This window comes from Sphingobacteriales bacterium (assembly GCA_016706405.1).
In the GTDB taxonomy this organism is placed as follows: Bacteria; Bacteroidota; Bacteroidia; order Chitinophagales; family UBA2359; genus BJ6.
On the sequence record JADJJT010000001.1, the window covers coordinates 747,501 to 862,843 of the forward strand.

The 115,343-nt window shown below is 41.3% G+C and carries 79 protein-coding genes, 1 tRNA gene, 2 rRNA genes and 1 pseudogene (2 of these 83 cut by a window edge); 45 read left to right on the forward strand and 38 right to left on the reverse strand.

The genetic code is table 11. The features are described 5' to 3' along the window. A 23S ribosomal RNA gene (locus IPI59_02955) occupies positions 1 to 2,043 on the forward strand (it extends 849 nt beyond the left edge of the window). Positions 2,044 to 2,708: 665 nt separating this feature from the next. Continuing rightward, a 5S ribosomal RNA gene (gene rrf, locus IPI59_02960) occupies positions 2,709 to 2,820 on the forward strand. A gap of 452 nt (positions 2,821 to 3,272) precedes the next feature. Here rrf and IPI59_02965 read toward each other — a convergent pair. Then, positions 3,273 to 4,970 (reverse strand): T9SS type A sorting domain-containing protein, encoded by a 1,698-nt coding sequence (locus IPI59_02965; GenBank protein MBK7526519.1) that lies wholly within the window; start codon positions 4,968 to 4,970, stop codon positions 3,273 to 3,275. Positions 4,971 to 5,145: 175 nt separating this feature from the next. Then, entirely contained in the window at positions 5,146 to 5,328 is a 183-nt protein-coding gene (locus tag IPI59_02970; GenBank protein ID MBK7526520.1) for a hypothetical protein, read from the reverse strand. A 586-nt stretch (positions 5,329 to 5,914) separates the two neighbouring features. Between IPI59_02970 and IPI59_02975 the strand changes: the two genes are divergently transcribed. Further along, positions 5,915 to 6,442, forward strand: coding sequence for a hypothetical protein (locus IPI59_02975; GenBank protein ID MBK7526521.1), 528 nt, complete (start codon positions 5,915 to 5,917; stop codon positions 6,440 to 6,442). Between the two features lie 93 nt (positions 6,443 to 6,535). Here the strand turns inward: IPI59_02975 and IPI59_02980 are convergent, their stop codons facing one another. After that, on the reverse strand, positions 6,536 to 7,024 hold the full coding sequence (locus IPI59_02980) for a transcriptional repressor (protein MBK7526522.1): 489 nt from the start codon (positions 7,022 to 7,024) through the stop codon (positions 6,536 to 6,538). A 234-nt stretch (positions 7,025 to 7,258) separates the two neighbouring features. On the opposite strand from IPI59_02980, the gene IPI59_02985 reads away from it, so the two are divergent. Next, entirely contained in the window at positions 7,259 to 8,686 is a 1,428-nt protein-coding gene (locus IPI59_02985) for a peptide MFS transporter (protein MBK7526523.1), read from the forward strand. Positions 8,687 to 9,063: 377 nt separating this feature from the next. On the opposite strand, the gene IPI59_02990 is transcribed toward IPI59_02985, so the two are convergent. From IPI59_02990 to IPI59_03000, 3 genes are all read right to left on the reverse strand, one after another. Further along, the gene (locus IPI59_02990; protein ID MBK7526524.1) at positions 9,064 to 9,462 is read right to left on the reverse strand and encodes an AtpZ/AtpI family protein; all 399 of its coding nucleotides are present in this window, start codon (positions 9,460 to 9,462) and stop codon (positions 9,064 to 9,066) included. A gap of 36 nt (positions 9,463 to 9,498) precedes the next feature. Next, positions 9,499 to 11,055, reverse strand: a complete 1,557-nt coding sequence (locus tag IPI59_02995) for a TlpA family protein disulfide reductase (GenBank protein ID MBK7526525.1) — start codon at positions 11,053 to 11,055, stop codon at positions 9,499 to 9,501. Positions 11,056 to 11,162: 107 nt separating this feature from the next. Beyond that, positions 11,163 to 12,056 carry a C40 family peptidase gene (locus IPI59_03000; GenBank protein ID MBK7526526.1) on the reverse strand — a complete coding sequence of 298 codons (894 nt, stop codon included), beginning with the start codon at positions 12,054 to 12,056 and terminating at the stop codon, positions 11,163 to 11,165. A 162-nt stretch (positions 12,057 to 12,218) separates the two neighbouring features. On the opposite strand from IPI59_03000, the gene IPI59_03005 reads away from it, so the two are divergent. The 3 genes from IPI59_03005 (at position 12,219) to IPI59_03015 (ending at position 14,892) form a co-directional block, all read left to right on the forward strand. Beyond that, on the forward strand, positions 12,219 to 13,049 hold the full coding sequence (locus IPI59_03005) for a hypothetical protein (protein ID MBK7526527.1): 831 nt from the start codon (positions 12,219 to 12,221) through the stop codon (positions 13,047 to 13,049). A gap of 70 nt (positions 13,050 to 13,119) precedes the next feature. Then, on the forward strand, positions 13,120 to 14,235 hold the full coding sequence (locus IPI59_03010; GenBank protein MBK7526528.1) for an undecaprenyl/decaprenyl-phosphate alpha-N-acetylglucosaminyl 1-phosphate transferase: 1,116 nt from the start codon (positions 13,120 to 13,122) through the stop codon (positions 14,233 to 14,235). Between the two features lie 42 nt (positions 14,236 to 14,277). Then, a complete protein-coding gene (locus IPI59_03015) occupies positions 14,278 to 14,892 on the forward strand; it encodes a fumarylacetoacetate hydrolase family protein (protein MBK7526529.1) in 615 nt (204 codons plus the stop codon). Between the two features lie 99 nt (positions 14,893 to 14,991). On the opposite strand, the gene IPI59_03020 is transcribed toward IPI59_03015, so the two are convergent. Further along, positions 14,992 to 17,178: a glutamine synthetase III gene (locus IPI59_03020; protein ID MBK7526530.1), complete on the reverse strand. Its 2,187-nt coding sequence runs from the start codon at positions 17,176 to 17,178 to the stop codon at positions 14,992 to 14,994. Positions 17,179 to 17,480: 302 nt separating this feature from the next. Between IPI59_03020 and IPI59_03025 the strand changes: the two genes are divergently transcribed. Next, a complete protein-coding gene (locus tag IPI59_03025) occupies positions 17,481 to 17,963 on the forward strand; it encodes a hypothetical protein (protein ID MBK7526531.1) in 483 nt (160 codons plus the stop codon). A gap of 29 nt (positions 17,964 to 17,992) precedes the next feature. On the opposite strand, the gene IPI59_03030 is transcribed toward IPI59_03025, so the two are convergent. Further along, the gene (locus IPI59_03030; protein MBK7526532.1) at positions 17,993 to 19,114 is read right to left on the reverse strand and encodes a mechanosensitive ion channel; all 1,122 of its coding nucleotides are present in this window, start codon (positions 19,112 to 19,114) and stop codon (positions 17,993 to 17,995) included. Between the two features lie 293 nt (positions 19,115 to 19,407). On the opposite strand from IPI59_03030, the gene IPI59_03035 reads away from it, so the two are divergent. The 9 genes from IPI59_03035 (at position 19,408) to IPI59_03075 (ending at position 33,318) form a co-directional block, all read left to right on the forward strand. Beyond that, the gene (locus IPI59_03035; protein ID MBK7526533.1) at positions 19,408 to 22,260 is read left to right on the forward strand and encodes a gliding motility-associated C-terminal domain-containing protein; all 2,853 of its coding nucleotides are present in this window, start codon (positions 19,408 to 19,410) and stop codon (positions 22,258 to 22,260) included. Between the two features lie 859 nt (positions 22,261 to 23,119). After that, positions 23,120 to 23,917 (forward strand): thymidylate synthase, encoded by a 798-nt coding sequence (locus tag IPI59_03040; protein MBK7526534.1) that lies wholly within the window; start codon positions 23,120 to 23,122, stop codon positions 23,915 to 23,917. Positions 23,918 to 24,186: 269 nt separating this feature from the next. Further along, positions 24,187 to 24,462, forward strand: a complete 276-nt coding sequence (locus IPI59_03045; protein MBK7526535.1) for a co-chaperone GroES — start codon at positions 24,187 to 24,189, stop codon at positions 24,460 to 24,462. Between the two features lie 178 nt (positions 24,463 to 24,640). After that, positions 24,641 to 26,278 carry a chaperonin GroEL gene (groL, locus tag IPI59_03050; GenBank protein MBK7526536.1) on the forward strand — a complete coding sequence of 546 codons (1,638 nt, stop codon included), beginning with the start codon at positions 24,641 to 24,643 and terminating at the stop codon, positions 26,276 to 26,278. A 209-nt stretch (positions 26,279 to 26,487) separates the two neighbouring features. Beyond that, positions 26,488 to 28,011: a GH3 auxin-responsive promoter family protein gene (locus IPI59_03055; GenBank protein MBK7526537.1), complete on the forward strand. Its 1,524-nt coding sequence runs from the start codon at positions 26,488 to 26,490 to the stop codon at positions 28,009 to 28,011. 447 nt (positions 28,012 to 28,458) lie between these two features. Then, the gene (gene recJ, locus IPI59_03060) at positions 28,459 to 30,294 is read left to right on the forward strand and encodes a single-stranded-DNA-specific exonuclease RecJ (GenBank protein MBK7526538.1); all 1,836 of its coding nucleotides are present in this window, start codon (positions 28,459 to 28,461) and stop codon (positions 30,292 to 30,294) included. A 100-nt stretch (positions 30,295 to 30,394) separates the two neighbouring features. Further along, complete coding sequence (locus tag IPI59_03065; protein MBK7526539.1) at positions 30,395 to 31,045, forward strand: HAD family phosphatase; 651 nt, start codon at positions 30,395 to 30,397, stop codon at positions 31,043 to 31,045. Positions 31,046 to 31,137: 92 nt separating this feature from the next. Next, positions 31,138 to 32,283 carry a DNA recombination protein RmuC gene (locus IPI59_03070; GenBank protein MBK7526540.1) on the forward strand — a complete coding sequence of 382 codons (1,146 nt, stop codon included), beginning with the start codon at positions 31,138 to 31,140 and terminating at the stop codon, positions 32,281 to 32,283. Positions 32,284 to 32,505: 222 nt separating this feature from the next. Then, the gene (locus tag IPI59_03075) at positions 32,506 to 33,318 is read left to right on the forward strand and encodes a GLPGLI family protein (protein MBK7526541.1); all 813 of its coding nucleotides are present in this window, start codon (positions 32,506 to 32,508) and stop codon (positions 33,316 to 33,318) included. 45 nt (positions 33,319 to 33,363) lie between these two features. Here IPI59_03075 and IPI59_03080 read toward each other — a convergent pair whose 3' ends face one another. Next, positions 33,364 to 34,584 carry an IscS subfamily cysteine desulfurase gene (locus IPI59_03080; protein MBK7526542.1) on the reverse strand — a complete coding sequence of 407 codons (1,221 nt, stop codon included), beginning with the start codon at positions 34,582 to 34,584 and terminating at the stop codon, positions 33,364 to 33,366. Between the two features lie 255 nt (positions 34,585 to 34,839). On the opposite strand from IPI59_03080, the gene IPI59_03085 reads away from it, so the two are divergent. After that, entirely contained in the window at positions 34,840 to 41,850 is a 7,011-nt protein-coding gene (locus tag IPI59_03085; protein MBK7526543.1) for a gliding motility-associated C-terminal domain-containing protein, read from the forward strand. A 79-nt stretch (positions 41,851 to 41,929) separates the two neighbouring features. On the opposite strand, the gene IPI59_03090 is transcribed toward IPI59_03085, so the two are convergent. The 4 genes from IPI59_03090 to IPI59_03105 all read right to left on the reverse strand — a co-directional run bounded on the left by IPI59_03090 (position 41,930) and on the right by IPI59_03105 (position 45,172). Then, positions 41,930 to 42,346: a hypothetical protein gene (locus IPI59_03090; protein ID MBK7526544.1), complete on the reverse strand. Its 417-nt coding sequence runs from the start codon at positions 42,344 to 42,346 to the stop codon at positions 41,930 to 41,932. A 207-nt stretch (positions 42,347 to 42,553) separates the two neighbouring features. Then, a complete protein-coding gene (locus IPI59_03095; protein MBK7526545.1) occupies positions 42,554 to 43,075 on the reverse strand; it encodes a DUF4199 domain-containing protein in 522 nt (173 codons plus the stop codon). A 72-nt stretch (positions 43,076 to 43,147) separates the two neighbouring features. Continuing rightward, positions 43,148 to 43,684: a DUF4199 domain-containing protein gene (locus IPI59_03100; GenBank protein MBK7526546.1), complete on the reverse strand. Its 537-nt coding sequence runs from the start codon at positions 43,682 to 43,684 to the stop codon at positions 43,148 to 43,150. Positions 43,685 to 43,765: 81 nt separating this feature from the next. Then, positions 43,766 to 45,172: an efflux RND transporter periplasmic adaptor subunit gene (locus IPI59_03105; protein ID MBK7526547.1), complete on the reverse strand. Its 1,407-nt coding sequence runs from the start codon at positions 45,170 to 45,172 to the stop codon at positions 43,766 to 43,768. A gap of 340 nt (positions 45,173 to 45,512) precedes the next feature. On the opposite strand from IPI59_03105, the gene IPI59_03110 reads away from it, so the two are divergent. The 3 genes from IPI59_03110 to IPI59_03120 all read left to right on the forward strand — a co-directional run bounded on the left by IPI59_03110 (position 45,513) and on the right by IPI59_03120 (position 48,032). Continuing rightward, positions 45,513 to 46,655, forward strand: coding sequence for a hypothetical protein (locus tag IPI59_03110; GenBank protein MBK7526548.1), 1,143 nt, complete (start codon positions 45,513 to 45,515; stop codon positions 46,653 to 46,655). An 84-nt stretch (positions 46,656 to 46,739) separates the two neighbouring features. Next, positions 46,740 to 47,159, forward strand: coding sequence for a hypothetical protein (locus IPI59_03115; GenBank protein MBK7526549.1), 420 nt, complete (start codon positions 46,740 to 46,742; stop codon positions 47,157 to 47,159). Between the two features lie 90 nt (positions 47,160 to 47,249). Beyond that, positions 47,250 to 48,032 carry a succinate dehydrogenase/fumarate reductase iron-sulfur subunit gene (locus IPI59_03120; protein ID MBK7526550.1) on the forward strand — a complete coding sequence of 261 codons (783 nt, stop codon included), beginning with the start codon at positions 47,250 to 47,252 and terminating at the stop codon, positions 48,030 to 48,032. 106 nt (positions 48,033 to 48,138) lie between these two features. Here IPI59_03120 and IPI59_03125 read toward each other — a convergent pair whose 3' ends face one another. From IPI59_03125 to IPI59_03170, 10 genes are all read right to left on the reverse strand, one after another. After that, on the reverse strand, positions 48,139 to 49,131 hold the full coding sequence (locus IPI59_03125) for a pyridoxal-phosphate dependent enzyme (protein ID MBK7526551.1): 993 nt from the start codon (positions 49,129 to 49,131) through the stop codon (positions 48,139 to 48,141). Positions 49,132 to 49,243: 112 nt separating this feature from the next. Beyond that, positions 49,244 to 50,692 carry an O-antigen ligase family protein gene (locus tag IPI59_03130; GenBank protein MBK7526552.1) on the reverse strand — a complete coding sequence of 483 codons (1,449 nt, stop codon included), beginning with the start codon at positions 50,690 to 50,692 and terminating at the stop codon, positions 49,244 to 49,246. Between the two features lie 62 nt (positions 50,693 to 50,754). Continuing rightward, on the reverse strand, positions 50,755 to 51,636 hold the full coding sequence (locus tag IPI59_03135; protein MBK7526553.1) for a hypothetical protein: 882 nt from the start codon (positions 51,634 to 51,636) through the stop codon (positions 50,755 to 50,757). Between the two features lie 407 nt (positions 51,637 to 52,043). After that, entirely contained in the window at positions 52,044 to 53,927 is a 1,884-nt protein-coding gene (locus tag IPI59_03140; protein MBK7526554.1) for a hypothetical protein, read from the reverse strand. A gap of 149 nt (positions 53,928 to 54,076) precedes the next feature. Further along, positions 54,077 to 55,480, reverse strand: coding sequence for a hypothetical protein (locus IPI59_03145; GenBank protein MBK7526555.1), 1,404 nt, complete (start codon positions 55,478 to 55,480; stop codon positions 54,077 to 54,079). A 451-nt stretch (positions 55,481 to 55,931) separates the two neighbouring features. Next, positions 55,932 to 56,150, reverse strand: coding sequence for a twin-arginine translocase TatA/TatE family subunit (locus IPI59_03150; protein MBK7526556.1), 219 nt, complete (start codon positions 56,148 to 56,150; stop codon positions 55,932 to 55,934). Between the two features lie 90 nt (positions 56,151 to 56,240). Next, positions 56,241 to 57,338 (reverse strand): hypothetical protein, encoded by a 1,098-nt coding sequence (locus tag IPI59_03155; protein MBK7526557.1) that lies wholly within the window; start codon positions 57,336 to 57,338, stop codon positions 56,241 to 56,243. A 133-nt stretch (positions 57,339 to 57,471) separates the two neighbouring features. After that, complete coding sequence (locus tag IPI59_03160; protein MBK7526558.1) at positions 57,472 to 58,548, reverse strand: hypothetical protein; 1,077 nt, start codon at positions 58,546 to 58,548, stop codon at positions 57,472 to 57,474. A gap of 119 nt (positions 58,549 to 58,667) precedes the next feature. Continuing rightward, positions 58,668 to 59,189, reverse strand: coding sequence for a CopD family protein (locus tag IPI59_03165; protein ID MBK7526559.1), 522 nt, complete (start codon positions 59,187 to 59,189; stop codon positions 58,668 to 58,670). A 71-nt stretch (positions 59,190 to 59,260) separates the two neighbouring features. Further along, entirely contained in the window at positions 59,261 to 61,735 is a 2,475-nt protein-coding gene (locus tag IPI59_03170; protein MBK7526560.1) for a YfhO family protein, read from the reverse strand. 287 nt (positions 61,736 to 62,022) lie between these two features. On the opposite strand from IPI59_03170, the gene IPI59_03175 reads away from it, so the two are divergent. Both IPI59_03175 and IPI59_03180 read left to right on the forward strand, forming a co-directional pair. Beyond that, positions 62,023 to 62,343 (forward strand): MerR family transcriptional regulator, encoded by a 321-nt coding sequence (locus IPI59_03175; protein ID MBK7526561.1) that lies wholly within the window; start codon positions 62,023 to 62,025, stop codon positions 62,341 to 62,343. Positions 62,344 to 62,538: 195 nt separating this feature from the next. Continuing rightward, entirely contained in the window at positions 62,539 to 67,125 is a 4,587-nt protein-coding gene (locus IPI59_03180; protein ID MBK7526562.1) for a hypothetical protein, read from the forward strand. A gap of 105 nt (positions 67,126 to 67,230) precedes the next feature. Here IPI59_03180 and IPI59_03185 read toward each other — a convergent pair whose 3' ends face one another. Both IPI59_03185 and IPI59_03190 read right to left on the reverse strand, forming a co-directional pair. Beyond that, positions 67,231 to 67,425 carry a hypothetical protein gene (locus IPI59_03185; protein ID MBK7526563.1) on the reverse strand — a complete coding sequence of 65 codons (195 nt, stop codon included), beginning with the start codon at positions 67,423 to 67,425 and terminating at the stop codon, positions 67,231 to 67,233. Positions 67,426 to 67,798: 373 nt separating this feature from the next. Then, positions 67,799 to 69,391 carry a hypothetical protein gene (locus IPI59_03190; protein MBK7526564.1) on the reverse strand — a complete coding sequence of 531 codons (1,593 nt, stop codon included), beginning with the start codon at positions 69,389 to 69,391 and terminating at the stop codon, positions 67,799 to 67,801. 264 nt (positions 69,392 to 69,655) lie between these two features. Between IPI59_03190 and IPI59_03195 the strand changes: the two genes are divergently transcribed. From IPI59_03195 to IPI59_03220, 6 genes are all read left to right on the forward strand, one after another. Continuing rightward, positions 69,656 to 69,726, forward strand: a tRNA-Cys gene (locus IPI59_03195). Positions 69,727 to 70,082: 356 nt separating this feature from the next. After that, positions 70,083 to 70,442 (forward strand): hypothetical protein, encoded by a 360-nt coding sequence (locus IPI59_03200; GenBank protein MBK7526565.1) that lies wholly within the window; start codon positions 70,083 to 70,085, stop codon positions 70,440 to 70,442. After that, entirely contained in the window at positions 70,439 to 71,296 is an 858-nt protein-coding gene (locus IPI59_03205) for a hypothetical protein (GenBank protein ID MBK7526566.1), read from the forward strand. Before IPI59_03200 ends, IPI59_03205 begins: the two co-directional genes overlap by 4 nt. A 139-nt stretch (positions 71,297 to 71,435) precedes the next feature. After that, the gene (locus tag IPI59_03210; protein ID MBK7526567.1) at positions 71,436 to 72,119 is read left to right on the forward strand and encodes a hypothetical protein; all 684 of its coding nucleotides are present in this window, start codon (positions 71,436 to 71,438) and stop codon (positions 72,117 to 72,119) included. A 121-nt stretch (positions 72,120 to 72,240) separates the two neighbouring features. After that, positions 72,241 to 73,140, forward strand: coding sequence for a helix-turn-helix transcriptional regulator (locus IPI59_03215; protein ID MBK7526568.1), 900 nt, complete (start codon positions 72,241 to 72,243; stop codon positions 73,138 to 73,140). A gap of 95 nt (positions 73,141 to 73,235) precedes the next feature. Next, complete coding sequence (locus tag IPI59_03220) at positions 73,236 to 73,889, forward strand: NAD(P)-binding domain-containing protein (protein MBK7526569.1); 654 nt, start codon at positions 73,236 to 73,238, stop codon at positions 73,887 to 73,889. Positions 73,890 to 73,948: 59 nt separating this feature from the next. On the opposite strand, the gene IPI59_03225 is transcribed toward IPI59_03220, so the two are convergent. The 3 genes from IPI59_03225 to IPI59_03235 form a co-directional block, all read right to left on the reverse strand. Next, the gene (locus IPI59_03225; protein MBK7526570.1) at positions 73,949 to 74,836 is read right to left on the reverse strand and encodes an NAD kinase; all 888 of its coding nucleotides are present in this window, start codon (positions 74,834 to 74,836) and stop codon (positions 73,949 to 73,951) included. A 19-nt stretch (positions 74,837 to 74,855) separates the two neighbouring features. Next, the gene (gene pdxA / locus IPI59_03230; protein MBK7526571.1) at positions 74,856 to 76,148 is read right to left on the reverse strand and encodes a 4-hydroxythreonine-4-phosphate dehydrogenase PdxA; all 1,293 of its coding nucleotides are present in this window, start codon (positions 76,146 to 76,148) and stop codon (positions 74,856 to 74,858) included. 219 nt (positions 76,149 to 76,367) lie between these two features. Beyond that, the gene (locus IPI59_03235; GenBank protein ID MBK7526572.1) at positions 76,368 to 77,159 is read right to left on the reverse strand and encodes a DUF2807 domain-containing protein; all 792 of its coding nucleotides are present in this window, start codon (positions 77,157 to 77,159) and stop codon (positions 76,368 to 76,370) included. A 213-nt stretch (positions 77,160 to 77,372) separates the two neighbouring features. On the opposite strand from IPI59_03235, the gene IPI59_03240 reads away from it, so the two are divergent. Beyond that, positions 77,373 to 78,347 (forward strand): hypothetical protein, encoded by a 975-nt coding sequence (locus tag IPI59_03240; protein ID MBK7526573.1) that lies wholly within the window; start codon positions 77,373 to 77,375, stop codon positions 78,345 to 78,347. A gap of 21 nt (positions 78,348 to 78,368) precedes the next feature. On the opposite strand, the gene IPI59_03245 is transcribed toward IPI59_03240, so the two are convergent. Continuing rightward, the gene (locus IPI59_03245) at positions 78,369 to 79,844 is read right to left on the reverse strand and encodes a proline--tRNA ligase (protein MBK7526574.1); all 1,476 of its coding nucleotides are present in this window, start codon (positions 79,842 to 79,844) and stop codon (positions 78,369 to 78,371) included. Between the two features lie 363 nt (positions 79,845 to 80,207). On the opposite strand from IPI59_03245, the gene IPI59_03250 reads away from it, so the two are divergent. The 3 genes from IPI59_03250 (at position 80,208) to IPI59_03260 (ending at position 83,309) form a co-directional block, all read left to right on the forward strand. Further along, positions 80,208 to 81,539, forward strand: coding sequence for a hypothetical protein (locus tag IPI59_03250; GenBank protein ID MBK7526575.1), 1,332 nt, complete (start codon positions 80,208 to 80,210; stop codon positions 81,537 to 81,539). 332 nt (positions 81,540 to 81,871) lie between these two features. Beyond that, positions 81,872 to 82,672 carry a hypothetical protein gene (locus tag IPI59_03255; GenBank protein ID MBK7526576.1) on the forward strand — a complete coding sequence of 267 codons (801 nt, stop codon included), beginning with the start codon at positions 81,872 to 81,874 and terminating at the stop codon, positions 82,670 to 82,672. Further along, positions 82,605 to 83,309, forward strand: a complete 705-nt coding sequence (locus tag IPI59_03260) for a hypothetical protein (GenBank protein ID MBK7526577.1) — start codon at positions 82,605 to 82,607, stop codon at positions 83,307 to 83,309. Before IPI59_03255 ends, IPI59_03260 begins: the two co-directional genes overlap by 68 nt. A 304-nt stretch (positions 83,310 to 83,613) precedes the next feature. Here IPI59_03260 and IPI59_03265 read toward each other — a convergent pair whose 3' ends face one another. Further along, positions 83,614 to 85,353, reverse strand: coding sequence for a T9SS type A sorting domain-containing protein (locus tag IPI59_03265; protein MBK7526578.1), 1,740 nt, complete (start codon positions 85,351 to 85,353; stop codon positions 83,614 to 83,616). Between the two features lie 596 nt (positions 85,354 to 85,949). On the opposite strand from IPI59_03265, the gene IPI59_03270 reads away from it, so the two are divergent. Together IPI59_03270 and ccsA are read left to right on the forward strand one after the other, a co-directional pair. Continuing rightward, the gene (locus IPI59_03270) at positions 85,950 to 86,843 is read left to right on the forward strand and encodes a 3-hydroxybutyryl-CoA dehydrogenase (GenBank protein ID MBK7526579.1); all 894 of its coding nucleotides are present in this window, start codon (positions 85,950 to 85,952) and stop codon (positions 86,841 to 86,843) included. A gap of 62 nt (positions 86,844 to 86,905) precedes the next feature. Beyond that, the gene (gene ccsA, locus IPI59_03275; protein MBK7526580.1) at positions 86,906 to 87,574 is read left to right on the forward strand and encodes a cytochrome c biogenesis protein CcsA; all 669 of its coding nucleotides are present in this window, start codon (positions 86,906 to 86,908) and stop codon (positions 87,572 to 87,574) included. Here ccsA and IPI59_03280 read toward each other — a convergent pair. Further along, positions 87,516 to 88,547 (reverse strand): aldose 1-epimerase, encoded by a 1,032-nt coding sequence (locus tag IPI59_03280; protein ID MBK7526581.1) that lies wholly within the window; start codon positions 88,545 to 88,547, stop codon positions 87,516 to 87,518. The two genes, ccsA and IPI59_03280, sit on opposite strands and share 59 nt — an antisense overlap. A gap of 264 nt (positions 88,548 to 88,811) precedes the next feature. On the opposite strand from IPI59_03280, the gene IPI59_03285 reads away from it, so the two are divergent. After that, positions 88,812 to 90,761 (forward strand): protein BatD, encoded by a 1,950-nt coding sequence (locus tag IPI59_03285; protein MBK7526582.1) that lies wholly within the window; start codon positions 88,812 to 88,814, stop codon positions 90,759 to 90,761. A 112-nt stretch (positions 90,762 to 90,873) separates the two neighbouring features. Here the strand turns inward: IPI59_03285 and IPI59_03290 are convergent, their stop codons facing one another. From IPI59_03290 to IPI59_03305, 4 genes are all read right to left on the reverse strand, one after another. Next, positions 90,874 to 91,881, reverse strand: coding sequence for a VWA domain-containing protein (locus tag IPI59_03290; GenBank protein MBK7526583.1), 1,008 nt, complete (start codon positions 91,879 to 91,881; stop codon positions 90,874 to 90,876). Positions 91,882 to 91,941: 60 nt separating this feature from the next. Then, complete coding sequence (locus tag IPI59_03295; protein ID MBK7526584.1) at positions 91,942 to 92,880, reverse strand: dihydroorotate oxidase; 939 nt, start codon at positions 92,878 to 92,880, stop codon at positions 91,942 to 91,944. A 93-nt stretch (positions 92,881 to 92,973) separates the two neighbouring features. Further along, positions 92,974 to 94,116, reverse strand: a complete 1,143-nt coding sequence (locus tag IPI59_03300) for an acyltransferase (protein MBK7526585.1) — start codon at positions 94,114 to 94,116, stop codon at positions 92,974 to 92,976. Between the two features lie 87 nt (positions 94,117 to 94,203). Beyond that, positions 94,204 to 97,683, reverse strand: coding sequence for a caspase family protein (locus IPI59_03305; GenBank protein ID MBK7526586.1), 3,480 nt, complete (start codon positions 97,681 to 97,683; stop codon positions 94,204 to 94,206). Positions 97,684 to 98,168: 485 nt separating this feature from the next. On the opposite strand from IPI59_03305, the gene IPI59_03310 reads away from it, so the two are divergent. The 3 genes from IPI59_03310 (at position 98,169) to IPI59_03320 (ending at position 104,990) form a co-directional block, all read left to right on the forward strand. Then, positions 98,169 to 100,916, forward strand: a complete 2,748-nt coding sequence (locus IPI59_03310) for a gliding motility-associated C-terminal domain-containing protein (protein ID MBK7526587.1) — start codon at positions 98,169 to 98,171, stop codon at positions 100,914 to 100,916. Positions 100,917 to 100,945: 29 nt separating this feature from the next. Further along, entirely contained in the window at positions 100,946 to 101,539 is a 594-nt protein-coding gene (locus IPI59_03315; protein ID MBK7526588.1) for a hypothetical protein, read from the forward strand. A 238-nt stretch (positions 101,540 to 101,777) separates the two neighbouring features. Beyond that, the gene (locus IPI59_03320) at positions 101,778 to 104,990 is read left to right on the forward strand and encodes a tetratricopeptide repeat protein (GenBank protein ID MBK7526589.1); all 3,213 of its coding nucleotides are present in this window, start codon (positions 101,778 to 101,780) and stop codon (positions 104,988 to 104,990) included. Between the two features lie 436 nt (positions 104,991 to 105,426). Here the strand turns inward: IPI59_03320 and IPI59_03325 are convergent, their stop codons facing one another. From IPI59_03325 to IPI59_03335, 3 genes and pseudogenes are all read right to left on the reverse strand, one after another. Next, on the reverse strand, positions 105,427 to 106,869 hold the full coding sequence (locus IPI59_03325) for a hypothetical protein (GenBank protein ID MBK7526590.1): 1,443 nt from the start codon (positions 106,867 to 106,869) through the stop codon (positions 105,427 to 105,429). A 21-nt stretch (positions 106,870 to 106,890) separates the two neighbouring features. Further along, positions 106,891 to 107,451, reverse strand: a complete 561-nt coding sequence (lptC, locus tag IPI59_03330) for an LPS export ABC transporter periplasmic protein LptC (protein MBK7526591.1) — start codon at positions 107,449 to 107,451, stop codon at positions 106,891 to 106,893. Between the two features lie 127 nt (positions 107,452 to 107,578). Next, positions 107,579 to 108,346 (reverse strand): annotated as a pseudogene (locus IPI59_03335) (IS5 family transposase). Between the two features lie 361 nt (positions 108,347 to 108,707). Between IPI59_03335 and IPI59_03340 the strand changes: the two are divergent. The 6 genes from IPI59_03340 to IPI59_03365 form a co-directional block, all read left to right on the forward strand. Further along, a complete protein-coding gene (locus IPI59_03340) occupies positions 108,708 to 111,371 on the forward strand; it encodes a TonB-dependent receptor (GenBank protein ID MBK7526592.1) in 2,664 nt (887 codons plus the stop codon). Positions 111,372 to 111,858: 487 nt separating this feature from the next. Beyond that, on the forward strand, positions 111,859 to 112,305 hold the full coding sequence (locus IPI59_03345; protein ID MBK7526593.1) for a nucleoside deaminase: 447 nt from the start codon (positions 111,859 to 111,861) through the stop codon (positions 112,303 to 112,305). Positions 112,306 to 112,319: 14 nt separating this feature from the next. Then, complete coding sequence (locus IPI59_03350) at positions 112,320 to 113,720, forward strand: T9SS type A sorting domain-containing protein (protein MBK7526594.1); 1,401 nt, start codon at positions 112,320 to 112,322, stop codon at positions 113,718 to 113,720. 186 nt (positions 113,721 to 113,906) lie between these two features. Next, positions 113,907 to 114,509, forward strand: a complete 603-nt coding sequence (locus IPI59_03355) for a sigma-70 family RNA polymerase sigma factor (protein ID MBK7526595.1) — start codon at positions 113,907 to 113,909, stop codon at positions 114,507 to 114,509. Between the two features lie 190 nt (positions 114,510 to 114,699). After that, on the forward strand, positions 114,700 to 115,158 hold the full coding sequence (locus IPI59_03360; protein MBK7526596.1) for a hypothetical protein: 459 nt from the start codon (positions 114,700 to 114,702) through the stop codon (positions 115,156 to 115,158). Between the two features lie 80 nt (positions 115,159 to 115,238). Further along, positions 115,239 to 115,343, forward strand: partial view of a hypothetical protein gene (locus IPI59_03365; protein ID MBK7526597.1) — the 5' end (the start) only. Its footprint extends 312 nt past the window's final position; 105 of the gene's 417 nt are visible here — the first part of the coding sequence; its start codon is at positions 115,239 to 115,241; its stop codon lies off the right edge, out of view.

Sequence of the window (115,343 nt, forward strand, 5' to 3'; positions counted from 1 at the left end):
GAAATGCCTTTAGGGGGCAGCCTAGGTGCATAGAAGATGACAGAGGTAGAGCTACCGATAGGGTTAGGGGGCTTCACCGCCTACCACCCCCTGACGAACTCCGAATGCTGTCATCGGATAACCTGGAGAGAGGCTGCGGGTGCTAAGGCCCGTAGCCGAGAGGGAAAGAACCCAGACCATCGTCTAAGGTCCCCAAGGGTAAGCTAAGTTGAGGAAACGATGTTCGATTGCAGAGACAGCCAGGATGTTGGCTTGGAAGCAGCCATCATTTAAAGAGTGCGTAACAGCTCACTGGTCGAGTGATTGAGCGCGGAAAATAACCGGGCATCAAGTTTACCACCGAAGACATGGATACTACCGCGAGGTAGTGTGGTAGGGGAGCATTGTAGCGTTGTCGAAGCTTCAGTACGTGAGTCGGAGTGGAGATGCTACAAAAGCAAATGTAGGCATAAGTAACGATAAACAAGGTGAAAAACCTTGTCACCGCAAGACTAAGGGTTCCTGATCAACGCTAATCGGATCAGGGTTAGTCGGGCCCAAGGATAACCCGTGAGGGGATTCCGATGGGAAACGGATGGATAATTCCGTACCATTGTAAACTGCGAAGGAGGGACGAAGGAGCGTAAGGGCTGCGCACGGACGGAAGTGTGCGTTAAAGGTAGTAGGCTGTGAGGTGTTCAGGCAAATCCGGACACTGAGCTGAGAGCTGATAGTACTCTGAACCTTCGGGAGAGGAGATAATGCCCCCAAGCAAGCTTCCAAGAAAATCTTCTAAGCAAAAGGTATACAATGCCCGTACCGCAAACCGACACAGGTAGTCGAGGAGAGTATCCTAAGGTGCTCGAGTGAATCGTGGCTAAGGAATTAGGCAAAATAGTCCCGTAACTTCGGGAGAAGGGACGCCTCCCCATGCGAATGGGAGGCCGCAGTGAAGAGGCCCAGGCGACTGTTTAACAAAAACACAGGACTCTGCCAAGCTGAAAGGCTAAGTATAGGGTCTGACACCTGCCCGGTGCTGGAAGGTTAAGGGAGGGGGTTAGAGGCAACTCGAAGCTCTTGACTGAAGCCCCAGTAAACGGCGGCCGTAACTATAACGGTCCTAAGGTAGCGAAATTCCTTGTCGGGTAAGTTCCGACCTGCACGAATGGTGTAACGATCTGGGCACTGTCTCGGCCACGAGCTCGGTGAAATTGTAGTAACGGTGAAGATGCCGTTTACCCGCAGTGGGACGAAAAGACCCTGTGAACCTTCACTATAGCTTAGCATTGATACTGGGTAAATGATGTGTAGGATAGGTGGGAGGCTGAGAGACGGCTACGCTAGTAGTTGTGGAGCCAACGTTGAAATACCACCCTTTGTTTATTTAGTGTCTAATCCTGCGAGGAGACAGTGCTTGGTGGGTAGTTTGGCTGGGGCGGTCGCCTCCAAAAGAGTAACGGAGGCTTCAAAGGTGCCCTCAGCACGCTTGGTAACCGTGCGTAGAGTGTATTAGCATAAGGGCGCTTGACTGCAAGACCGACAAGTCGAGCAGGTAGGAAACTAGGGTAAAGTGATCCGGTGGTTCCGCATGGAAGGGCCATCGCTCAAAGGATAAAAGGTACTCCGGGGATAACAGGCTGATCTCCCCCAAGAGCTCACATCGACGGGGAGGTTTGGCACCTCGATGTCGGCTCGTCACATCCTGGGGCTGGAGAAGGTCCCAAGGGTTGGGCTGTTCGCCCATTAAAGTGGTACGCGAGCTGGGTTCAGAACGTCGCAAGACAGTTCGGTCTCTATCTACTGTGGGCGTTAGATATTTGCGGAGGGCTGATACTAGTACGAGAGGACCGTATCGGACGAACCTCTAGTGTACCGTTGTGCCAAGGTGCAGTGCCGGGTAGCTATGTTCGGTTGGGATAAGCGCTGAAAGCATCTAAGCGCGAAGCCTGCTTCAAGATGAGATATCTTTTAAGGGCAGTTGAAGATGACGACATTGATAGGTGGCAGGTGTAAAGATGGAGACATCATAGCCGAGCCATACTAATCGCCCGTAAACTTTCACAAGTTCTATACTGCTTAGTTGGTTGTTTGCAAAGATGGATGTTTGATTTGTTGCTGTTGTAGATAATACAGTTGTAAAGGGTCAATCGCCAAAATAAAGACAATCAATAGTTGTACAGCGAGCAGAAGCAATGTTAGCAAAGAACACTACTTATAATCAATTAGTAAATCAATGGGAGTTGGAGCAGTATTTCGATATTGCATTTCTATTCCGTTGTTACTTGCCTACAATATGGCAGATATTTAGTTTGGTTAATTAAACAATTGAACAAGATCTGCCGGTTATTTAGGGCAAGAAAGCATAAACTAAAAGAGGCGAGGTGTTTATTGATTAATTAGCGTGCGTGTATGTGAATGTAAATTTTGAAACGCAAAAGGTATTGATGATACCTACGACAAAAATCTGAAAAGAGCCTGTTTTGACCTTAATACTTATTACAAATGTTTAAATTGTTTGATTTCAATTACTTAAAAGTTCTACCATATAAGAGATAAAAACGATGCGATAAACAAGAAATACAGCGCTGTGTGCGATATGTGTGTTGTTTAAGCCGTTAAAATAATTTCTTTCTTGTCATTAATTTATTGATAACACAATAAATAACAAAACACAAACCAGAAGACAAAATTTGTTGGCTCAGGCCTAACAAAATAGGGCGGCAAAGCAACGAGGTGATTATAGCGGGGAGGCACCACCTCTTCCCATCCCGAACAGAGAAGTTAAGCTCCCCAGCGCCGATGGTACTGCCGTAAAGGTGGGAGAGTAGGACGTTGCCGTTTATTTTACTTTTGTTTGTAGCAATTGTTTAGTGAGTTTAATAGTTAATTGTTTAATTAGTTTTTAACATAACACAGTTGCCGACAACAGTAAACGCTTTATTGCCCTTTTTTGGTTTGTGTTTTTTGTTTTTATAGCCCATCCTATAATAAACCGCAGTATGTAGTTTGCACCATGCGAAAACCGAGGATGGGAAAAACTCCCCCTAAATTCCCTCAAAAAGGGCGAATTAGTAGAGTAGGAGTTTAACGCCTTCTATCTCCGGATGGTTGCGCAAACGGCTGCTAAACCCCGAAGAGGTGAAATGCTTATAAAACACAAAAAAACCAAATAAAAACTACCCCGAAGGTGGTAGCATTATAATCTTTATTACCCGAACCAAGGAGTTTCGGCAAGCTCTATTCATCGTTTACGGAATTTTAGAAGGGGCAAGATGCCCCACCAACTAAAAAAATTACCACACCACCATTTTAACGCCCTCTATCTCCGGATGGTTTTGAAGGCGGCAGTAATATATTCCGGATATTAGGTTGGCGGTGGTAAACGTGGTTGTTTCAAATCCGGATAAAGGAATGGTTTTTACCAACTGCCCTTGGGTGTTAAAAATTTCAAGGGTTTCGCCTTGGTGTATTAAATGGGTGTAGTTGGGGTTTAGGGTTAGAGTAGCGGTTTGGTGGGCGGGGTTGGTGCTTACTGCCCTCGAAGAGGGGGAATTTTCGATGCCAACGGGCCAAACGCCCATTGGCTGTCCATAAACACTAAGGTCGTTGCAAACCCAGCCATAAAGTACAACATTATAAGTGCCGTATTGTGCGTAGGTATGCGTTAAAGTCGGCTCTTTATCAGTGGTGATGGTATCTTTTGAGCCATCGCCCCAATCAACTACATAAAAACCACCGTCTATACTATCGGGGTAAACGTATTGGCTGGTATTTTTGAGCGTTAGGGTTAAGCCCTCGTTTTGGGCAATTTCGTAACTGGCTTGCGGCTCGGTGAGTAAGCCCATGCAGTTGGTACTCACTAACCATAAATTGCTGCCTACTGTGCCGCTCTCCTTGCGACCCGTTATGATAAAACCACCATGGGCAGTGAGTTTGGCATCATAGCCGTAATCGTGTTTGTCGGGTCCACCATAGGTGCGCGCCCATTTAATTTCACCTGCAGTATTGTATTTTCTTATCGTCATATCTAATTTAGTACCAACAATGGTTTGTCCTACTACAACTAATTCGTCATTAGGCATAAGCATGCTAACACTCAAACTCGACCCATTCTTAAAACTATTATCTATCCATACTATATTTCTATTGCTATCTAATTTCATTACAAATCCATTTTTCCAATTAATATGCGTTTTTATGCCTGTTATGTAGTAGTTATTATCATCATCTACTGCAATATGCGCAAATGCGGTATAATCATCCATTTCAAAATATTTATACCAGAGCAAATCGCCTTTTGTATTTATTTTACAAATAAAAGCCATACCTGTATTATTACTTGAAACAATTAAGCATTTTCGACCTACTACAATATAATTGCCATCGGGTGCTAAGGCTATATCGGTAAAATCGGAGTCGTAGCAATCTAATATTGGGTAGGTATATGCCCATTGCTCGTTGCCCGCCGTATCTAATTTTATTAAATAGGGTATGCGCGAAGTGGTAAATTGGGTGCCTGCCAATACAAAACCATCGTTTTTTGCATAAACCATTCCCAATACCGAAGACCCAATGATGGAATCGCCCACCCATTTCATTTTTACTACTTTACCCAAACTATCTATAAAACCAAAACAGGTATTATTGTGTTTTTCTCCAAAGTTTTTTCCAAACCCACAAAAGGCAAATGCGTTTTCAGACACCATAACAATATCATTAAAAATAAGGTCATTGCTATTAGGTTGATAAGTAACATAACTCAAAAGTTTGCCGTTGATATTTGTAACTGCAACATTTGCAGCCGCTGGTGCAGGAAGAGAAGGTGTGTTTTCACCAACTGCTAAATAGTTGCCATTGGGCATTTGTACTACCCCTAAACCGTTCTCAGTCCAAGTAGAGTCGAATTCGACTTCAAAATAAGGCGAATATTGTGCATGGCTATTTATACTAACCATACACAATATTGCCAAAACAGGTATATTTAGTTTCATAAAATGAAATATTTAAATCGTTTTGAACTTTGATTTGGTTGAATTTTTCTTTTTATTCCGGATATTATCTGAACCACTGATTTTTTAGGATTGTTCGGATTTTACGGATTTGTTTTGCCCTATCCGGATATTAGGGCGGGGGGCGGGTGTTGTTTTGGCGTTCGGTTAGGTTGGTCTAAGGCAAAACGCGGTCGTAAAGCACGCCGTAGGGAATACGAGCGGGCACAAGCCCTGTGCTTAGGCTATCGAATATTTGGGTATAGGTTCTGCCATTGGCGGCAATGGTATCGGCAACTTGCGCATAGCCCAAAACAGGGTGTAATAAAATGGCAAGTAAAATGGTTAATAATTTTTTCATGATTAGAATTGGTTTTAAATGGTTATTTATTAGATATGTCAAAGCGTCCTTCAGTAATATATACTAATTCGCGCGGCTGTCCATGGCGGTAAATTCAAAACTTCCGCAAGTATTTTATCGGTAGTGTCTAAAAAAAGTGTGTAAAGTTAAAAATTTTCGATTTTTGTGTTGTACAAAAAGTAACAAAAAAATCAAGCGCTACGCCCCGTTGCTTAACGGTTTACTGCACTTCAAAGCCTAAAAATTAAGGGCAGAAAATATTCTGCCCGCTACCTGCGCTCAAACAGTATTTTATACGCCTATTTTCTTTACGCCTTTTCTGTTTGTAACCCTACAACGTGTCGAAGGCGCGGAGTGGTGCCATTGATAGGTTTGCCTACATGTAAAACTTGTTCCGGAAACTTTTTAGGCTTTATTTTTGGACTATTTTGTAAATCATTTTAGTATAATTTGCCTTTTTTTTGGGTTCCCTCTAATTTTAGAAGAAGAAATATCGATTAAGTAAAATAATTTATACCATTGATTGTCTAATTTTGGCTATCTTAGTGCCAATTTTCAAAAAACATTTTCAAAAAACATTTAAATTATGTTTGTTCGACTACTTTTAACCCTTTTATTTTTAGGTTGTTTTGCTTTTTCATCAACAGGTTGTGGCGACGACGACCCAATTGACCCCAACGATACAACAAAAAACAGCAATTGCAGCAAAAATGCTAAAGTTGGGTTCGATTTTACCATTGCTGGCCCCGGCATTACTACAACTACCTGGGCAGAGCAGTTTAATAATGCACAAATTAACAGCGGAAGCTTTTTGCTTAATTCTACCTCGTCAATCGGCAGCACTTTAACCATCACAGTTAAAGGAGTAGCAGTAGGTACTTACAAAGTAGATAATACTGGCGCTAATCAGGTAAATTTTGTATATGCCGACATTGCCACACCTCAACAACAATACAACAAAATTGAACCAAATGCCGAGAACAGCTTAAAAATTGATGCCTATGATACTGCTAATAAAAAAGTATCCGGATGTTTTACCGTGCATTTACAAACGCCGCTTTCGGGAGTGCAACGCACGTTGAGCGGAACGTTTAAAGATATTAAAATTAATTAATGTTTTTAGTGCTTACTTAGTCCCAAATTTGATTGTAGTTTTCTAAATTTTTAAGATTGCCGCTAATTTGTTTTTTCACAAGTTAGCGGTTTTTTATTTTTCCCCTTTTTTGGGCAATGTTTTTGGAAAATTATCGCAGGCTCCGTTACAGGTGCCATATAAATTAAGCGAATGATATTGGACGGTAAAATGAGTTGCCTCGGCAACGGCATCTTTTATTTGCTGAATCCGGGGGTCGCAAAATTCAATTACGCGGTTACAATTAACACAAATAAGGTGGTCGTGCTGGCGGTACGAAAAAGCTTTTTCGTATTGGGTCAGATTTTTGCCAAACTGATGTTTAGTAACTAAATTACAAGCCACCAAAAGCTCGAGCGTGTTGTAAACGGTAGCCCTGCTAATGGCATAACGATTGTTTTTTAAGTGTAAATACAAGGTTTCGGCGTCAAAATGGTCGTTGCGTTTAAAAACTTCTTCTAAAATCGCATATCTTTCGGCAGTTTTTCGCTGCTGATTTGCTTCTAAATAGTTGGTAAAAGCCTGTTTAACCGCAACAAAATCAATGGGTTTATGTAAGTTCATGGCAAATAAATATAGTGTAAAGGTAATAAAATTTGGGCGACAGTTTTTAAGCTTAGGCTGGTAAAATTAACTCATTTTTTACAAATTTGAGTGCGAAATAAAAGAACAGAATTTTTAAGCATGTTTTTCTAAAGTATCCGGAAACAACCTACTACATTTTTTTTGTACCTTTCGGCTTTATAATACAGTTCTCCTAATTTTAATCTTCAGTTTTAATCAACTTCAAACGCAAATATGAAACACCCGCGCCAGCTTTGGATATTATTTTTTGCCGAAATGTGGGAGCGTTTTAGCTTTTACGGCATGAAAGCTCTGCTTATTTTATATATGACCAAGGTGTTGCTTTACGAAAAAAGCGATGCCAGTCTTATACAAGGTGCCTATATGTCGTTAGTATATGTAATGCCCATGTTTGGCGGCCTGCTTGCCGACCGCATTTTGGGCTACCGCAAAGCAGTTATTTTTGGCGGTATTACTATGGCCGTAGGGCATTTTGTGCTGGCGTTTAGCTCCGAATGGGCTTTTTATTTGGGTATGGCTTTTATTGTTTGTGGCAACGGATTTTTTAAGCCCAATATAAGCACCATGGTAGGAACGCTTTACGAGCAAGGCGACCCACGCCGCGATGCAGGTTTTTCTATCTTTTACATGGGTATAAACTTAGGCGCATTTTTGGGCGGTTTAATATGTGGCTATATTGGCGAAATCTATAGCTGGCATTGGGGCTTTGGCTTGGCAGGCATATTAATGTTAGCTGGGTTAGCGGTATTTACCACTAACCAGCACAGTTTAGGCGAACGCGGGCTTCCTCCCGAAAACTCGACCTTAAATAAACCAATCTATGGCCTTAGCACCGAAAGGGTTATTTATTTGTTGTCGTTTTTATGCGTGCCGTTTTTTGCGCTGCTCATATACAAAAAAGAAATTATGGATTTTGTAATGCCCACCTTAGTAATTGCCGCTATAGGATACGTTGCCTACCACATAAAACAGTTGGGGGGCACGGTAGGGCAAAAATTAATGGCCGCCCTAATTTTAATCGTATCGTCAGCCATGTTTTGGGGTTTTTACGAAATGGGAGGCGGTGTAATTAACCTATTTGCAGACGATTGTGTAAACAGAACCTTTGGTGGGTTTACTTTTCCGGCAGCTTCTTTAAATAATGCTATCAATCCGTTTTTTATCGTATTATTGAGTCCGGTTTTTGCCTGGCTTTGGGTATGGTTAAATAAACACAACGCCGAGCCTACCACCGCCCGTAAATTTGGCTTATCATTTTTGCAGTTGTTTATTGGTTTTGGCTTGTTTTGGTCGGGCATAAGTTTGTTTAGCAACGCGCAAGGGCTTGAGCCGTTTTTATTTTATGCCTTAGCCTATTTGTTTTTATCAACTGCCGAGCTTTGTATATCGCCTATTGGTTTAAGTATGGTAACCAAACTGTCGCCGGCCCACATGACAGGTCGTATGATGGGTATTTGGTTTTTATTTTCGGCAGCGGGGCAATACATAGCCGGTTTTTTAGGCTCGATTATTAAGTTTGAAGAAGGCTGCTCCGGATATACCTACGTCTTTAAAAATGTTGCTTACGTGTGCATAGGCTTTGGCGTGCTGATGCTTTTAATTGCCCCAACTATCCGGAAATGGATGCACGATATTCGTTAAATATAAGCGTCATCATCAACAAATAAATTGATTTACAATAGCTCGCACCGTGGCAATGTATCGTCTTGTGGTTAAAGAGGAAAGTTTCTAGTTGACAACCTCTTATGTTATGGGAGTACTTTTAATTATATAGACAATGTTCCCCGAAAATTTGAAATAATATACGGCCTAAGAATTGCTCCATTCTATAAAAACAGATTTGGATTTTTACGGACATTCAGAATCGAATGGGCAGGTTTTTACAATAAATTTCCGGATATAAAAGCGCAAGCCTATGTCCCAATATTTATTCCATATTTGTATTGGCAATGGACGTTTAAAGGCTTGCCCTTTTATCCGCTATGGTAGTAAATAATTGTCGAAGTTCTGTTATTTGTTTATTTATTTGTTGTTCCTTTAATAACAATATACATACCTGCAAACACACCAAACAAAGTAAAAACCAAGGTGAGCCAAGGCTTGGTGTGTAACCACTGGTCGGCTTTTAAGCCCAACAACATAGGCAAAACAATAGCACCCGCCATTTGAAATGCTAAACCCGAATACCGCGAATACGAATTAACACTTTTCCCAACTTGTTGTGCGTCAAAAACGTCTTCCTCTTTAAACTCGGAACTGTTAATTTCGTTCTCATTTCCTTTTTCAATGGCTTCATTTGCGACTTCACTTGTAGGTTCTTCCTTGGCTTTAGATGTTGTTAGGGCAGCATTAAGCGGCAATTTTTGTTTTTCTTCCGGATATAAGTTTTCATCGGGCAGGTTTGGTTCGTAACTCATGGCAACTGTTATAAATTATGAATTAGTTGTTTGTCTTTAATAACTCGTTTTCTTTGTAAGCTGGTTAAAATAGGCCACTAAAGCCTGTGTTTGCGAAGCCGAAGGCGGACGAGGAGCAAAATTACCCATTTTATTAACTACAAATTGCACAGGCACCCCTGTAATTCGGTAGGCGCGGGCAATTGGGTCTTTAAAACCATCCGGAGGGCGCACATGTATGCCTTGTATCTGATATTTTTCAATGGCATTTTGCCAACTTTGCGCATCGTCATCTAACGATATATATAAAAACACCACCTCGTCGTTTAAATTCGCCAACAGCTCTTGTTTTACCGGTTTTAAGGCTTCTATTTGCGCCAAACAGGGTTTGCACCAACTTGCCCAAAAATCAATATATACTACTTTGCCGCGCAAGTTGGCCAGTTCAACAGGCTTATTTTGATTATTTATAGCCGTAAAATTAGGAGCAGAACTGCCCGGAGCAAATTGCATAACCGTTTCAACAGCTACAATAGTGGCCTTTAAGTAGGGTTCGTGCTGGGCGGTGCGCAGATAGTCGTTAAAAATATCGGGCAGGTCGCCAGCGCCGTGCGAGCGCACAAGGTAGGTAGCCAAAATTATTTGACGCGCCAAATGATACTCCAATAACTCCGGAAAAGTAGCTAATTTTTGTTTCAACAAATCGGTTTTAAATTTTAGCGCCGTTTTTTCGGGCTGCACACCCGGCGGATAAGTTTTAGCGTATTGGTTAAAGGCGTTCAACAACCAAACATCAATAAAAGCAATATAAACATTACTTTTAAGCAGGTTGGGGTTGGCAATATTTACCTCCTTGTCTATAAAATCTAACCAGTTGGCAGGCAAACTACTGCCTTGTTGGGCGGTGGCAATATTGTAGTTATTGCCATAATCTAACAACGACCAAGCGTAATAATAGTTAATTTCGTTTAGTGCAACCGTATTTAGCTCTTCTGATAAAGGTTGTTTTTGAGTAAACTCAGTTAAAAACGTTTTTTTCCGGATTTTCAGGTCATTTTCGGCAGTTAATATTTGGGCAGGTGTTTTTACTACATAGTCCATAATGTCGCGGCAAGTAGCATCAAAATTACAATCAAATTTGGTTTGATAGGCAGCTAAAAAATTGTTGTCATTAGCCAAATCTCCGGCAAATTTAAGGGTCTTATCCGGGTTAAGGGCATCAAATTGTAGTGTTATTCGGCTACCCGGCTTTACATAAATTGGTTGTTGCCATTTATTGTCATTATACAATAAGTTCATTAAGGTAGGCGCGCCCAATTTGAGTGCCAGTTTAAAACTGCCCGTAGTCATGTCTATTGGGGTCGAGCTTAATTCTTTACTGCCATCTAAACTGTTTGTTACTATTAAAACAGCTATTTCGTTGTTGGTTGGGTGGGTAATTTTTCCTTCAATAACCGCATATTCGACGGCTGGTATTTTTTGTGCGTATAAGTTTAATGAAAAGCAAGAGATTGAGAGTAGCACACCAAGCAGTAAAAAAACAAACAGCACAATAATTTTATGGCTCAACCAAATCCAAATCCGGATGAAAAACGAAAACAACATAAATGCCATATCAATATACGTTAAGAAATAAAACAAAACAATAAACCACCATCAACGTTCAGCATTAGTTAAAATTGTGTGATTTGCGATACAGTTTGCTCTTTTTGCAAGCCGTATTATATTTTACAAACAAACGCTAAACTGTGCGAGTAGGTTTGTTTTTCTGAATTAAAAATGCCGCGCTCGTTTAACGCATCAAGGCGCACCTGCCCATGCGCGTGTAGTATTTGCACCTCGTGCTTGGTACTTTTTGGGGTGCTGTCGGCGTTTTTAAGCCCAACTACCATTCCTACATGCACAATACGTCCCTGTGTATTGCTAAAAAATGCCAAATTACCTGTTTGCGCCTCGTTTAGCGGTATTTCTTGGCCTGTTTGAGCTTGCTGCCATGCATCGCGCGGTAAGTTTATATTTGCCAGACGGTACAATACCTGCATTAACCCCGAGCAATCGAAACCCATAGGCGTACGCCCACCCCAAAGATACGGCGCTCCTAACAGCGGCAAAGCATAAGGCAATAACTGGGCTGGTGTTAAAATATCATTATTATCATTATCATTATCGTTGTGATTGCAAGCGGCAATAAATTCGTCTCCTTCAAAAAAACCCATTGCTTTTTGTGCTATGTATATATGTTTGGGGTTTTCTTTAGCCCAATTTAAAACTGAGCCAATGGGCAAATAAATTTTTTGCTGTTGGCGTTTAGTATTTAATCCAGTTTGTAGGATAGAAAAAGGTTTAGAGGAGTAATGTGTAAGATTAAGAACAGATTGAGTCTTAATAAAATCCGGATTCGTATCCGGATCCGGATCCGGAAAAAAAGCGAGCTGTTTAGCATCAATCCAAGCTTCATATTGGTCGTGCAGGCTTTGTATTTGCAGCCAGTCGTTTTTTGGGGCAATGTCTGTAATTTGTACCAGTTCGCCAAACAATAATTGATTGGTCATTTCGGCGCGGTCGCTTGGCGCGGCGCGGCAGGGCACGGCAGGCAGGGGTATTTGGGCAAACATTATTTTTTATCAATATTGGTTTTGAGCGTAAACACAGCAAAGGTACAAAACACACCAAAACCTTTATTAACATTAACTAACAAGGCTAATTTGGGCTGAAGGTGCTTGTGGTTTTGTAATAGCCTACAAAAGTCCTAACTTTGCGCCAAAATTTATACGCCCATGAAAAAGACCAACCTATTTTATATTACCACATTAAACGTACTGCTTCTTACGCTTGTTTTTACAATGGTAATAAGTTGCAACAGCAGTTCAAAGCAACAAACGGCCAACACTACTGCTGCTACTACTGCCGCTAACCCATCGAATACAAATACAGCCAGCGATGCCCCACTTGGTTTTCCGCCGGCAAACGTAGCCCCCGCCGATGGCAATGATGGCAACGAGGCCGGCACAAATGAAACCGCCCCCCAAACGCCTAATCCCGAAACCACCGCCGACCCCGAAAACGAAGCACCATCGGCCGCCAAAACCTCAGACAACCCGCTATATAACGCCTCAGCCGAAGAAATTTTTACCCGCTCCCTAACCTTTATCAACCGGCATTTACAACGCTGGGCACCTGTAAAATACAACGTGCGCGATGCCGGAAACTGCGAGCTACAAATTGACGGCGACTGCAACCTAATTTATCGGGTGGTTTATCCGGGGCGCAATATAGCCATTTTAAAAGCCAATATTAACGACCTCGACCCAAGCAGTATAGCCGTAATCCCAAACCGGTATAATCGTAAAGACGATGGGGCTATGTTGCTAATTAAAACCAAAAACAGCGAGGCAAAAGTACAAGTAGGTTATTTTTTTCATAAAAATCCCGGATTTTCAGATGCCATGCTTAGCTGGCGCACCGTTGATTTAGCTGCCTTCCCGCAAAACCAAGTAACTATGCACACCGGCTACAGGGTAGATTACGACGACCAAAACAGTGCCGAACGCTGCTCAAAAGCATTTTATTATTTGCTGTCAAAGTGTGAGGAGGTAAAACAAAAATAACTGCCCCTGCGCCAAAATTAAACATCATCAACTAATCAGTAGCACAACTTTTATACTTTGTTGTTTTTTTATGAACGAACAATTTTGGTGGACTTTAATATTTTTAGTTTGGCTGCCAATTGCGTTTTTGGTATCGGCAGGGGTTTGCAGGTATGTACTAACAACCACAAAAAAAAAACAACTCCAAAAAACAACTTCTACCGAATTTGACTTACCAATGCAAGTTCGGTGGAGGCAGACCTCAAAACCATTTGCCGGCGGCATTGCTTTTTTTAGCGTCTTTATATTGGCTGCTTTATTCTCCGGATATTTTTTTATATGGCCATTTTTTACAACGCAACTAAAACCATTTTTAGGTCTAACCGTTGCCTGTTTTGTTGGCTTTGCCATTGGTCGGGCAGATGATACAATGCACCTTAGCCCTAAATTCAAACTCTTTGGACAATTTTTGGCCATTTTCGTTTTAGTTATACACGGCGTTGTTATAACTGCGTTTGGCAATTGGTGGTTAAATATAATGCTTACCTTTTTTTGGGGTGTTGGCATTATGAATGCCATTAACCTGTTTGACAACATGGACGGGGTAGCAACTATTGCCAGCATAGGCAGCATTTTGGCCATGCTGGGCGTTTTAACAAACAACCATTTTCCGGATGCTTTTACTTTTTGGATGCTTTCGCTATTAATAGCTTGTTTAGGCAGCCTATTAGGCTATTTGTATTACAATTTTTATCCGGCAAAAGTATATATGGGCGATGCCGGCAGTCAGTTTTTAGGTGTATTTTTAGCCGGATCTGCCATTTTAATCCTATGGCCCCGCTTTGGTGTGCCTAACGAAGCAGGCTTTTTTTGGCCTCAGTTTGTTTTGCCCATTTTGGCATTTTTGCCCCCCTTAATTGATACCACAACCGTAACCTTATGGCGGCTAAAGCAAGGCAAGTCGCCATTACAAGGTGGCCGCGACCATACCACCCACCACCTTTTTTATGCCGGATTTTCCGAAAAAAAAATAGCTATTGGTTTGTTCTTGTTCGGTATAATACAAGCTGTTTTTTGCTACTATTTGGCCAATATTGTTGGTCTTAATAATCCAAGCCACTGGGCATTTGTGGCGGGCGCTTTGTACTGTACCATAGTTATGGCGGGCGTATTATATGTTTACACTAAAACAAAAGCAAAACAATAATTTTTTTGCTCAAATTAAAACTAACCCCACAAAACAAAAGGGATGAAAATTTTTTGTATTGGCCGCAATTATACCGAGCACGTCCACGAGCTAAACAACGAAATGCCCCAAAATCCGGTAGTGTTTTGCAAGCCGCTCACTGCCTTGCTTTTGCGTGGACAGCCGTTTTATTATCCCGATTTTTCGACCGATATTCATTACGAAGGTGAGTTAGTAATACAAATCTGCAAAAACGGCAAAAACGTAGAGCCCCGCTTTGCCCATTTATATTACGACAAAATTACCGTTGGTATTGATTTTACCGCCCGCGACCTGCAAACCGAGCTAAAAAACAAAGGCTTACCCTGGGAAATAGCAAAAGGCTTTAATGGCTCGGCGCCGCTGGGGCAATTCATACCAATAGCCGAGGCACAGCAACCCAACGGCGATATTGCGTTTAGCTTGCATAAAAATGGTCAGGCAGTTCAAAACGGTAACACAAATAATTTGTTGTTTTCGTTTAATGCAATTATTTGCTATTTGTCAAAATACTTTGTATTGCAACAATCAGATATTATTTTTACCGGCACCCCCGCCGGTGTGGGCCCCATTGCCATTGGCGATTTGTACGAGGGCTTTATTGGCAACAAAAAACTTTTAAAATGTGCCATCAAGTAAAAACAAATAACCACACCTAAATTAAAGTGTGGTTATCTTTTATTGATTGTTATTGGTACAAACAATTAGCTAAGCAGGTAAATACACAAGCTATTTTTTTTATTTAATAAAAAACAATTCGCGGTATTTGGGCAAGGGCCAATGCGTGTCGGCTATTAGGGTTTCGAGGGTGTCGGCATGGTGGCGTATTTTGTCGAAGCGCGGTTTTACATGGTCGCAAAAAGCGCGGGCGCAGTCGCGGGCGTGTTCGTGTGCTATAGCATTGGCGTAGGCCGTTTGCAATTTGCCCACCTGTTTTTGTAAGCCGTTTATATGTTTGCTTATATTTTTAAGTAATTGTAGCTGTGCGGCAGTATGTTTGGGTTTTAAGCCAACAGTTTGCAAGCCTTGTACGTTGGCCAATAACTGGTTTTGATAGTTAATGGCTGCCGGCAAAATTTGTGTAGTTGCCATTTCTTCTAACACCTGCGCTTCAATGGCAATTTCTTTTTGGTAAGCTTCTAACAGCACTTCGTAATGTGCCTCTAATTCAGTAGCGGTGTAAATGCCATTGTTAACATATACCGTGTATGACTCGGGCGCAATCATTAAATCTAAAGCGCGGGGCGTATCTTTTACATTCGACAGACCTCGTTTTTCGGCTTTTGTTGCCCACTCCTCGGTATAGTTATCGCCTTCAAACAAAATGCGTTTTGAAGTTTGAAGATAGCGTTGCAATATCCGGATAATAGCTTCGTCTTTGTTTATTTTTTTTGATATTAAGCCATCTACGTCCTTTTTAAAAGTAACTAATTGTTGCGCAACAATAGTGTTAAGGGCAATCATGGGGCGTGCGCAGGTAGCCGACGAGCCTACTGCCCTAAACTCAAATTTATTTCCGGTAAAGGCAAAGGGCGAGGTTCGATTGCGGTCGGTATTATCCATTTTTAAATCCGGAATAGAGGCTACAATATCTAATTTGGCAGCTGCGGTATTTCCATCCGGATTTTGGTTGTTCTCAAAACGCTCTAACACATGGGTTAATCCCGAGCCAATAAAGGCCGAAATAATAGCCGGGGGGGCCTCGTTAGCACCTAAACGATGGTCGTTTCCGGCCGAGGCAATGGCGGCGCGCAACAAATCGGCATTATCGTTTAACGCTTTTATAGTATTTACAAAAAAGGTCAAAAACTGCAAATTGTTGTGCGGGGTTTTGCCCGGCGACAATAAATTAACGCCTGTATTGGTAGCCAACGACCAATTATTGTGTTTGCCCGAGCCATTTACGCCGGCAAAGGGTTTTTCGTGGAAAAGTACGGCCAAACCATGCCTTTGAGCTACCAGCTCCATGATATTCATTAGCAATTGATTTTTATCAACGGCGGTATTTACCTCGCCAAAAACAGGCGCACATTCGTACTGGCCGGGGGCAACCTCGTTGTGTCGGGTAGTAATGGTAATCCCAAGTTTTAGGGCTTCGGTTTCAAAATCGAGCATGTAGGCGTGTACACGTTCGGGAATGGAGGCAAAATAATGGTCGTCTAATTGTTGCCCCTTTGGGGGTTTAGCGCCTACAAGGGTGCGTCCGGCATGTACCAAATCGGGGCGGGCGTGGTAAAGGGCGGCATCTATTAAAAAATACTCTTGTTCCCAGCCTAAGGTCGGAAAAACGCGATTAACTTTTTTATCAAACAGTTGGCAAACAGGCACGGCAGCGCGCTGTAAAAACTGTTGCGAGCGCAAAAGGGGCACTTTATAGTCGAGGGCTTCGCCCGTGTACGAAACAAAAATAGTAGGGATACATAAAGTTTTAGCCGAGCCAACCGTCATAACAAAAGCCGGAGAGGAAGGGTCCCATGCGGTATAGCCTCGCGCTTCGAAGGTGGCGCGCAGCCCTCCGGATGGGAAACTTGAGCCGTCGGGCTCTTGCTGCACCAACGAGTCGCCGGTAAAGTTTTCCATGCCTTTGGTATGGTCAAACGAAGGATGGAAAAAGGTTTCGTGTTTTTCGGCGGTCGAACCAGTTAAGGGTTGAAACCAATGGGTAAAACTGGTTGCGTCAAGGCTCATAGCCCACTCTTTCATGGCAGCGGCTACCTGATTGGCCAACTCGTGGCTAATTTTATTGCCGGTTTCAATAGCTGCCATTACGCTAATAAAGGCATCGTTTGAGAGGTATTTGCGCATGGTTTCGGTGGTAAACACATGGCTGGCAAAAAAGTCGGAAATTTTGGCCGAGGGCATTTGAACGTGTGGAATACTGCGGTGTAACGCGGTTTCAATGGCCTCAAAACGTGTAGAAGACATATATTGTGTTGTGAAATGGGTGGAAAACTAAAATTTACTTGTTTATTTTTTTTAATATTAATTGTTTACGCAAAGATACGTTTTTTAGATAAATTGCAAGAAACAACTTGCCCACCCAAAAATAATTTCTACTGGCAGGGGTGTTTCCGGAATAAACCGGATACACGGGCTTTTATAGCCTCAAACTGCGTAATAACTATAAATTTAGTATTATTTATGGGTAAACACAGCTAATATGGTGGTTTTACAGCTAACTTTAGGGCTTAAATTATTGTTTTAAATTTCATTTGTATTGCCTGCCTATGTTTAAACAAATTTCCTTTTTTATTATTGCTGTTTTAAGTGGGATATTATTGTTGTTATTTGTCCAATGCTCCTCAAACAGACCGCAGCAGGGTTTTAGCGAAATACCTCATGCTATTTGGCAAAAAGGTCAAACTGTTGATTTTGAGTTTGAACTGACAAAACCCCTCGAAAAAGGTCGTATTTTATTAGCCGTACGGCATGCAACGGTAATTCCGTATAGCGATTTGCCCATTTTATATGCCCTAACTAAACCAAATAGCCAACCACAAGCAGCCAAGCTTAACCTAAAAATTAAAGATGCTGCTGGTGAAAATTTAGGAAGTGGTATGGGCGATATGTGGGATTTGGAACAGGAACTTGAAGCGCCGATGCAAATGCCATCCGGAAAATACAGTTTAAAAATTGCCCACGGCTTAGAAACAGACGCTTTGTTAATTTCGGAAGTAGGGTATATTGTTGAAGACCTCACCGAAAAATAAGTCAGGAGTAAACAAAATAGTGTTAAACATTAAATTTGAGTTTGTTTTTCGCTGCTTAGTTCAAATTGGTGCTGCTGTATTATATCGAGTATAGTAAAATTAATATCTTCGCGTTTGCTTACAAAAAGTGGCCATTTCATATCGGCCAAATAACACTCAACAATAATTTTGACGTTGTTATTGACAAATTCAGAAAAAACGGCAACAGGGGGACTTTCTAAAGGGTAGTTTTTTGTTAACTGGGTTTTGATTGCATCAAGCAGTTGCCGTAATTTGGCAGAATCGTTGTTGTGCGATAAAATTAATTGTATTTTTACGCGGCGCGAGTTTCGCAGGCTTTGGTTTTCAACGGCGGCATTAATAATGGTTCGGTTAGGAATGGTTATATAGGTGCGTTCAAGGGTGCGCAGGCGGGTGCTTCTAAACCCAATATATTCAACGCGGCCTTGTATATTGTTGCCTGCGTCAATATAGTCGCCAAGAATAAATGGCTGTTCGGCAATTATAATAATAGTAGCTAACAGGTTTTCGAGGCTTTCTTTGGCGGCAAGGGCAACAGCAATACCAATAATACCGGCGCCGGTAAGCAAGGCCGATACATCGAATTTAAAAACATGACTTAAAATAAAAATAAATCCAATAAAAAATATAATTATTTTTAAAAAGTCGCGGGCAAAACCTAAAACCTGGTCGTCTGCCCGGCTTTCGGTATTACTAACACGTGCCGATAACACTAAGGAGGCAAAATCCAATATCCGGAAGATAATCCAAATCAAACCCAACACAAACACTACTTTATAAAAACCATGCCTAAGCGCTTCAAAGTTGTATCCGGCAATATTTCCTTCAAAAAAATCGGGAAAATGTAATGCTTTTAACACAATTACCATTGTTAATAAAAAAAACAACAGCTGAATGGGCCTGACCAAAAGTTTATTAAATGCTTCGCGGTTTGCGTTTGGCATATATCCCTTAACAAAAAAATTGTATAAAAAATCAACAATTTTATTGACAACAAAGCGCATTAAAACTAACATGGTAATTAGCCAAGCAAGGGCAACCAAATAATCAGAAACAGTATTATTAAGCCACTCTTTCGCAAAAAAAGCAGAATTATTCGCGGCAGATTGCCAAAAAACAAATAAAATCATAGGTTTATTTTAAATAAAAACGACATGAACTGTACCCAATAAATGTTAGGGGTGAGCAGCAATTTAGTAAAACATAACGGGAGTAAAATTTGCGCCTCAAAGTTACGCAGATTAACTATTTTTTAAGCAACTAACTATTCTCGTTTTAAATAATTACTTTTGCGTAAATAACCCGACATTTTTAAGCATTACCCACCCATCCGGACAGCCATAAGCAACGTTTAACTTTGGGCTTTCGTATGTTTAAATTACAGCACATTTATTTTTACTATTCTTTTTTCAAAATCTATAAGATGCAAAAAATATTATACACTATCTTACTAACACTAATATTTACGCTAACACTTTCAGCACAAAATTTTTCGACAAAAGGCACCGATTTTTGGACAACATTTACCCCCAACGAACCCACTAGTAACGGTGCGCTTTCGGTTTATATTAGTAGCGATATTGATACAAAGGGCAATATTTCTATACCTTTTGAAACATTTAACCAAGACTTTATTGTAACTGCCGGAACTACGCTAAAAATTGATCTTCCGGATACAGAGGCAATAACCGATAAGCCCGATGTTGTAATGGGGCGCGGCATACATATTACCGCCGAAGACTCTGTGTCGGTGTATATATTAAATTATTTTCAAGCAACTGCCGATGCCGCCATTGTTTACCCAACCTCAACCTTGGGTAAAGACTATTACGCCATGGGTTTTGAATCGTTAAGCGGCTGGACCGGCTACCCTTCGTATTTAGTTGTAGTTGGCACTCAAAATAATACCGAAGTTGAAATAACACCAAGTTCGGCAACTACTACAGGCCAGCCAGCAAATACGCCATTTAGCATTACCCTTGACCAGGGACAAACCTATCTTTTACAGTCAGATACCGACCTTACCGGCTCGCGGGTGCGCAGTAATTCGCCCGACAACTGCCTTAGTTTTGCCGTTATGGCCGGAGCAAAATGCACTAACGTGGGCGGCTGTCCAGCTTGCGACCACCTGCTTGAACAAATGCCACCTACCACAACCTGGGGCACTCGCTTTGTTACCGTACCCTACAAAACCCGCAAAGACGACCTAATACGCATAATGGCAAGCGAAGACGGTACAACCGTTACTTTTGACGGCGGCAGCCCGCTTAATTTAGACGCTGGCGACTTTTACGAAACCTCTTGGGGCGCTGCCACCTATGTTGAGGCCACCAAACCCATTATGATTGGCCAATACAGCAAAGGGCAAGGTTGCGACAATGTTAGTGCCGACCCATTTTTTATTATCATTAGCCCCATCGAACAAACCCTTGACTACATTAATTTTAACGCCTTTGCCTCAAGCGTTATTACCAACTACTATGTCAATGTAGTTGTGCCAACCGACTTAGTAAACAAGGTTAAATTAGACGATTTCCCGCAAGCTTCAAAATTTAGTACTTTGGCAAGCCAACCCGATTTTTCGTATGCACAAATTGATATTATACAAGGAAACCACATTTTATCCGGAGAAGATATGATAGCCTACGTTTACGGTTATGGCGACTATGAGTCTTATGGCTATGTTGCCGGCGCTAATTTAACAAACTTAAAACTTAAATTCGATATTGTTTTAGGCATTGACACCAGCGATTATACCATTTTTGACAAAAACGTATGCGCCAACGAACAGGTTAATTTTAACGTGCAATATACCGACCCCTCCAGCGTGCTGTTTACCTCGTGGGACTTTGGCGACAACGGCGCAACAGGGGTAGGTCAAGCCATATCTTATGCTTATAAAAAACCCGGCACCTACAACGTTGCCATGATTTACCAGTTTTTAACCGCCTGCGCCCCCGACACCCTTTGGGCAAGTGTAAAAGTAGTAAGTTATAGCAGCGACGAGTTTTTTGACGTCTGCCTGGGCGATAAAATGACCCTAACTGCCCTAAGTGCCGATGCCTACCTATGGTCAACGGGCGAAACTACTCAAAGCATTGAGGTAAGTCCAACAACCGATACCTACTACTCGGTTGAATTAACCGGCGAAGACAACTGCGTAAGCAATATGGGCTTTTTTATAACCGTACTTTTTCCGCCTGAAGTTAAGTTTACACTTAGCGACAATGAAATTTGTTTAGGCGATACGATTACGGCTAATTTTTCCGGAAATGCACCCGCTAATGCCACTTTTAACTGGAATTTTGACGGCGCAACTATTGTATCCGGAAGTGGGCAAGGCCCTTACCAGCTCGCATGGCCAACCGAAGGCAATAAAACCATTAATTTAGAAGTCCTAAATCCCGGAAACACCTGCCCCAGTCCGCCAGTTCAAATGGATATTACCGTAAAAGCTGCACCTACTGCCACGTTTGTCGTTTCGGACGATTTAATTTGCATAAACACCCCAATTACCCTCACCTATACCGGCAACGGCAATAATACTACCCACCAATACAACTGGAGTTTTGACGGCGCAACTGTTATTTCGGGGACTGGGCAAGGCCCTTACACCTTAGAATGGGAAACCGCCGGCACCAAAAACATAAGCTTACAAGCTATTGAACCCGCCGGCTGCCAAACCTCGTTTAGCCTAAGTTTGCAGGTCGAAGACCTTAGCCTAAGCCTAACCCCCGCCGACAGCAGCATACAACTTGGCGGCAGTTTGGCTTTAAATGCTACGGCTACCGGCACCAATGTCAATATTAACGCAATTACCTGGCAGTGGCAACCCGCAACCGATATTAGTTGCGTTGACTGCCCCACCCCTACGGTAAACCCACCTCAAACAACAACTTATACCTTAACGGCCACCACACCCGGCGGCTGTACGGCCACAGCCCAAGCTAAAATAACAGTAGGTTTCCCACCACCCATTCTAATTATGCCTACTGCGTTTAGTCCTAATAACGATGCAGTAAACGATATTTTGCTGCCCCACACCAAAAACCTTTTAGAAACCGGCTACGAAATGGCTGTTTATAACCGTTGGGGGCAACAGGTGTACATTGGCAACAACGCCACGCAAGGCTGGAACGGCAGCATTGCTGCTGACAACGTTAACAGCAACAGCACACAAATTGCCCAAGTTGGCGTTTATGTGTGGTACGTAAAAGCAAAAGCCTTAGATGGCTCGCCGGTTGAATACAAAGGCAATGTTACTTTGGTAAGATAAGGATGGCGTGTAAATAATCAATCCGGAAAAATAGATCCGGAGAGTGAAGGTATTCGCTTAAAACACATGTCCTTTGATGATTTAAGTTCTCAACAAATGTAATATTTTACCCGTTGTCATTTTTTTATAACGGATTATTGTTCTTAGTATCAGGGGTTTAAAACTGCCACACCTTTTGGGGCTTAAACAACCGCTATGTGTCTATGTGGTGGTTATAAAAGGAGTTTTTAGTAATTTTAGATTGAGGTTAGGGTTTTGTATCATTTTTTAAATTTAAATTTTTTTTTTTTTACTTTTCAGTTCAAATTATTTATTTTATGTTGATAAGAAAGGAAAAATTTAGTTGATTTGGAATTTTTTTTATAAAAGTTGAGGATTAATTTAAAATTAGGAGGGAATAGAAACAGGCAATTTTGTATGACTTCAAATTTTGCAGTTTTGGTACTAGCTGTTTTTATTCCTACATACAACTTTTTTAAGCTATACACGTTAATAATAATGGTTTAATTCTTAAGCAGCTACGATAATAAAATCATAGCTCAAGACGGATTGCGTGGGTTGCTCCTAAGCCCTGAAAGGGTACAAATTGGGGCAAAAATAAATCCTAAAAATCCTGATTCAGGCTATATGCTTCGAAAAATTCATCCGGATAAAAGTAACAGAGCGGTAAAAAAATTATCCGCTCCTCAATTCGTTAAAAAAATACTAATTTTGGCAGCTAAATGATTTTACAACCGCAACTCAAAATCAGTTTACACACTTTTTTGAACACTACCTCGTAAAATTTTATTTAGTAGTCTGAACCACTACCCTTCTTATTTTAATTATATGCAATTAACCCGCAATATAAACTAAGCCCATGCAAACTTATTTAAACTTACTAAACCATGTATTGGCTAACGGTGTGCAAAAAAGCGACCGCACGGGCACAGGCACAATTGGCGTTTTTGGGCATCAAATGCGGTTTAATTTGCAAGAAGGATTTCCGTTGCTGACTACAAAAAAACTACATACGAAATCAATAGTTTACGAATTGTTGTGGTTTTTGCGCGGCGACTCGAACATAAAATACCTGACCGACAACGGCGTAACTATTTGGAACGAGTGGGCCGATGCCGAAGGCAACCTTGGACCTGTTTATGGGCATCAATGGCGCTTGTGGCCAAGTCGCCAAGCTGGGCAAACCATTGACCAAATTGCACAGGTTTTACAAAGCCTACAACATAACCCCAATAGCCGCCGGCATATTGTTACCGCCTGGAACCCCGCCGATGTACCCAAAATGGCCTTGCCACCGTGCCATTGTTTGTTTCAGTTTTACGTGCAAAACGGCCAACTTTCGTGCCAATTGTACCAACGCAGCGCCGACATTTTTTTAGGTGTACCATTTAATATAGCCTCGTATGCTTTGCTTACCCACTTGGTAGCCCAGGTATGCAACCTTCAGGTAGGCGAGTTTATACATACGCTTGGCGATGCCCATCTTTACTTAAACCACCTCGAACAGGCCAAACTGCAATTAAGCCGGCAACCACTACCTTTGCCCACCTTAACTTTAAACAAAAGTGTTAACAACCTTTTCGAGTTTACATTTAACGATATAAATTTTGAAAATTACCAAGCGCACCCAAGCATAAAAGCACCTATATCGGTTTAATCTTTTATCCGGATAAAAACAAGCTAAGCGGTTGATTGCCTGAAGCAAAACGCTTTTGTCAAAGCAACCTGCCTTTATGTCAGTTTAATTGCAGTATAAATCTCAATTAATTGGCAATAACTGTAAAATTGTCGGCAAAATCAAAATGGCACAATAAATGCTAAAACAAGACTGTAGTTGATTACCATTATTTTTATTTTGGCTCAATTTCATTTCTTTCAAACCAATATTACATTGTAATTATTTAAAAAACAAATTCTATAATCAGTATGAATCTTACTATTAAACCCCTTGGCGACCGCGTTTTGGTTAAGCCTGCCGATGCCGAAGAAACCACCAAAGGCGGTATCATTATTCCCGACACAGCTAAAGAAAAACCCCAACGTGGCATCGTAAAAGCCGTTGGCGCGGGCAAAAAAGACGAACCCATGACCGTACAAGTTGGCGATACCGTTATGTATGGCAAATATTCGGGTACCGAAATAAGCATTGAAGGCGAAGACTACCTTATTATGCGCGAAAGCGATATTTATGCCGTGCTGTAATATTAGTACCTCTTTATTTCAGTTAAGTTGAGTTGACGGCAAAATAGAATAGCATACTCGGCTCAAACTCCGGATGAAATTGTAGTTAGACAAACTTATATTCCGGATGAAAACAAAAAAAATCTAATTTTTCTAACTGTAAAACTATTTTTTAAACAAAATTATATCAAATACTTATATGGCAAAACTTATTAAATTTGAAGTTGATGCCCGCGAAAAATTAAAGCGCGGCGTTGACATATTGGCCAACTCGGTAAAAGTAACCTTAGGCCCTAAAGGTCGTAACGTTATTATTGAGAAAAAATTTGGCGCGCCTACCGTTACCAAAGATGGCGTAACTGTAGCTAAAGAAATTGAATTAGAAGACCCCACCGAAAACCTTGGCGCACAAATGCTTAAAGAGGTGGCTTCAAAAACCAGCGATTCGGCCGGAGACGGTACTACCACCGCTACCGTACTTTCGCAAGCCATTATTAACGGCGGCTTAAAAAGTTTGGCTGCCGGCGCTAACCCCATGGACCTAAAACGCGGTATTGACAAAGCAGTTAAAACCGTAGTTGCTTCGTTAAAAAATATGTCGGTACACGTTGGCGACGACAATACTAAAATTGAGCAAGTTGCCACCATATCGGCCAATAACGACCACGAAATTGGTAAACTTATTGCCGAAGCTATGCAAAAAGTTAAAATTGAAGGCGTTATTACCGTTGAAGAGGCCAAAGGCACCGACACCTACGTTGACGTAGTAGAAGGTATGCAGTTTGACCGCGGATACATCTCGCCCTATTTTGTTACCAACGCCGATAAAATGGAAGCCGACCTTGAGTCGCCATATTTGTTGATTTACGACAAAAAAATATCGAGCATGAAAGACTTGTTGCCCATTTTAGAAAAAGCTGCTCAAACAGGTCGGCCCTTGTTAATTATTGCCGAAGATATTGACGGCGAAGCACTTGCTACCTTAGTGGTAAACAAATTACGCGGCACCTTGCGCGTGGCTGCTGTTAAAGCACCCGGCTTTGGTGACCGCCGTAAAGCCATGCTCGAAGATATTGCCATTTTAACCGGTGGCCAAGTAATTAGCGAAGAGCGCGGCTATAAACTTGAAAGTGCTACCTTGCAACAATTAGGCCGTTGCGACAAAGTTACTATTGACAAAGACAATACCACTATTGTTGACGGCAAAGGCGAAGGCGAAGAAATTAAAGCCCGCGTAAACCAAATAAAAGCCCAAATTGAAACCACAACCAGCGACTACGACCGCGAAAAACTACAAGAGCGTTTGGCAAAATTGTCGGGTGGTGTTGCCGTTTTATATGTAGGTGCGCCTACCGAAGTAGAAATGAAAGAGAAAAAAGACCGCGTTGATGATGCCCTACATGCTACCCGCGCTGCCGTTCAAGAAGGTATCGTTCCGGGGGGTGGTGTTGCTTATATTCGTGCCGTTGATGCCTTAACCGACCTTAAAGGAGAGAACGAAGATGAACAAACCGGAATTGACATTATTCGCCGCGCTTTAGAAGAGCCGCTTCGCCAAATTGTTGCCAATGCAGGCCTCGAAGGTTCAATAATTGTGCAAGGTGTACGCGCTAATGGCGGTAGCTACGGCTTTAATGCCCGCACCGAAAAATATGGCGACCTTTATGCCGATGGTGTAATTGACCCAACCAAAGTAACCCGCGTTGCACTTGAAAACGCCGCTTCTATTGCTGGCATGTTCCTTACCACCGAATGCTTAATTGTTGACAAGCCCAGCGAAGACAAAGCTGGTGCGGGTGCGCACATGCACGGCGGAATGGGACACGATATGATGTAAAAAAACACAAAATTAACTGTAAAACCAACACAGTAAAAAATTATACTAATTAATTTTATCCGGATGCTTTGCTTAAAAGTATCCGGATTTTTTTTAAAAATACATGATGCTTCTTAGGCTAAATAGCCATCAAATTTGTATTTTTGCCAAAAACTAAATTTAGTTTTAAAACATTCCTTGAAATAAAACTGCTATCTCCTTTTATATTTATGTTTGCCAACCTACGCAATACTGTTGTAACTGCTTATTTGTCGCGGCGTATGCCCCACATAGCTAAGTGGGTTTTATATCCGGTAGCCAGCCAAGAGCAAGTTTTTAATCATTTGATTGCCAGTGCCAAACAAACTGCCTGGGGAAAACAATACCATTATAAAAGCATCGAAAACATAGCCGATTTTCAGCGCCAAGTGCCATTGAGTGATTATGACCGCTTAAAACCGTTTATTAACCAGATGCTAAACGGCGAAGCCAATACGTTATGGCCAGGCGAAATTCGTTGGTTTGCCAAATCATCCGGAACCACCAGCGATAAAAGTAAATTCATTCCAATTAGTTCCGAAAATTTAAAAACTTGCCACTACCAAGCTGCCATCGATATTATGGCCTTATACATAGCTGCTAACCCCAAACATAAAATTTATACCGGAAAAGGCTTGGTTTTGGGCGGCAGCCATAGTATAAACAAACTTAACCCGCGTGTACAGTACGGCGATTTATCGGCAGTATTATTACAAAACATGCCATCGGTGGGGCGCATAAACAACGCTATTGGCACCGATATTGCCCTTATGGACGAGTGGATAGCCAAAATTGAGCGCATGGCCAAAGCTACCATACCGCAAAACATTACCCATTTGGCAGGTGTTCCGACTTGGACAATAGTACTTATAAAACGCATTTTTGAAATGACGGGTAAAGCTAATTTACGCGATGTTTGGCCTAATTTAGAGCTTTATATACATGGCGGGGTTAGCTTTACGCCCTACCGTAATCAATTTTCGCAGCTTGTGCGCGGCGAGGGTATGCACTATTGGCAAACATACAACGCTTCGGAAGGCTTTTTTGGCATACAAGAAGATAATAACCGCGACGACATGCTGTTGCTTACCAACCACGGCGTATTTTATGAGTTTGTACCCTTAAACCAATTAGATGCCGAGCACCCCCAAGCGCTTACCCTTGACCAAGTACAAATAAATACTAATTATGCTATTTGTATTAGCACCAATACCGGCCTTTGGCGATATTTATTGGGCGATACCATACAGTTTACATCCATAAACCCTTTCCGGATAAAAGTTACCGGCCGGACAAAACATTTTATCAATGCCTTTGGCGAAGAAGTAATTGTTGATAATGCCGACCAAGCTATTGCCCGCGCCTGCGCTCAAACAGGCATGCAAGTGCGCGAATATACCGCCGCACCCATTTACTTTAGCAATACCGGCAATGGCGGCCACGAGTGGTTGGTTGAATTTGCCCAACTGCCCGATGATTTGCAATATTTTGCCCAACTTACCGACGAGGCACTACAACAACTTAACTCGGACTACGAAGCCAAACGCTACAAAAATATTGCAATGAAACCCTTAGTGATGCACGCTGTACCACCCGGCACATTTTACAAATGGCTTGAAAGCAAAGGAAAATTAGGTGGCCAACACAAAGTACCACGTTTAGCTAACCACAGACAATATATTGACGAGATTAAAACACTTTGTGGCCTAAATTAAACCGTCAGCTTCATTTTTTTTTGAACCTAAACAGCCTAACTAAGAAGCAAATACTCGCTAATTTTAATGCCATTAATTAACCAGCAAACTGCATTTATAAAAAAATATTTTAGCAAAACTAAAAAAATTGTAACAAAATTAATATTTTTAAACTAATTTTGCCAAAGGTTGGATATTGCCAATAAACTAAATTGTTTTTATTGACAATTATTATAAAAATTTTGTTTAAATAAAGTTAATATTTTATGTGTATAAAATTTTTTATCCGGAGCAAACTTTTACAATAACCAAGTAATCCGGAAACCAAACAAACACCGAGTTATCGTATGTTTTTAGCTGCAGTTTAATTAATCAGCAAATAATAAATTGTAGTATTTTAACAACTGTTTTGGGCTTGCCAGCCATCAGCACCCAAAAAACTCGTTTGTAGCGATAAATATTTACTAAATGTATAATGATAAAAAGTGGGTTATTAAAGAGACGGATGAAAAAGCAATTGAAGAACTGTACAACGAACTTAAAATTAACAGAACCTTATGCCAATTATTAGTTCAGCGCGGGGTCCGGACGTATGATGAGGCGCGGAAGTTTTTCCGCCCTTCGTTAGAAGAACATCTATATGACCCTTTCTTGATGAAAGATATGGATATAGCTGTTGAACGCCTTGACCGCGCTATGCGCAATAAAGAGAAAATTTTAATTTACGGCGACTACGATGTGGATGGCACAACCGCAGTTGCTTTAGTGTACAGTTTTTTAAAAGACTTTCATTACGACCTCGACTATTATATACCCGATCGCTACAAAGAAGGTTATGGTGTTTCAATGACGGGCATTGACTGGGCAAAACAAAACGGGTTTTCGCTCATTGTTTCTTTAGATTGCGGCATTAAATCCCGAAATCAGGTGGCTTATGCCCGCGAACATGGTATTGATTTTATAATTTGCGACCACCACCTGCCCGACAACGACAACCTTCCTCCGGCATTTGCCATTCTTGACCCCAAACGAGAAGACTGTCCATACCCGTACAAAGAACTTAGTGGCTGCGGCATTGGCTTTAAATTTATGCAGGCTTTTGCCCTAAAATACGATATACCGTTTAACCGCGTTGCCAACCTTTTAGATTTAGTAGCCGTAAGCATTGCAGCCGATATTGTACCCATTACCGACGAAAACCGCGTATTGGCCTTTTTTGGCCTTAAAAAAATAAATAGCAGCCCACGCCCTGGGCTACGCTCGCTAATTCAGCAAAGTGTTCGCAACCCTAAAGTGGGTATTACCGATATTGTGTTCATTATTGCACCCCGCATTAATGCTGCAGGCCGTATGGACGACGCCCGCGACGCTGTGCGATTGCTATTGTCGCAAGAAGTGGGAAAAGCAAAAGAAGGTGCCGATGTGCTGCAAGAAAAAAATACCGAACGAAAGCAGGTTGATAGCGATATAACCGAAGAAGCAATGCGAATTTTAGACACCGATGAGCAAACAAAAAACCGCAAAACTACCGTACTGTACCGCCCATATTGGCATAAAGGTGTGATTGGAATAGTTGCCTCGCGGCTGCTCGAAAAATATTATCGCCCTACGGTTATTCTTACCAATTCAAACGAAGATGATATTATAACTGGCTCGGCTCGCTCGGTAGCCCGCTTCGACTTATACCAAGCCCTAAATGCTTGTAGCGACCTGTTAGACCAATTTGGCGGCCATAAATATGCAGCAGGCTTAACCCTCAAACGCGAAAACTTGCCCTTGTTTATTGAAAAATTTGAACAAGTAGTAAACGATACCATTGAAGATGATATGCTAATTCCGGAAATTGAAATAGATGCCGAATTAGACCTTCGGCACATAAGCCCCAAATTTTACAATATATTACGACAGTTTGCACCATTTGGCCCCGAAAACATGAAACCTGTTTTTATTAGTCGCGGACTAATTAATACCGGATGGTCGGCAGTGGTAGGCAATAATCATTTAAAATTAAGTGCCCGCTCCTTCAATTCATCGGTATTAGCCAAAGGAATTGGTTATAATTTAGGACATTATTTAAAGCAAATCAGTAATGGCCAACCCTTCGATGTTTGTTTTACCCTACAAGAAAACATTTATAACGAAAATGTTGCCCTGCAGCTAAACCTGCGCGATATTAAACCCAGCGACCGTATTAATAATCGCAACAGCTACCATACAAGTAGCTATATTTCAAATACTAATACAAATACGAACAACCCACCAAACCCCAACGAAGAATCAGCATTTCTACATAAAAATGTGTAATTAAGTTAATTTAATTTAATTTAATTGGATAGATGGATGGATGTACTAAAATGGATTATTTATTGCCAAAAACTACAAATAACAATTGTTTTGCCGGATAATGCAGTCAATTACCCCGACAGCAGCAATATTGCCGCCCCCAAATCAAATAAACACTATCATTTTTGATTTAGGCAAAGTGGTATTCGACTACGATTTTGAGCGCGTATTTACCCAGTGGCAACAATTAACAGGCATAAAAATTACCTATACCCCCGAGTTTGAAACCATTTTGTTCAAATTCGAAGCCGGGCAATTAACCCCTACCCAATTTAAAAAACAAGTAGCCTTGTTAATGCAGTTAAAACGCCCCATAGATGCAACTCGTTTTTGGCAAGCATGGAACGATATTTATTTAAACATATATCCGGATATTGATAAGCTATTAACCCAATTGTCAAAAAATTTCCGGATGGTTGCCCTAACAAACACTAACGCCGTGCACACGCCTTATTGGCAACAAAAATACACACAAGCACTATCGGTTTTTGAACATATTTTCTGCTCCTTTAAACTAAAGGCAATAAAACCCGAGCCTGTTGTTTTTAATACGGTGCTTAATTATTTGCAACAACCACCCGATAAAGTTTTATTTTTAGACGATAACCCAAAAAATACATCCGGAGCCACAGCTCTTGGCTTGCATACCTACTTGGTAAAAAATGCCAATTTGCTAACACAAGTGTTTACAACCGCAGGCTATATAAAATAACGTATTTTAAAACTAGGAAAGGTCTGATAAAAACAATAATCAACAGTTTTATTTATTGCATTTACATTTAATTAACATTATATTTATTTGTTGTGGCCGATTTAGAACAAATGCTTTTGCTGTTTGGCAGTCTTATTTTAAGTGCGCTGTTAGCGGTTGTTTATTTATTGCTGCAACAGTATAAACGAAACAGCACGAGTGGAAATAATACCGATTCTATAACCTTACAAATGTTGTTGCCTTTACTTACCGATTTGCGCCACCAAATATCGGCCAACGACCAAATGGGGCGAACCGAAATTCAAGGCCGTCTTGACCATATTGCCAACCAAATTGGCCAACACCAACAGCAAAACACTCAAACCCTGCTTCACCAGCAACAAACTCACCAACATTTGCTTAAAGATTTAGGCACACAACTTGGCGAACTGCACCAGGCAAACGAACGTATTGTATTGTTGGCTAATCAAATGCAGTCTTTAGAGCGGATTTTGCAAAACCCCAAGCAGAGGGGTATTTTAGGCGAGCATATATTAAGTCAGGTGCTAACACAAGTATTACCCCCGCAGCAGTTTGTGTTACAATATCGGTTTGGTTCGGGAAAAATTGTAGATGCCGCTTTGTTTATCCGCGGCCAAATTGTGCCTATTGATGCCAAGTTTCCCCTCGAGAAATACACTGCCTTACACCAAACCACCGACTCAAACCAGCGCCTTGCTTTAGACAAAGCTTTTAGGGCCGATGTGCGCCGCCGCATTGACGAAACCGCCGCCTATATTGACCCCGCCGAAAACACCCTGCCTCTTGCGCTAATGTTTGTACCCGCCGAAGGAGTGTATTATTATATATTACAAGCGCATAATAATGCCAGCGATGATTTATTAACCTATGCCTGGCAAAAACGAGTGGTTATGGTGTCGCCGGCTTCGTTTTATGCCTATTTAGAAACCATTCTTCATGGCTTAAATGCTTTGCAAATTGAGCAATCGGCACGTGAAGTACTACAAAAATTAGGCGATTTGCAACGCCGGCTTAAACTATACGAAGAGCACGCCGACAAGGCAGGCAAACAACTGCAAAATGCTTGGCAGGCTTGGCAAAATGCCCAAACCGAATGGCGGCGTATTGATACCCAATTGCTGCGTCTTAACCAACAAACCGAAGCCAAATGGGGAAATAACGGCAACAACAATAATCAAGACGCGCAATCGAAATTATTTAATACTGACCAGGAATAAAAAGCAAGTTTATAGCCTGTTGTAGTGAACAAAACGATGCAAATTCAATTTATAATTATTATTTAATTCCGGAAAAAAGACGCAGTAAATACAGTACCTTCACAAAGAATAAATAGTATTGCCTCGTTCATTTAATCCGGATAATTTAATTTTATTTTTATTTTAAAACATTTTAGTTCTACTCTGTCTAACTAAAAAAACATCTATCACCTAATTTTAGCCATGAAAAAGGCAAGTTTTATCCTTATATTATGCTTACTATTTAGTAGTTTGACGATAGTAGTAGCCCAAACCACACCCGCTACTTCAACTAACAACCATAACCAGCCGGCAAATAACACTGCCTCGCGTTTTGAGGGCTTGGTAACTTACGAACGGACGATGCAATGGAGCAAACTACAACAGCGCGCCACCTACCTAAGCCAAGAACAAAAAGACAGAATGCAGCAAACCGGAAAAAATTGGGGAGGATATAAAATTTTGATGAACTTATATTTTAGTCCTTCGCGCAGTTTATACACCTACACCAACGACCGCGCCGAGTCGGAAGATGGCCGTTATACCTGGCGGCCTGATACCTACCTTGTTGCCCGCGATTTTAAAAATAGCACTGCTACCGAGCAACACGAAATGATAGATAATTTATATTTACTTACTGACAGTTTGCGCCCCCCAAAATGGCGCATAATGAACGAAATAAAAGATATTAACGGTTACGTGTGTATGAAAGCCGTTTTAGATGACAGTATCCGGAACCAAAAAGTTACAGCTTGGTTTACCGATGCAATTCCTGTATCGGCAGGGCCTGAGCGATATTTCGGGCTTCCGGGTTTAATTTTAGAAGTTATGGTAAATGATGGCGATGTGCTAATTACAGCACAAAGTATTAATTTTCAAAATGTAAGCAGCCAACTAAAATTGCCAAAAAAATTAAAAGGCAAAAAAGTTAACGAAGCCCAATTTAATCAACTTATAACCAACTATATAGCCGAAAGCGCAAGTATGCGGCGGTTTCCGTCTGCTATACGATATTAATTGGCTAACAAGTTAGTTTGTTCTTTTGGCTGTTTTTGCTTCTGGTTAATGTCCGGCCCATTGAATAGATTTTATATCAATGCCTTCTTTAAACATTTCCCAAAGTGGACTCATTTCGCGCATCCGGTTCACGGCGTTCTTAACGTGATTAATGGCATAGTCAATTTCCTCATTGGTGGTAAACCGGCTAAGGCTAAACCGTATAGAAGAGTGCGCCAGTTCGTCGTCTAAGCCAAGTGCTTTAAGCACATAACTTGGCTCGAGGGAGGCAGAGGTACACGCCGAGCCAGACGAGACGGCAATATCTTTATTAAAACCCATCATTAACCCCTCGCCTTCAACATATTTAAACGATATATTGGTAATATACGGTGTGCGTTGGGCTTTATGGCCGTTTAAATAGGATTCTTCCATTTCGAGCAGGGCATTTTCGAGTTTATCGCGCAGCAAACCTATCCTTTGGGCATCTGTTTCCATTTCTAAGCGGCACAGTTCGGCAGCTTTGCCAAAACCCACTATGCCCGGCACGTTAAGTGTTCCCGACCGCATACCGCGCTCGTGGCCGCCGCCGTCCATTTGAGCAGTTACTTTTACCCGTGGATTTTGCCGCCTTACGTACAAGGCGCCAATACCCTTGGGGCCATACATTTTATGCGCAGTAAATGCCATTAAGTCAATACCCATTTTGTTTACGTCAATTGGTATTTTTCCGGCGGCTTGTGTCGCATCGGTCATAAACAAAGCGCCGCCAGCGTGGGCAATTTTAGCAATTTCTTCAATATTTTGGCGCACTCCAATTTCATTATTAACCATCATAACGCTAACTAATATGGTTTGGGGGGTCATGGCGTTGCGCAGGGTATTCAAATCGAGCATACCATCGGGGCCAACCTCTAAATAAGTAACCTGAATGCCTTTTTTTTGCAATATTTTGCACGTATCAAGTATAGCTTTGTGCTCGGTAACTGTGGTAATAATATGATTACCTTTGCGTGCATACATTTCGGCAACACCCTTTAGGGCTAAGTTGTCGGCTTCGGTAGCCCCCGATGTAAAAATAATTTCTTTTTCGCTGGTTGCACCAATAAGTTGGGCAATTTGTTCGCGGGCATAATCAACGGCTTCTTCGGCATGCCAGCCAAAGGGGTGGCTACGGCTGGCCGCATTGCCAAACTGGTGAGTAAAGTATGGAATCATAGCCTCTAATACACGTGGGTCAACAGGCGTAGTGGAACTATTATCCAAGTATATTGGAAATTTTAACATGCGATATATAACAAATAGAAGGGAGATGATTAAAATAATATGCAAAGATAACACGCTTTTGTCAGATTTGTTCACTTATATAGACAAATTCTAAATTTCATTAGGCAACTATTCCCTATTTCAATCAGTTTATAAAGTTCCGGATGGCTTTAAACCAACTAAACTAATTCTCCGGATATACCCTTGTAGATAAAACAAAGTAACCACTTTAAAAATGCTAACTTTGCTTTCTGTTTTTTAAACGCCTTGAATTGTATGCCCAAAATTTTACCCAATCAGTATAACTATTGCTGCCGTTTTTTTATTGGCAACAACACAACTTGTTTTAACAACCTAATTGCTGTTTTTTTTGCTTTTGTTGGCTTGCTGCTATTTATCGGAAGCACTTTTAACGCCCGCGCATCGCATGGTTTGGCTATGGATATTGCCTATACCTGCCTTGGCCCCGATACTTACGAAATTGAACTTAATTTTTACCGCGACTGTGGGGGTTCGCCCGCACCATTAAACATACAAATAGATGCCACCCCAATTAGCTGCCCCGGTGCCAACAGTTTTAAAATTCCGCTTAAATTAGCTACAACCACCGAGGTTTCGGCATTATGCCCCGCCTATATAGCCCAAAGCACTTGCAACGGCGGCAGTTACGAGGGTATTGAGCAATACCAATACAAGGGTTTGGTTACTTTTGAGCAAGCTTGTGCGCAATGGCAATTATTTTACAATTTATGCTGCCGAAGTTTTGAAGTAACCAATTTGCAAAACCCCGGCGACCAAGATATTAACGCAACTGCCATTATTAACAATGCAAACGGACTTTGCAACAGTTCGCCCAAGTTTACTTATTTGCCCTTTGCTTATTTGTGTGGCAACCAAGCCTTTACCTATAATAATGGCGCTATTGATGCCGAAGGCGACTCGTTGGTGTTCGAGTTAATAAACCCGCAAAATGTGCAAGGCGTACCTATTGGTTATACTTCCGTTTTAAGTGCCACCTATCCGCTACACACCCTTCCGGCGTATAATTTTGGGTTTTCGGGCAATAATGGGCAGTTTAGTTTTACTCCCGACGGCAATCAAAACGCATCGGCAACGCTGTTGGTAACACAATACAACAAATCGGGCCAAAAAATTGGTGCCATTATGCGGCAACTACAATTTATTATTTTCGACCAAAACGACCCAAACTGTGCCAATGTAGCACCAACCATATCGGGTGGCGTGCAAAATGTAACAGGCGCAACTGAAACCGGCATCAATCAATTAAGTTTATGCCCCAACACGCCCATGTCGTTTACGCTTAGCATTACCGACCCCAATATTTCAAATCAGTTAAGTATTACCCACAATGCCGCGCAGGCAACACCAGGCGCAATATTAACTGTAACCGGCACCAACCCGGCTACTATTAATTTTAGCTATACCCCAACCAAAGCCGATATTGGTACCCATTTGTTAACCATTGAGGCCAACGATGGCAATTGCGCTTTTCCGGCAAAACAAACTTTTTCGGTTTTAATTGAAGTTTTAGATGCTACTTATGCCGGCCCCGATTTAGGCTATTGCCCCGCTGGGGGCCCCTTGACGGTTGAAGTTACAGGCGGCAGTAATTTTACGTGGTCGCCTATGGCGGGCGTTACTTTTTTACAACCCAACGGCAGCGTAGTAAGCCTGGCTCCTAATGCCACCACTACTTATACCATTACCAGCGATTTAACAAACGGATGCAGTAATACCGACCAAATTACAGTATCGGTAGTAGCCGATTTTAACATGCCGTTAAATCCCGAATCACATATTTGTTTGTACGATACCAGCCAAATATTTACTAATTTAGACCCCGCCTTGTATGCTATAATTTGGTATCCGGCCTATAAAATCAGTGATATTTTTGACCCCAACCCCTTTGTTTATCCGGATAAAAGTATGAACTACACCATAACAGCCTCGCATAAAATAACCGGATGCACCATAAGCAAAACTACTGCCGTTATTCTTGACGGAATACTGCAAAATGCCAATTTTTGTCTTGCCGACTCGGTTGTTTGTATCAGCGAAACTACTACTGCCCAAGTAATTATGAAACCCTTTGCTTGTGGGCTTAGTACAACCGGATGCGATGCTACAGCCCCATCGGGAATTTACGAAATAAATAAAGGCTTTGATAAAACCGGTATTACCACCCCATTTAGGGGCATCTATGAAGACGCAAGAACACAATACTTAATTAAGCCCGATAAAAAAACCATGTCTTGCATGGGCAATACGGTAACATCAGTGGGGTTTAATGTTACGGCGGTATTTAGCAAAAACCCCTACGAAAATTTTACCATAAGTATGGGCTGCAGGTCACCAAAATTGGGCAATCCCGTAGATTTTGAAACCGGATTAATAATTGTTTACACGGCTGCCCAGTACACACCAACCGCCGGATGGAACACTTTTACCCTGCCCACCCCCTACGATTGGGATGGTGTTAGCGACTTAGTTTTAGAAGTTTGTTACGATAACCAAACCGGCAATGCACCCGGAGGAGTCGATAACGTATATTTATTGAACCCTACTCCGCTAACGCCTAAAAAGGTGGTGTATGCCAACGGCAACAACAGCTCGGGCTGCTACCTAAACGATGCTACTACCACCAATGCAATGCCATACATACAATTAGGTTTGTGTGGCGCAGCACCACAGCCCGGAACCGTATTTACTTGGTCGCCGGCGGCTTTTGTAGATGCCACAGACCCACTTAACCCCGAATTTTTTCCAACACAAACCACTACCTACACCCTCTCTATTGACCATCAGGGTTGCGTTTACCAAAAAAACCAAACCATTAGCGTAGGCAGTGCACAGAAACCGCAAATACCCTCTTCATTTTTAGGCGATTATTGCGCCGAGCAAGAGCCAAATTTATTAGTTCAGGGTGGATTGCCTGGCGGAGCTAAATTTGTTTGGTTTAACCATCCTTTGGGCGCACCCGACCATATAATAAAAACAGGGCAGGCCTATAACCCAAAGTATTTTGGCGATATAGCCTACTGGATAGGTGTGCAAGATGCCAATGGTTGTATTGGCGAGTTGATTCAGTTGCCGGTAAACCTCCACGATTTTTCTATTATTCCGGGCCCAATGTATTGTTTTAATGGCCAAATCTTTGTAAATATAAGCGTTATGGGCGAGGTGGGCGAATCGTACTATATAACTAATAACGGAGACGGTAAAAGCAGTAAGGCCAAAATTTTTAACGGCGAGTGGTTTATGTTAAGTGGCCTAAAACCGGGTGATACTTATGATATTTCAATCAAAGCAATTAATACCGGATGTATTAAAGATTTTACCGGAGAAGTGGGTAATTGCAGCGAGTATGTTGCCGCCGTTTGCGGGTATCCGGTAATAGTTTCGGAGGGTGGTTTAAGTAACGAACAAAATCCGGATATATGGGGCAATAATATAGTTTGGCAAGCGGGTAATCCGGCACAAATTTACCATTTCAATCTTGCCGACCCTAATCAAACTCAAAACCTAATGAGTGCTGCTGCCGCACAAGGCAACGTAAATCCTATTTTATACGACTCGATTGTGGTTTGGCAAGCCAATTACAGCGCTACAAGTGCCGATATATTTTTTAACAATATAAATACGCCTATTGCAGGTGGGGTAAATATGTCGAACAGCGCCGGCACCATTAATGCTAATCCGGATATTTATCGCAATATTGCAGTATGGGAGGGTCAAGAAAGTGCAGGCAGCACTAATTATGATATTTACTTGTTCGACACCAATAAACCCGGCAACCCCGCCGTAAATATAAGCAACAACGCCAACAAAAACGACCGGCGGCCTTTAATTTGGGGCAATTATATTATATGGGCAGGCGAGGTTTCGTCAAACAATTATGACTTATTTATGTACGACCACACCAATGCCGGCGTAGGCGCACTTAATATTACTTATAATCCCCAAGCCGATGTTTGGCCTTTATCTTTTGAGGAGCATTATTTTGTGTTTCAAACCACAGCAGGGCTTTGGTATTATAACCTGCTCGATGCTAAACCCAGCCCTGTTTTATTTGCCAATTTAACCAATACAAGCCCCCAAGCTTCGGGCTTGGTGCAAAACGACCTTCAAATGGTGTGGGCAGATGATATTGGCAGCGGGCAATATGGCTTGTTTTATTATGATTTTGCCAATCCTATTTTTGGTGGCTCCCTTTTGCTTACAACAGATACCGACCCGCGACCTTTAAGTTTACAGGGCAATTACCTTACCTATACCAATAACAACACCGTACAAGTATATGATTTGGCTGCCACAACCACCACAAATCCTGCCGAAAATGCCCCTTTGGGCAATAACGCACAGCCCGCGCAATACGGCCATTGGGTAGTATGGGCGCAACCTGGCCAAGCCATTTACGCTTACGACCTTACCCTGCCTGTACCGCCGCCACCGCAACCCGATGCCGCCAATACAATAAACTATGTTTGCCCTAATAACACCACCTTTTTAGCCGTTTTGCCCCCGCTACCCGGCTTTACCCTAAACTGGTACAGCGACAGCACTTTAACCAACCTTATTAACAATAGTGGTGTAACCCAGCAAACAATACCAAACTTAACCAACGACACCACTTTGTACGCTGCCATACAAGACACATTAACAGGTTGCTTGTCGGAGGTTTTGCCTTTAACGGCAACAGTTAATACCTTACAAATAGACCTTCAAACGGCTACCGACATTACCAACTGTGGCCTAACCGATGGCAGTATAACTATTACAGCCAGCGGCGGAAACGGTAGCTATCAATTTAGTATTAATGGTGGCGCAACATGGCAAACATCGGGCAATTTTGTTGGCCTTGGCGCAGGCTCGTACCCAATTTTAGTAACAGACGGCATGTGCAGCATTACAGGCCAAACTTTAATAATTACCGCACCCAACGCACCCGGCGCCCCTACCCTAAACGGTGCTAATAACGTTACTTATTGCCAAAACGAAGCTATACAAACTTTAACAGGCAGCGCCAATAGCGGCGGCACGCTTACCTGGTACGCCGATGCTGGATTAACGACAGTAGTTGCATCCGGAAACAGTTTTACGCCACCTTCAATACTTGGTACAACAACGTATTATTTAGTCGAGACGCTTGGCAACTGTATAAGCACGCCCGCATCGGTAAGTGTAACCATTTACGAACTGCCTATGTTTACAGCACAAGCTAACGATTTAGCGAATTGTAATAATACCCCCGATGGCAGCATTATTATTACGCCTAATGGTGGAAACGGCAATTACCAATACAGTATTGATGGCGGAAATACTTGGCAAGCCTTAAATAGCTTTACCAACCTCGCCGCCGGAGATTATGCTGTTTTAGTGAAAGACGATTTTTGCACCGCCGAAACGATACAAAACTTAACCATTAATGCCCCTACAAAACCCAACATGCCTACACCAAGTATTGCAATGGCGGTATATTGCCAGGGCGATGTGATTGCACCAATAACAGTATCGGGCAGTGGTGGTGTTTTTAATTGGTATGCTGATGCCGCTTTAACAAACCTCATAACATCCGGAAACAGTTTTACGCCACCTCCAACGCCTGGAACAACTATCTATTATGTTACCGAAAATGACGGCCTTTGTGCAAGCAACGCCGCAACAGTAAGCGTTACCATAAATGCACTGCCTCCAGCACCCCAACTGCTAATAACTAATGTTGAATATTGTTTGGGCGACCCTATATTGCCACTAACTGCATCCGGAAGTGGTGGTAGCCTTAATTGGTATGCCGATGCTGCTTTATCCAACCTTATTGCATCCGGAAACAGCTATACGCCTGCATCTACCATTGGCACAACAATTTATTATGTAGCCGAAACAGTCAATAATTGTCAAGGTTCCGCAGCACAAGCAACCGTTGTAGTTCACGATTTGCCCCAAATTGCCAATATTGCACCCACCAATGCTACCACCTGTTTAGCTACCGATGGCAGTTTAACTATTACAGGATCGGGCGGTAGCGGCAATTACGAGTATTCAATTGATGGTGGATTGACATGGCAAGCAAGTAATATTTTTACGGACTTAAGTAAAGGCAATTATGCGGTGATGGTTAAGGACGAGTTTTGCCAAACCGGCATAGTGCCCGCAGGCATCAACGCCCCCGATGCGCCACTAATGCCCACAATAAATGGCGATGCTAATTTTACAATTTGTGATGGCGCTGAGCTTCCTACATTTTTTGTGGACCTGCCTTTGGGAGGGTTAGTAAATTGGTACAACGACCCTTTATTGACAACCTCGTTAGGCACCGGATTGAGCTTTAAACCATTAGTTGTACAAACAGGTGATAATTTATATTTTGCCACTAATACGGCTAATGGCTGCGAAAGTTTGCCCGCATTGTTTTTGCTGGTAGTTACACCATTGCCCGACCCGCCACTACTGCCGCCCGATACAACTATTTGCCAAGGCCAACCCATGCCCGCGCTTGTAGCCACACCCAATAAAAACGGCCTGCTGCAATGGTATAGCGATAGTGATTTAAGTAACCCGTTAGCAGCTGGAAACAATTTTACGCCACCCACCATAGCGCCTAATACTACCGCTACCTACTACGTTACCGAAACAGTTGATGGCTGCCAAGGCAATGCAGGCATAGTAAAAATAAGTGTTAGCGCACTGCCGCCCAGCCCGGCACTTGGCCCCGATGCTGTTTATTGTATTACCGATTTATTAGCTCCGCTTACTGCCACGCCCTTGCCTAATGCTATTATTAACTGGTACGGCAATGCAGGCTTGACCAATTTATTGGCCACAAACCAAGAAACATTTTTGCCAACAATAACTAATCCGGAAATTGGGCAAACGTTTAGCTTTTATGCCACTCAAACCATTGATGGCTGCGAAGGCTCGGCATCGGTTGTTAAAATATCTTTTAAAGATTGTAGCTTGCCGCCACCGCCACCACCTTTGGCAGTTACTATTCCAACGGCTTTTTCGCCGAATGACGATGGTATTAACGATGTTTTTAGGCCAAAAGTTAATACGGCTTTGCCTTTACAACAATTTAGATTAGCTGTTTACGACAGGTGGGGCAACCGCGTGTTTGATAGTACCAACCCGAACGATGGCTGGAATGGCTTGTTGGCTGGCAATGGATTTAGACCCGCGCCAGTGGGCGTTTATGTGTTTATGTTTATGTATGAAAATGAGGCAGGCCAGTTAATACAAACCAATGGCAATATTACTTTGTTGCGATAGGTATTTATTGACTGCTTGATAAAAATCCGGAATAATGCCTACAAGAGCGAACGGGTCAAAATATTGCTCTGCTGCATGTCTATTCGCTGGTATTTATCCGGATATATCTAAGCGTATCGGCCTTCGGTGGTAAAATGGTAATTTGTTTGCCCCCGCCAACGGTGTCGCCCCAAATTTTATCGAACCCGTTTGCATATAAATAATAGTTGCCGGCAGGTAGGGGGCCAATTTTTCCATCGCCTATGGGGCTTGCCTGGGTGCTACTGTCGAAGGTTGCCAAGTCAGCGCTTAATAAATAAGGCAGCGACATGGTATCGGTTTGGCCTTTAATATAAACAGCAATATTGCCAACCGTCCACTCATGATGATATACTTCGTAAAACAAGGTGGTTTTAGGTGTGGAAGGTATATCCGGAGGTTGTGGTTTTTTACATCCGTCAATGCCAACAACCGTAATTATTAGTATGCCACAAAGCAAGAAAAATGGGTTTCTCAAAAAAAGCAGAGTTATAAAAATGCCGGTTAATGATAGTAAGGTAATTGTTGCTTATCCTGATGATGAAATGCTTAGGTTTCAGCTACTTGAGTGCGGGTTGGCCATAAACAAATAAAACGCAAACGCACCCTAAGTGGTTGGGTGCGTTTGAAATTACAATTTAACTGTTTATAACTAAATTAACACCGAAGATTATGCTATAGTTATCTATGGTTTAGGCCATTTGCGCGTGTTTAGTGCTATTAAGGTAGTTACCGCTGCTAAAAAAAAAGCAGTAAAAATAAAAAACACAAAACGCTGTAATGCCCCGCCGAGTGTAAGTTTAAGGTCGGCGGTTTGCCATTCTGCCAGCTCTTGTTGCAATTTTTGTGTAGGGGCATTGGGCTGGTTCATTTCGGCCTTAATTTGTTCCATCATCCATTGGCGATAGGTTTCGGGCATTGATGGGTCAATATAATTATACAGCAGATAATGAAAAATGCTTAAAATTGCCAAGGCAATTAGCGAGGCTGAAAATACCGGTTTTAGCAGTTTGCGAAACGCAACTACATCGCGCGGGGGCAAGGGGGCATTATATGCCATACCTATAATGGATAGCATTACCCAAAACATTGAACCCATACCTGCCCAGTTTAAGTAGTTGGTTGCTTGTTGCTGCCAAATTATAAGCAAAAAAGAGCACCCCAAAATACCGCCACCCAGACCCCAAAAAATAGGTTTCGATTGCACAATAGTTTAAATCAAGGAAAAAAGTATAAAATAAGCTGTTTTAATTAGTTTTACTGGCTATTAGATAGTTAGCTATATGGCATTGTTAGGGTCTCTTTTTAAAATTAGGCCTATTATTAACGAAACAATAATGCCCATAAAAATATTTGAAACTACCGTCATGGCGGCCATTGCAGGTGGTGTAACAAATGGTTTTGTGTAAGCAAGTGCTATGTCTATGGTTTCTTGGCTTTGGCCACTTTTAAGCATGTTTTCTTCGGTGTTTGTTAATATGTTTTCGGCAAACTGCGTATCTATAAAACCTATATAAATATACATAAAGATGCCTGCTAAAATACCGGTTGTCAAGCCCATCCACCAGCCTAAATTTACGGCACGCCCTATGGTTAGGTAGCCGCCAGCTACTTGGTTGCGGTACTCGGCAATAGCCATATAGTAGGTAATGCCCATGATAACCCAAGATAAAAATCGCAGAGGCGAGGTGGTCATGTTTATATTGGCAATAAAAAACACCATGGTAAGTACAATGCTTGCCATAGCTAAAATAAGACCCCACTTAGTAGCTGTTGGGCGAGTAGGTGGTAGTTCGGTGGGTATAAAATTGTTCATAAAAGGGGAAATAAAATAAGCAGTTAGTTAAAATAGAATATTTATTTATGCGTTTGCAGGGTTTTATCCGGATATTTTTTTTTAATCTTTACCGCCGTTTTCCTCGTCTTTTGAAGCGTCAATATTTTCTTTTTGGTACAAGGCCTCTTTAGTAACAACGGTAACTTTTTGGTCGTTTTTAAGTTTTTTAGAAATGGCTCTGTATGGCGCTGCTACAACCTCTTCGTTGCCCGTTAATCCGTCTATAATTTCAATATAGGTTTCGTCTTGAATGCCCACTTTTACCTTTTGAATATGTACCTTGCCTTGGTCGTGTACAAATACCAATTCGTAGAGGTTTACATCTTCCGGATTTGTTTTTTCTTTGGTCGAGTCTTCGCGGGTGGTAACGGCCTGTATCGGAACGGTTAAAACATTATTAAGTTTTTTGGTTTGTATATCAACCGAGGCCGACATACCCGGCCTAAACGGAAACTTAAACTCTTTATACAAGTCGGCGTAACTATTTGGCAACAGCCGCACATGTACCGTAAAATTTGTAATTTGGTTGGTACTAACTGCACCCAAGCCCAATTCTTTGGCCGAGTTGGCAATTTCGGTAACTACCCCTTTAAATTTACGGTCTAAGTACGCATCTACTTCAACAGTTGCCGTATCGCCTATGTTTACGCGCAAGATATCGTTTTCGCTTACATCAACGCGCACTTCAATATTGGCAAAATTGGCAATGCGTAAAATCTCTGTCCCCGACATTTGGGTGGTGCCCACCACGCGCTCGCCTTTTTCAACACCCAATTTTGAAACAATGCCGCTCATGGGGGCGTAAATAGTAGTGCGTTTATAGCTATCGCGGGCTTCTTTTAGGGTAGCTTCGGCACTTTTTACGTTGTAGCCCGCACCTTCAATACTTTTAAAAGTTGCATTGAGTTGGGCATCTAAGGCGGCAATTTGTTGTTCAATATTTTTTACGGCCAGTTCGGCGTTGTCTAATTCAACTTGGGCAATTACTTTTTCGTTTAATAATTGCTGGCTTCGTTTAAGGGTTTTTTGTGCGTTAGCTAACTGGGTTTCAAGCTGTTTGCGGTTGGCTTTTACTTGGTCTATACCCACCTCGGCATTGGCTTTGCCCGATTTTGAAGCATTTACCGCCGCTTCTGCCCGCTCAATAGCCGATTCGTATAAGTCCGGATTGATTTTAGCCAGTAATTGGCCGGCTTTTACCGAGTCGCCCTCTTGTACCAACAATTCAACAACCTCGCCCGATACATCTGCCGAAACTTTAACTTCTAACTCCGGATAAACTTTACCCGTTGCCGCAACTGTTTCTATAATACTGCGGCGTTCTACTTTTTCGACTGCAACTTTTGTAAATTCGGCTTTACCAAACCAGCCTAATTTTTTGCCTGTAACGGCAATAATTATTAAAAACAAGGTTAAAACAATTAAAATATTGCGCAGCAAGTTTGAACTTTTTTGCTTGGTTGCCATAAATGGATAAGTTATCTAATAAAATTTAACTAAAATGTGTTGCTACTAAATAGTATAAATAATTTGAACTAATGAAGTATTAAACCGCGAAATTACAATATTGCCGGCAATTATCCGGATTAAAAAATTACTTGCCCGTCAATTTAAGCGTCTTATTGACCATATACTTAGTACTTCCGACTAACAAAAAACCGGCATCATTCGTTCGTTATAAGCAATATTTACTGCTAAATATAGTTTTTGTGTTGTTTTGGGCTTTCAAACCCGGTTAAAGTTGTATTTTTGCCCTTGTATTTACATAAAGGATAAAAACAATAAAACAATTTATTACCGACCGAACATGCAAACCCTACTTGCCACTACTTTTGAGGGATTGGAACCTATACTTGCTTCAGAAATTACCGCCTTAGGTTACGAAGTACAACAAACATTTAACCGCGCTGTTAGTTTTAACGGCAATTTGGCCGAAATGTACCGCGCCAATTATTGGTTGCGCACCGCTTTACGCATACTAATGCCCATAGATTCGTTTAGAGCCAACAGCGAGCGCGGCTTATATTACGGCATTTACGATTATGATTGGAGCCAATGGTTAAACCCCGATACTACTTTTGCCATTGAAACAGTTGTTAAATCGCCTTATTTTTCGCACAGCCATTATGTGGCTTTAAAAGCAAAAGATGCCATCGTTGACCAATTCAGAGCTAAAACGGGAACACGCCCTTCGATAGCACGCGAGCGCCCAAATTTGCGCATCCGGATTCATATTTTTCATGACGAAGTACGGGTATTATTAGACAGCTCTGATGAACCACTTAACCGCCGGGGGTATAGAATTGAAGCGGGCGAAGCACCGTTAAACGAAATTTTAGCTGCCGGAATGCTGCATCTTTCCGGATGGGTTGAACAAGCCCACTTGCCACTTGTTGACCCTATGTGCGGCTCGGGAACAATACCCATTGAAGCTGCCATGATAGCAAACGGCATTGCCCCACAGCATACCCGCGATTGGTTTGGTTGTATGAACTGGCCAAATTTTGACCAAAACCTTTGGGAACAACGCTACACTGCACCCAGCAACATAATTTTAGCACCAACATCGCCTGCTATTGTTGCCTCCGATATTGATGCCTATACCTTATCGGTGGCCAAAAATAATGCCGACCGCGCCGGCGTAGAAAATTATATAGACTTTACCTGCTGCGATTTTGAAAATACACCCTTACCCCAAGCCCCCGGATTTTTAATAACTAACCCACCTTACGGCCAACGCCTTGGCGAATTTGACGAAACCGCCCCACTATACGAGCGTTTAGGCTCGTGGTTAAAACACAAAGCCACCGACTACAACGCCTGGGTAATTAGTAGCAACAAAATTGCCCTACGCAAAATTGGCCTGCACCCAAACAAAAAACTAACTTTATTTAACGGGCCATTAGAGTGCGGTTTTTGGGGCTTTGAACTTTACGAAGGCAGTATATAAATTATATTATATTATACTATAGCTACGTATCTTTTTTTTGTTTTTACAATACACTACCATAAAATATTTTATTTTTTACTCCTTATGACATTAACTCCAACAAAAAAATCTCGCATTATAAACTTAGTTCCAACAATAATAACAGCAATAAGCTTTTTTGTATTTACCAGCATTTTACCTGCCTGTTACTACGACAACGAAGCCGACCTATACCCAAGTTTACCAGCTAACTGCGATACGAGTAACATAACATTTGCTAATTATATACAACCATTGTTAGAGAATCATTGTATAGTTTGCCATAGCGGCGATGGCTCTTTAAGTGGTGGCATACTATTTGAAGCTTACGAACAAATAAAAACACAAGTAGATAATGGCAGTTTTTTGGGTGCAATATCGCATAGCTCAGGTTTTCCCGAAATGCCACAAGGCGGCGACAAATTACCCGCCTGCGACCTTTACAAAATTGAGATGTGGATTAACGCAGGTGCACCAAATAATTAAATTATTTTTTTATTTATTTATTGCTTCTTCAACTGATACAAAAAAACCGGATACTTATCATTAATATCATTATTACCATCATTATTCATTATGAAACTAGCACTTAAAATTTGGCGTCAAAAAAACCGCACTACTGCCGGCAAATTTGAAACTTACACCTTAGATGGTGTGAGTGAGCACATGTCGTTTTTAGAAATGATAGACATGCTAAACCAACAATTGGTACAAGCCAAACAAGACCCCGTAGCCTTTGACCACGATTGCCGCGAGGGTATTTGCGGTATGTGTAGCATGTATATTAACGGCCGTCCACATGGCCCTTGGCAAGGAACAACTACTTGCCAACTGCACATGCGGGCATTTAAAGATGGTGATACCATTTGGATTGAGCCTTGGCGTGCAGAGGCTTTTCCGGTTATTAAAGATTTAGTAGTTGACCGCTCTTCCTTTGACCGAATTATACAGGCGGGCGGTTATATTAGCGTAAACACCGGCAACGCCATTGACGGCAACGCCCTTCCTATTGAAAAACACATGGCCGTAGAAGCCTTTAACGCAGCAGCATGTATTGGTTGCGGTGCCTGTGTGGCTGTTTGTAAAAACGCATCGGCTATGCTGTTTTTGTCGGCAAAGGTAGCGCATTTGGGTAAATTGCCGCAAGGTCGCCCCGAGGCCAGCAGGCGGGTGCTAAAAATGCTCGAACAGCACGATGCAGAAGGCTTTGGCGCTTGTACTAATACGGGTGCATGCTCGGCGGTATGCCCAAAGGAAATATCACTTGCCAATATTGCCTATTTAAACCGCCAATATATATCGGCAACAATGGCCTCAGACGAAACTTTAGCCCCAATTATAGAAAAAGGAGGCGGGTAGATTGGTTTGCTGTGATAGTGAATTTAGTGAATTTAGCTAATTTAAGCCAAACAAAAAAATCCGGAAAACTGCATTTATAAGAAGCCATCCGGATAGAGCTATTTGATTAGTCTAAATATCCTTTTTGGCGCATCCAGTCGTCATTATAAATTTTGCCTACATATCGGCTGCCATGGTCATGAAAAAGCGTAACGACAACATCGCTTGGCTGAAGTTCGTTTTTAATAGCCACAATGCCCTGAAATGCCGACCCCGACGACCAACCTACAAAAATACCTTCGCGGTTGGTAATTTCGCGGGCGCGCAAAGCACTTTCTTTGTCGGGGGCTTTTATAAAGCGGTCAATTAGTTTAAAATCAATATTATCGGGTATAAAGTCTTCGCCTATTCCTTCGGTGGCATAGGGGTAAATTTCGGCTTGGTCTATTTTTCCGGTTTCGTGGTATGCTTTTAGGGTGCTGCCGTAGGTATCAACGCCTATAATTTTAATAGCAGGGTTTTGCTCTTTTAGGTATTTAGCAATGCCCGATATGGTGCCGCCTGTACCTACGCCCACTACAAAATGGGTTATATTGCCGTTGGTTTGAGCCCAAATTTCGGGGCCGGTTGTTTCGTAATGGGCTTGCCGATTAGCTAAATTGGCATATTGATTTATATGAAATGAGTTGGGAATTTCTTTGGCTAAACGGGCAGCCTGCGAATAGTACGAGCGGGGGTCTTCGGGTTCAACATTTGTTGGGCAAACCAAAACCTCGGCACCAACGGCACGCAGTATGTCTATTTTCTCTTTCGATTGTTTGTCGGTAGTTGTAAATATACACTTGTAGCCGCGCACTATGGCTGCCAAGGCCAAACCCATGCCGGTATTGCCCGATGTGCACTCTATAATGGTGCCTCCGGGTTTTAAAAGGCCGCGTGCTTCGGCATCTAAAATCATGCGCAAGGCCATCCGGTCTTTAGTTGAATTGCCGGGGTTAAATGTTTCAACCTTAGCTAATACGGTAGCCTTAATGCCATGCTCGGCTGGTAACTTGTTTAGGCGCACCAAGGGGGTGTTGCCTATTGTTTCGAGTATATGGTTGCTTATTTTGTTGTTCATGTTATATGCAGATAATATTTGTTAAATTATATTTTATTTAAGGCTGTTGTTTGTTTCCGGATGTATTTTTTATCCGGAAAAAACTGTTTCGTTTGCTTTTCGGCCTATCATATTAGTTAATGTTTGGTTGTTGTTTGGGTGCTATGGCATATCTTGCGTCAAAACCTGCTATAATACTAATGGCGGTATAAAATATAGTGCCTATTTTATCAACTTCAATTAGGTCAGAGACTAAAAGATTGATTAGAACGATGGCTACAATTTGTAAAAAAACCAAAACAAAGGCTTTTTGCTTGGGGTCATCTAATCTATGGTAAAGGTTTTGGCCTCGTATAAAAGTATAATATATCATTAGTGCAAAAAGTAAAAGCCCGGGCAAGCCTTGGTCGGCGGCTAACATTAAATAGTAGCAATGTACCCCCGATTTTTCGAGGTTATCGCTTACATAGGTTTTAAATCTTTCGACTGTATAGGGGCGGTACGAGTTGTAAAAGTTTCCGGGGCCAAAGCCGGTTAGTGGTCGTTCGCCAATCATGTGGCCGGCGGCAACCCATCGGTAAACGCGCTCGGCAAACGATATATCTTTACCTTGAAAAGTGGCAATTATGTGGTCTTCTAAATTGGCGTGGTAAACGGTGGTTTCGTACTCGGGGGCAAATTTAATAAAATTGTTATTGCTTGCTACAAATACAACAAAAAGCAACAAGGCACCAAAAACCAGATTTAGGGCGGTTGCCATTAGTTTTTTTCGGACAAGGTAGGTTACTAAGGGTATGGCTAATAGGCCAACATAAGCGGCGCGGGTAAAAGCCAGGGCAATACCTAAAAACAAAATTGCCAACCCTAATTGAGCCAAAAGCCGGGGTATTTTACCTTTTTTAAACCACCGGAGAGCAAACAGCAGCATTGGCACTAATAAAGTGATAAAAACGGCGTAGTTTACATGATTCCGGAAAAAAGGTTGCACTACATTATTGGCTCGTTGAAAATCGAAATCGGTTAGGGCGTGCAAATAAACATTCCGGATAATTAATAATACCATTACCGCACTCATGCCTATAATAATGCTTTTAAAGTCGGTATCTTTTTTTACAAACAAATTAGTTACAAAAACAAAGGTAAAAATATACCATGTTTTGGCTAACAAAAATTTAACTGATACTAACGAGTTTGTAGAGTACAGAGCGGCGATGGATATCCAAATAATTTGTAATAATAGCAGTACAATAATGGGGTGGTTAATAAACCTGCGCTGCCATTGCTTAGGATTTAGCAGATAATACATAAGTCCGGCTACCATAAGCGCTACCATAAGCGGTTCGCTGGGTAAATCAGTTGCTAAGGTGGTGCTAAAATCGTATTCAATAGAAAGGGGCAGCAGAATAAAAAACAATTTATAAACCGAGCTTAAATTGAACAGCATTAAAAGCGCAGTCAATACGGCTACAGGTAAACCCATAAGCAAGGGCTGCTCGAGGGCAATAGAGGCAGCAACGCTTGCCAATGTTAGCAAACTAAATAAAATAAACTGGTAGTTGGCGGGTAGGCTAAAGCCTTGCATATACAAACTTTTGCTTAGCGGTATATTTTATTTTTATGGTGGCGACAATATAGATTATCTAATTACTTATTTTGAATTATTTGCTTGTACTCTTTAGTTTTTTCGATGACAACTACGGCAAAAATCATAATAATTAAGGTAACTAAAACGGCGGTTGTTACAATAAGCCATCTAACCGGATAGGCTTTTTTTAGCACGGGTAGGGCTTTTTGAATAATATACAACGAGGAGAATTTTTGCTTTAATGCCGATTCGTGCTCGTCTTGAATAATTTGAATTTTATTATATTCGCCAACAGCGCTTTTAAGGCGCAAATTTAGCATATTAGCTACTACCGTGTCTTTTGGGTTTCGTTGTATGGAGTGGTTTAAGCTGTCGGTTATTAGTTGAACGTCTTTGCGTTTGTCTTCAATTTTTTGAGCGTATAAACGCGAGAGGTCTAATTTTTTTTCGTTTGTTAGCTCTTTGTATAAGGTATCTAAGCGGTTAGCAACTTCATTGGCAATTTCGGCGGCCATATACGGGTCTTTATCTAATACACTTAGTTTTAATGTGCTTTGTAAGGTTTCAACTAAAGAAATTGACTCGTGTAGTTCTTCGCGCATGTAATAGTCCTTTAATTTGTCGGTTGTATCAATTTCGTACCGGTCAAAAAGGTTGTATTTTTTTATGATATAGTTTTCTAAATCAGACGAGTTTAGTAAAGACCGCATCCGGTCCATTTCGGCTTGCCCGCCAAACAAATAAACAGGTTCACCTTGTTTTGTGTAGGCAAACACGTTGCTTCTGTCCATCATATAGGGGTTGATAGGCAAAAACTCAACATACGAGCCATATTTTACTGGCAATAACAAGGCAGCAATGGCACTAATAATGGCCGCTGCTATTACTACAATAAGTATATTTTTGCGCCATTTATAAACAATACTCAGTAATTCTTCCATATAACAGTAATAAAAATTGAAGGACAAAGTTACGCAAAAATAACAATATGCCGAAGTAGATTACACGCTATTGGTTTGCCTACCAAAGATAATACCCACTTTAAGCTTCTATGCGGGCAAGGCAAGGGCTGAAAGGTTAAAGTAGTACCGTATTGTATAGCGAATTGTTAAGTTTGAAGCACAATACAAAGTAAAAATAATAGCTAAAATCCGGATAAAGGAAGAGATAAAAGTTTATGGCCTCGCGATTTCATTTCCAAGTTGCCCTTAAATCTCATCTTATTAGAAAACACGAACTTACACTTTTCTGTGCCTTAAACAACTTAAATTCAAAACCTCATTAAGAGGTAGTTTGGGTTAAAACTAAATATTAGGTTTAAATTTATTAGTTAGCTTCACCCACTTATTTATTTATTGATTGATATGATTAGGTCATCTAAGTAAACCGGAAAGCTAGAAGGATTATAAACATATACTTTTACGTGGTCTTTTAAGGTTTGCGCGGCAGGTATTGTTGTTTCAAACGACACTTTTTGCCACCTTCCTTCGGGCACTAAATCTTGTAGATTTATCGGTGTCCAGTTGTAGCTTTTCTCATTTTCAAACGATATAACCATTATTGGCTGTTTGTATTGGTTGGGTTCATTTTGATTAATTAGTATTTGCGCTTCGGCATGTAAAATTTTACCGGTGGCGTTGGCAATTTCGGACATTGGCAGGTCAAAACCTAAAGAATAGGGCGCGGCATTTGAAACAATGGCAGAGAATTTACCTTCAAAAGCGTGAAGGCTGTCTATCCGGATAGAATCGGCAGTTGGCTGCTGCTCAAAACTTGTTGTAAACAGGGTTGTTTCGGCGTTGTTATTATTAAAGGTAAATTGTTTTTTCTTAAATAAGTATGTTTTTCGGTGGTTTCCCCATTGGTCGCCTGCTTCAAATGAGCGCAACAAATCAAAGCGGCTATCTTGTGTTATCATTTCAAGCTTAGTTTGACATTCCATAACGCTATACCAATCGTCCCAAATTATCAAACTTTTATCAGGTATTGGTTTATTTTTAAACAGCTCGGCGGTAAATTCTTTTTTGTCTTGGTCAAACATATCTACATTTAGCGCCATAGCAATAAACGGGGCATCAAAATAGTATTTATACCCCTCAAAACGGTTGCCAATGTAATTAGCCATTTCCATTTGAGCAACCTGGTCGGCACGTAAAAGCAGATGGGTTTTCCAGTTTTGACCAAAAAGGGTAAAAGCAAAAACAAGGGCAACTACTGTTGTTACAAATCCTTTTTTTGCTATTATTTTATTTCCCCATAAATCGCTTAGGATATTTAGACCTCTTAAACAAATTATTGCCGCTAAAGGAACAACACCCACCAATACGCGCAGCAGCCCAAAAGATTTAAATATTCCTAAATACCAAAATAAAGTATGCGCCAAGATATAGGCCAAAAAACAGCCATATACCAGCCAAAGTTCGGTAGCTGTAATAAAGCGGTACGAAACTGATTTAAGGGTTTGGTATAATTTGATGGCACCATATACTAAGCCTGCGCCCAGCAAAATATACATTGGCAACCCCAATACATTTTTCAACCCATTTATAAAATGAAATAGTTGCCCCGACCCATAAATTGAACTATTTTGCGCATAAGGTATATCGGTAAATACCCACCAAAAACTGCCAAGGTAAAAATATCCTACTATGCTAAAAACTACATGTCCGGCAAACAGCAAAGGCAATAGTCGCCATTTTTTAATACTCAACAAGTATAGGAAATATACACATAAAATAACTAACCCCTCTGAGCGCACAAAGGGCAAAAACGATACCCATATAACCGATGCCGTTACCTGCCCTCTTACTGCCATAAAAACCGCCGCTATAAGCCAAAAGGCAAAGAGGGGTTCGGTAAGCCCCGATAAAGTGAGGTAAATATGCATAGGTGCCAGCATTACAAACAACAAGGCTATAACGGCATTTGGTAGCGCAAATATTTTCGCAATTTTGTAAGAGAACCATGCAGAAAGCGTGCTTAGGCCTATGTTCATAAGTTTTACCCCTACAAAACCTAACTGTGTAAAAGGGGCAGCTATCAACACGTACATGGGTTTGGCCCAGTGGTCTAAAAAATTAGCGGTATGTTTAAAGGCATACTTTGCAAAAAGGTAATGCGAAACGCTATCGCCTTCATCTCCGGTGCCGTTTGTAAGAAATGCCAATGCACACATGGCAGCAAAATAAATGCAAATAAAAACAAATGGTAGTCTGTCTTGTTTTAGCGGCATAGAAAGTATCTTGATAAACAGTGCTGAAAGCCAAAAGTATTATTACCCAAGCGTATAAGTTAAAACACCGGAGTTAGCATTATTGGCAGTATAAACATTCTAACTACCAACTTAAATGCTTTTTGTCATTAATGAACGGCATTTTTAAGCTACCCCACTGGCTCTAAATCAGGGTCTTTAGCGATGTCGTCTTTAGCCGTATCCTCATTATTGCTGCCCTCCTCATTTTGATTAACAGCAGAGTCGGCCAATTCGGGTAACGATGACGATGGCACTAAGTCATTATTATTCGTTTCTTCTACGGTGGGCGGCACTTCGGTTAAAGCCGGAAAAGCAGCGGTGGGGTGTTCGTCGTTTAAAACAATTACAATGCCGCTGTTTTCTGTTTCTGTTTCTTCTTTTGGAGTTTGGTTTTCGGTTGTTTCAGTTTCGTTGGGTTCGGCAGTTGTTGCGGCTGGTTTGGTGCTGCGTGTGCGCGTAACTTTTTGTGCTTTGGTAGGTTTGGCTTTTTCCTTTTCGCCTCGGCTTTTTTGGTTATTCGATGCAGCTTCAGATTGATTTTTAAGCTGTTTAAACGTTTTTTGCATATCCGCCAACTTTTCCAATTTCGATTCTATCCGGGCTTCTATCATGGCTATTTTTGCCTCTAATAATTGCGACTCTAAACTGCGGTTGGTCTCGGTTTTGCGTGCTTGTTGGTATTGCAACGATTCCTGGTCTTGCTCTATTGATTTTTCCATTCGTTTTATTACCTCTTCTAAGCCTTTTAAACGAGCTTGCGAGCGCGAGTTGTCGCTGGTTTTGCGTTCACTTCGTATAGCTTCAAAAGCTATATTAAAAGCATTGCGCACTTTGGCGGCTAATTTATTAGTAATTTTAAGCCCTTGCGACTCGGTTTGCAATTGTCGCAGGTTATTAAACAAATCGTTAAGGCGGTGCGAGTTTGCAACCTGGGCAACAATTTCCTCAATTTTCGCTAACATGCTCTCGACAACGGCATTGGCATGACTTTCAAAGCTCTCGCTTTCGCTTTTTCTAAGTTCTTTTAACTTGCTAAAACAGGTATTAATTTGGTCGCGAAGTGCGGTGGCTTGTTCGCGGGTTAAATCGCGCTCTTGGTAATGCCGGTTTACCTTATCCCAATACGATTTTGTGATGTCCCATGCTTCGGGGTCATTTTTTTCCATTTCGCCCACTTGCAGAACTAATTGGTCAATTTCGAGGGTTAGTTGTTGCATTAATTTTAACGACAACACTTTTACAAACCATTCTTTTTCGGCACGGCTTACCAAGTCGGTTTCTTTGGTTCGTATTTCGTCGGGTAGCAGGTTGCCGTCCGACATTTTGCGTTCTTCGTGGGTATTTGCCAAGGCAAAGTCGGCATCTGTTAGTACGTCCCAGTCTTTAAACATTTTTTCAATAAAGGCTTCTTCTAAAACAGCCTTGTCAAATGTCCAAAAATCAACTTTGTTATCGTGTTCGCGTAAGCGCAAAACTGCAAGAATTTCTTGCTCATTTTCGTTGGTTGCCCAAAAAACAATCGTGTTTTTCATTTAAGATGTGCTAAAATGGAAAATAGGTAGGTAATCAGTTAAGCAAAAGTAAAAACTATTGCCGGTACGTTTTTTATGTCTATTTCCGGAGCAAATTTAAATTAAATCCGGAGACATTATTATAGTCAATGATGTAAATGTTTTTCCGGAAAGAAATTAAAAGCCACCAGAGCCGTTTTGTTAATTTTAAGTTTTATCTAATCAAAATAGGATGTTTGATGAGCTAAATACTATCCGGAAAAATTTGTTTAAATTCTTGTTGTAGTTTGTGTTTGTAGTTTTCTAAAAAAAGTATCCGGAAAATTATTTTATTCCGGATTAATCTTTTAATTCTATCAATTAATCAGTTAACAAGGCAACTAACTAAGCAATTTAATTAAATGTTAAAAAATAAAACGGGTAGCAAACATATATGCTGCCTATTAATTTAATGGGTACGGTCAAAATATTATTATTTTGCCGTTGGTTCTGTTTTTTTCTCTTCGGCTTTTATGCCTTCTTCAAGTTCTTTTTGTACATTATTGCGGGCATTGTTAAACTCGCGGATGCCTTGGCCTATGCCGCGTGCTAATTCCGGAATTTTACGACCACCAAAAAGTACCAAAACTACTAAAAGAATAACCAACATTTCGTTGAAGCCAATATTGCCTAAAAATAGTAGGTGGTTCATGGTTAAAATAATTAGTTAAAATGAAAACGAGTGAATAAAATGTTTTACAAAGGTACGGCAATTATGCCGGTTAAAACAGTAATTTTATAGCTAATTTATCGAAAAACGTTCAAAAACTTCTCCATCTGGGTCGTAATGGCCTAAATTATTGGCATTTTTTTGGCTTAGCAGCCAAATGCTAATGTCTTCGGGGGCTTGCAACGAGGTGGTGTACCAAGCGGGTATTTTACCTTTGCTAAATAGTTGTCCTAATGGTCTATCGAACCATTTGCGGTCTTCGGCAGGGGTACGGAGGCTTTTTTCGGCTTCTTTAAGCATTTTCCACAGGCGGTCAACAGCAATTTTTCGGTTAGGCTGTAGGTCGGTCAGCAGGTCGTATAGCAAGGCTTGGTCTAAGGCGGGCAACTGGTGTGCCTCGGCTATATTGGTTAGTTTTTGGTAGTTTTCTAATTCATCTTTTTGAGTAATGCCGTGTTGTTGGGCTGCTGCTAACTCGTTTGGCGATTCGAACTGGCCTTTTTGCGCTTGGTAAAACGATTCGGGGCTTTGAAAACCCTGCTCAAGTGCTTTTCTAAAATCGGGTGCGTTGGCATTGGCAAAGCCTGTTAGTACGGCTTGCTCAAACTCGGTATAGGTGGTGTAGCCGTGTTGGGTGGCAAAATGCCAAATATCGGCATCGGTATGGCAGTGGTGAATAAGTTTTTTATAGGTAGTGTCTAAAAGGTTTTTTTGGCTACAGCTTTTGTGTAGTTTTTGCAGCGCGTTTTCAAAGCCTAATTCGGCGGCAGTTTGGTAATTGGCGCGGTTTGTAAAGCCCGCTTTCAGGCAAGCGTTGTAATCGGCAAAGTTTAAAAATCCGGCTTGTTGTGCTTGGTAGTATTCGTCTCCGGTTGTAAAACCTGCTTTTTGCCCCTCGCGGTAATCGGTTAGATTATTGTAGTTAAGTCCGTTAATGGCATAAAATAACCCGTTTTGAAAAAACGAGAACTGGGTATATGTTTTTTTGCCGGATTCCTTTTTGTTGGGCAATAAATGCTCGGGCAGGGTTTGTTTTGTCCGGCTAATAAACAGCACTTCGGGCTGCCAGCGCGCCAGCAGTTGTTCAAACTCGCTAAAAAGTTTTATCTGAACTAAAGGGGTGTGTTTTTTGTGGGCAATGGTTATTTGCTGCGCTGGGGTAAACGACATGGCTTAATCGGCTTGTTTACTAAATAAAAATGCGACACTGTACAAGGACGGGGCTGACAAATAGATAGGTAAGGCAAATAAATATTTGGCAAAGTTACGTTTTTTTAGCTTTGTTGCGCGGTAAGGTGTTGCGCTAATTATTGGGCAAGGGCACAAAAAACTGCTGGTAGTGTTTTAAAACTTTATCGAATGCAAACTGCTGTATCAGAATAACATCGCTGCCATTATCGGCAAAGGCTAAAAACCGGTCGCGGTCAATAGGTGTTTGAGTAGGGTTGTTTACATCGCTAAGCGGGTTGTAGGTTTTAGTGCGCTGGTTGGCACGCATATAATGAACCGTAAGGCTGCGTTGCTGGTTTTGTTGGGTGCTAAGTTTAATTTGGCAATAGGGTTTGGCCTGCTTTAGCGAGTCGGGGTTTGGAAAATGAGGCTCAAACCCCTCGGCATAAAGTGCACTAAATGCTTGTACCATTTGGGCTGCCATCGGTTTGTTTAGCACGTAGGGTACTTGAGGGGGGGGCACTTCGGTTGGCGAAATTAAATTAAATGAATCCGGAAAATGCACCACCTTTAAAATAAAACTCTGTTGAAACTGGTGGGGGTAATCTATTTCAATTTGTGTAATATCTTGGGGTTTATAGCCAAACAACAACCTGCTTCGCCAGGTATGAACATCGGTAATAAAGCGCGGAAGCAAATCGCCTTCAAAATTGGGTGTGTTTACCATAAATGGCCTGTTGTTTTTGCCGTCAACTTGCATGTAAACGCCAATATTATTGAGGGGCACGCCGGCAACACGCCACACCCTTGCCGGAGTTGTGTCGGTTGGGTGGGTATATATTTTTATGGTTCTTTTGGGGTGCTCAAAATCGGTTTGCAATTTAGGCAAAGCGGCATTAGCTACTGGGTACTGCGCACTCATGCGGTAAAAAGTAGTTAGCAAGGTATTAATAGCATCGGGGCGGGCAGTATAGTGTTGGTTAACGGTCCATCCGGTTTGAGGGGCGGGGCGGCGTTGAAGTATGGCTTTGCGCCCTTCGTCATCTGTAATTTCGAGGCGCAAAATAGCGGCAGTATCGCGCCAAGTATAAAGGGTATTGCCTTCGCTGGCAAGGGTGTTTTTTGATTTATTAAATACAAAAAAATACACCAGCACACAAAGTACCAAAAGCAAGGCAGCTGTAACTAATAGCTGTTTTTTATTTTTCATATAGGCAAAATTGCGCTACAAACATGTAACTGGTTTTAAAAGGTTAATTATGCTTTTTGCAAAGCTGATAAATAATAATATCTTAATCAGAGCAATATAAATTAATTTAATTGATTGCGCTAAGTTTTCCGGATAATTTTATATATCCGGATAACACCTACAAACAAAACAAAGCCCATCAAGCCGTAAGCAAGGCTTATTGGCTCTTTTACAACTGCCAAACTTACTATACATGCTAAAAACAAGGCTGGCACCTGGTTAATAATGTTCAGTTGGTTACTTGTGTATTTAAACACTAACTGCCGTTGTTGTTTGTATATTCGGTGCAATACGTGTTGAAATATAAATAATAGCAGCACTAAAGTAGTTTTTATGTGCAACCAAACGGGTAATGGTTTGATGGGGTATGTCAACAACAACCAAATGCCAATCACAAGGGTTAAAATACTCGATGGCCAAATTACCCCCATTAGCAACCGTTTAATCATTAAATTAAACTGTTGGTGCAAAATGGTGCTTTCGGGTTGGGGTTTATCGGCTGCTTCACGGTTGTACAAAAATAAGCGACCTAAATAAAATAAACCACTAAACCATGTTATAACAAAAATAACATGTAACGCTGTAAGGTAGGTCATATTCATTTTGACGGAAAAAATTAACTGTGTTTTTTTATATCTTTAATAAATGGCTTTTTTAGAACTAAAAACAGGTTTTACCCTTCGGCATTAGCTGTAGGTGTTATGTTTTGTTGCCTGTAATGCAGGTAAAAACTTGCTGCCACCAAAAGGCAGAGTAAAATTGAAAAAACAAAGCCCATCGTTTGCCCGCTGTAATAGGTTTGTGGTTCAAATTTAAACTCGATAGTATGTTTTCCGGCGGGCACATTTAAAGCGCGTAGGGTGTAATTTGCCCTAATATGCTCGGTTTTTTGTCCATCAATATAGGCGTTCCAGCCTAAACCGCTATTGTAGTACACCTCGCTAAAAACGGCTAATCCGGGGCTGTTATTTTGGGCTTCGTAGGTAAGTTTTTCGGGGTCGTAGCTTGTTAGTTTTATGCTTGCAGTGCTATCGGCGGCAGGGGTTAGGCCACCTAATTTATTGGCAAAATCGTTGCTTACCACTGCTGTTGTGCGCGGGTCGAAATCGGGGGCAGTTATGGCAGCCATTTCATCGTTGGCGGTAGCTACTGTTTTAATTTGGCTTACCCACCAAGCATTGCCCAAGGCGTGTGGGTTGGTAATAGGCGCAGCACCTGGATTATAAATAATGTATTTAGTATTGAGCATATTAATACCGCTTAACTTAGACAGGGTTTGGTCAATAGCATCGGGCGTTGGATTGTTTTGGAACGCATCGGTTAATTTTGTTATTTCCGGACTTAAATCTCCTTCAATTAAATCTTGGTAACGCCGCAATTTGGCACCATGATACCCTCCAATAGATTTATGAAAATACGAAGTATAGGCATCGTTAAAAGGATTGCCCAATTTTAAAACCCTGTAATTGGGGTCTTTATCGGCCAGAATACTTTTATCGGCGGGGCTTTCTTTAAATTGTTCTTCCGATTTGCTTTTCGACACAAAATTATCCGAGTCTAAATATCTTCGCCCAACTGTCCATAAATCGCCCAATGTAAATACTGCCAAGGCGGCTATTAAGTAAATGGGTTTAACTTTAAACTTATTGGTAATTAACGCCCAAACCAAGGCGGCGGCAATACCCACCAACAACAAGGAGCGCAGTGCGTCAAAACGAAATAACGATTGGCGGGCTTCAATAATAATATCGGGCATCTCTTGGTTGTTAGCAAAGCTAAAAAGGCCACCGCCAAACAAGGCAAACAGTAGTAAGAGGCCGCCAAAAACTCCGGCACTAATTTTTAAGGCGTTAAGTGCTTTTTGGGTAGTAACCTTGCCCGATATAATAGCATCGAGTGCCAATACACCCATTAAAGGCATGGTTAGCTGTGCTATTACCAAGGTCATCATTGGCACTCGGAATTTGTCGTACATCGGGAAAAAGTCGAACATAAAATTATTAAAGGCCGGAAAGTTTTTACCCCAAGCCAGCACAATGCTTAAAATAGTTCCGGATAAAAGCCACCAGCGATAACGCTTATCAACTAAAAAGCATCCTAATAAAAACAAAAAGCAAATAATAGCCCCTTGATAAATGGGACCTCCGGTAAAGCGCAAGTCGCCCCAATAAAGGGGTGCGCGGTCGGGGGTAGGCGATTTATTGGCTTTTAGCAGTTTTTTCAACTCGCTGTTATGGTGCGGTTCGCTTGAGCCGCCTCCCATAAATCCGGGAACTGCCAGTGTCATGGTTTCGGCAATGCCGTAGCTCCATTCAAGGGCGTAGTCGCGGTCTAATCCGGTAGCGGTTCGGTGTTCTCCGGTTAAATCTGAGCCGCCTCTAATGGTTTGCTTTGAGTATTCGAGGGTGGTAAGCAAACGAGTAGCACTGGTGCCCATGCCAATTACAAAAGCTACCCCCAATAATAACGATGTTTTTATAAAGTTTGGAACTGTTTTGTTGCGTATGGCAAAAACCAATTCGCTGATAAACAATAAACCCAATAATAAAAACAAATAGTAGGTAATTTGCGGGTGGTTAGCTCCTATATTTAAACAGGTGGCTAAGGCGGTTATGCCCAAACCCAACCAAAGTTTACCACGGTATGCCAGTAAAACTCCGCCTAAAACCAAGGGGGCAAAAGCCATGGTGTGGGCTTTGGTTTGGTGGCCTGCCTCAATAATTAAAAAATAATAAGTACTAAACGCATAAACAATTGCACCTAAGGCGGCCAGCCAAGGGCTAACGCCAAAAGCAACCAATAAAATATAAAACATAACTAAGGCAAAAAATATACTGCTTGCCGAACTGGGCAGCAAATCCATTGTTTTAGCCCGAAGCGTGTTTATAAAATTGCTTTTTTTGGTATCCATGGCAATTTGGTAAGTAGGCATACCACCAAACATCGAGTTTGTCCAAACGGGGTTATGGCCGGTTTTGTCGCGGTAGGTTAGTACCTCTTGGGCCATGCCTTTCCATTGGTTGGTATCGCCTTGCACCAACACTTTACCGCCAAATTCGGGGGCAAAAAAGGCAATAGTTAAAACCAAAAATACCGCAATAGCTACTAAATGCGGCGTGGCATTTTTGATAAACGAGTTTGCGTTCATTATTGTAAGTGGTTATTTGTAAAAATGGTTAGGTTTGAGTATTATTGTATTTATTTAGGCTGTGCTAATTTGAAATCAATAAGGTAAAGATAGTAAGATAAAAAAAGGCAAAAGTAGTGTCTTTAATTTTAAAGTACTATATAAACCATAAGTTAGCGCAGCATTTTTTACTGCAATTAACAAAAAATGCTCAAACTTGTATTAATTTTGCCATCCGGAGTAAATAAGTAAGTAGGCAAATAAATAGCTGAGTACTTTCATCCACCTAACTTTTACAAACCCATATTGTGGATACCAAGCGCTATTATAGTATTACCGAAGTGGCACAACTACTCGATGTATCGGCATCGGCTATACGTTTTTGGGAAACCGAGTTTGGCAGCTACTTAAACCCCCGAAAAGACAATGCGGGCAAACGCTTATTTACATCCAAAGATGTGGAGCATCTTCAACATATTAAATACTTGTTGAAAGAGCAAGGTCTAACCATTGAGGGCGCACGAAAAATAATTAACAAAAAACAACAAACCGATGACACCAATGCTGCCCTAATTGAAAAACTACAGCGTTTACAAAAATATGTAATCAAGCTAAAAGATGGGCTTTAAGTGCAACTATAAACCCTGGCTTTCCGTTATTACTGTTCAGAATTTGACGCACAAACCATAAAATTAGCTGGCAAAACAGACTTTTTGCGCTTTTTTGCGTTATACCATCTTTAGTTTAACTGCCTGCTGCCTAAAAATTAAGCCAACTAACTAATCAACCAGTTTATGACGATGACGATGATGATGACGATAACAATGCGTTTCAATAAATTTTATACTTGCTTTATACCTTTTTTATATATTAGCTTATTTTTAATTTATTTTTTTCAGAGCGTCCATGCCCAAACCAAATATGCCAACGATTGGATTGACTACCAGCAAACCTACCATAAAATTAAAGTAGGCAAAGAGGGCTTATACCGTATTAATACTGTTGTATTGACTGAAGCTGGTTTTACTACCCCCATTGGCGAGTATTTTAAACTATATTACTACGGGCAAGAGGTGCCCTTATACGCTTCAACATCCGGATTAATGGGCGACCAAGATTACCTCGAATTTTATGGCCGACCAAATAACGGCAGTTTCGATACCAAACTATACAAACAAGCAACCTGGCAGCCACACCAATACAAAAGTTTATTTTCTGACACCTCGGCCTATTACTTAACCTTTGTAAATAGTACCGACAATAAAAGATATATTAATGCGCAAAACGATATTAACGACCCACCCGCACCTACGCCTTGGTTTATGCACAACCTGCTTACCATTGTTGACGAGGTACATAGCCCGGGCGAATCGGTAAAGATAAGTGGCGTTTTAAATAATTTAGCCGACTTTATGATGGGCGAGTGTTTTGCCAGCGAGCACCTGACTGATAATGCTAAACGCGATTTTAACCTAAAAGTATCCGGATTATACACCAATGCCGATGCCCCCAATGCTTCCTTAGAAACCATTTTTATAGGCCGCAGCAACGCACTGCTTCAAAACGACCATAAAATATCGGTACAAATTAACGGTGCCACTGCCGCCGATACCGTTTTTGACGGCTACAATATTTTGTACCTAAATTTGACTACAAAAGCGTCAACATTAACTACACCAACCACCACCGTTACTATTAACAACAAAAAAGTGTATGATGAGTATATCAGTACCACCCAAATTGCCAGTATAAATTTAAGCTATCCGCACACTTTTGGTTTAGAAAATAGCAGCTATTTGCGTTTTAAACTTAGTGCAAACCAAGACCACTACCTTGAAATTACCGAATTTAAGGGCGGCACTTCGCCTGTTTTGTACGATTTAACCAATGTACAGCGCTTTACGCCCGTTGATGATAACGGCGTTTATAAAATTAAATTACCTGCCATACCCAACGCCACCGATACTACCACCCGCACACTTTGGCTAAGTACTACTTCGGGGTTTAGTCAGCCCAACTCGGGCAATTACAGGGTTTTGGAAATGGAAAAAAAACAATTTACCAATTTTGGCCTGCTTGAAAATCAAGGCAATTATTTGCTTATTTCGCACCCGTATTTACAAACCGGAGGCGTGGACGAGGTAAGCCGTTATGCCAACTATCGCCGCAGCGCCCAAGGTGGGGGCTACAAAGTGGCACAAATAAATATTAACGAACTGTACGACCAATTTGCCTACGGCATTGAAAAACACCCTGTTGCCATTAAAGATTTTGTAAATTTTGCCATAGATAAGTGGACAACCAAACCCAAATATCTGCTTTTGCTGGGCAAATCAATTAGTTACGAGGCTACCCGCGCCCCCTCAATTTACCATAAATGTTTGGTGCCAACTTTTGGCGAAAAGGCATCCGATATAATGCTTGCTACAAAGGGCTATTCAAATTACTACACACAATTAGCCGTTGGTCGCATACCCGCACAAAACCCAAGCGAGGTTAAGGCTTACCTAAACAAAATAATTACTTACGAAGCCAACAAAACCAACCTGCCCTGCACCAAAACCGACCGCCGTTGGATGAAAGATGCCCTCCATATTGCTGGCGGCTATAATTTAGACGAATCGAAAGAGTTTATGGGTTATTTGTCGGGGTATAAACAAGCTTTCGAGCAGCCAAAATACGGCGGCAAAGTAGTGTTTACTTACAACAAAGTTACCGATGAGGTTATAACCAAAATAGATGACCTCGATGCCATTATTAACAACGGTTTAGCCGTACTTAATTTTTTTGGTCACTCGTCGGGGCAAACCTTTAACGTAGCACTAAAGCACCCCAAAGCGTACAAAAATTACAATAAATATCCATTTATATTTACAAGCTCGTGTTTTGTGGGCGATATACATTATTACGCCTTCGATGACAAAGGCAATTACCTGCCCAGCCTCCCCGAAGAATTTATACTATGCGACAGTTTGGGTGCTATTGGCTTTTTGGCTTCGGCAACTATTGGCCTGCCCACCCGCTTAGATTATTATATTGACCATGTTTACTATGGCTTTTGCGACTCGCTATACAACCAGCCTGTTGGTTTGGCGGCTCAAATGGCGGTAAAAAACACTTGGACAAAATACGCCAATAACGAAAACTCGTTCAAAATTACCGCCCAACAATATACTTTAACCGGAGATCCGGCATTGGTGATTAACTCTTTTGAATTGCCCGACTTAGCAATCGAAACTCCGGATGTATTTTTTAACCCTCCCCTCATCAACCCGCAAGCTACCAGTTTTGAGGTAAACATAGTATTGCACAATTTAGGCAAAGCCGTTACCGATTCAATTAGCTTTACCCTTAACCACACGCTTCCCCAAGGGCAAATAAATACCTACACCTATAAATTGCCCACCCCACCTTACGCCGATACAGTTAAAATTACGATACCCATACCCAACCCCGAAGATATTGCCGGCGAAAACATTTTTACTGCCACTATTGATGCCAATAACCAACTAACCGAACCTTGCGAAAACAATAACAGTATTACAAAGCGGCTATTTATATACAATGACGTGTTGATACCTATTGCACCCTGCAATTTTTCGATAGTAAATACAAAAAATCCGGATACTGAATTAACACTTTACGCCTCAACCGGACAGCCATTGGCAGAAAACAAATCCTATTTATTTCAAATAGATACCACACAGGTTTTCAACCAACCACTTGCCCAAGCCACACAGCAAAGCAGTGGCGGCGTGCTGCAATTTAAACCCCAAATACCATTAATTAATAATACCGTTTATTATTGGCGCACCGCCCCACAAACCACCGGTGGCAACGAGCCAAAATGGCGATATAGCTCGTTTGTATATTTACCTAACGAACCAGAAGGGTTTAACCAAAGTCATGCCTGGCAAATAGCCTCGTGCACATTTAAAAACGAGCAGTTAAACTATAATTTAAATACCCGCACTTTACAATTTACCCCCGGAAACAACTATGGAACCATTAGTACTTTGCCCTTAGGGCCTTCGTTGGGCTGGGGTAGTGTTAATTGGAATTTTGTGGGCAACGAAACCGAACTTGACGACCAGTTTAGCCTCAAAATTTATGGTATTGCTGCCGATGAATCAGAAAAACTGCTGCTAACCCTTAGTGCTCCTTTGGCGGGGTCGGCAGATATTAGCACTATAAATGCGGCAACCTATCGGTTCATCCGGATGGAAGCAGAGTTTAAAGATACTATCAACAAAACACCGCTACAGTTAAATTACTGGCGGGTGCTTTTTCAACGCCCCTCAGAAATCGCCTTAGATGCACAGCGTTTGTTTAGTTTTTATAAAGATACCCTTGGTGCAGGAGATTTGTTGAAGCTACAAGTAGGCATTTTTAACCCCTCGCAAACTGCTTCTGATAGTATTGTGGCTCAAATTACCCTGTTAAACCCCAAAAACGAGGCTACTCTGCTGCCTTTACCCCCGTTGCCCCCATTGCCCCCGCAAACCGCCGATACGCTTGTCTTTACTTACCCAACTCAAAATATGGCAGGCAATTATTTGTTAGAGGTAGAGCTAAACCATAACAACGCGCAACCCGAAAAACATGCGTTTAACAACGTTTTGACCCTCCCTTTTTATGTGCTAAACGATAAAGTAAACCCCGTAATAGATGTTACTTTTGATGGGCGCAGGGTAATTGATGGCGAAATTATATCGGCAAAACCCGATATACGCATACAACTGCATGATGATAGCCGGTTTTTAGCCCTAAACGACACAGCCGATATACAATTAACCCTATTATTGCCCGATACAACCAAGCAGGGCAAACCCTTACTTGAACAACGCATTTATTTTAATCATCCGGATATTTTGTTTGTGGCTGCTACATCCGACTTAGCGCAAAAAGGAAAAAATACTGCCTATATTAAATTTACGCCCAACTTTACCGCCGATGGTCAATATGGTTTGCTTATAACTGCTAAAGACCGCAGTGGCAATGCTTTTGCCAACCAAACCTGGCGCACTACGTTTAAGGTAATTACCAAAACAAGTATTAGTAACTGGTACACCTACCCAAACCCTTTTACCACCCAAACCCGGTTTGTGTTTACTATTACAGGCAGCGAGGTGCCTAACGATATTAAGGTTCAAATACTTACCATATCGGGCAAGGTGGTACGCGAAATTACGCGCGCCGAATTAGGCCCTTTACACATAGGCAACAATATAACCGATTTTGCTTGGGATGGCACCGACCAACACGGCGACCCCTTGGGTAATGGCGTGTATTTGTACAAAGTAGTGGTACAGCAAAACAACCAAGCCTTAGACCACTATGCTACCCCAGCCGACAAACTGCAACTGTTTACCAGCAATCAAAATTATGGCAAAATTTATTTGCTCAGGTAAGCGGGCATAAATTTACAGGCTATGTGTTTTTGTTTTAGAATCTTCGCTTTCGTAACCGCTTAGGTTGTTGCGTTTGTAAAATAGGTGAGGGCAAATAAAGTTCTTTTATTCGGATAGGGTAAATGCGTTTAAGCAGTACCCTCCGCTCGCCACCAAAATTTTACCCACTATTACAGGTTTTTCTTCTTCTTTTTCCGGATTGTTTGGCGTGAAATGGTAATAGTAGATGCCTTGGGCTAAATTATTGGGCAAATTGTAAGCATTATATCCGGATGGAATAGCGGCAACCGACCAAACCAACTGCCCGCTTGGGGTGCGTGTATATTAACCGACCCACCCGGCGGCTTGTAGCGCGTAGCGCCTTTTACAGGTATTGCCTGCTGGGTATGGGTTATATAGTGGTGTTAACTAATTGCCCTATACGGTTGTAGCGCATGTTTTGTGTTGCTTCATAATTTTTAAAATTTAAAATGAAAAATTATATTAGTTTGCGGCAAATAGAACACATTTTTTATTTAATTGCAAGAGGGGGGGGGAGAAATTATCCGGAATTATACTGTTTCGGCAAGTTCAATTCATCGGTTTGTGGAAAAAAGGGATTGGCAGTTGTTTGCCCAGCAGCGAAAGGCTTATATTTTCTTAAATCAAAATTAAAATTAAAATTAAATTAAAATTAAGAGCCAGCTTTAGCCTCAAACTTCATTTTGTACAATAGTGCTTCAATTAAACGGTTGGCAATAATTTTACCACCCTTAAAATTAACATGTACAAAATCTTTATTGGCCAAGGGCGGGTTAGCTTGCCCAAACTGTGCCATTGACCCTTCGCCGCCCATGGCTTTTAAAATGCTCCAATAGCCTATGCCGTGTTTTTTTGCTAAGTTGCGCTGCGTTTCTTCAAGGGTTAAAACTGCCGGCACGGTTTTATAAACGCCATTATCTAAGTAGGCGATATCGTTAACACCCAACAAAATAAAAGCAGTATTGGGCAGGGCTGCTTGTAGCCGGCTTATTACTTTACTCATGGCGCGCTCGTACCAGCCAAACTGCGTTGTTTTACTGCTTATAATATTAGGACCAAACTGCAAAAAAATTAACTGATGGTGGTACAAAGTATCAAATGATTGCCAAATAGGGTCGGTAATTTTGTCTAAGGCAATGCCCGAATTACCCCTGACGGCAAAATTATTGACATAAACGCCAGCTTGGTCTTCAAAAGCAAATCCGTAAATAGTGGGCAAATGTTGCGAGTCGAAAAAAGCATCAATTTGTTTGGCGTTTGCGCCTAAAAGCTCAAACTTTGCCAAACCTTGTATATTAGCAGCAGCAGGCATAACATAATTAATTGCCTGAGCTTGGTTGATACTTAACTGCATGGCCACCGGATAATCGGATTGATAAAAAACAGCGATATTTGGTAATTTTTGATTATATTTTTTAAAAGAAGTACCGCCATAATGCACCATATTACCCACCTCCGGAGCAAAAGCTTGTCCGGAAAAACCTAACTGTAATTGCGCCTCTTTATTTCGCAATAAGTTGTAAGTTGTCCATCCCGAAAAATCGTGTTCAACCGTAGGGCGTTGGTTTTTTAGCGTTAGCGAAGTTATTGGCATATAACCCACGCCAATACCGCCAAATAAAAATTGAAGCTGTTCGCGCACGTCTCCTACTAAAATATCGCCTTCAATAAACGAGTCGCCAAAAAAGCCAATGCGCACTTTGCCCTCGTCATTGGCAGCATTGTTAAGTTGTTGGGCAAGTTTTGTCAATAAATTGCCCGCAGGTGTAAAATCTTCGATAAGTGTTTTGGGCTTTACTGAGTCGGGGAAAACAATTCCGGCAAAACCTGGTAGCTGGCGCGTGTTTGCAGAAAGGTTTTCTAACGAGTTGTTGTCAATATGGAGCACCGTTGCCAGTACCATTGCGTCTTTGTTTTTTGATGAAGCATTATTGGTAACAGCAATATTTTTTTCTCCGGATAAATTGCTGCGATTACTGGGCGGCAATAGGTCATTTTTTTGAGCAGCCAAGGCAGTATTAGTAGTATCGAAACTCGACCGGGTACTTGTATCAATAGGTTGTGGGGGCTGCTGCGCATTTGTATCACTGGGCAATAGCGGCCAAAATGCCAGGCGCTTGGTTTGGTAACTGCCAATTTTTGCACAAGGCAATGCCGAGCCCAGTACCAAAATAAGGGCAATTAAAACAACTAACAAAGTAGGGCGCCAAAGTGTATTCTTACTATTATTATTTTTAATGGACATGCGCCAAACAGCAACCTAAAAAATAAATAAAAAACTAAAGCGCAAAATTAGGTACAAAACTCAAACAAAGCATCTGTTTGTTTAATATTAGTTCGTAGTTACAACTTATTTGTTTAAACAAGCAAATTGCTAAGGTAACAACTACAATATCTTAAATTAGTAGCCAAGAAAAAAAACAGGCTAAACGCGGCTTAGCTATTGTATTTTATAAAACTTGCCGTATCTTTGCGGCTTAAATAATTCCAAATTCATTACTTTTTGAATGGTCGGATGGCCGAGTGGCTAGGCAGAGGTCTGCAAAACCTCGTACAGCGGTTCGAATCCGCTTCCGACCTCCTAAAAACATCCGGATATTAGCCATGGCGTGCTAATGTCCGGATTGTTTTTTATACGTAGTTGTTTAGTATATTTGCCCAACCTTCTTCAGATACTACTTAAGTTAAGCAGCGAAATGCTTTTGATACCCTCTACACTCATACGGAAACCGCCGGCTGCCCAAAAACTATTCAAGCAAAGCCTAAAATACTGCTTTAATTGCCAATAGCCTATAAGGTGGCCAGACCGCAAATCATCTTGTTTTCATAAAAATATACTGTTTGCGAAACCTGCGCTTGTTAAACTTTTACCCAAACCAAACTGTTTTACCTCTTAACGCTCAATGGGCGCACTATGCCGTAAAATGTAAAACATCATGAAAGCCGAATGGTGTAAAATTAGCTTATTTTTTCTTTTCGTTGTAGCATTTATAGGAACATTGCTTCGATTGGTTGCTTACGTCCCAATTCCATTTAAATATACAAATTTTGTTCATGCCCATTCCCACACAGCCTTTCAGGGTTGGGTTTATCTTACTATGTTTTTACTGCTTGCCAACACCTTTTTAACGGATAGGCAAATAGAAAAAAAAAGATATTTATTGCAGTTTAAACTCACTATCTTTATTATTTTTGGGGTTTTGGTTTCGTTTTCTTTACAAGGTTATGGCCTGTATTCCATTATTTTTCAACCTTATACCAACTGCTTAACTATTGGTTTATTTATAGCTTTTTGACCGACCTAAAGTCCGGAAATTATGCTGCACAAAACGCCATTTCGGTAAAATTTATAAAATCCGGACTTTGGTTTGGTTTGTTCTCAACATTATTCCCCTATGGGGTAGGCATATTGTCGGCCAAGGGGCTAAACGGAACAGAAGCCTATCATTCATTTGTCTATTCTTTTTTGCACTTTCAATACAACGGTTGGTTTTTATTGGTCGTTTTAGGGCTGTTTTTTAATTATTTAGACCGGAATGACCTGCCGTATAACCACAAACTTGGCAACCAATTTTATTGGCTTATGGCTGTAGTTGTTATTCCCTCTCTTGCCCTCTCTTTGTTAGGCATGAAATTTTCGGCCCCCTTGTTGCCTGTCGCCACCCTATCGGCAATTATTTTAGGCGTAGCCTTGATTTGTTTTATTTTAATAATTCGACCACTTTTGCCTACTTTTATTCGCAACAAAAATACTTGGTTTAAATTGTATTTTTTTGCCTTTTTGCTGTCGTTTATTTTGAAGATTATTTTACAATGTCTTTCCATTTTTCCGGATTTTAAAACCTACGCCTTTTCTAATAAACTAATTATAGTGGCTTATTTACACCTAAGCCTCATCGGTGCCATATCTTTTTTGTTCTTCTCGCTTTTAATTGAAAAGAAATGGTTAGTTTTGAATGGGCGGGTTAAAACCGGCAGCATATTTTTACTGCTGGGCTTTGCAACAACAGAAATATTATTGGTATTGACAGGGCTTGGTTTGTTTTACGACCAGCTACTTCTAATTACAGGAAGTGCTGCTATGGCTTTGGGTGTGTTGTTAATGATTATCAGCGGAAGTCCAAAAAAAATACAATATAAAACAATATAAATTGCTGCCGCGTTGGCAAGAGCAGTACCTTAGGATAGACGGTTGGCAATACCGATTTCCGGATTTTAGATGCTATTATTTTTACCTTTGCAAATCTTCGTCAGTATAATAGGCTATCACTAAAAAATATTTTTAAGCAATGGGCATCCTAAAACAAATAGTTGACGACATTAAAGTTGTTGCCGACTCAGTCAAAAATATACAATCTATACTTGCAGCTATAAAGGATGGAAAAAAATATTTTGAAAAAACACATCCCGAAATAAAACAAGATGTAGCTGCCATGTGTATAGAATTACAAAAAACCTGTAACGCTATTGCAATAGCCTCAAGTGTAATTACAAATTTCAGATTCAATTCATCTGCCGGTGCCTTAGACAATGAGCCAACAAGATTTAACGACTATTTCATCAAATATAAAACCAACAAAAATGAAGCAGAAAATTTAATCCGTTCTTTAAAAGGGCATTGCCGTATCATAAAACAACATGCCGAAAAAATAAGCAGCGGTAATACAAACGCTTTTTGGGCGTTTTTTGGTTTGCAATCAAGCCAAAGGGAAAACGAACTTGGAATACTGCTCCAAAAAATATATGATGATGAGCAAGACTATTACGATATAGTCAGTCGAATGGCTCACAGTATGAATACAGCGATTGAAGATGTAACCGATGCCTTATGCGTGAATGGGATGATGAGTGCGACAAAAGTGCCCGCCGCTGCCTTGTTATTAACAGAATACGCAAAGTCTTTTAAAGAACTTGAGTTGGCTGCAAGCAAAACAAGAGATGAATTTGATTTTACAATTAAGGATCTGCAATAGTCGCCCCAAAAAACACGAAGCAGGTGCTGCACGGCAAACGTATATTTTTTGGCGCTTAGGTCGCCCCAGAATCCGGAAGATGAGCCAGCCCCAGTGTGTTGTAAGTTAAATAATCACCACCTTGAAATCAAACATACCATATTACAAAGAAATCAATGACTTTTTAAAGTCAATTCCTTCAGATTATCTAACTAATAATCCGGATTTTTTTTGCCTGCGGTTGAAAGCAAATGAGGGCTCAATCAGCAATTATAAACCACCTTTCCGCAAAGATTTTTATTTTATCGCGTTAGTGTCAAATGCGGGCAAAACCAAAATAACTTACGACAATACCAATGTTACAAAGTTGAATTCATTCCTTGTTTTTCAATCGCCCGGACTGCTTTACAGCTTTTTTAGAGACAATACAGCCAACGGCTATTTGATTTATTTCAAAAAAGGATGTTTGTCGTTTTTTAAGCCCGACTTTGAAAAAGAGTTTCCGTTCTTTAATATATTACACACTAACTTTTTTAAACTCAACGAAGCCAGATTTCAGGAGTTTGCCCCTCATTTTGAAGAAGTATTTTCTGCCTACGAAAGTGCAACCGACAAACAACATAAAATTGCAACTATTAAATTTCTTGCGTTGCTGTATCAGTTAAAAGAATTTACCAACGCCTTTAAACAGTGGGAAGAGGGGTTTACAACACCACAACAAATAGTACTGCAAAAATTTATTCAGTTGGTAAACAATTTTTACATCGAAAAGAGAACCATTGAAGAGTATGCCTCCCTGCTAAATATAACGCCCAATCATCTTTCGCAATCTGTTAAAACGGCATCAGGCAAAAACGCCTTAACCTTCCTTAATGACAGATTATTGACCGAGGCTAAATCTTTAATTCAGTTCACTAAATTTGATATAGCCGAAATTGCCTACCAACTTAATTTTTCTGACCCCGCCAATTTTGGCAAATTTTTTAAAAAACATACGGGTCAAACACCGTTGGAATACAGAAAGTCATCCGATAATAAATAATCTACCATTACAACCAAGTTTTTAACCATTCGCCAGCAAAATTCTTGCCGCATCTTTGTATCGCAATTATTACCAACAAAAAAAACATTAACATTATGCAAATCGCAGTATTAGGAACCGGCAATGTTGGAGACACCATCGGTTCAAAATTAATTGAATTAGGGCACGCTGTAATGATGGGCTCTAGAACAGCAGATAACGACAAAGCAAAAGCATTTGTTGCAAAACATAAAGACATGGCCAGTGCCGGAACTTTTGCCGAGGCCGCAAGTTTTGGCGATATTATTTTCAATTGCACCGCAGGCGTAGGCTCAATAGCCGCTTTAAAAATGGCAGGCGAGCAAAACCTCAACGGCAAAATAATTGTGGACTTAGCCAACCCACTCGACTTTTCGAAAGGAATGCCGCCAACATTGGCAATTTGCAACCAAAATTCATTGGGCGAAGAAATTCAAAATACATTTCCCCAAGCTAAAGTTGTAAAAGCGCTAAACACAATGTGGTGCGGACTAATGGTAAATCCCGAAATGATAAACGGCGGCGACCATAGTACTTTTGTTAGTGGTAACGACCCAAATGCAAAAGAAACGGTAAAACAAATATTAAAATCGTTTGGATGGGCCGAAAAAAATATTCTTGACCTCGGCGACATAACCAAATCCCGAGGAACCGAAATGTATTTACCAGTATGGTTAAGTATTTACATGGCCACCAATAACGGAGCTTTTAACATTAAAATAGTAAGTTAAAAATAAACAGGTCTGAGTTGGCATAATCCCAACTAAAAACAAGACGCGCTTGGTCCAAATTAATTGCGCGAGTCGGCCCCCCACATCAGTTTTTTCCGGATAGTATTAAAAAAGTGGTCGTTCTTAAATTTAACAATATGCAGGTCAAAAGGGGCGCGGGTTACTTTAAGTTCGGTTTGGTAGTCAATAGTAGCAATTTGCGAATCTAAAGTGCATAAAAAATTATCGCTACGGCCTTCAACTTTAAAGCTAATTTCGTGGTCGTCTGGCAAAACAATGGGGCGCATGGTAAGGTTGTGCGGTGCAATGGGCGTTATAGAAAAAGTTCGCGCTTCGGGGGCTATAATAGGGCCGCCACAGCTTAAAGAGTAGGCCGTTGAGCCGGTAGGTGTAGCTACAATAATGCCATCGGCCCAATACGAGTTTAAAAATATTTCATTTACAAAAACATGTACCACAATTAAAGATGCTACATCTTTTTTCATAATAGTAAAATCGTTGAGTGCTACGTTTTGGTTGCCAAAAACCTCCGGATTTACTTGTAATTGTAATAACGAGCGTTGCTCAGTTTGAAAATTATTTTGTGTAAGATCCATTAAAGCCTGCGGTAGTGCATCTTTTGCCGTCCGGACTAAAAAGCCTAAGCGCCCGGTGTTTACCCCCCAAACCGGTATTTTTGTATTTTTTACAAACGGAATGGTATTTAATAAGGTGCCATCGCCCCCCAAACTGCATACTAAGTTTACTTCGTTTGAGGGCAAAACTTCGGCATCATAAAACAAGGTGGGTTTTTGCGGAAACGTAATACCCTCGGCTTGTATTTTGCTGTAATAGGCATCGTGCACCCAAATTTTAAAGCCATTTTGGTGCAACTGGTTTATTAGGTGCTGCACAAAGGGTAAATCGGGTTTGTTTAGCGTGCGGCTAAATAGGGCTACCTGATTCATAAATAAGGTAAAAAGCAAATTAGTTTTCGTCGTCGGGGGCAATAGTTTCGTCGGCAAACTGGGCAATTAAAGCCGACGAGGCGCGTTGGAGCGGGTTGGCATACATGTCTTTGTAATTAAGGCGGTTGTAATAAATATCAATAGCCTGAAAAACAGCTTTCCGGAAAGAAGATTCGTTGGCAAGGTTGCGTCCGGCAATATCGTAGGCGGTTCCGTGGTCGGGCGAGGTGCGCACAAACGGCAATCCGGCAGTAAAATTGACCCCCTCGCCAAAGCCTAATGTTTTAAAAGGAATCAAACCCTGGTCGTGGTACATGGCTAATACGGCATCAAATTTTTTGTAAAGCCCCGAGCCAAAAAAGCTGTCAGCGGCATAGGGGCCAAAAATAAACTCGTTGTGTTGCAATGCCCGGTTTATGGCAGGGGTTATCATGGTGGCCTCTTCGTTACCTATTAACCCCTCGTCGCTGGCGTGTGGGTTAAGGCCAAGCACGGCAATACGGGGGCGGTTAAAGCCAAAATCGCGGCAAAGACTGTCGTTTAAAATTACTAATTTATTGTAAATAAGGTCTTCGGTAATTTTGCCCGCTATTTTGCTAACAGGTAAATGGTTGGTAACAATTGCCATACGCATTTGGTCGTTAACTAATAACATAAGGCTATGTGGCGTATTCGCTTTTTGGGCTAAATACTCGGTATGGCCGTAAAAAGGTGTTTTGCTATCATGAATAACATTTTTATTGACCGGCGCCGTAACAATGGCATGTAGCCGCCCTTGTTGCATATCGTAAATAGCGGCATCGAGGGCGCGCAGTGCAAACTGGCCAGCAGCGGGGTTGGGTCGGCCAATGGTAATTTGTACTTCTTCGTTCCAGCAATTGACCACATTTAAAACTTTAGATTTAGCTTTAAGGGCATCGGTTACAAGGTGGTAGGGCGTATCGGGCAGTTGTAGCACTTTGCGGTGGTACGACAAAACCCTTGAAGAGCCGTATATAACAGGGGTGCAAAGGCTTAACAATCTATCGTCAGCAAAGGTTTTAAGTATTACCTCTATGCCAACGCCATTAATATCGCCTATTGGAATGCCAATTTTAATGGCATCGCGAGGGGAAACTATTTCCTCAGTTGGCTCTTGTAGGTTATCAGTATCGGAGTAATTTTCGCTAAGCGCGGCAGCATCCTCGTCCTCCTCGTCCTCGTTTTTGCTTGAATACGGTTGTGTATTGGGCTTAAATGGCCGGTTAGGATTAGTTGAATTGGGGTTTTTGGAGGGCAAGTTGCCGGGTTGCTTTGGTGGTGGGGTGCTCATTATTTATTATTCTTTCTAACGTTGTAAATGGGGCGGTAAGTGAATTTTTTTTAATTTTAAATTGAAGAGAGCAATTAGTTTTGTTTGAACTACAAATTTGCAAATATAATGAATTGTTAATTTCTGTTTGCCGGATGTTTTTCTTATTCCGGAGCCTGTTTTTTAATTGCTAAATAATGTCAGAGGGGGTATGGTTTTGTTTTATCCGGATTTTTTTTCTTAGCCTTCGTCAAATACCTCGCCGGTGCCATCCAACACAATATCAACATCGGCGGGGTTACCTCTATAGTGAACATCTCCGGTGCTTTTTATGGTAACGTCTAAGGCATCAGAAGCATAAACTTCGCAGTTGCCCGTTCCTTGATGAAAAACATCACATTTATTAGTTTTTAAGTCAAAAGCATATAAATTGCCTGTCCCTGAAATTACAATATTATGGTAGGCAGCATTGCCCGAGTACTGCAATACACCCGTACCCGAAAGATCGCTGTTTAAATTAGGTGTTTCAAGGTCAAAAATATAGATACTGCCTGTGCCTTCTAAATCAACATCAACTTGGTTGCTGGCAATTAAGCCCTTTAGTGTTATTTCGCCAGTTCCGGTCGATTCTATTTCTATAAAATCGGTGGTAATGCTTGTTTTAGCTTCAATATCTGAGGTGCCAGTTAATTGAACTTTATGCCAGTTTGGGCTGTAAACATGTATTACAATATCTTTATGTTTTTTCAGGCATTTGTCGTTGCTAATTATAAGTTGATTATTGGTTGTGATGTCGGTTTCAATAAATGGCAGCAAATTATCGTCGGTTTGGATGGTAACTTTACTTACCGTATCTTGGTGCAAATAAACGGCAGCATAATTGCCTTCTACAACTATTTTGTCGAAATTATTTACAAGGCGGGTATCAATGGCTACATCGCCCGAACCTTTTTCGCAATTACAAGCACTAACTAACGACAAAAGCAAAAACAAAAATAAAGCGTTGGTAAAAAAAACAGTTTGCTTGTTCATAATTAAATGAATGGTTGATTGATTAAAGTATAGTTTGGCGCGAGGTTGAAGCGTGTTTTTAGACAGAAAAAAACTTGTCTTTTGTTTAAAAACGAAGTTTCAAAGATTATTTCCGGATAAAATTAATCTTTTAATACAAATTTAACTGCAAAAGTATTGCACTTTTTCTACAAAATAGCTATGTTTGGGACTTCTTGTTTAAAACTAACAAATATGGACAATCAATTTTTGCCCGAGGGGATGGATATTAATGCTTTGTTGAAACTTTTTTCGGGCGAGGTACATCTTTTAGAGCATGGCGTGCCGCCCGATGTGCAGCAAGCTTATTTTGAGGCATCGGGGTTATACCACAATCTGATAGGAAGCGAACTACTGCCATTCGAACTTAATATAGACGAAGCTATTTTGCAGTTACAAAATCCGGAAATTAGCATGGCTGTTTGTAAAATATTGCTCATCCAGTTAGGCAACTCGTCCGAAATTGCTGCTTTCCGCGCAATCGAAACTTTTTTTAACCAGCAACCACAAGGGTACTTAAAAGATTGGTCGTATTTAGCACTACAAGAATCGCGAATTCATGTGGAAAATGCTTTAAGCGACGACGATAGTTTTAACGCCTTTGGCATCATTTCAACAGGATTGGGAAGTAAAAATAATAAATTGCGCTATGTGTTTGCCGTACCTACATTAAGTGGCAATGCCTTAACTAACGAGCAAATGGCCCAAATAAAATATTTTTTACAACAAATTTGCGACGAACACAAATCGGAAGTAGAGGAACTGTTTTTTGGCAGTAACTACGTCAAAATTGTTTGTTTAGTGCCTATTGAGGTGGCGTTGGCTACCATTATTGAAGGCGCAATGGAACTTTGGAAAAGCAACGGCAACCAATTTATGTACGACGGCTATTTTGCCATAAATACCCATTTCCCTACCGAAAAAGAACTATTTCGCTATTTTAATAAGTGCTGGAACCCTCGAAAAAAAGTCCTCAAAAAAAAGGGCAACAGCAAACCAAGCAGTATTTCAAAAACAGATGATGCCGATACCCTTGCCGACGAACTCACCAAATTGATTAATTTGAATGATAGCGGCAATTATACCCAAAATGACGACGATGATGACTACGACGACAATGAAGCAGGTGAAGACGATGAAGACGATGACGATGAAAACGCCGATGATTAAAAGCAAATACGCTTTTATTTTTTAATGCGCACGTGCAAATATAACCCGCTGCGTTGATGGTTTGCCCGAGTAAACACAAACACCATCTTCTAAAGGGTTATTAAGCGGAATACAACGAATAGTAGCTTTTGTTTCGGCTTTAATGGCCTCTTCGGTTTGGGTGGTGCCATCCCAGTGTGCCATTACAAAACCACCTTTTCCAATAGCAATTTTAAACTCGTCCCAGCTATTAGCCTGGCAGCTATTAGCCTGGCGGTAAGCCATCGCTTTGTTGAATAAGTTTTGCTGAATATCATCGAGCAAATCGCGCAAATACTGGCCAATTCCCTCAACGGGTACAACCATTTTTTCGCGGGTGTCGCGGCGTGCAATTTCAAGGGTGCCATTGTCTAAGTCGCGGCCACCAAAGGCAATTCTAATGGGTACGCCGCGCAACTCGTACTCGGCAAATTTAAACCCCGAACGTTTCGTGTCATCGTCATCGTATTTAACAATATAGTTTTCGCCTAATTCAGCTTTAATCCGGTTGGCTAAGGCTTGCATTTCTGGCAAGCGCGCTTGGGTATCTTTATTTATAAGTGGCACCATAACTACATGCAGGGGCGCAATTTTAGGCGGTATAACCAGCCCGTCGTCATCGCTGTGTACCATTACTAAGGCACCCATCAACCTGGTAGAAACCCCCCACGAAGTAGCCCACACATAGTCGCGTTCGCCGCTTGCGGTTAAAAACTGCACATCGAAAGCACGTGCAAAGTTTTGCCCTAAAAAGTGCGAGGTGCCCATTTGCAAAGCACGGCCATCTTGCATTAGTCCTTCGCAGGTATAGGTGTCTTCGGCTCCGGCAAAGCGCTCGTTAACACTTTTAACTCCTTTTATTACGGGTATAGCCATATAGTTTTCCATAAAATTGGCATACTCGTTTAGCATTTGCTGGGCTTCGGCAACGGCTTCGGCGGCGGTAGCGTGGGCGGTATGCCCCTCTTGCCAATGAAACTCGGCGGTGCGCAAAAACAATTTAGTGCGCATTTCCCAACGCACTACGTTAGCCCATTGGTTTATTAAAATAGGTAAGTCGCGGTACGATTGAATCCAGTCGCGGTAAGTATTCCAAATAATGGTTTCGCTGGTTGGGCGCACAATTAACTCCTCTTCCAATTTGGCTTCGGGGTCAACAATTACGCCGTTGCCATCGGGGCTATTTTTTAGGCGGTAATGCGTTACAACGGCACATTCTTTGGCAAAACCTTCAACGTGGGCGGCCTCTTTACTTAAAAAACTTTTAGGTATAAATAACGGAAAAGCAGCGTTTACATGCCCTGTTGCTTTAAAGCGGGCATCAAGTTGGTTGCGCATATTTTCCCAAATAGCATAACCGTAGGGTTTAATTACCATGCAGCCCCGAACGGCAGAGTAGTCGGCCAATCCGGCCTTAATTACTAAATCGTTGTACCATGCATTAATATCTTGTGCGCGTGGTGTAATTTCTTTTGCCATAAAATGAGAATAAATCTATAAAAATAATTGTCTTTTAAGTATGGATATAAGTATTGTTTAGATAAACCTATTATGGTAGCGCTTGAAGAGCAAAATTTAATCCGGATTAAGTAGCATTAAAGTTGTAACTTTCCTTAAAAAGGAGTCATTAACAAATTGGGCAAGTTTTCTTTTTCTCCGGATGATGAAAAAGAACTTGTTTTTTAACAAAATTTAAAAAACTTTGCAAAGATACGGTTAAACTTTTACATTTCTTTAATGTCGAACAGCATAGCTGTTAGTGTAATTTAAGGTATTGCCGAAAAAATAAGCTGGCAGCATTAATTTTATTTCACCTTATTATCATTTATATAATTTAATAAAATGAAAACTTTCATCCATCAATTAACTACTGTTTTTTTATTATTAGCCCTATTTTCAACAAGTGGTTTTGCACAAGACGATGTGTATTACAACCCTAATGGCTATGATAAAACCAATAGTAGCGATTATAGCACCTCGGAAACTGACGAAGAAGGCAACACTACCATAAATAATTACTACTACGATGACGAGGACGACGACTGGGAATACTCAAGGCGTATTAGGCGGTTTTATAATCATTGTGGTACTTGGGACTATTATAATCCATACTACACTAGTAGCTACTATTACGACCCCTTTGACTGGTATTGGGGCAGGCCAACCATAGTTTACAGTTATAGCCCATGGGGCTGGTATAATAATTGGAATTGGTATGGCTATAATCATTACAACCGCCATCATCATTATGCCCATCATTATAATAGCTGGTACTACCCAAGCTACTATAATAGTTACGACCCATGGGGCTACAACTACGGTTACGGTTACGGCTATGGTAACGTATATAATAACTATTATGGCGATGTATATTATGGCAATGGCTATAATAATGGAGACGATGGCTATAACGATGGCGGCAGATATGGCCCCAAAAATGGTTTAGGTGGCTTGGTAACTGGCCAACCCAATAACCCCGGCGGCTTACCCGGCGATGACGGCGGTGGCGGTAAAACCGACAACAATAATAATAACAACAACAATAACGACAATGCCAACAATACAAATACAGGCAAAATTAATGGCCGCCAAGGGGCCGAAGCCCAAGTGCCTAACCCAATAGTAACCGCACCAAATACCAATAACAACAACAACGACCGGGTTAATACAGGTGTTTATAACGATTTTCCGTATGCACGCCCTAAAAATACCGAACCTGTACCCAATGGCAACAACACTAATAATAACACTATAGATATGGGGCGCACGGGTAAAAACGTTGAACCTATTCGGGAGCACGACAATTCAGACAGCCAACCCGCCGTTCGTGAACAAGCTCCAAACACGCAAAACAACCAGCAAAAAATTGAAATGAATAAAAACGAAACGCCAAACTGGGGCAAACAACCTACCGAACCAGAAATAAACAACAACGATTATAGCCGCCCGCGCAATACCGAAACAAACGAACAACCGCGTTACCAAAACAACCGCAATTACGAGAGCAAAGACAGTTGGGAAAAGCCCAAAATGGAACGCAAAGAACGCCGCCAAGAAATGAATACCCCAAAACAAGAACAAAGGCGCCAACCAACCGCCGAGCCTCGCAATAACAACAACAGCATTAAAGAACGCACCGGCAAAACCGAGCGTAAAAGTAATAAACGCAACTAAAAAAACAGTTTGGCTGCGCCCCAATCAAGATAATTAGAACATATTTGCTAATTTGGGGTAACGGCACCAGTTCATTCAGTTTATTAAAGCATCAGTTAAAAGGGCAGGTAATGTAAAATGCCTGCCCTTTTAAATTTATACATAGTGGCCGATGCTAATGTTTTAAACTTTTACCAATACAAAATCCGGATAAAAACATACGCCTAAGTTAAATAATCAAGCAGTTATTTACCCCAACCCTAGCTTTACTTTACCACTCCCTACGTCTATACTAAACTATCATCTACAAAAAAACCAAGACACAAATCATTTATATTATACTATATTATCCTATGGCAACGCGCATTTTATTTTTAACAGCTATTTCGTTTTGTTTAATAGCCCTTAATATTAGCAACCTAAGCGCACAATCGGCTACCGATGCTTTGCGTTACAGCGAAACTACTTTTGGCGGAACCGCCCGCAGTATGGCCGTAGCAGGTGCTTTTGGTGCAATTGGCGCCGATTTTTCGACTGCCGCCAATAATCCATCCGGAATTGGGCTGTACCGCCGCAACGAACTTAGTTTTACCCCGTCTATATTTACCAACGCAAACGAAGTTCAGTATGTAAACTCTACCCAAAATCAAAGTGGTACCAGGTTTAATTTTACCAGCATGGGCTATGTTTTTTCGAGGCAGCCCCAAAACAATTTAGACTGGCAAAATGTAAATATAGCCATTGGCTTTAACCGCTTGGCCAACTACAACAGCAACCGAACCATGTATGGCCCCGAGGCACCCACCTCCATGACCCAGTTTTTTGCCCAACAAGGCAAAGGCTCGTATTATGGCGACCTTGGCATTGCAGCCGGCTTAGTAACGGCAACCAACAACCAGCCTCTTGCCCCACAAGGCGGCCTTTACCAGTTAGAACGCATGGAGAACAGTGGCGGGCACGACGAACTTAATTTGGCCGTTGGTGCTAACTACCGCAACAACCTGTTAATTGGTGCCTCGTTAAATATACCACTTATAAACTACAAAAACCAACTATTATTTACCGAAGACGACAAGTACAATAAATTTGGCAATTTTAGCCATTTTAACTTGCCTCGACGAAATACACGCTTCGGGCACAGGCATAAATGCTAAATTTGGAGCAACCTTTATACCCACCAATTATTTACGCATTGGTGTTGCCGCCCACACCCCCACCTATATATCTTTTGAAGATGTATATAGCACCTCCTTAACCACCCATTTAGACAATAGCAACGACACCTATGGCGACGACGACTATGGTATTTATACCTACGCCTTAGTAACCCCTTGGCGCGTTACGGGTAGCTTAGGTAGTATTTTAGGTAAAAATGGTTTTGTAAACGCCGATATAGAATTTGTTAATTACGGCAGCACTCGCTATAATTTTAACAGCTCAGATGCCAACGAAATAGAATACGAAAATTTTATAAACAGCCAAATAGAAACCGCCTACGGTAGTGCTGTTAATATAAAAGTAGGAGGCGAACTTGCCCTTAACATGTTAAGGCTTAGGGCCGGATATGCCCTTTACGGCAGTCCCTTTAAAAACCTCAACAAACAAGGCCGGCAAAACATTACCGGCGGCATTGGCTTGCGGGGTAAAAATATTTATGCCGACCTTGCCCTTGTGCATAGCTTTTACGAACGCTACTACCAACCCTACAATTTAGAAAATATAACTGTGCCAACAGCCGTTATTAACACCACTAATAATAATGCTGTTTTAACCGTAGGGTTTACTTTTTAAGCCAAGACCGCATTACCATATAGTTCGGCTTTTTGCTTCCGGATAATCCTATTCGCGGCGCATTGCCTTGAACAGAATTTATAGGATTTTTGGATTTTCAGGATTTAAGGATTGGGTTGGGTTTTCAAGCGGCTGCTAAACCCCGAAGGGGTGAAATGCTTATAAAACACAAAGAAACCAAATAAAAACTACCCCGAAGGTAGTAGTATTATTATCTTTATTACCCGAACCAAGAAGTTTCGGCAAGCTCAATTCATTGTTTGCGGAATTTTAGAAGGGGCAAGATACCCCTCCACCTAAAAAATTACCACACCACCATTTTAACCCCCTCTATCTCCGGATGGTTTTGAAGGCGGCAGTAATATATTCCGGATGTAAAGTTGGCGGTGCTGAAAGTGGTGGTTTCGCTTCCGGACAAAGGAATGGTTTTAACCAACTGCCCTTGGGTGTTGTAGATTTGTAATGCCAAGTTGGGGTCTATTAATGTAGGGTTTAGGGTTATGGTAGCGGTTTGGTAGGCGGGGTTGGGGGTTACTCCCCCTAACGCCCTTGAAGAGGGGGAATTTTCGATGCCAACGGGCCAAACGCCCATTGGCTGCCCATAAACACTAAGGTCGTTGCAAACCCAGCCATAAAGTACAACATTATAGGTGCCGTATTGGGCGTAGGTGTGTGTTAGCGTAGGCTCTTTATCGGTAGTGATGGTATCTTTTGAGCCATCGCCCCAATCAACAACATAAAAACCGCCGTCTATACTATCGGGGTAAACGTATTGGCTGGTATTTTTGAGCGTTAGGGTTAAACCCTCGTTTTGGGCAATTTCGTAGCTGGCTTGCGGCTCGGTGAGCAAGCCCATGCAGTTGGTTTTTAAAAGGTAAATACGTGCCTGAGTTGTAGTATGGGTGCGACCACAAATAGCATACCCGCCATCGCTTGTTTCAATCATGTCATAGGCATAGTCGTCTTCTTCGGGGGTGCCGTAGGTGCGCTGCCATAAAATTTTGGCTTTTTTGCTTAAACGCAATATACGAACATTTAAGGTATTGTTTTTTTCAACAACCCAACCACTTATTATAAAACCGCCATCGGGGAGGGCAAACATACCGGCTGGAGTTCCTTGATGGTTGGTATAAAAAAAATTAAACAATTCGGTTTTAAGGTCGGGGGTTAATTGCACTAACCGCCAAGCTTGTAAATCAAAAGGCACTTTATAGTCTTCAGCCATTGTAAATAAAACGGTATTTGTGGCTTTATCATATTTAACGTTTCCGGCTGCACCTTGCCCTTCATTGTTGTAAAGTTTTGAAGCTATAATTTTGCCCTCGCCATTTATTTTTAGCAATAAAGGCTCACCATCATACGCAGTATAATCAATAGTAGCAGAAACAAAGTATTCGTCGGGGACATCGGCGGGGACAATATCAATAAACCAGTTAGACGATAAATTGTACTGTTTATAAGTTTTTGACCATACAAATTTACCCATACTATCTACTTTGTATATATGTGGATATACCTCTGCAGAGTCATTTGGTTCGAAAGATTGCAATAGACCGGCTAGTAAATACCCTTTATCGGTAGTTTGGCACATGGCGTAAGCAACTTCAGAATTCTGGGTTGTTCCTATAAAATCGGTACTAATTAGTTTGTTGTTTTTTATATCGTATTTTGTAAAAAAACAATTTGCCTTGTATCCAGCATCGGTATATCCTACAATTGTACTTACATCATTATTTACAATTAAAGAACGTCCGACATGTGGATGCTCTAAACTAGTATCCGGAAAATACGATTTAAAATCTAACGAATGTATTTCTTTTCCAAACAAATCGGTTACTAAAACAAGTGGGCGCCACTCAAGGTGTGTAGTATCAAGTGTAGCACCGGTAAATACCAACTCGTTATTAGCTGTTTCGCAAACTACATTCGCGACACTTATAAGGTTATTATCTATACTAAAACTTGTTTCAAAATATTTTGGGGGTTGTGCCAACAAACTAATTAAACCAATATGTAAAAATGTTACTAAAAATATAGTTTTCATAATATTAAGCAATTAAAAGGTTTTGAATAGGATTTTTGGGGTTAAAAAATTGGTTTGGTTTGTGGTTTTTTATTCCGGAAATTGCCTGAACCACTCATGTAGCGGATTAACGGATTAGTAGGATTTCGCAATTTCCCCTCCTCGGAGGGGCAGGGGTGGGTTATTTACTTGTAGGGGCGCAGGGGTGGGTTAATCTTCCGGATGAGGGAATTAGAGGCAAATACAAGGCGGTAAGCTTACGCTTAGTATTTACCCCTGCCCTTGCTTAAAGCGCGGGAGGTGCCGGTGCGGGGGCAGTAGCAACAAAGCAAAAAATCATAGCAAATGGTGGTTATATGGTTAAATATAGCGGCAATTTACGGCATTTATTTAACTTGTATGCGTTGAGTAAAAAGATTCGTCTGAACCACTGATTTTTTTGATTATATGATTACTATTATTTTTTCCTTTTTATCCGGAAACTGTTTGAGTCGCCCGCTTTTTTTCCGGATAAAAAAAACTAAACATGGGCTTTGCAAAATAATGGCTAAGGTTGTATCTTCGCGCAAAAATTAGTTGGCAACCACATCCAAACCCTTTTTATTTACATGAATCAAATTCAACAAGTTACAGTTATTGGTGCCGGCACCATGGGCAACGGCATAGCACACGTATTTGCCCAAAATGGCCACCCCGTTACCATTGTTGACGTTAGCGAAGCTGCCTTAGAAAAAGCCATCAACACAATTGCCAATAACTTAGACCGGCAAATTGCCAAAGGCAATATTACTACTGCCGACAAAGAGAACACCCTTAAAAACCTTAAAACAAATACTAAACTTACCGAAAGTGGTATTGAACACGCCGACTTGGTTGTTGAGGCTGCCACCGAGCGCATAGACCTTAAATTGGGCATTTTTACCCAACTTGACCAACTATGTAAACCAAGCTGCATTTTGGCCTCAAACACCTCATCGCTACCTATTACCAAAATAGCCGCCGCTACCAACCGCCCCGACCGCGTAATTGGTATGCACTTTATGAACCCCGTACCCGTAATGAAATTGGTTGAAGTGATACGCGGCTACGCCACAAGCAACGAAACTACACAAACCGTAATGGAAAAATCGGTGGAGCTGGGCAAAACACCCGTAGAGGTAAACGACTACCCAGGCTTTGTTGCCAACCGCATTTTAATGCCCATGATAAACGAAGCCATCATTAGCCTGTACGAGGGTGTAGCCGGTGTAACCGAAATTGATACGGTAATGAAACTTGGCATGGCACACCCTATGGGGCCGCTTCAATTGGCCGATTTTATAGGCTTAGATGTTTGCTTAGCGATACTAAACGTATTATACACCGGATTTGGAAACCCCAAATATGCCCCCTGCCCCTTATTAGTAAATATGGTTACCGCCGGAAAATTAGGCGTAAAAACAAAAGAAGGATTTTACACTTATTCATCCGGAAACAAAGATTTGGTTGTAGCGCCTCGGTTTGCCAAATAAACAACATAAAACAAAACAGAAAAATTAGCAAAACAAAGCGAACATTATATATGGAAAGCAATATGGCTAAAAACTGGTATAAATACGCCAGCGTGATACTTATTTTGTACGGTATTTTTGCCGGATTTTTGAGCACGCCACCTCGCTTGCCCATATTAAACGAAAGCATCCGGAATTTATATTTTCATGTGCCTATGTGGTTTGCCATGATAGCCATTTACGCAACATCGGCTATGTATAGCACAAAATATCTAAGGTCGCAAAACCTAAAACACGATTTATATGCAAATGCCGCTACCATAGTTGGCAATTTATTAGGTTGGTTGGGTATGTTTACCGGCATGTTATGGGCGCGCTTTACCTGGGGCGACTGGTGGAACGGAGACGTAAAACAAATAGCCTCGTTAGTGGCTTTATGTATTTATTTGGCTTATGCCATTTTGCGCAACGCAATTGATGACGTGGACAAACGCGCCCGTATTGCCGCAGTCTATAATTTGTTTGCTTTCCCGCTGTTAATTACCCTAATTTTTATTGTGCCACGCATGTACGACTCGCTGCACCCCGGCAACGGCGGCAACCCCGCCTTTGGCGGCTACGACTTAGACCACCAAATGCGTCTTATTTTTTATCCTACTATTATTGGCTGGATATTTATGAGCTTTTGGCTGGCTAATATAGTTTGGCGTTGGTTGGTGCTCGAAAATCGGCAGTTGTTTGTTGCCCATTAGGGTTGGCGCGCAGGGCTTCTATACTTGTAAAAATAGGCTTAACCGTAAATGCAGCCGAGTAACTTTCTCGGTGGTATAATTCAATTAACCCCATGCCATTATTAAAACAATCGGTAGTGCCCGTCATGGGTTCAATGGCTATGGACTGCCTGTGTTCGGGGATATAAATTTGTACAAACGGATAAAATTCGCTGCAACCAATTTCGAGGCCCCAACCATTTGGCTTTAATAGCCGGATTGTATTGGTTGCTCCGGATTCAACAAAGGCAAAACCCGTATCAAAGTTCCAGTCTAATAAAGGTTGAGGTTCGTTAAAATGGGTAAATGTTTCAAGCTGTTTGTTTGGTATCAGGCGGTCGTTTACTCCAAGTCGCCGCACCGGCGGCAATTGAAGCAACAACTCATCTACGGGAACACCCAAGCTAAAATAAGGATGCCAGCCAAACTGCACGGGCATCTCTACCTCGTAATCCATGCCTTGAATATTGGTACTAAGGATAAAATAGCCCTGCTTGGTAATTTTATAGCTAAGACGCATATTGAATGGATAAGGGTATCCCTGATAGTTGCCAGTTCCGTAAGCAGCTTTCAGGTGTAGCTCGGCAAAATCTTGGGTGGCTTTGGTACCGGTAACATTAAAAGGCAAACTGTGGGCAAAACCATGAATGGCGTGCCCCTGCACCGAACTGTTTACAGGCAGTTGATGCATTATGCCGTTGCAAACATATTGTCCGTTATTAATACGGTTGGCAAACGGCGCCATTAAAATGCCTTTGGCCAATTCATTTGTAGCCATTTCGTCAGCAGTGCCGCACCCATCTAAAACGTTCAGCAAATGGCCGTCTATGGGCAGCCATAATTGCGTAAAATTGCCGCCATAATCCGGGGTTACAACTAATTTTATACCGTTATTGCTATGCTCGGCTACTAATTGCGTAGCTTGGCCAAACAACGCCTTATTTACCTTGAACATACTGCAAAATTGCAAAAAAAATTACAAATAGGCAAAAAAATTATATCCGGATGCACTAAAAAACCAACTATCAAAATAATCAAATAAAAGCCACAGCAAAACCATAATCGCGGGTATATTCTTCCTTTCCGGACAAAAAAATGGCGTAATTTTGCCCCTTATTGTATATCAAATGTGGTAAAGGCGAGCTTAGCAAAACAAACTCAAATCAACTCCTATCAACCAATATAGCCACAACGCAATATTAAATTTAAAAGCAAACGAATGGACAGGCATCAGTTGTCAGATGAAAACCAAACTATCAATAAAGCACAAGTATTTATACACTGGTGCACGGCTTGCTTTTTTTTACTATCCGGAGTTTTTATCACTTGTACAAACAGTATTGCCCAAACCCTACAAGTAAATCCAAGTACGGTAACAGTAGCGCCAAATAATTTTTTCGAGCTAAACTATGTAGTAGATAACGCTAATATACGCGATTTTCAGTCGCCCGATTTTGGCAATTTTAGTCTGGTAAGCGGCCCCAATCGTTCTACCCAGATGAGCATGATAAATGGCCGAACTACCATGCGCAGCAGCATAAGTTTTACTTTACAGGCAGGCAATAAAACGGGCAAATACACTATTCCGGCGGCTACAGCTATGCTCGAAGGCGGGGGCACGGTGCGTTCGGCGGCAGTAAAAGTACAAGTTGATGCCAAAGCACCGCCCTCTTCTTCTTCATCGGGGGCAGGCAGGGGGCGGCAACAAAGCCCTCAAAACCCTTTTGGGCAAAACTGGCCACCCATTTTTGGCACGCCGCCATTTAGCAACCCTCCGGCAACGCCACCAGGCGCTACTGCGCCCGGGCAGGCGAGCCCTACTACCACCATTACCAAAAAAGATATTTTTTTAAAAATAGAAATCGATACAAACACCATCTATTTAGGTCAGCAATTAGCAGTAAAATACCGCCTCTATACCAAATTAGATGCCAGCAATTATCAAATTTTAGCACAACCTGCCTTAAATGGCTTTTGGGTACAAGAAACCACGCCCAAAGTGATGCAAGCAAATAACAGGGTAAAAATTGGCAACGACACCTATACCTACTACGATTTAAAAAAATACATAGTATTTGCCCAACAAGCAGGTAATTTAAATATTGCCCCTATGTCGGCAACCGTTGACGTGCGCATACCAAACCCCAACAGCCACAGCTTTTTTAGCTTGGGCTACGATTCCGAAACAGTTTCACTCAGCAGCGACTCGTTGCAAATTACGGTGCTACCCCTGCCCGATATTAACAAGCCAAATAATTTTACCGGCGGAGTGGGCAATTTTACCGTCAATACTCGGCTTAAAGCCACACAAATTGCTGCCAACGAGCCACTCGATTTATTGCTAACCATACAAGGAACAGGCAATTTACCACTAATACAAGCACCCACACTTGAATTGCCTAAAGGTATAGAAACTTTTAATCCCGATGCCAGCGAACAAGTTTTTGCCGATGCCGACTCGTTAAAAGGTACGCGCCAGTTTAAATACACCCTTATACCGCAAAGCTCCGGAAAAATTAATTTACCCGTACTTGAGTTTAGTTATTTCGACCCCCAAACCAAACAATACCAAACCCTTCGGGGCGACAGTATTACCATTAATGTTTTACCCTCAAAAGGCACAAACGAAGCTGCCAACAACGATTTAACAACCCTTAGACCCCAGCGAAATACCGTTATAATGGGTTTGCAAAAAGTATTTTTATGGCAGTCGGCGGCTTTTTGGTTGGCATGGTTGTTGCCGTTTTTGGTGTTTGGCTTGTGGTACAAACGACAACAATACTTAATAGCTAACCAGCCTGATGCGGCCACGGTGCGCAGCAATACAGCTACCGAAAAAGCCTTAAAACGTTTGAGTGCTGCTAAACAACAGTTGGCTATGGCTAATAATAACAATAATAACGATAAAACTTTTTACGAAACACTAAGCTTGGCCTTACTACATTTTGCCGCCGATAAACTAAACTTGCCCGTAGCTAATTTATCGGCGGGGAAGGCAGCAAACTTACTTGCCCAACAAGGTTTTGATGCCCAATATATAAATGAATGGCAGCAAATTAGTCAATACTGCGAAATGGCCATTTACGCCCCAGTTAGCAGCGACCAAACTACAAAGCAGCAAATTTACGAGCAAGCGGTTGAGTTGCTTACAAAGATGGAAAAGAAATAGAACCACCCAAAGCAGCAAAATAAAAACTTGTTGCCCAACCTTGTATTTTTCCGGAAATTATTGCCTCGCACTTTTTATCCGGATAAATACTAGCAACAAATTGAACAGTTTGCTATTCAACCAAAGACCTAAACAGTGTTTTTCGCAACAAAAACTCAACCAATAAAAGAACCAACGCGATTATTACCCACCCAAAAAATTTTTCGATGTGTTTAGTAATAGTTGTTTGTTCGATCTTTGTTTTTTCAAGCTGGTCAATTTGGTCATAAATGCGGCGCAGTGCATCGTTATCGGTTGCTCTGAAGTATTTTCCATTGGTTTTATCAGCAATTTCTTGTAGCAAAGCTTCGTCAATTTCGACGAGTACTTGTTGCAGGGTCATGCCAAAAAAGCCGGGCATGGGGTAGGGCGCCATACCTTTAGTACCAACGCCAATAGTGTAAACTTTTATACCCAAGGCTTGAGCAATACTTGCAGCGGTAAGTGGCTGAATAGCTCCGGCATTATTAACGCCATCGGTCAATAAAATAACTACTTTGCTTTTTGCCTCACTGTCTTTAAGGCGGTCAACTGCGGTGGCCAGGCCCATGCCTATGGCTGTACCATCGGCCATAGCGCCGCTTTTAATGCTGCCAAGCAGGGTTTGCAGCAGGCGGTGGTCGGTTGTTAGGGGACATTGTGTAAAGCTTTCGCCGCTAAAAACAACTAAGCCAATGCGGTCGTAGGGGCGTTTTTTTATAAATTCGGCAGCAAATATTTTGGCCGCTTGCAGGCGGTCGGGGGTAAAATCGCGGGCTAACATACTACTCGACACATCTGTTGAGATGATAATGTCAATACCTTGGGCGTTTACCTTATGTTCGGTATAGACGGTTTGTGGCCTTGCCATTGCTACTGCCAAACAAGCAAAAGCCAATAAACGCAAACTGTATAACCAGGGCTGTGTTAGCAATAACCATGTTTTAGGCTGTTTAAGCAACGCTTTGGCGGTGGGCAAAAGCAGGGAAGTTTGCCGGTTTTTATTGCGTTTATAATGCCACCACCAAAAAAAAGGCAACAAAATTAGCAATAATAAAAACCAAGGATGTACAAATGTCGTTTGTGCAAAAGCCGAAAACATGGGGCAAAATTAGCGGTTTTTTGTGCGGTATGGCGGCAAAACCATCCGGATTTTTTTTATTTAGTATTGCAGCAGTTTGCCTTTAAAACTTTGCAGGCTTTGATGTCCTTTTTGAGCCATCAGGGCTTTCAGCTCTTGGGCAATACGCATAAAGCAAGCAGGCCCTTCGTGCATTAATTGGCTGCCAATTTGCACCGCCGAGGCGCCACATAAAATATGTTCGTAGGCATCGCGACCAGTGCGCACCCCCCCGCAGCCTATAATAGCAATATCTGGCTTTAGCAACTCGTAAAAGCGCCGCACGTTGGCTAAGGCGGTAGGTTTTATGTAGTCGCCGCCAATGCCGCCAAATCCGCCTTTGGGTTTTATTACAACGGCATCGGTTTGGGGGTCAATTACCAAGCCGTTACCTATACTATTAATACAAGTTACAAATGACAAAGGAAAATTGTTTAATACAGCTGCCATTTCGTCAAAATGTGCCATGTCGAAATAGGGTGGCAACTTAACACCCAAAGGGTGTTGATAGTTGGCAAAAACCTGTTCGAGCACGTAAGCTGTACGGCCTACATCATAGCCTGTTTGGGGTTTTCCGGGTATATTGGGGCACGATAAGTTTAACTCAATAGCTGCAAATTGACTACTAAATGGCGCTGCCTGTTGCAGTAGGTCTAAATTTTCGTTTAGGCTAAGGCCGGCGACCGATAAAAAAAAGGGCTTTGTGCTGTTTGGTGCGCGCTGCGTTGTTAAGTAGTTTAAATAGGCTGTTATACCTAAATTGGGTAAGCCCATTGAGTTAATACTGCCCCAGGCAGTAGGAAAATACCGCGGCTCGGGGTTGCCTTCGCGAGGTTGTAAGGTACAACTTTTTGCTACTAAAGCTCCGGCACAACTCACGTCTAAATCAACTAATTCGGCAATGGTCATACACCATGCGCCCGAAGCATTGTACAGGCAATTATCCAAGCTAATTCCGGAAAACCGGGTGCTAATATCCATATTTGCCAATGAAAATTTTGTTTTGTTGTGCAGTTTATTTGGCGCACAAAGTTACGCTGTTTTAACGGTTGGTTTAATTTTATTTTAGGGTAGTTAGCTGTTTATGGTATTTACACTTTTTACAGTCGAGTATTTTATTTTTAACTTCAAGAACTGCTTTTCATAAAATTCGTAACTCAAATAGGCCGTAATAATTGTTGCGGCGGTAATAGCTGTATAAATAAAAACATAATTAATCAAGGCGTTTGAATTAAATTGCCCAACTAATTTGGTAAAACAGAATATTAAAAGCGGGTGAACAACATAAATTCCGTATGAAATCTTTCCAATAAAGTCGCAAAAAGAATTTTCTAAATTTATTAGGTAGTTAGTTTTGGTTATTTGCCCCATGATTAAAAAAACGGTGATAACTGAAATGATTTCACCGTCAATTGCCGAAGCAATATGAAACCGATTGAATGTTAGCAGCAAAATTGCCCCCCACGAAATAATTTGCGTTATTATATGGGTGCTTATGGCAAAAAATATTGCATTTTTATAGTAGTAAAGTATAGCACCTACCACCCCAATAAACATGGTATGAAACCGAGTAACACTTATGGCAAGATATGGAATATGGATATCATAGTTTCGGTCTAAAAACCAAAAAACAGCCTTTAAACCAAGCAAAACAAGTATTAGTAATATGGATGTTTTTAATAAAAACTTGTTTGAATACTTGGCAATTTGTGGAAAAAACAAATAAAACTGCTCTTCGACCCCCAACGACCAATAATGGGCAAGCATTGGCAAGGCTGTACCCAATATAAACGGAATATTAGCTGCAAGAAACAGGTAAAAATAAATGGAAGACGGTGTAATTGTAATTTTATAGCACACAATTACAATTAAACAAACTAAAAAATACAAATAATACAACGGCCAAATACGAAGAACACGCCTGATATAAAATTCCTTTATTTTTAGCTTTGTCAGTTCTTTTTCTTTGAGTAACAGAAATGTAATCAAAAAGCCACTTAAAGTAAAGAATATAGTTACCCCATATCCGGCCAAATCTAACCCCGAAGCATTACCCGCCTTATCGGTACCAAAAATTTTGTTGTTAAGTCCAAACTCGTTTAGGGAGAGGGTAATATGCGATATAACCACTGCTAAGGCTGCAATAGCTCGCAACCCATTTAGCCCTGGCAAGTAAACGAGCTTTAATAATTGGCTGTTATTGGGGTTTACCATCAACTTTGGTATATTTTACTGCCTACCTATTGTACCAATAGCACAACTATATGCAGATAGCAACTATGGTTTATTACAAAAAACCAACCACTACAAGCCATTCATAACCGTATCAATTGCGGTTAGGCCAGCTTCGCTTTGATAATACGATAAATGGTCGCAGGCGGCTTCGTTAAGTTGTGGTAGCGGGTTACGTGTTCCGGGCACCGCGCCCATACTTGCTTTACTTACTACTAAGTCGTTGTCGCTGCCAAAAAGTAAGCTTGTTATAGTTTTGTTGGCAAGTCCGGGCAGGTTAAGCCTGTCCATTAAGCCTTTTATTTGTTTTTGGTTGTTTGTATTTATCAATTTGGTGTTTCCGGCAATAATAGTATAGGGCAGGGCAGGGTCGGGCGAATTAGCCAACTCGTCCATAAATACCGATTTTGTTTTTAAATCGTTGGTAACAACATCTACATCGCCAACCAATTTTGCTTTATCTAAAAGCCAACCAATAATGGCCACGGGTATGCCCGGAAGTGTAATTTTGTTAAGTGCAAAACTTGCCGCTAATTTTAGCATATCGAGTACATTAGGCCAGGGTGTGCCGCCGTTAGGGGTGCCCACCATAATTAGATGATTGATAATAGTATTGCCACCTTCGTTTTCAATAAACCAGCGCGCAACTACACCGCCCATTGAGTGCGCCATTAAATGCACTGTTTTGCCATGCCCTTGGCCAATACCTGCTGCTGCCAATTTGGTTTTAAGCGCTTGTGCAGTTTCTTTAATGGGGGTATTCAGGCTGTCGTAATCGTATGCAAGTATCATTTGATAGCCATGTTTGTCGGCAAGGTCAAGCAAGGGCGAGCCGCTGCCACCTGTTGAAGGTAAAAACTGGGTGCGGGTTTCGCCGGTAAAACCGTGCAGCACCACCAATATTTTTTTAAAGTTTTTCAGTTTTGCGGCAATTTCTAAATGGGTTAAATTGCTGTAAACAGCCGCTTGCGTTTGCGGGTCGCGCTCAACGGCGACTAATTTTGGATAATCGTAACCCCAACCCAATTTTTGACCTACTATTTTTTGAAAAACTATTCGTATTGTAGAAAACAAACCGCGTGTTTTGCCAGATGTGCCGTCTAAACTGCCATCATTTTCACTTCCGGATACTAATTTTGACGGCACTAACCGCTCAATGGCAATATTGGTACTACCATCCGGATTTTTTTGAGCAAAACCTACAGGCAAATAATAATCGCCATCAAAACTATATGGGATAAGGTACTCGTCTTCGTTTAATTTATCCGGAAGTTGAATTGTAATTGGGTTTTTGGCATCTACTTGTGCTAAATCGGTTTTAGCGATATTTAGCTCTAACATATTTAAACAGCCTCCGGTACCACGTGTTTTAATAATATTTAAGGGGGCGGTATTGAGGGGGTTTTGGGCAAAAATGTCGGCTTCAGGAAAAACAGCGGCAGGTTGTACCCCGCGCGTAGTTGCTGCTTTAGCTGGGGTAGTGGCTTTGTTTAAACCCGTTAATTGTGCCGTATAGCTAACGGGGCTTTTAATAGTTATGCCCGCGGCAGTTAAACTGCGGCTTGTATCGGTTGCCGATGCCTCTCTAACGGCTTTAAACACCAAGTCAAAGCAAATCCAATCGCTGGCTTGGGGGATGTCGCGCAGGCGGCTGGCCCGTTGGGTAGAAGCCCTTTCTAATGCCGATAAATTGAACTGGGCGGTTTCAAACTCTTCGTTATTTGGCAGTTCTGCTACAAATATTTTATAGAGTTGGTTGTCTTCGAAAGTACCTAAGCCCAAAAGCTCATCCGGAACGTAGGGTTCAAGGGGGTATTCTGTGCCGATGTCTTGCCCTAACTCTGCCGATTCTCCGGGTTTTAGTTTTATTTTGGGTAAAAACTCGTTACTTACTTTAAAATTTGTTTCGAGCGATAGCACACTCACCCATAATTCTTTTTGGCTGGTATTGGTTATGGTCATGCCGTATCTGATGGAGCTGCGGGTGCTGCCGTCGGCTTCGGTATAGTCGTGGTAGGGCAGTATAATTACACCTTCTTGTTGTTTGGGGTTATAATTGGCAAATACGCCTGTTTGCGGGTTTCGGCTTTGAATGCGGAGGGTTATTTTTATATTAGCGGCGGCAAGTTTGGTATTGGGGTTTTGTAATTTATAGGTGCGGTTCCATTGGGCAATATGCACCAATTGGGCAACCATTTGTTTGACGGAGGTATTGTTAAACCCTTCAGTTTGTTTAACAAGTGGCAGTTTAGTGGTTGGGCCGGTAATCATGTATTTATCAACTCCGGATTCGGTATAAGCCCATACCCAATAATTTTGCCCTTGCGAGCACTCGTCAATCAGTTCAATATGGCTGCTGGCTTGTTTGTCGGCGGCAATAGCATCGTAAAGGGCTTTGGCAGCCGCTTGTTGTGTTGTATTGTTGGCAAGTTCTGGGCCAATAAACACCTGAATGCGGGGCAAATTACTACTTGTTACCAAAGCTTTAAACGTAGTTTCTGTTTCTAATAACGATAAATCTAATTGGCTGGTAGTAGTATTCAGTTTGTTAATAGTAGCGGTTTTTAGGGGCTGTTCGGTTTCAAGGTCGGCGTTGGCATGGTAAAGGGCAAGCTCGGTATTAAGTGCCAAGCCGTGCAATGCCCCGGCATTAATGGTATAGCCGGCAGGGTTTTTTGTAACCAAATAATAAAGCCGGCCTTTTTGGTTGCCCCCTAAAAACAGTCGGTTAGCATCGTTGGGGTTTACCAATTCTAATTGGGGGTTTTGGTCGGCTACGGCGTTGGTTACTTTGGCGCTGGCGCGTATAAGCAGGTCGCGGTAGGTAATTTGGCCATTGGTGTTTTGCAGTGCCTCAAGCAAGGATACCGAAAAAATGCCGCGTTGTACTCCATTTATCGGAAACTCTTTGGCTGTTTGCGAGTTGCGAGAGGCGGCTAAAAAAATATGGTTTCCGGATGGGATATTAACCCGTTTATTTTGTTTAATGCTGTTTAATAATTGGGCATCGCTCATAAAAACGTAGTCGGCAATGGCGCGGGGTTGTGCGTTGTTGCCAGCGGCGTGAAACCTGCTTTTTACGAACTGTAAATTGCGTGTGCCTCCGCTACTGTGGCAACAATCGAAAACAAGTGCCAACTGTTCGGGGTTTTTTTGAGCCATTTGCCAAATTAGGTAGCGCAGTTCTTTATCGGCTAAGGTGTTGGCGGTTAGGTATCCTTGCTCGTTCATTGAGTCAACGGGCATAATAATTTCTAACTTGCCATCGGTGGTAAGGTGTTTAAAGGCCGCGGGGGCAGTTTCGCGGGCACCGTGGCCGGCATACTGTATAAAAACACGGTCGGCGGGTGTAATTTGTTTGGTTATATCGCGAAAACTCCGGACAATATTTGCTTTTGAAGCTTGGGCATCGCGTAAAATTGTCCAAACAATATCGTTATGGGTTTGTTTTAAGTAATCTTCCCAAGCCAAGCTATCGGCCACGCAGCCCGTAAGTTGGTTGGTAGGGTATTTGTCAACGCCAATTAATAAGGTATAAAGTTTTGAGGCCATGGTTTAAAATGTGTTTATTTTTATTGAATGGTGATTAAATGAACTTTGTAGCTTGTTGAGAACGCTTACAAAGTAAAAAAAACTTCCGGAAAAAATGGAGCTACCAATATTTTCGCTTTGTAATAGAGTGAGGAGGCAAGGCAACACAAAAGTAATTCAATATTTATAATGAAGCCCTTTTTATTTAAAAAATACTATTACGGATGGGCTGCCAAGTATATTACCCAGACCGAAAAAATAAATGAAACTGATTTCTATTGTTTTTGCTTGACTAATTTTATTTTTATTGCGTATATTTGAGCCACGTAAAAGATTATTTGCCGACATTTTTTGTACTTAAACTAAGAAGCAATACGAGGCAGGTAATGCTTCACAACCTTTTTACCTAATTTTCGTTAGCTTTGTAAAAGTTTAGGATAAAAAAGCTAAACTTGCAGTATAAAACTTGTTTGTTCACAAAAGGTAAAAATCACATCTTATATTATATGAAAAAAATTCAACTATTAATTGTTATATGCTGCCTGTTTGCCCATACAGGCACAAGCTTTGCCCAAAGCAAATTGCGCAACTTGTTTTTCAATAGTACGGTGGACGTAGTGCGCCTCGACTTTTCAACAAACCCGCCAACCCCATATAATACCGGCATTGCCGGCTCGTACGAAGGTATTGCCCACTTTGAAGATGAGTTTGGCAACCTAATGTTTTGGTACACCTCAAATGGTGTAAACGACAAAAACGGCGACATTATGCCCGGCTCGATAGGCATTTTTGCCAATTCTTCTTCAACCGAAATTAATCTTTGCCCAGTGGTAGGCAATCCTAACCAGTTTTACATATTCTATAACGCCGAAGTTTGCACCAAGCTGTATTATTCAATTATTGATATGACCCTTAACGGCGGACTGGGCGATGTAATTAAAAAAAACACCTTGATAGATGGTGGCAATTTTGCCGAAGGGCTTGAAGTAATTAGTATTCCTCAAAAAAACGAATACTGGTTGCTTACCTACGAGTGTAACAAGGGCTATAAAAAGTTTTTAATTGACGCAGCAGGTATTAATCCCGGGCAATCAATTTACCCATTTGCACAACCGGGGGGGTTTGATGGCCGCGGCGAGTTTGACTACCATAAAGGGCGCATAGGCCATTGCTTTGCCTTTGCCAATACCGTATTTTTGGCCGACTTTGACCCCGAAACAGGCGATATTTGTAACCCCGTTGTTCTTGAAGATCCTTTAAAATTTAACAGCGCTCCGTTTGGAGTTGAATTTTCGCCCGATGGCAGTAAAATGTACTTCTCGTTATGGTACACCTTAGGAATACCCAATGTGTTTCAGTACGATTTTTCGTTGGGCACTTACAAGGCATTTTTGCCCAGTTTAGGTGGCGTTGTTTCAGCCGGATTAGGGCAAATTGAACTGGGCGCCGACGGCAAATTGTATATTGTTGAAGATGGCGGCACCAATATTTTAGTGATTGACAACCCCAACGATAAAGACCCCGTTTTTAGCACTATCCCTATTAAATCAACAACCGGATTGGGCATTTCAGACCATATACAATCGTTTGTATATATTGAGCAAATTGGCGATACAATATGTGCCGAAGTAGGCAAACAAATTATCCTAAAAACCAAAGACCCTAATTTAGACTGGCAATGGTTTGAATTAAGCGACCCCGGAACCATTTTGTCAACAACTACCGAGCTACAAGTGGTTGGCCTGAACACACCGCAAACCTTTAAAGCATCCGGAATTAAAGCCGGTGAATGTCTTAAAAAAGAAGAAATTTATACTTTATACCCAATTCCGGATATTAGTGTCGATCCCTTATCGGCTACTATCGAAAAAGGGCAATCGGTACAACTAACAGCTACTACCACGGTGCCCGATGTTGAAATTTTATGGTACCCCGCCGATGGTTTAGACGACCCATTTTCGTTTACACCCATCGCCTCGCCAACTCAAACTACAACCTATTTTGCTTCGGTAGGTAATAAATTTTGCCAAAATATAGCTGAAATTACTATTACCATAGTCGAAAAAAATGTCCAATACGACACCTTGTGTGTTGCACCAGGCGCAGTAGCTACGCTAAGCATTGCCGACTCGTTAGTAAACGTCAAATGGAGCGTACTTGGCAATAGTACCGTTATTGCTACGGGTACAACTTACAATGCTACGATGGGCACGAGCCAAATTACTTATCGGGTTGAGGCAAATAACCCCAATATTGCCGGCGGCATAATTAAAGAGATAACCTTATTGCCCACTCCACAATTGTCGGCGGGTAGTGATGTACAAATTTTACCCGGCGCAAGTGCCACCTTAAATGCAACGGGTGGTGGCCCCGATGGCTACACATGGTCGCCCAGCAGTTACCTGTCAGACCCAACTATACCCAACCCGGTAGCCTCGCCGCCTAAAACCCAGCAATACGTTGTTAGCTCGTCAATATTTGGCTACTGTTTAGTTACTGATACCGTTGTTGTTACGGTTGGCACTATATCGGGCGATGCTGTTGCGCTGTGTATCAATCCGGAGGAAAACGTACAACTAACAGCCCCCGATACTATTTTAAACGTACAATGGACAGTTAATCAAACAAATATTGGAACAGGTCCAACGCTAAACCTTACGCCACCTATTAATATTAGCCAAACCTATACTGCCACCGGCGAAACCCCACAAGGCAATATTTTTAATTTAAACTATAAGCTAAACCCCAACCCAACTTTAACTGCTACTAATGCTAACGTTTTATTGGGGCAAAGTACAACGCTAAATGTTAGCGGCGCAACCTCTTATCAATGGTCTCCAGATACCTATTTAAGCTGCACCGACTGCCCTAACCCCACTTGCACCCCCACCCAAGAAATTACCTATACCATTACCGGCACCGACAACAATGGCTGCCAAAATACGACCACACTTAAAGTATCGCTGGTTTACGATGGATTTTTAATTGCCCCATCGGCATTTACACCCAATAATGATGGTATTAACGACATGTTTATACTGCAAGGCAAAAACATTGAAAGCTTAACTAATTTTGTTGTTTACAACCGTTGGGGCAAATTGGTGTACACCGGCACCGACCTTAATACAGGATGGGACGGCACCACAAACGGAAACCCTAACGAGGTTGGCGTTTATGTTTATTATGCGCAAGGCAAAGTAGCTGCAAGCGATAACCTTGTAACCGTTAAAGGCAATATTTCGTTACTACGCTAACACATAAACAAACATACTTATAAGAAATAATGCACCATATTGAACCCTACCACCGTTGGCGCGATGATTATATTGCCAGCGAAGACGAAAAATCGCCGTTTTACGAGTGCGAGTACAACGATTTTGAATACGAAAACCGGATTTACAATTTTTATATTCACCCCCAATGGGACGATATCGGTTCAGATACATTGTATATTAAACTAATTTATGCTGATTATGCAAATGGTACTGCCGTTTGCGAGCTAATTGGCGAATGGAATGACTGTATCAGTAGCGATATTATGTTGTTAAAACGAAAAGTTTTTGACCCATTAATCGCCAACCAAATTACTAAATTTATACTAATTGGCGAAAATGTGCTCAATTTTCATTTCGATGACGAAGCATATTACGAAGAGTTTAAAGACGATATTGCCGACGAAAATGGTTGGGTTGTATTGATTAATTTTCAAGAACACGTGCTGCAAGAAATGGCCGCAAATGGCCTGCAACAATATTTTATATTAGATGCGCGTTTTAACCAATTAAACTGGCGACAGCACAAACCCCAGCATTTTTTTAATTTAATTGCGCAGTTGGTGGCAACACAACAACAACAGTTGCCGTTGTATAAATCGTAATTTGTGGTAAAAAAGTAATAACTTTGCGGGTTGTTTTAACCTCAATCGCCGAGGTTTTACAACCATGAAATTATAAATTTATAATTCAAATAACTAATAATAATTACTGAATCAAAATTTTGTAGCCAATAATTTTCCGGATAAGCCACAGATACAGCTAAGAGTCTTTGTGTTTGCTTATCTAAAAATATATTATTCAGTAATTAGGAGCAAATAAACAATTAACACCTTTTAGGTTATGAAGCATAAACGAATTAGTTTTGAGGCACAAAAAATAAGTTCCTACTTATACAAAATAGGTTTTTTGTTGTGTATATTAACTTTATTTGCCAGCCAGCAGCAAACAGTCTGGGCCCAAAATAGCAAAGCCAAAAAAGGCAAAAACAGCAACTCGGCCTTAGCCCTGGGCTACCAAGACATGACAGCCCGCTATAACCGATATTTTAACAGCACCGTGCGCTATGTAGAGGCAAATACAAATATTACCATCGGCAATATAGATAATTTTGACGAACTGCTGCCTGTTTATGCCATAAAAGCCGGAGACGGTAGCAAAGCCTCGTCGCAAACCGACCAAATTATAAAAAAAACATCTTGGATTATAGACAATAAACCTAAAAGCAAATGGGTTGATGATAGCTACCTGATGCTGGGCAAAGCCTACTATTTAAATGGAGAAACCGATAAAGCACTTGAGGCATTTCAATACGTTATTAGCAATTACGGAAAAGCCATCAGAAAAACTTCGGTAAAAAAAGCACACAGCAAAGCTACCGCCGAGCAAGAAAAAGCCCGTAAAAAAGCCGCCAAAGACCGGAAAGCCGAAATAGAAGCACAAAAAAAAGAGCGAGAAAAACAAATTAAAGAAAATATTGCCGAACAAGAACGCATTAAAAAAGAACGGGAAACTGCCCAAAAAAATACTAAAAAAGAAGCCGAAAAACGAAGAAAAGAACGCGAAAAACAACAAAAAGCCGAAAAAAAAGAACGCGACCGCATAACCGAAGAGCGCAAAAAAATTACTAAAAAAAATATTGAACGGCGCAAAAAAGGCCTCGACCCCCTACCATTGCCCGAGTATAAAACAAAAGTAAACGGCCAGGATACAAATACCGAAACCAAAGTCGAGCCCGAAACTAATAAAGATAAAAAACAAAAAAACAAAGAAAAAGAACAAGCTGAAGCAAAACAAAAAGCCGATGCCGAAGCAGCTAAAAAAGCCGAAGCAGCACAAACCGATACGACCACTGCCGAAACCACTCAAACAACCGAATTAGTAGCTGGCAAAGAATATAAAAGCGGGTTCTTTTCGTTTTTAAAACACCGTCCCGCCACCTACGAAAGTCAAATATGGCTGGCACGTACTTATATTGAAACCGATAAACTGCCCGAAGCCAAAAAAATTCTCGAAAAAATTGAAAATGATGCCACCTTCCCGCGCAAACTGCGCAAAGAAGTTAATACCCTGTTTGCCTACTACTACCTGCATGCCCACGACAAACAAACAGCACGCGAATACTTACTAAAAGCTGCCCGCGAAACCTCAAAACGCAAAGGCAAAGCCCGTTTATACTATATTTTAGGGCAAATTGACAAGGATGGCAACGAAGCAAAAAACGCCCTAAAAAATTTCCGGAAAGTACTGCGAAGCCGACCCAACTACCCTATGGAGTTTAACGCCCGCATGAATATCATTGCACTTAAACTTCAAACAGGAAACTACTCGCCAAACCATGCAATTGCCATTTACGAACGCATGGCCAAAGAAGATAAAAACATAGAATACGCCGACCAAATTTACGCCGCAATGGCCGAAATTGCTTTAACTGCCGGCAACGAAAACCAAGCCGAAGGCTTCCTTAAAAAAGCAACATCAACAACTGGCGTAAACCCACAAAAAAAATCGTTTACTTACCTTAAATTAGCCGACCTTAATTACCAAAAAGGACGTTATACCGAGGCCGGCCATTTTTACGACAGCACTTTACTTAATTTGCCTAAAACCCATCTTCGGTATGAAGAAATTAAAACCCGCGCAGAGGTATTAGGTCAGTTAGCCATTTACGAAACTACCATTACAACACAAGACAGCTTGCAAGCTATTGCCAAACTGCCCGAACGAGAACGCGATGCAAAAATTGATAAAGTGGTTGACCAGCTACTGGAAGAAAACCAACGAAAAATGGAAGAATTAGCCCGGATAGAAGCCGAACGCCTAAATCAAAATCCGGAAGAAAAAAATAACAGCAGCAGCGATTTTTATTTCTATAACCCCATTACCCGCAGCACAGGTTACAACGAGTTCAAACAAAAATGGGGCAACCGACCACTAACCGACAACTGGCGGCAAAGTGCCAAACAGCAAAGCCAAATGAACGGCGAAACCTTAGCAAGCGACCTCAATAATAACCTGACGCGCGAAGACATGCTGGGCATGACTGCCGACCAACTGCGCAATATTGTAAAATCTAAAATACCACTTACGGCAAAAGCCTTAGCCGAGTCAGACACGGCCATTGCCGAAGCACTATATAAATCGGGACTAATTTACCGCAATAGCCTTAAATTGTCCGATAAAGCCGAGACGCAGTTTACAACCCTTTTGAACCGGTACCCCGCCTCGCAATATGCCCCGCCGGCCTTGTATAATTTATACCTAATGGCGCAACAAAACGGCAATACCACAAAAGTCAACCAATACAAAACCCAGCTACAACAAGATTACGCCAACACGCCCTACGCCCAATTAGTAAACGACCCCAATTATACCAACAACGCCCATAATGAGGTGCTGGCATTTTACGAAGAAAGTTTTGCACTGTACAAAGCAGGTAATTTTAGCGAGGTACGCAAAAGACAAACCGAAAGCGAAACCCGTTTTACTAATAATCCCATAACAACAAAATTTGCCCTACTTAATGCCATAGCCGTAGGTGGCACCGAAACCCGCGAAGCCTACATTGAAGCCCTTAATAAATTTGTAGCTCAATATGGCAACACCGCCACAAACGAGGTTAAAAAAGCACAAGAAATTTTACAATATTTAGCAAACAACCCCAACCAAGATGCCCCCATTACCACTAACTACACCTATACACCCGATAAAACCCACTATATTGTAATTGCCTTCGATAAGTACTCGAATTCAATTAGCACAACAACAAATAATGTATCGAACTTTAACCAAGAAAATTTTAGCGTCGAAAAACTAAAAGTAACCCAACAAATGCTCGACCTTTCGAACCAAATTTTGTTGGTAAAAGAGTTTCCAACTGCCGAAAAAGCTATGTTTTACTACAAAGCGTTGCAAAATAAAGAGGTAACTGTTTTTAAAGACTTAGATACAACCTATAAGTTTTTTGCCATCTCGAAATCGAATTTTACCGAGTATTTTAAACAAAAAGACAAAGATAAATATTTAGCATTTTTTTATGCAAATTATATGAAATAACAATTTTTCATTAAAGAAATGAAAGACATAAAACAAGCCTCGACCATTTACTTGTGTTGAGGCTTATTTTTTTATTTCCGGAAGAAAACTAAAACTAACAACTCACCATCTATTCCGGATAAAAAATAGGGTACTGTCTAAAAAGTGTGCCCATCATTTAATCTTGTAAATCATATTTCAGCCGATTTTTGTCAAAATTGAACCTATAATAAAGAGTACACAAATCGGAAATTTTCAGGTAAAAACTAAAATTTATTTAAAGGTGCTTGTAAAGAGCTAACTATACTTAAAGTCCAGTTACAACCTGCGTAATATCAGTTAAATTGTGTGTGTTTGGTGGAAAAATGTTTGAATAAGGACTTACATAGTCTTTATGTCCGTAATATTTTTGTCCGGATAGTTATTATTGCGGCTTTTAGTCTTTTGCTCCAAGACATTATTTCCGTGCTTTAATGGCAGTATATTGATTAATCCAGCAGCCAACAAAATAGGGTTTTGCAGTTAAAGTATCGCAGCCGGCATTTTGTAACTCCTTTGTATCCGGAAAAAAAGCTGTTGCATTTTTTAAGGCCTGCTCGCCCTCATTAATCAGTAAGGCGTTTGCCTCAATAGCTTTTTGGTAATAGTCAGCAGCAAGCCAGTACAAGGCGGCTTTGTTTAATAAGGTGTCGGTACAAGGGTAAGCAGCCTCGTAAAGCTGGCCTTGTAATAAATAAGGCCTCCCCCAGTAAGGGTTTAAAGCGGTGGCTTCGGTTAAATAGGTTTGCATTAAAAGTCCGGTATTTTGTGTTGCCATTTTTGTCGTACCGGTTCTTTTAAAAATAAGTTTGGCCAAGTCGTAACGCGCTTGTGATTTGGCTTCTGCGTTAGAGGTTAGGCTGCAGGCATCTTGCAAATAAGATTCGGCTTTGGCAAAATCGCCTTTTTCAAGGTAAATAGTAGCCAACAAGTAAGCATCGTAAGCGGTTGGCTGTGTTTTGTACAAACTAAACAAGAGTTGCTTAAATAAGGGATGCTGCTCACATTTATGTCGCCAAAGCCATGCCAAACCCATGCGTATTGCTACCATATCGCTGGGATTGCGCTGTACTAAGGCAGTGGCTTTTTCTAAGGCTTCGGTGCAGGTAGTTGGCGGGTTTTGAAGGTAGTTTTGCGCCCATTCAAATTTGTCTAACAGTTGGCTTAGTTGGTTTTGCAGGTTTTGCAAATAGGTGTTTTCTCTAAAATCTACGGTATCGGCTGCAGCAAGGTCGGTTATATAGCAATGCAAAAAAGCATAGGTGTTTAGTACTTCTGAGGGGGTAATTATTGCACGCTGGGCTTTGTCAATTTTTGATTTAAGATGCGGTACAAACCAGTTTGAGTTTGCATTTTGGGCTAAAAAACTAAGCGCGGTATCTATTTTTCCGGCCCAAAGGCTTAAACTATCCGGATAAATTTGATACCACATATACCCTATTTCTCCGGATAAATAAGCATCTGTTTTATGTTCGTTGGGGGCAGTGGGTGTGCTAAAAACCGGAGGTAGTAATTTTAAATACTGTTGGTAATAGATTACAGCCGAGTCGGCATATAGTAATGCTTTAGTTTGGTTTTTACCCGCTAAGTTTTGCAGGGCTTGTTGAACGCAGTTTTGTATTAATAATTTTTTCGCTGTGGGGCAGCACGGGGCAAAAATGGCAAGGGTGCTATTATTGGGTAGGGCAAAATTTTGTTTTTGTAAAATATGCCCCAGCGCTTGGCAGCAATTAGTTTTTTGGCTTGTAAAATTATTATTTTTAGCGTGGCTTACCGTTAAACTAAAACCCCCATAAACAAAAGGCAGCAAACACAGCGTTAAAATTAAAAATGTAATGCTTAGTTTAGTGCTTTGGTTCATGGAAAACAATTAAACTTTGCGTTATTCAAATTGGTTGGCATTGACGGCAATAGTTCCGGTTACTTGTTTGATGCTGTAACTCGAAAAGTCTTGATTAGCCTCAAACCCTTTTCCGGTAATATATTCGGTTTCGGTGGTTACACGCACTACTTTATCTGAGTATAGTTTGCGTTTGTTTTCATCCCAGTGCAAATCTTCCGATTCAAGTTTATTTTTTTCGCTCAAGCTCTTCCAAACAACACTATCGCGCACCATAGTTTTGCGGTCGTTTATATTGCGAGTGCCATATTTGGCGGTAAGTTGCCCTGTGCTTTTAAGGCTATCGTCGTAAAAAGTAACTTTTAAGCCTTCCGGAAACTCTAAATATGGGTTTTCGGTTTTATGGCGCAACAATTTTGGCGCTTCAAGGCGTGCTTTGGTACTGCCTCCCTCGCTATAAATCATATCAACGCCTTTCACTACTTCAATACCCGGCTGCATTGCCTCGTCGATAGCATTAAGGTTTGACGAGTCGTTTTTACATCCTAAGGCAAAACCAAGAAAACCTGCAAGTATGGCAGCAAAAATAAAAAATTTAAACATGTTAATTTTACAACAACTACGGTCAAGAAAGCAATTATTTATTGATTCGCTTTGCTTAAATTGTAACGGCAAAATTACGACTATTAAGCCAAAAACTTAACGTTTGTTTTAAGAGCCTGTCTAAATTTTATTTTCTAATTCTATTAAGCATCAATTTTATCATGGCAAGTTGGATCATTGTCTGGCTCGTTTCGGTTTGGAACTCAAAGTCTTTACTCAATCTTCGATAGCTTTCGAGCCATGCAAAAGTTCTTTCAACAATCCATCTTTTTGGCAATACTTCGAATTTCGAGGCTGTATTCGATCTACTTACAACCTCAACCACCCACCCAAACGTTTTGCGGGTATTTTCAATTAACTCGCCTCTATACCCGCCATCAGCTACTATCTTTACCAATCTGCAAAACCTGCCTCTGAGGTCAGCTATAACCATTGGGGCTGATTTACTGTCATGCTCATTTGCCGCATGAACCACAACCGCTAAAAGTAGTCCCATTGTATCTACAATAATATGCCGCTTTCTGCCTTTAACTTTTTACCCCCGTCAATCCCTCTGCACAAGCCTCCGACGCTTGTTGTCTTTACGCTCTGGCTATCAATTATACCAACACTTGGCGATGAAGCCCTGCCTGCTTGCTTTCGAGTCTTATCCCTGAGTATTTCATGGATGAGTTCTATCGTCCCATCCTTCTTCCACTTGGTAAAATAGTAGTAAACAAGCTTCCATGACGGAAAATGGAACGGCAGCATGCGCCATTGACAGCCAGCTTTTAAGCAAATAGAACAGCGCATTAAAAATTTCTCTTAAACTGTGTTTTCGTTTCCGTTTGTCGTCTAAAATGCCTAATATTGCACTCCATTGACTATCGGTGAGACTGCTTGGGTAGGTTTTCATTTTACTTTATGTGTTTGATTTTCATAAAGCTATGAATTATTATTTAAACGTCAAACTGATAGTCTTTTATTCACATCTCTTTTAATAACTTTTTTCCTATCAATTTTTAGGACTGGCATGCCAATTTTTAATTTTTAGACAGTCTCTAAAACTTAAGTAGTAGTACTTGTAAGCAGGAATAATACTAAAATAAAGCAGTTTGTTTTAAAAAAAACTTGCCTACAAATTTTGTTTATTGCCAATTATGAGCGTTATTTGTGGCATCTTTAAAAAGCCTTCAAAATCATTCTGGCCGCAATTTGCCAACTCCTTACATTGTATTTTAATTGTATTTTTTTAATTAAACAATCCAAATTACGCAATGATTAAAAACAAGTACACTTCATTACGTTTTTGCCTGCTTTCCATTTTTTTTTTAGTGGCATTTTCGGGCAATTTGTTCGCACAGCGCGAAATTACAGGTAAAATTTCTGACGCTTTAAGTGCCGACCCCTTAACAGGTGCTGCCGTTAAAATAAAAGGTACTACAAAAGGCACTATTGCCGACTTTAATGGTAATTTTAAATTAATGGTTAGCGAGGCCGACATTCTAATTATTAGCTTTGTGGGCTATCAAACAGTTGAAATGCCCGTTAAAGGCCAAAACAACCTCGATATTAAAATGCAAGCCAATTTGGCCTTACCCGAAGTACTGTTGGTGGGTACGCGCAAATCGGGGCGTACCTTAACCGAAACCCCCGTAGCTATTGATGTGATACCCATTGAAGAGATTGCACAAAGCAGCGGCCAAGTTGATTTGCAACAAATATTACAATTTGCCGCACCGGCCTTTAACTCTAATCGCCAAGCAGGCTCAGATGGCTCAGACCATATAGATGCGGCCACCTTGCGCGGCTTAGGCCCCGACCAAGTTTTGGTTTTAGTAAACGGCAAACGCTACCACCCCTCGTCTTTAGTAAATGTATTTGGCTCGCGGGCACGTGGCAACGTAGGCGTTGACCTTAACACCATACCAACCGCCGCAATTGAAAGAGTTGAAATTCTGCGCGATGGCGCTGCCGCCCAATACGGCTCCGATGCTATTGCAGGTGTTATAAATATTGTATTAAAAAATACTACCGATGTGCTGTCGGCCAACCTTAGCACAGGCGCTTTCAGCAAAGAGTTAAGCAACCACTTAAAAGGCGAAACGCCCGAAAAATTGTCGAAATACTTACATACCGACGAGCTATACCGAGGCGCAGGTGTTAGCACTTTGGCAAATGTAAATTATGGCACAAAACTTGGCGAAAAAGGCTTTGTTAGTTTTACCGGCGAAGTTGTTTCGCGGGGGGCAACCGACCGCGCTAACGAAGATAATGCCCGTATTATAGGCGACTCGAAAACACACAACGCCAACACTTTTGTAAACGCCTTGGTGCCTTTAGCTAATGAAAGTAATTTTTACGCTTACGGAGGCCTTAACTTCCGGAATGGATTAGCCGGCGCATGGTACCGTTCTCCGGATGATGACCGCAATATTCCAAGCATCTATCCGGATGGTTTTGTACCCAATATCCGCACTAACCTGTTCGACCAATCATTAACTGCGGGTATCGACAGTAAAGTACAAGGCTGGGATATGGATTTTAGTTTCACTACGGGCAAAAATAGAATGCAATACTACGTTGAAAACTCGCTCAATACTTCTATGGGCGACCTAACACCTAAAAACTTCGAGGCAGGCGGATTTACCCATAGCCAAAATACAGCCAATTTAGGTTTTACACGTAATTACGAAAGTATTTTAGCTGGGTTCAATATAGCTTGGGGTCTTGAGCACCGCTTAGATCGCTACACCATTTTTGCCGGCGAAGATGCCTCGTGGCAAAATTATGGACCAGTAGCCGAATTAGACTCGGCAGGCAATACTATTATGGTTGATAAAGCCGGCGGCGCCCAAGGTTTTCCCGGATTTAGGCCGGTTAACGCCTTAGATAAAAGCCGTACAAATATAGGCGCTTATATTGATGCCGAATTAGACATTAACGAAAAATTTATGGTTGGTGCAGCCCTGCGCCGCGAAAATTACAGCGATTTTGGCTCAAATATAAGCTGGAAATTAGCCTCGCGCTACGAATTTGTTCCGGAATTTGCCTTGCGTGCATCGGCCAGCACCGGATTTAGAGCGCCCTCTTTGCAACAACGTTATTTTAACAGCACTTATACCGATTTTGTATCGGGCGTAGCTACCGATGTTGTTATATCGCGCAACGACAGCAAAATTGTACAAGAATTAGGCATACCAAGTCTTACCGAAGAAACTTCGTTTAACTACTCACTTGGTATTGTTTCGAACGTAAACAATTTTAGCCTTACCGTTGACTATTACAGTATTGCCATTGACGACCGCATTGTTTTAACCGGCTATTTTTATGCCGACGACGCCGATATTGCCCAAGAAGCCCGCGACATTATTGCCCGAGCAGGCGCCAGCGCAGCCAGCTTTTTTGCCAATGCAATTAATACCAAAACAACCGGCGTTGATGCCGTTGCCTCGTACCGCAACCGTTTAGGTACTGGCATATTCAATGCTGCCTTAGCCGTAAACTGGAATACTACCAAACAAGATGGAGACGTTAAAACTACTCCATTATTAGCCAACAAAGCCGATGTGTTTTTTGGCGAACGCGAGCGGCTGTTTATTGAGGGGTCAGCACCTAAAATAAAAGGCAATTTAACCCTTAACTACGACTTAGCCCGCTTTGGTGCGATGTTGCGCCTTGGGTATTTTGGCGAGGTTATTATGGGCACTTGGTCAAGTGGTGGTTTAATACAAACCTATCCGGCTAAAACATCTATTGATGCCAGCGTAAATTACCAGTTTAACAACCGCTTTCGCTTAACAATTGGTGCCAACAACTTAACCAATGCCTATCCTGCCGAACAAAACCCCGACGAAACTGAAAGTGGCGGCCCTTACGAATCGGTACAAATGGGCTACGGTGGCAGCTATTATTTTGCCCGTTTAGGCTTTAATTTCTAAACCTAAATTGATGGAGCAGGCAATAACTATTTTTAATTGATTTGTTGTTGCTACTAGGCTTCAAATTAAAAAAATGGGCTTGAGTTTTAAAATTCAAGCCCATTTTTTATGTTTTTAGCGGCAAATTTGGCACTTGAACGATGGCTACAAGAAGCAAAAAATAGGCACGCTACAACAAGGTTGTACCTAATTAATGAAAGGGCTTAAAATGTAATTTAACTAAATACTTGTTGAAGTTGTTTAAAAATTAGTTTCTTGAACTAATTTGAAACTAAGTACTATTAAAGTAATTGCGAACCTAAGTCGTCAATATATCTGTTTTACATTTTTGCAGCTTGTTTTATCTCAATAGTTTTTTAGTATCGAAGTTGCTTAAAGCGGCCACACCTTTTAATGCTTAAACAACTTCTATGTGTCTATGTGGTTAATTATGTGGTTTAATTCTTAAACAACTTCGTTGTTAAATTTTAGCTTAATTTTGCTGTTTATGTTTACGCACGAGTATTTTATGCGACAAGCATTAGCCCAGGCTAACCAAGCCTTTGATGCCGGAGAAGTGCCCGTAGGTGCTGTAATAGTGCATGGCAATCATATTTTAGCCAAAGCACACAACCAGGTTGAATTGCTGCGCGACAGCACCGCCCATGCCGAAATTTTAGCGCTTACCGCAGCCATGCAACAAGTAGGCGGTAAATATCTGCCTCAATGTACCCTGTACGTAACTTTAGAGCCTTGTCCTATGTGTGCGGGCGCGCTGTATTGGGCGCAAATGGGCGCTGTTTTATATGCTGCCACCGACACTAAAAGAGGGTTTAGTTTATTTAACCCACCCTTGCTACACCCAAGCACTAAAGTTGAAAATGGCATTTTGGCCCAGCCTTGTGCCCATTTGCTACAAAGATTTTTTAAGAACAAACGAAACAGCAATAAATAAACATTCTTAAAAATATGAATAAATTAGTTGCTCATCCCCTAATAATCCGGATTATTGTATCCTTTGTGGTTTTCATCATTGGCAGTTATAACCAGATAGAATCAGTTTTAGGGCAAACCTTAAATAAAATAAGTATTGCCCAAACCTTTACCACCAATAACAGCCTGTTGCCTACAAATGCAGTGCGGTGTGTACTTACTGACACCCTGAACAACCATTATCTGTGGGCTGGCACAAAGATGGGCTTAGCAGGTTTTGATGGTCAAAATTGGCAGGTTTACACTACCCAAAACAGCAATCTTCCGGATGATGATGTGCGCTCGTTGGCCATCAATACTAACCCGGTAAACAGTACCACACTTTGGATAGGCAGTTTTTCGGGTGGGTTAATCCGGAAAACCGGCAAGGAATGGGCTGTGTTAAATACCTCCAACAGCAATTTGCCCGATAATTTTATCAAAACGATAGCTATTGATGAAACAAGCAAATTTATTTGGGCGGGCACTACCAACGGGCTTGCCTGCATTACCCCCGATGACGACAACAATAATAACTACGCTATTTATAACTACTTTTTAAACACCCCCGAAGTTTGGCTTCAAAACATTAATGCTGTTTGGCCGTTAACGGGTTATAATATTTGGGCTGCCACCCTTAATGCAGGCTTAATTTGTATGGAAGACAGCAGTTTTTGGGCGCTGACAACCTACAACTCAACAATACCCGACAACACCCTAACCGATTTGTACTGGCAGCCTCAAAATAAAACTTTGTTTTTTACAACGGCTTTTCATGGCTTGGTTATTTATAATTTAGAAAACGGCAATTTAAATGAATACAATATAAATAATGCAAGCTTGCCATCGAACGAGCTAACCGCTGTTTATTTTTTGCCCCCCTATACTTTACTGCTGGGTACGGCAAAACATGGTTTAGCGGTTTTTGACTTGCAAAATTTTACTTGTTACCAAACGCTTTCTACCCAACAAGGGCTGCCGGGCAATACCGTTTACGATATGTGCCGGGCAAGCAGCGATACAAGTTTTTGGGTGGCTACTGATGGCGGTTTAGCACTACTATATGGCGCAAACATAGCTACGGGCAACGCCCCGTCTGATAGTTTTAACTTTAACAAGGGCGGCAACAGTGGGCAACGAATCAACTGGGCTAAGTATAATGGTAACCAACGCAAATTAGAATGGAGTTTGCCCTTAGCAGCTAATCAAAATGCTTCAAATTATTATAATTATACCTTATGGCTGATTGACACTAACGGAAACATCCGCTTGGCGCAACAATTTTCCGGAAATAAAAATAATGAATTAGTGTTGCCAACCCATTTTACCTCCGGATTTTATATTGTAAGGCTTAAATATGGGACTCAAACCTTGGTAAGTAAAATTTTAGTGGTATAAAAAGAAAAAATGGTCTAACTTGCCGAATAAAAAGCAAATTTTAGTTGTCAAAAAAGTAAATTAAAAACACCCTGCGTGCACGCCAATCCATCCGGAAAATAAATCGCTCACTCGCGCACGCACACACATACCAACTAAAAACCAAAACTGATTCACGCAGCAAATATTACATTGGCTACTACTACTGTGAAAAACCTATCGAGTTGTACCGACATGGAACTGGTGGAGCTTGCCAAAGCCAATAATAGTATGGCGTTTGGCTGCATTGTTGAGCGTTATGGGCAACGTATTACCGCAACCATAACAGGTATGTTGGGCCATGTTGCCGAGGTAGAAGATGTTGCACAAACCGTATTTTTGCGTTTTTATAAATCGTTAGACCAATACAAGGGCGAGGCGCAATTAAGCACCTATTTAACCCGGATTGCGATAAATTTAAGCCTCAATGCACTAAAAGTACGAAAAAGGCAAAGTTGGTTCACGTATTTTTCGATGACAGCAGGCTTAAAAGAAGCATCTGATAGCGACGAACACCAAGCACCACCTTTACAAATAGCCGATGAAACCGATTATGGCAACCAAGCCCTAAACCGCGATTTAGTACAAAAAGCATTAAATAAACTTCCGGATGATTTGCGCACTGTGGCCGTATTGCGCCTCATGGAAGGATACTCAACACAAGAAACAGCCAACCTGTTACAAATTCCGCTTGGCACCGTATTATCAAAATTAGCACGTGCGCGCGATAAATTGCGCCTTATTTTACAGCATTTAGGTTATGAGCAGTAAGGAATGTAGTTTTGCAGCAAAATAGATTGATTATTAATGTTAATGCCTAATGTAAATCCGGATATTCGTTAGTTAATTCAGAATCAAAACATTAAAATAAAAGGCCAAATAAATAATTTACGAAAAAAATAATATTCCACACCACACCTATCTTATCTTATATCATCTGTTTTTTTAAATTAAATTAATAATGAACCACCCTTGTTACAATTTATTATTGGCATCGTTTGACAGGCCATTAACGCCCAGCGAAGCCGAGAAGTTGCGCCAAGCCTTGGCCAACAGCCCCGAGCTATTGGCAGCGCAACAACAGCTTGAGGCCAACCAGTTAGCCTTAAACCAGTATGCCCAACAAATTAAACCCCATGCTTGGTTGGCAACAAAAGTAGCTCAAAAAATTGCCGCGCAAAAAGCCGCAGTTTTACCCGCCACTAATTCGCCTCCAAATTTACAGCAGGTTTTAGCCAATTTGTTTCCGCGAATGGCTTTGGCCACCTGCCTATTATTGGCCACATTATTAGGATGGGCCTATATGGCAAAAGGCGAAATAAGCTTTGAAAGCATTGCCGGTATTGATGTAATTAATTACGACGAAACCGAATTTGATGCCGATGAACTGAACGAAATGGGTGCTTTTAGTTTATTTTAACTAACTATTGAACTAAAACAAACCTTGTTTATTTACAAACACATTTATTAAGCGCGCTATTTTATCTTTTGTTTTTATTTATGAAACTTAGATCGTTACTTGTAGTATTAATGGCAATTTTAGTGGGATTTGCTTTGGGCGTTTTTGTGGCAGGCAGGTTTTTACAGGCACAAGTAAACGAGGTA

Bases quoted from the DNA above. Each gene is read 5' to 3' on its own strand.
- IPI59_03265 (MBK7526578.1), bottom strand. From the start codon at position 85,353: ATGAAAACTATATTTTTAGTAACATTTTTACATATTGGTTTAATTAGT.
- IPI59_03105 (MBK7526547.1), bottom strand. From the start codon at position 45,172: ATGGCAACCAAGCAAAAAAGTTCAAACTTGCTGCGCAATATTTTAATT.
- IPI59_03180 (MBK7526562.1), top strand. From the start codon at position 62,539: ATGCGTTTCAATAAATTTTATACTTGCTTTATACCTTTTTTATATATT.
- IPI59_03325 (MBK7526590.1), bottom strand. From the start codon at position 106,869: ATGAACCAAAGCACTAAACTAAGCATTACATTTTTAATTTTAACGCTG.
- IPI59_03190 (MBK7526564.1), bottom strand. From the start codon at position 69,391: ATGTCCATTAAAAATAATAATAGTAAGAATACACTTTGGCGCCCTACT.
- IPI59_03255 (MBK7526576.1), top strand. From the start codon at position 81,872: ATGGCAACGCGCATTTTATTTTTAACAGCTATTTCGTTTTGTTTAATA.
- IPI59_03025 (MBK7526531.1), top strand. From the start codon at position 17,481: ATGTTTAAACAAATTTCCTTTTTTATTATTGCTGTTTTAAGTGGGATA.
- IPI59_03100 (MBK7526546.1), bottom strand. From the start codon at position 43,684: ATGAACAATTTTATACCCACCGAACTACCACCTACTCGCCCAACAGCT.
- lptC (MBK7526591.1), bottom strand. From the start codon at position 107,451: ATGTTTAAATTTTTTATTTTTGCTGCCATACTTGCAGGTTTTCTTGGT.
- IPI59_03290 (MBK7526583.1), bottom strand. From the start codon at position 91,881: ATGTTTTCGGCTTTTGCACAAACGACATTTGTACATCCTTGGTTTTTA.
- IPI59_02990 (MBK7526524.1), bottom strand. From the start codon at position 9,462: ATGAGTTACGAACCAAACCTGCCCGATGAAAACTTATATCCGGAAGAA.
- IPI59_03055 (MBK7526537.1), top strand. From the start codon at position 26,488: ATGTTTGCCAACCTACGCAATACTGTTGTAACTGCTTATTTGTCGCGG.
- IPI59_03165 (MBK7526559.1), bottom strand. From the start codon at position 59,189: ATGAATATGACCTACCTTACAGCGTTACATGTTATTTTTGTTATAACA.
- IPI59_03035 (MBK7526533.1), top strand. From the start codon at position 19,408: ATGCAAAAAATATTATACACTATCTTACTAACACTAATATTTACGCTA.
- IPI59_03150 (MBK7526556.1), bottom strand. From the start codon at position 56,150: ATGAACCACCTACTATTTTTAGGCAATATTGGCTTCAACGAAATGTTG.
- IPI59_03005 (MBK7526527.1), top strand. From the start codon at position 12,219: ATGAAAAAGACCAACCTATTTTATATTACCACATTAAACGTACTGCTT.
- IPI59_03015 (MBK7526529.1), top strand. From the start codon at position 14,278: ATGAAAATTTTTTGTATTGGCCGCAATTATACCGAGCACGTCCACGAG.
- ccsA (MBK7526580.1), top strand. From the start codon at position 86,906: ATGGCTAAAAACTGGTATAAATACGCCAGCGTGATACTTATTTTGTAC.
- IPI59_03320 (MBK7526589.1), top strand. From the start codon at position 101,778: ATGAAGCATAAACGAATTAGTTTTGAGGCACAAAAAATAAGTTCCTAC.
- IPI59_03280 (MBK7526581.1), bottom strand. From the start codon at position 88,547: ATGTTCAAGGTAAATAAGGCGTTGTTTGGCCAAGCTACGCAATTAGTA.
- IPI59_02980 (MBK7526522.1), bottom strand. From the start codon at position 7,024: ATGAACTTACATAAACCCATTGATTTTGTTGCGGTTAAACAGGCTTTT.
- IPI59_03350 (MBK7526594.1), top strand. From the start codon at position 112,320: ATGAATAAATTAGTTGCTCATCCCCTAATAATCCGGATTATTGTATCC.
- IPI59_03160 (MBK7526558.1), bottom strand. From the start codon at position 58,548: ATGAAAAATAAAAAACAGCTATTAGTTACAGCTGCCTTGCTTTTGGTA.
- IPI59_03155 (MBK7526557.1), bottom strand. From the start codon at position 57,338: ATGTCGTTTACCCCAGCGCAGCAAATAACCATTGCCCACAAAAAACAC.
- IPI59_03135 (MBK7526553.1), bottom strand. From the start codon at position 51,636: ATGGAAGAATTACTGAGTATTGTTTATAAATGGCGCAAAAATATACTT.
- IPI59_02970 (MBK7526520.1), bottom strand. From the start codon at position 5,328: ATGAAAAAATTATTAACCATTTTACTTGCCATTTTATTACACCCTGTT.
- IPI59_03220 (MBK7526569.1), top strand. From the start codon at position 73,236: ATGCAAATCGCAGTATTAGGAACCGGCAATGTTGGAGACACCATCGGT.
- IPI59_03310 (MBK7526587.1), top strand. From the start codon at position 98,169: ATGAAAAAAATTCAACTATTAATTGTTATATGCTGCCTGTTTGCCCAT.
- IPI59_03240 (MBK7526573.1), top strand. From the start codon at position 77,373: ATGGACAATCAATTTTTGCCCGAGGGGATGGATATTAATGCTTTGTTG.
- IPI59_03040 (MBK7526534.1), top strand. From the start codon at position 23,120: ATGCAAACTTATTTAAACTTACTAAACCATGTATTGGCTAACGGTGTG.
- IPI59_03000 (MBK7526526.1), bottom strand. From the start codon at position 12,056: ATGTTTGCCCAAATACCCCTGCCTGCCGTGCCCTGCCGCGCCGCGCCA.
- IPI59_03020 (MBK7526530.1), bottom strand. From the start codon at position 17,178: ATGTCTTCTACACGTTTTGAGGCCATTGAAACCGCGTTACACCGCAGT.
- IPI59_03115 (MBK7526549.1), top strand. From the start codon at position 46,740: ATGACATTAACTCCAACAAAAAAATCTCGCATTATAAACTTAGTTCCA.
- IPI59_03030 (MBK7526532.1), bottom strand. From the start codon at position 19,114: ATGATTTTATTTGTTTTTTGGCAATCTGCCGCGAATAATTCTGCTTTT.
- IPI59_03295 (MBK7526584.1), bottom strand. From the start codon at position 92,880: ATGGATATTAGCACCCGGTTTTCCGGAATTAGCTTGGATAATTGCCTG.
- IPI59_03120 (MBK7526550.1), top strand. From the start codon at position 47,250: ATGAAACTAGCACTTAAAATTTGGCGTCAAAAAAACCGCACTACTGCC.
- IPI59_03125 (MBK7526551.1), bottom strand. From the start codon at position 49,131: ATGAACAACAAAATAAGCAACCATATACTCGAAACAATAGGCAACACC.
- IPI59_03285 (MBK7526582.1), top strand. From the start codon at position 88,812: ATGGACAGGCATCAGTTGTCAGATGAAAACCAAACTATCAATAAAGCA.
- IPI59_03235 (MBK7526572.1), bottom strand. From the start codon at position 77,159: ATGAACAAGCAAACTGTTTTTTTTACCAACGCTTTATTTTTGTTTTTG.
- IPI59_03170 (MBK7526560.1), bottom strand. From the start codon at position 61,735: ATGAACGCAAACTCGTTTATCAAAAATGCCACGCCGCATTTAGTAGCT.
- IPI59_03360 (MBK7526596.1), top strand. From the start codon at position 114,700: ATGAACCACCCTTGTTACAATTTATTATTGGCATCGTTTGACAGGCCA.
- IPI59_02975 (MBK7526521.1), top strand. From the start codon at position 5,915: ATGTTTGTTCGACTACTTTTAACCCTTTTATTTTTAGGTTGTTTTGCT.
- IPI59_03140 (MBK7526554.1), bottom strand. From the start codon at position 53,927: ATGCCGCTAAAACAAGACAGACTACCATTTGTTTTTATTTGCATTTAT.
- pdxA (MBK7526571.1), bottom strand. From the start codon at position 76,148: ATGAGCACCCCACCACCAAAGCAACCCGGCAACTTGCCCTCCAAAAAC.
- IPI59_02965 (MBK7526519.1), bottom strand. From the start codon at position 4,970: ATGAAACTAAATATACCTGTTTTGGCAATATTGTGTATGGTTAGTATA.
- IPI59_03065 (MBK7526539.1), top strand. From the start codon at position 30,395: ATGCAGTCAATTACCCCGACAGCAGCAATATTGCCGCCCCCAAATCAA.
- IPI59_03305 (MBK7526586.1), bottom strand. From the start codon at position 97,683: ATGGCCTCAAAACTTTATACCTTATTAATTGGCGTTGACAAATACCCT.
- IPI59_03245 (MBK7526574.1), bottom strand. From the start codon at position 79,844: ATGGCAAAAGAAATTACACCACGCGCACAAGATATTAATGCATGGTAC.
- IPI59_03080 (MBK7526542.1), bottom strand. From the start codon at position 34,584: ATGTTAAAATTTCCAATATACTTGGATAATAGTTCCACTACGCCTGTT.
- IPI59_03250 (MBK7526575.1), top strand. From the start codon at position 80,208: ATGAAAACTTTCATCCATCAATTAACTACTGTTTTTTTATTATTAGCC.
- IPI59_03340 (MBK7526592.1), top strand. From the start codon at position 108,708: ATGATTAAAAACAAGTACACTTCATTACGTTTTTGCCTGCTTTCCATT.
- IPI59_03315 (MBK7526588.1), top strand. From the start codon at position 100,946: ATGCACCATATTGAACCCTACCACCGTTGGCGCGATGATTATATTGCC.
- IPI59_03110 (MBK7526548.1), top strand. From the start codon at position 45,513: ATGCAAACCCTACTTGCCACTACTTTTGAGGGATTGGAACCTATACTT.
- IPI59_03200 (MBK7526565.1), top strand. From the start codon at position 70,083: ATGAAAGCCGAATGGTGTAAAATTAGCTTATTTTTTCTTTTCGTTGTA.
- IPI59_03145 (MBK7526555.1), bottom strand. From the start codon at position 55,480: ATGAAAAACACGATTGTTTTTTGGGCAACCAACGAAAATGAGCAAGAA.
- IPI59_03210 (MBK7526567.1), top strand. From the start codon at position 71,436: ATGGGCATCCTAAAACAAATAGTTGACGACATTAAAGTTGTTGCCGAC.
- groL (MBK7526536.1), top strand. From the start codon at position 24,641: ATGGCAAAACTTATTAAATTTGAAGTTGATGCCCGCGAAAAATTAAAG.
- IPI59_03130 (MBK7526552.1), bottom strand. From the start codon at position 50,692: ATGCAAGGCTTTAGCCTACCCGCCAACTACCAGTTTATTTTATTTAGT.
- IPI59_03085 (MBK7526543.1), top strand. From the start codon at position 34,840: ATGCCCAAAATTTTACCCAATCAGTATAACTATTGCTGCCGTTTTTTT.
- IPI59_03225 (MBK7526570.1), bottom strand. From the start codon at position 74,836: ATGAATCAGGTAGCCCTATTTAGCCGCACGCTAAACAAACCCGATTTA.
- IPI59_03010 (MBK7526528.1), top strand. From the start codon at position 13,120: ATGAACGAACAATTTTGGTGGACTTTAATATTTTTAGTTTGGCTGCCA.
- IPI59_02985 (MBK7526523.1), top strand. From the start codon at position 7,259: ATGAAACACCCGCGCCAGCTTTGGATATTATTTTTTGCCGAAATGTGG.
- IPI59_03045 (MBK7526535.1), top strand. From the start codon at position 24,187: ATGAATCTTACTATTAAACCCCTTGGCGACCGCGTTTTGGTTAAGCCT.
- recJ (MBK7526538.1), top strand. From the start codon at position 28,459: ATGTATAATGATAAAAAGTGGGTTATTAAAGAGACGGATGAAAAAGCA.
- IPI59_03345 (MBK7526593.1), top strand. From the start codon at position 111,859: ATGTTTACGCACGAGTATTTTATGCGACAAGCATTAGCCCAGGCTAAC.
- IPI59_03075 (MBK7526541.1), top strand. From the start codon at position 32,506: ATGAAAAAGGCAAGTTTTATCCTTATATTATGCTTACTATTTAGTAGT.
- IPI59_02995 (MBK7526525.1), bottom strand. From the start codon at position 11,055: ATGGCATTTATGTTGTTTTCGTTTTTCATCCGGATTTGGATTTGGTTG.